Annotated in this window: 100 protein-coding genes, 6 tRNA genes, 2 other RNA genes and 2 pseudogenes (2 of these 110 only partly in view); 58 read left to right on the forward strand and 52 right to left on the reverse strand. The window is 57.0% G+C overall.

From position 1 onward, the window contains the following. The 8 genes from rodZ to HCK03_RS06530 form a co-directional block, all read left to right on the forward strand. Positions 1-682, forward strand: partial view of a cytoskeleton protein RodZ gene (gene rodZ, locus HCK03_RS06495; protein ID WP_115192123.1) — the 3' portion only. 296 nt of this gene lie to the left of the window's left edge; the window shows 682 of its 978 coding nt (coding positions 297-978); its start codon lies beyond the left edge, outside the window; its stop codon occupies positions 680-682. 26 nt (positions 683-708) lie between these two features. After that, positions 709-1830: a flavodoxin-dependent (E)-4-hydroxy-3-methylbut-2-enyl-diphosphate synthase gene (gene ispG, locus HCK03_RS06500; RefSeq protein WP_076947808.1), complete on the forward strand. Its 1122-nt coding sequence runs from the start codon at positions 709-711 to the stop codon at positions 1828-1830. Positions 1831-1921: 91 nt separating this feature from the next. Then, on the forward strand, positions 1922-3196 hold the full coding sequence (gene hisS / locus HCK03_RS06505) for a histidine--tRNA ligase (protein ID WP_041146709.1): 1275 nt from the start codon (positions 1922-1924) through the stop codon (positions 3194-3196). A 34-nt stretch (positions 3197-3230) separates the two neighbouring features. Continuing rightward, complete coding sequence (locus HCK03_RS06510; RefSeq protein WP_076947809.1) at positions 3231-3851, forward strand: YfgM family protein; 621 nt, start codon at positions 3231-3233, stop codon at positions 3849-3851. A 10-nt stretch (positions 3852-3861) separates the two neighbouring features. After that, positions 3862-5040, forward strand: coding sequence for an outer membrane protein assembly factor BamB (bamB, locus tag HCK03_RS06515; RefSeq protein ID WP_041146707.1), 1179 nt, complete (start codon positions 3862-3864; stop codon positions 5038-5040). A 114-nt stretch (positions 5041-5154) separates the two neighbouring features. After that, entirely contained in the window at positions 5155-6633 is a 1479-nt protein-coding gene (gene der, locus HCK03_RS06520; protein WP_041146706.1) for a ribosome biogenesis GTPase Der, read from the forward strand. Between the two features lie 133 nt (positions 6634-6766). Then, entirely contained in the window at positions 6767-7858 is a 1092-nt protein-coding gene (locus HCK03_RS06525) for a Gfo/Idh/MocA family oxidoreductase (RefSeq protein ID WP_167691289.1), read from the forward strand. Positions 7859-7907: 49 nt separating this feature from the next. Then, positions 7908-8132, forward strand: a complete 225-nt coding sequence (locus HCK03_RS06530) for a zinc ribbon domain-containing protein (protein ID WP_143992653.1) — start codon at positions 7908-7910, stop codon at positions 8130-8132. Here the strand turns inward: HCK03_RS06530 and xseA are convergent, their stop codons facing one another. Next, entirely contained in the window at positions 8133-9503 is a 1371-nt protein-coding gene (gene xseA / locus HCK03_RS06535; protein WP_167691290.1) for an exodeoxyribonuclease VII large subunit, read from the reverse strand. A 158-nt stretch (positions 9504-9661) separates the two neighbouring features. Between xseA and guaB the strand changes: the two genes are divergently transcribed. Next, on the forward strand, positions 9662-11128 hold the full coding sequence (gene guaB, locus HCK03_RS06540) for an IMP dehydrogenase (protein ID WP_041146702.1): 1467 nt from the start codon (positions 9662-9664) through the stop codon (positions 11126-11128). A 65-nt stretch (positions 11129-11193) separates the two neighbouring features. Then, positions 11194-12771: a glutamine-hydrolyzing GMP synthase gene (gene guaA / locus HCK03_RS06545; RefSeq protein WP_041146701.1), complete on the forward strand. Its 1578-nt coding sequence runs from the start codon at positions 11194-11196 to the stop codon at positions 12769-12771. A 302-nt stretch (positions 12772-13073) separates the two neighbouring features. Here the strand turns inward: guaA and HCK03_RS06550 are convergent, their stop codons facing one another. From HCK03_RS06550 to HCK03_RS06565, 4 genes and pseudogenes are all read right to left on the reverse strand, one after another. Continuing rightward, positions 13074-13844: a response regulator gene (locus HCK03_RS06550; RefSeq protein ID WP_167691291.1), complete on the reverse strand. Its 771-nt coding sequence runs from the start codon at positions 13842-13844 to the stop codon at positions 13074-13076. A 93-nt stretch (positions 13845-13937) separates the two neighbouring features. Continuing rightward, positions 13938-14260 (reverse strand): annotated as a pseudogene (locus tag HCK03_RS06555) (integrase core domain-containing protein); the annotation flags it as partial. Between the two features lie 87 nt (positions 14261-14347). After that, positions 14348-15817, reverse strand: coding sequence for an AAA family ATPase (locus tag HCK03_RS06560; RefSeq protein ID WP_167691292.1), 1470 nt, complete (start codon positions 15815-15817; stop codon positions 14348-14350). Positions 15818-16169: 352 nt separating this feature from the next. Further along, positions 16170-17075 (reverse strand): AraC family transcriptional regulator, encoded by a 906-nt coding sequence (locus HCK03_RS06565; RefSeq protein ID WP_167691293.1) that lies wholly within the window; start codon positions 17073-17075, stop codon positions 16170-16172. A 97-nt stretch (positions 17076-17172) separates the two neighbouring features. Between HCK03_RS06565 and HCK03_RS06570 the strand changes: the two genes are divergently transcribed. Next, positions 17173-17937 (forward strand): SDR family oxidoreductase, encoded by a 765-nt coding sequence (locus tag HCK03_RS06570; RefSeq protein ID WP_167691294.1) that lies wholly within the window; start codon positions 17173-17175, stop codon positions 17935-17937. 153 nt (positions 17938-18090) lie between these two features. Here HCK03_RS06570 and HCK03_RS06575 read toward each other — a convergent pair whose 3' ends face one another. Beyond that, positions 18091-18807 carry a class I SAM-dependent methyltransferase gene (locus HCK03_RS06575; RefSeq protein ID WP_167691295.1) on the reverse strand — a complete coding sequence of 239 codons (717 nt, stop codon included), beginning with the start codon at positions 18805-18807 and terminating at the stop codon, positions 18091-18093. An 89-nt stretch (positions 18808-18896) separates the two neighbouring features. Between HCK03_RS06575 and HCK03_RS06580 the strand changes: the two genes are divergently transcribed. Next, positions 18897-19715, forward strand: a complete 819-nt coding sequence (locus HCK03_RS06580; RefSeq protein WP_167691296.1) for a helix-turn-helix domain-containing protein — start codon at positions 18897-18899, stop codon at positions 19713-19715. On the opposite strand, the gene HCK03_RS06585 is transcribed toward HCK03_RS06580, so the two are convergent. Further along, positions 19679-20875: an MFS transporter gene (locus tag HCK03_RS06585; RefSeq protein WP_167691297.1), complete on the reverse strand. Its 1197-nt coding sequence runs from the start codon at positions 20873-20875 to the stop codon at positions 19679-19681. The genes HCK03_RS06580 and HCK03_RS06585 overlap by 37 nt on opposite strands. Positions 20876-20973: 98 nt before the next feature. Between HCK03_RS06585 and HCK03_RS06590 the strand changes: the two genes are divergently transcribed. Continuing rightward, positions 20974-21858 (forward strand): LysR family transcriptional regulator, encoded by an 885-nt coding sequence (locus tag HCK03_RS06590; protein WP_167691298.1) that lies wholly within the window; start codon positions 20974-20976, stop codon positions 21856-21858. Positions 21859-21897: 39 nt separating this feature from the next. Here the strand turns inward: HCK03_RS06590 and HCK03_RS06595 are convergent, their stop codons facing one another. Continuing rightward, positions 21898-22089, reverse strand: coding sequence for a YfgG family protein (locus HCK03_RS06595; RefSeq protein WP_071844960.1), 192 nt, complete (start codon positions 22087-22089; stop codon positions 21898-21900). 354 nt (positions 22090-22443) lie between these two features. Here HCK03_RS06595 and HCK03_RS06600 point away from each other — a divergent pair, with 354 nt between their 5' ends. Beyond that, positions 22444-24681, forward strand: coding sequence for an EAL domain-containing protein (locus HCK03_RS06600; RefSeq protein ID WP_143966629.1), 2238 nt, complete (start codon positions 22444-22446; stop codon positions 24679-24681). Positions 24682-24721: 40 nt separating this feature from the next. On the opposite strand, the gene ppx is transcribed toward HCK03_RS06600, so the two are convergent. The 4 genes from ppx to purM all read right to left on the reverse strand — a co-directional run bounded on the left by ppx (position 24722) and on the right by purM (position 30279). Beyond that, positions 24722-26254: an exopolyphosphatase gene (gene ppx / locus HCK03_RS06605; RefSeq protein ID WP_134527260.1), complete on the reverse strand. Its 1533-nt coding sequence runs from the start codon at positions 26252-26254 to the stop codon at positions 24722-24724. A 3-nt stretch (positions 26255-26257) separates the two neighbouring features. After that, entirely contained in the window at positions 26258-28318 is a 2061-nt protein-coding gene (gene ppk1 / locus HCK03_RS06610; RefSeq protein WP_041146692.1) for a polyphosphate kinase 1, read from the reverse strand. A 285-nt stretch (positions 28319-28603) separates the two neighbouring features. Then, positions 28604-29245: a phosphoribosylglycinamide formyltransferase gene (gene purN / locus HCK03_RS06615; RefSeq protein ID WP_041146691.1), complete on the reverse strand. Its 642-nt coding sequence runs from the start codon at positions 29243-29245 to the stop codon at positions 28604-28606. Next, a complete protein-coding gene (purM, locus tag HCK03_RS06620; protein ID WP_115192131.1) occupies positions 29242-30279 on the reverse strand; it encodes a phosphoribosylformylglycinamidine cyclo-ligase in 1038 nt (345 codons plus the stop codon). Before purM ends, purN begins: the two co-directional genes overlap by 4 nt. A gap of 264 nt (positions 30280-30543) precedes the next feature. On the opposite strand from purM, the gene bglK reads away from it, so the two are divergent. From bglK to HCK03_RS06645, 5 genes are all read left to right on the forward strand, one after another. Further along, the gene (gene bglK, locus HCK03_RS06625; protein ID WP_041146689.1) at positions 30544-31437 is read left to right on the forward strand and encodes a beta-glucoside kinase BglK; all 894 of its coding nucleotides are present in this window, start codon (positions 30544-30546) and stop codon (positions 31435-31437) included. 10 nt (positions 31438-31447) lie between these two features. Further along, complete coding sequence (locus tag HCK03_RS06630) at positions 31448-32878, forward strand: 6-phospho-beta-glucosidase (protein WP_167691299.1); 1431 nt, start codon at positions 31448-31450, stop codon at positions 32876-32878. A 182-nt stretch (positions 32879-33060) separates the two neighbouring features. After that, positions 33061-33687 carry a uracil phosphoribosyltransferase gene (gene upp / locus HCK03_RS06635; RefSeq protein ID WP_041146687.1) on the forward strand — a complete coding sequence of 209 codons (627 nt, stop codon included), beginning with the start codon at positions 33061-33063 and terminating at the stop codon, positions 33685-33687. Between the two features lie 96 nt (positions 33688-33783). Then, on the forward strand, positions 33784-35082 hold the full coding sequence (gene uraA / locus HCK03_RS06640; RefSeq protein WP_041146686.1) for a uracil permease: 1299 nt from the start codon (positions 33784-33786) through the stop codon (positions 35080-35082). 94 nt (positions 35083-35176) lie between these two features. Further along, on the forward strand, positions 35177-35878 hold the full coding sequence (locus HCK03_RS06645; protein ID WP_217698328.1) for a DnaA inactivator Hda: 702 nt from the start codon (positions 35177-35179) through the stop codon (positions 35876-35878). Between the two features lie 44 nt (positions 35879-35922). Here HCK03_RS06645 and arsC read toward each other — a convergent pair whose 3' ends face one another. Both arsC and bepA read right to left on the reverse strand, forming a co-directional pair. Beyond that, positions 35923-36282 (reverse strand): arsenate reductase (glutaredoxin), encoded by a 360-nt coding sequence (gene arsC, locus HCK03_RS06650; RefSeq protein ID WP_041146684.1) that lies wholly within the window; start codon positions 36280-36282, stop codon positions 35923-35925. 9 nt (positions 36283-36291) lie between these two features. Then, positions 36292-37755: a beta-barrel assembly-enhancing protease gene (gene bepA, locus HCK03_RS06655; RefSeq protein ID WP_041146683.1), complete on the reverse strand. Its 1464-nt coding sequence runs from the start codon at positions 37753-37755 to the stop codon at positions 36292-36294. A 225-nt stretch (positions 37756-37980) separates the two neighbouring features. On the opposite strand from bepA, the gene HCK03_RS06660 reads away from it, so the two are divergent. After that, positions 37981-39048 carry an AI-2E family transporter gene (locus HCK03_RS06660; RefSeq protein ID WP_041146682.1) on the forward strand — a complete coding sequence of 356 codons (1068 nt, stop codon included), beginning with the start codon at positions 37981-37983 and terminating at the stop codon, positions 39046-39048. A gap of 79 nt (positions 39049-39127) precedes the next feature. On the opposite strand, the gene bcp is transcribed toward HCK03_RS06660, so the two are convergent. Beyond that, positions 39128-39598, reverse strand: a complete 471-nt coding sequence (bcp, locus tag HCK03_RS06665) for a thioredoxin-dependent thiol peroxidase (protein ID WP_041146681.1) — start codon at positions 39596-39598, stop codon at positions 39128-39130. Between the two features lie 3 nt (positions 39599-39601). Then, positions 39602-40171 (reverse strand): glycine cleavage system transcriptional repressor, encoded by a 570-nt coding sequence (locus HCK03_RS06670; protein ID WP_041146680.1) that lies wholly within the window; start codon positions 40169-40171, stop codon positions 39602-39604. Between the two features lie 153 nt (positions 40172-40324). Between HCK03_RS06670 and dapA the strand changes: the two genes are divergently transcribed. The 6 genes from dapA (at position 40325) to ypfH (ending at position 46859) form a co-directional block, all read left to right on the forward strand. After that, positions 40325-41203: a 4-hydroxy-tetrahydrodipicolinate synthase gene (gene dapA / locus HCK03_RS06675; RefSeq protein ID WP_041146679.1), complete on the forward strand. Its 879-nt coding sequence runs from the start codon at positions 40325-40327 to the stop codon at positions 41201-41203. A 16-nt stretch (positions 41204-41219) separates the two neighbouring features. Then, the gene (gene bamC / locus HCK03_RS06680; protein WP_041146678.1) at positions 41220-42254 is read left to right on the forward strand and encodes an outer membrane protein assembly factor BamC; all 1035 of its coding nucleotides are present in this window, start codon (positions 41220-41222) and stop codon (positions 42252-42254) included. A gap of 109 nt (positions 42255-42363) precedes the next feature. Continuing rightward, a complete protein-coding gene (purC, locus tag HCK03_RS06685; protein ID WP_041146677.1) occupies positions 42364-43077 on the forward strand; it encodes a phosphoribosylaminoimidazolesuccinocarboxamide synthase in 714 nt (237 codons plus the stop codon). 121 nt (positions 43078-43198) lie between these two features. Beyond that, a complete protein-coding gene (gene ypfJ / locus HCK03_RS06690) occupies positions 43199-44071 on the forward strand; it encodes a KPN_02809 family neutral zinc metallopeptidase (RefSeq protein WP_134527254.1) in 873 nt (290 codons plus the stop codon). 12 nt (positions 44072-44083) lie between these two features. Then, the gene (locus tag HCK03_RS06695; RefSeq protein WP_167691300.1) at positions 44084-46084 is read left to right on the forward strand and encodes a tRNA(Met) cytidine acetyltransferase TmcA; all 2001 of its coding nucleotides are present in this window, start codon (positions 44084-44086) and stop codon (positions 46082-46084) included. Positions 46085-46160: 76 nt separating this feature from the next. After that, the gene (gene ypfH, locus HCK03_RS06700; RefSeq protein ID WP_167691301.1) at positions 46161-46859 is read left to right on the forward strand and encodes an esterase; all 699 of its coding nucleotides are present in this window, start codon (positions 46161-46163) and stop codon (positions 46857-46859) included. Positions 46860-46953: 94 nt separating this feature from the next. Here the strand turns inward: ypfH and HCK03_RS06705 are convergent, their stop codons facing one another. The 3 genes from HCK03_RS06705 to HCK03_RS06715 are packed head-to-tail and all read right to left on the reverse strand — an operon-like array spanning position 46954 to position 48692. After that, positions 46954-47154, reverse strand: a complete 201-nt coding sequence (locus HCK03_RS06705; protein ID WP_041146673.1) for a YpfN family protein — start codon at positions 47152-47154, stop codon at positions 46954-46956. A gap of 50 nt (positions 47155-47204) precedes the next feature. Beyond that, complete coding sequence (gene dapE, locus HCK03_RS06710) at positions 47205-48332, reverse strand: succinyl-diaminopimelate desuccinylase (protein ID WP_041146672.1); 1128 nt, start codon at positions 48330-48332, stop codon at positions 47205-47207. A 3-nt stretch (positions 48333-48335) separates the two neighbouring features. Further along, on the reverse strand, positions 48336-48692 hold the full coding sequence (locus tag HCK03_RS06715) for an ArsC family reductase (RefSeq protein WP_041146671.1): 357 nt from the start codon (positions 48690-48692) through the stop codon (positions 48336-48338). Positions 48693-49166: 474 nt separating this feature from the next. On the opposite strand from HCK03_RS06715, the gene ypfM reads away from it, so the two are divergent. Beyond that, a complete protein-coding gene (ypfM, locus tag HCK03_RS06720) occupies positions 49167-49226 on the forward strand; it encodes a protein YpfM (protein WP_115193902.1) in 60 nt (19 codons plus the stop codon). Positions 49227-49360: 134 nt separating this feature from the next. Here the strand turns inward: ypfM and acrD are convergent, their stop codons facing one another. Further along, positions 49361-52474, reverse strand: a complete 3114-nt coding sequence (acrD, locus tag HCK03_RS06725) for a multidrug efflux RND transporter permease AcrD (RefSeq protein ID WP_041146670.1) — start codon at positions 52472-52474, stop codon at positions 49361-49363. Between the two features lie 411 nt (positions 52475-52885). Between acrD and aegA the strand changes: the two genes are divergently transcribed. From aegA to HCK03_RS06740, 3 genes and pseudogenes are all read left to right on the forward strand, one after another. Then, positions 52886-54868 carry a formate-dependent uric acid utilization protein AegA gene (gene aegA, locus HCK03_RS06730; RefSeq protein WP_167691302.1) on the forward strand — a complete coding sequence of 661 codons (1983 nt, stop codon included), beginning with the start codon at positions 52886-52888 and terminating at the stop codon, positions 54866-54868. A 57-nt stretch (positions 54869-54925) separates the two neighbouring features. Then, positions 54926-55523, forward strand: a pseudogene (nudK, locus tag HCK03_RS06735) (GDP-mannose pyrophosphatase NudK). A 66-nt stretch (positions 55524-55589) separates the two neighbouring features. Then, positions 55590-56636, forward strand: coding sequence for a DUF1176 domain-containing protein (locus HCK03_RS06740; protein WP_134527238.1), 1047 nt, complete (start codon positions 55590-55592; stop codon positions 56634-56636). Here HCK03_RS06740 and tkt read toward each other — a convergent pair. Continuing rightward, positions 56626-58620 carry a transketolase gene (gene tkt / locus HCK03_RS06745; RefSeq protein WP_167691304.1) on the reverse strand — a complete coding sequence of 665 codons (1995 nt, stop codon included), beginning with the start codon at positions 58618-58620 and terminating at the stop codon, positions 56626-56628. The genes HCK03_RS06740 and tkt overlap by 11 nt on opposite strands. A 288-nt stretch (positions 58621-58908) precedes the next feature. Here tkt and maeB point away from each other — a divergent pair, with 288 nt between their 5' ends. Next, a complete protein-coding gene (maeB, locus tag HCK03_RS06750) occupies positions 58909-61188 on the forward strand; it encodes an NADP-dependent oxaloacetate-decarboxylating malate dehydrogenase (RefSeq protein WP_041146665.1) in 2280 nt (759 codons plus the stop codon). Positions 61189-61219: 31 nt separating this feature from the next. On the opposite strand, the gene hemF is transcribed toward maeB, so the two are convergent. Next, positions 61220-62119, reverse strand: coding sequence for an oxygen-dependent coproporphyrinogen oxidase (gene hemF, locus HCK03_RS06755; protein ID WP_167691305.1), 900 nt, complete (start codon positions 62117-62119; stop codon positions 61220-61222). Further along, entirely contained in the window at positions 62116-62991 is an 876-nt protein-coding gene (gene amiA, locus HCK03_RS06760; protein WP_041146663.1) for an N-acetylmuramoyl-L-alanine amidase AmiA, read from the reverse strand. The genes hemF and amiA overlap by 4 nt, the downstream gene beginning before the upstream one ends. 211 nt (positions 62992-63202) lie before the next feature. On the opposite strand from amiA, the gene HCK03_RS06765 reads away from it, so the two are divergent. The 9 genes from HCK03_RS06765 (at position 63203) to cysM (ending at position 70752) form a co-directional block, all read left to right on the forward strand. After that, positions 63203-63628, forward strand: a complete 426-nt coding sequence (locus HCK03_RS06765; protein ID WP_041146662.1) for a GNAT family acetyltransferase — start codon at positions 63203-63205, stop codon at positions 63626-63628. After that, positions 63615-64064 carry a DUF2919 domain-containing protein gene (locus HCK03_RS06770; RefSeq protein WP_123551808.1) on the forward strand — a complete coding sequence of 150 codons (450 nt, stop codon included), beginning with the start codon at positions 63615-63617 and terminating at the stop codon, positions 64062-64064. The genes HCK03_RS06765 and HCK03_RS06770 overlap by 14 nt, the downstream gene beginning before the upstream one ends. A gap of 61 nt (positions 64065-64125) precedes the next feature. Continuing rightward, positions 64126-64701 carry an RpoE-regulated lipoprotein gene (locus tag HCK03_RS06775; RefSeq protein ID WP_041146660.1) on the forward strand — a complete coding sequence of 192 codons (576 nt, stop codon included), beginning with the start codon at positions 64126-64128 and terminating at the stop codon, positions 64699-64701. A gap of 94 nt (positions 64702-64795) precedes the next feature. Then, positions 64796-65695, forward strand: coding sequence for a Dyp-type peroxidase (locus HCK03_RS06780; protein ID WP_041146659.1), 900 nt, complete (start codon positions 64796-64798; stop codon positions 65693-65695). A gap of 209 nt (positions 65696-65904) precedes the next feature. Then, positions 65905-66921 carry a sulfate ABC transporter substrate-binding protein gene (locus HCK03_RS06785; RefSeq protein ID WP_041146658.1) on the forward strand — a complete coding sequence of 339 codons (1017 nt, stop codon included), beginning with the start codon at positions 65905-65907 and terminating at the stop codon, positions 66919-66921. After that, positions 66921-67754 carry a sulfate/thiosulfate ABC transporter permease CysT gene (cysT, locus tag HCK03_RS06790; protein ID WP_041146657.1) on the forward strand — a complete coding sequence of 278 codons (834 nt, stop codon included), beginning with the start codon at positions 66921-66923 and terminating at the stop codon, positions 67752-67754. The genes HCK03_RS06785 and cysT overlap by 1 nt, the downstream gene beginning before the upstream one ends. Next, on the forward strand, positions 67754-68629 hold the full coding sequence (gene cysW, locus HCK03_RS06795) for a sulfate/thiosulfate ABC transporter permease CysW (protein ID WP_041146656.1): 876 nt from the start codon (positions 67754-67756) through the stop codon (positions 68627-68629). The genes cysT and cysW overlap by 1 nt, the downstream gene beginning before the upstream one ends. Further along, positions 68619-69713, forward strand: coding sequence for a sulfate/thiosulfate ABC transporter ATP-binding protein CysA (gene cysA / locus HCK03_RS06800; protein WP_076947705.1), 1095 nt, complete (start codon positions 68619-68621; stop codon positions 69711-69713). Before cysW ends, cysA begins: the two co-directional genes overlap by 11 nt. Positions 69714-69840: 127 nt before the next feature. Next, complete coding sequence (gene cysM, locus HCK03_RS06805; RefSeq protein WP_115192144.1) at positions 69841-70752, forward strand: cysteine synthase CysM; 912 nt, start codon at positions 69841-69843, stop codon at positions 70750-70752. On the opposite strand, the gene HCK03_RS06810 is transcribed toward cysM, so the two are convergent. Then, on the reverse strand, positions 70749-71150 hold the full coding sequence (locus HCK03_RS06810; protein ID WP_123710298.1) for a YybH family protein: 402 nt from the start codon (positions 71148-71150) through the stop codon (positions 70749-70751). The two genes, cysM and HCK03_RS06810, sit on opposite strands and share 4 nt — an antisense overlap. Continuing rightward, complete coding sequence (gene ptsJ / locus HCK03_RS06815; RefSeq protein ID WP_041146652.1) at positions 71132-72463, reverse strand: MocR-like B6 salvage transcription factor PtsJ; 1332 nt, start codon at positions 72461-72463, stop codon at positions 71132-71134. Before ptsJ ends, HCK03_RS06810 begins: the two co-directional genes overlap by 19 nt. Before the next feature lie 82 nt (positions 72464-72545). On the opposite strand from ptsJ, the gene pdxK reads away from it, so the two are divergent. Further along, positions 72546-73409, forward strand: a complete 864-nt coding sequence (pdxK, locus tag HCK03_RS06820) for a pyridoxine/pyridoxal/pyridoxamine kinase (protein WP_167691306.1) — start codon at positions 72546-72548, stop codon at positions 73407-73409. 68 nt (positions 73410-73477) lie between these two features. Here the strand turns inward: pdxK and crr are convergent, their stop codons facing one another. The 5 genes from crr to cysZ all read right to left on the reverse strand — a co-directional run bounded on the left by crr (position 73478) and on the right by cysZ (position 78396). Further along, complete coding sequence (gene crr / locus HCK03_RS06825) at positions 73478-73987, reverse strand: PTS glucose transporter subunit IIA (protein WP_041146650.1); 510 nt, start codon at positions 73985-73987, stop codon at positions 73478-73480. 42 nt (positions 73988-74029) lie between these two features. Further along, positions 74030-75757 (reverse strand): phosphoenolpyruvate-protein phosphotransferase PtsI, encoded by a 1728-nt coding sequence (gene ptsI / locus HCK03_RS06830; RefSeq protein ID WP_041146649.1) that lies wholly within the window; start codon positions 75755-75757, stop codon positions 74030-74032. Positions 75758-75801: 44 nt separating this feature from the next. Further along, on the reverse strand, positions 75802-76059 hold the full coding sequence (gene ptsH / locus HCK03_RS06835) for a phosphocarrier protein Hpr (protein WP_000487600.1): 258 nt from the start codon (positions 76057-76059) through the stop codon (positions 75802-75804). A gap of 381 nt (positions 76060-76440) precedes the next feature. Beyond that, positions 76441-77412: a cysteine synthase A gene (gene cysK, locus HCK03_RS06840; protein WP_041146648.1), complete on the reverse strand. Its 972-nt coding sequence runs from the start codon at positions 77410-77412 to the stop codon at positions 76441-76443. Between the two features lie 222 nt (positions 77413-77634). Next, complete coding sequence (gene cysZ, locus HCK03_RS06845) at positions 77635-78396, reverse strand: sulfate transporter CysZ (protein WP_115192147.1); 762 nt, start codon at positions 78394-78396, stop codon at positions 77635-77637. A 230-nt stretch (positions 78397-78626) separates the two neighbouring features. Here cysZ and zipA point away from each other — a divergent pair, with 230 nt between their 5' ends. The 3 genes from zipA (at position 78627) to HCK03_RS06860 (ending at position 81953) form a co-directional block, all read left to right on the forward strand. Beyond that, entirely contained in the window at positions 78627-79643 is a 1017-nt protein-coding gene (gene zipA / locus HCK03_RS06850; protein WP_167691307.1) for a cell division protein ZipA, read from the forward strand. A gap of 74 nt (positions 79644-79717) precedes the next feature. After that, complete coding sequence (ligA, locus tag HCK03_RS06855; protein ID WP_135184171.1) at positions 79718-81733, forward strand: NAD-dependent DNA ligase LigA; 2016 nt, start codon at positions 79718-79720, stop codon at positions 81731-81733. Position 81734: 1 nt separating this feature from the next. Further along, a complete protein-coding gene (locus HCK03_RS06860) occupies positions 81735-81953 on the forward strand; it encodes a DUF3820 family protein (protein WP_167691308.1) in 219 nt (72 codons plus the stop codon). On the opposite strand, the gene HCK03_RS06865 is transcribed toward HCK03_RS06860, so the two are convergent. Further along, on the reverse strand, positions 81950-82948 hold the full coding sequence (locus tag HCK03_RS06865; RefSeq protein ID WP_041146644.1) for a bile acid:sodium symporter family protein: 999 nt from the start codon (positions 82946-82948) through the stop codon (positions 81950-81952). The two genes, HCK03_RS06860 and HCK03_RS06865, sit on opposite strands and share 4 nt — an antisense overlap. Before the next feature lie 89 nt (positions 82949-83037). On the opposite strand from HCK03_RS06865, the gene HCK03_RS06870 reads away from it, so the two are divergent. Then, positions 83038-83964: a LysR family transcriptional regulator gene (locus HCK03_RS06870; protein WP_041146643.1), complete on the forward strand. Its 927-nt coding sequence runs from the start codon at positions 83038-83040 to the stop codon at positions 83962-83964. Positions 83965-84028: 64 nt separating this feature from the next. Here HCK03_RS06870 and HCK03_RS06875 read toward each other — a convergent pair. The 6 genes from HCK03_RS06875 to HCK03_RS06900 all read right to left on the reverse strand — a co-directional run bounded on the left by HCK03_RS06875 (position 84029) and on the right by HCK03_RS06900 (position 84775). Then, a non-coding RNA gene (locus HCK03_RS06875) (RtT sRNA) lies at positions 84029-84165 on the reverse strand. A 31-nt stretch (positions 84166-84196) separates the two neighbouring features. Continuing rightward, positions 84197-84333, reverse strand: a non-coding RNA gene (locus tag HCK03_RS06880) — RtT sRNA. Positions 84334-84377: 44 nt separating this feature from the next. Next, positions 84378-84453, reverse strand: a tRNA-Lys gene (locus HCK03_RS06885). Positions 84454-84457: 4 nt separating this feature from the next. After that, positions 84458-84533 (reverse strand) — tRNA-Val (locus tag HCK03_RS06890). A 46-nt stretch (positions 84534-84579) separates the two neighbouring features. Then, a tRNA-Val gene (locus tag HCK03_RS06895) sits at positions 84580-84655 on the reverse strand. Between the two features lie 44 nt (positions 84656-84699). Further along, positions 84700-84775 (reverse strand) — tRNA-Val (locus tag HCK03_RS06900). Between the two features lie 259 nt (positions 84776-85034). Between HCK03_RS06900 and gltX the strand changes: the two genes are divergently transcribed. Further along, entirely contained in the window at positions 85035-86453 is a 1419-nt protein-coding gene (gltX, locus tag HCK03_RS06905; RefSeq protein WP_041146642.1) for a glutamate--tRNA ligase, read from the forward strand. A 44-nt stretch (positions 86454-86497) separates the two neighbouring features. Here gltX and HCK03_RS06910 read toward each other — a convergent pair whose 3' ends face one another. Together HCK03_RS06910 and HCK03_RS06915 are read right to left on the reverse strand one after the other, a co-directional pair. Continuing rightward, positions 86498-86899 (reverse strand): YfeC-like transcriptional regulator, encoded by a 402-nt coding sequence (locus tag HCK03_RS06910; protein ID WP_167691309.1) that lies wholly within the window; start codon positions 86897-86899, stop codon positions 86498-86500. A 4-nt stretch (positions 86900-86903) separates the two neighbouring features. After that, complete coding sequence (locus HCK03_RS06915) at positions 86904-87257, reverse strand: YfeC-like transcriptional regulator (RefSeq protein ID WP_041146641.1); 354 nt, start codon at positions 87255-87257, stop codon at positions 86904-86906. Between the two features lie 219 nt (positions 87258-87476). On the opposite strand from HCK03_RS06915, the gene HCK03_RS06920 reads away from it, so the two are divergent. The 3 genes from HCK03_RS06920 to HCK03_RS06930 all read left to right on the forward strand — a co-directional run bounded on the left by HCK03_RS06920 (position 87477) and on the right by HCK03_RS06930 (position 90057). Further along, positions 87477-87552, forward strand: a tRNA-Ala gene (locus tag HCK03_RS06920). 40 nt (positions 87553-87592) lie between these two features. Next, positions 87593-87668, forward strand: a tRNA-Ala gene (locus HCK03_RS06925). A 208-nt stretch (positions 87669-87876) separates the two neighbouring features. Further along, complete coding sequence (locus tag HCK03_RS06930) at positions 87877-90057, forward strand: sensor domain-containing phosphodiesterase (protein WP_123551801.1); 2181 nt, start codon at positions 87877-87879, stop codon at positions 90055-90057. Between the two features lie 41 nt (positions 90058-90098). Here the strand turns inward: HCK03_RS06930 and HCK03_RS06935 are convergent, their stop codons facing one another. Then, on the reverse strand, positions 90099-91301 hold the full coding sequence (locus HCK03_RS06935; RefSeq protein ID WP_041146639.1) for a NupC/NupG family nucleoside CNT transporter: 1203 nt from the start codon (positions 91299-91301) through the stop codon (positions 90099-90101). Between the two features lie 346 nt (positions 91302-91647). Between HCK03_RS06935 and HCK03_RS06940 the strand changes: the two genes are divergently transcribed. Next, the gene (locus HCK03_RS06940; RefSeq protein ID WP_041146638.1) at positions 91648-92886 is read left to right on the forward strand and encodes an Nramp family divalent metal transporter; all 1239 of its coding nucleotides are present in this window, start codon (positions 91648-91650) and stop codon (positions 92884-92886) included. A 61-nt stretch (positions 92887-92947) separates the two neighbouring features. Here the strand turns inward: HCK03_RS06940 and HCK03_RS06945 are convergent, their stop codons facing one another. Further along, positions 92948-93301: a DUF2502 domain-containing protein gene (locus tag HCK03_RS06945; RefSeq protein WP_041146637.1), complete on the reverse strand. Its 354-nt coding sequence runs from the start codon at positions 93299-93301 to the stop codon at positions 92948-92950. Between the two features lie 144 nt (positions 93302-93445). Beyond that, positions 93446-94438, reverse strand: a complete 993-nt coding sequence (gene mgrA / locus HCK03_RS06950) for an L-glyceraldehyde 3-phosphate reductase (RefSeq protein WP_167691310.1) — start codon at positions 94436-94438, stop codon at positions 93446-93448. Positions 94439-94614: 176 nt separating this feature from the next. On the opposite strand from mgrA, the gene HCK03_RS06955 reads away from it, so the two are divergent. Next, positions 94615-96276, forward strand: a complete 1662-nt coding sequence (locus HCK03_RS06955) for an alpha-keto acid decarboxylase family protein (protein ID WP_167691311.1) — start codon at positions 94615-94617, stop codon at positions 96274-96276. Here HCK03_RS06955 and HCK03_RS06960 read toward each other — a convergent pair. After that, entirely contained in the window at positions 96273-97508 is a 1236-nt protein-coding gene (locus HCK03_RS06960; RefSeq protein WP_041146634.1) for an ion channel protein, read from the reverse strand. The two genes, HCK03_RS06955 and HCK03_RS06960, sit on opposite strands and share 4 nt — an antisense overlap. A gap of 264 nt (positions 97509-97772) precedes the next feature. On the opposite strand from HCK03_RS06960, the gene glk reads away from it, so the two are divergent. Next, positions 97773-98738 carry a glucokinase gene (gene glk, locus HCK03_RS06965; RefSeq protein ID WP_041146633.1) on the forward strand — a complete coding sequence of 322 codons (966 nt, stop codon included), beginning with the start codon at positions 97773-97775 and terminating at the stop codon, positions 98736-98738. 37 nt (positions 98739-98775) lie between these two features. On the opposite strand, the gene HCK03_RS06970 is transcribed toward glk, so the two are convergent. Together HCK03_RS06970 and HCK03_RS06975 are read right to left on the reverse strand one after the other, a co-directional pair. Further along, positions 98776-99519: a LytR/AlgR family response regulator transcription factor gene (locus HCK03_RS06970; RefSeq protein ID WP_167691312.1), complete on the reverse strand. Its 744-nt coding sequence runs from the start codon at positions 99517-99519 to the stop codon at positions 98776-98778. Between the two features lie 11 nt (positions 99520-99530). Next, positions 99531-101210, reverse strand: coding sequence for a sensor histidine kinase (locus HCK03_RS06975; RefSeq protein WP_167692401.1), 1680 nt, complete (start codon positions 101208-101210; stop codon positions 99531-99533). Between the two features lie 399 nt (positions 101211-101609). Here HCK03_RS06975 and alaC point away from each other — a divergent pair, with 399 nt between their 5' ends. After that, complete coding sequence (gene alaC / locus HCK03_RS06980) at positions 101610-102848, forward strand: alanine transaminase (RefSeq protein WP_133599322.1); 1239 nt, start codon at positions 101610-101612, stop codon at positions 102846-102848. Positions 102849-102917: 69 nt separating this feature from the next. Here the strand turns inward: alaC and ypdK are convergent, their stop codons facing one another. Together ypdK and HCK03_RS06990 are read right to left on the reverse strand one after the other, a co-directional pair. Continuing rightward, complete coding sequence (ypdK, locus tag HCK03_RS06985) at positions 102918-102989, reverse strand: membrane protein YpdK (RefSeq protein WP_115193904.1); 72 nt, start codon at positions 102987-102989, stop codon at positions 102918-102920. A 360-nt stretch (positions 102990-103349) separates the two neighbouring features. Then, positions 103350-104555, reverse strand: a complete 1206-nt coding sequence (locus HCK03_RS06990) for a cyanate transporter (RefSeq protein ID WP_323127217.1) — start codon at positions 104553-104555, stop codon at positions 103350-103352. Positions 104556-104772: 217 nt separating this feature from the next. Here HCK03_RS06990 and cynR point away from each other — a divergent pair, with 217 nt between their 5' ends. Beyond that, on the forward strand, positions 104773-105675 hold the full coding sequence (cynR, locus tag HCK03_RS06995) for a transcriptional regulator CynR (protein ID WP_167691313.1): 903 nt from the start codon (positions 104773-104775) through the stop codon (positions 105673-105675). A gap of 7 nt (positions 105676-105682) precedes the next feature. On the opposite strand, the gene HCK03_RS07000 is transcribed toward cynR, so the two are convergent. From HCK03_RS07000 to HCK03_RS07010, 3 genes are all read right to left on the reverse strand, one after another. After that, positions 105683-106483 carry a MipA/OmpV family protein gene (locus tag HCK03_RS07000; protein WP_041146628.1) on the reverse strand — a complete coding sequence of 267 codons (801 nt, stop codon included), beginning with the start codon at positions 106481-106483 and terminating at the stop codon, positions 105683-105685. Between the two features lie 187 nt (positions 106484-106670). Beyond that, positions 106671-107147 carry a WbuC family cupin fold metalloprotein gene (locus HCK03_RS07005; protein WP_041146627.1) on the reverse strand — a complete coding sequence of 159 codons (477 nt, stop codon included), beginning with the start codon at positions 107145-107147 and terminating at the stop codon, positions 106671-106673. 145 nt (positions 107148-107292) lie between these two features. Beyond that, positions 107293-107940: a TetR/AcrR family transcriptional regulator gene (locus tag HCK03_RS07010; protein WP_167691314.1), complete on the reverse strand. Its 648-nt coding sequence runs from the start codon at positions 107938-107940 to the stop codon at positions 107293-107295. 126 nt (positions 107941-108066) lie between these two features. On the opposite strand from HCK03_RS07010, the gene HCK03_RS07015 reads away from it, so the two are divergent. Continuing rightward, a complete protein-coding gene (locus HCK03_RS07015) occupies positions 108067-108726 on the forward strand; it encodes an O-methyltransferase (RefSeq protein WP_167691315.1) in 660 nt (219 codons plus the stop codon). 138 nt (positions 108727-108864) lie between these two features. Here the strand turns inward: HCK03_RS07015 and HCK03_RS07020 are convergent, their stop codons facing one another. Both HCK03_RS07020 and HCK03_RS07025 read right to left on the reverse strand, forming a co-directional pair. Then, the gene (locus HCK03_RS07020; RefSeq protein ID WP_407692379.1) at positions 108865-109263 is read right to left on the reverse strand and encodes a VOC family protein; all 399 of its coding nucleotides are present in this window, start codon (positions 109261-109263) and stop codon (positions 108865-108867) included. 76 nt (positions 109264-109339) lie between these two features. Continuing rightward, on the reverse strand, positions 109340-109897 hold the full coding sequence (locus HCK03_RS07025; RefSeq protein WP_228283783.1) for a GGDEF domain-containing protein: 558 nt from the start codon (positions 109895-109897) through the stop codon (positions 109340-109342). Positions 109898-110416: 519 nt separating this feature from the next. On the opposite strand from HCK03_RS07025, the gene HCK03_RS07030 reads away from it, so the two are divergent. The 3 genes from HCK03_RS07030 to HCK03_RS07040 form a co-directional block, all read left to right on the forward strand. After that, a complete protein-coding gene (locus HCK03_RS07030; RefSeq protein WP_167692403.1) occupies positions 110417-111856 on the forward strand; it encodes an MFS transporter in 1440 nt (479 codons plus the stop codon). A 60-nt stretch (positions 111857-111916) separates the two neighbouring features. After that, positions 111917-113596, forward strand: coding sequence for a glycoside hydrolase family 43 protein (locus HCK03_RS07035; RefSeq protein WP_076947683.1), 1680 nt, complete (start codon positions 111917-111919; stop codon positions 113594-113596). Positions 113597-114027: 431 nt separating this feature from the next. Beyond that, a protein-coding gene (locus HCK03_RS07040; protein ID WP_115192160.1) for a carbohydrate porin crosses the window boundary here: on the forward strand, positions 114028-115343 show its 5' portion. The gene runs 73 nt beyond the window's last position; 1316 of the gene's 1389 nt are visible here — the first part of the coding sequence; the start codon lies at positions 114028-114030; the stop codon falls past the right edge of the window.

Raw genomic sequence — 115343 nt, forward strand, 5'->3', positions numbered from 1 at the left:
CTTCTCTCTGGGCAAACGCCGTAAAAAGCGCGACGGCTGGCTGATGAGCTTCACCTGGCTGGTGCTGTTTGTGGTGATTGGCCTGAGCGGCGCCTGGTGGTGGCAAGACCATAAGGCGCAGCAGGAAGAGATTTCCACGATGGCCGACCAGTCAACCGCCGAGCTGAATGCGGGCGACAGCGGCAGCCAGAGCATTCCCTTAGATAACGGTGCCGATAACACGGCGCCGGACGTAGCGAACAGCGCACCTGTGGATACCTCAGCCGCGCCGGCTCCTGCCCCGGCGGCGCCGGCGGCGACCGCGGCGAATAATAACGCCGTCGTTGCTCCGTCTCAGGCGCAGGTCGATACCGCAGCTGGCGCTGCGGTTCCGGCCTCTCCGCTGCCAACCGATCAGGCGAACGTGACCGCAGCCGCTGCGGCTCAGGATCTGGTCCTGAACTTCTCTGCCGACTGCTGGCTGGAAGTTAGCGATGCAACCGGTAAAAAGCTGTTCAGCGGTTTGCAACGTAAGGGCGGTAACCTGAACTTAAGCGGCCAGGCACCTTATAAGCTGAAAATCGGTGCGCCGGCTGCGGTACAGATTCAGTATCTGGGTAAACCAGTCGATTTGAGTCGTTTTATCAGAACTAACCAGGTTGCGCGTCTGACCCTTAATGCCGAAACTTCACCGGCGCAGTAACAGACGGGTAACGCGGGAGATTTTTCATGCATAACCAGGCTCCGATTCAACGTAGAAAATCGAAACGAATTTACGTTGGGAATGTGCCGATTGGCGATGGCGCCCCCATCGCCGTCCAGTCGATGACCAATACGCGCACCACCGATGTGGCCGCGACCGTAAATCAAATCAAAGCCCTTGAGCGCGTTGGCGCGGATATCGTCCGCGTCTCCGTACCGACGATGGATGCGGCGGAAGCGTTCAGGCTCATCAAACAGCAGGTCAACGTACCGCTGGTCGCCGATATCCACTTTGACTACCGTATCGCCCTGAAAGTGGCGGAGTACGGGGTGGATTGTCTGCGTATCAACCCGGGAAATATCGGCAACGAAGAGCGCATTCGCATGGTTGTTGACTGCGCCCGTGATAAAAATATTCCTATCCGCATCGGCGTTAACGCCGGGTCGCTGGAAAAAGATCTGCAGGAAAAGTACGGCGAGCCAACGCCGCAGGCGCTGCTGGAATCAGCCATGCGCCACGTCGATCATCTCGATCGTCTGAACTTCGATCAGTTCAAGGTCAGCGTAAAGGCGTCGGATGTGTTCCTCGCGGTGGAGTCCTATCGTCTGCTGGCGAAACAGATCGATCAGCCTCTGCATCTTGGGATCACCGAAGCCGGCGGCGCCCGTAGCGGCGCGGTAAAATCGGCGATCGGCCTCGGCCTGCTGCTTAACGAAGGGATCGGCGACACGCTGCGCGTTTCGCTGGCGGCGGATCCGCTTGAAGAGATCAAGGTTGGGTTCGATATCCTGAAGTCTCTGCGCATACGCGCCCGCGGGATTAACTTCATCGCCTGCCCGACCTGTTCGCGTCAGGAGTTTGACGTGATCGGCACCGTCAACGCGCTGGAGCAGCGGCTGGAAGATATCATTACCCCGATGGATATTTCGATCATCGGCTGCGTGGTGAATGGCCCAGGCGAAGCGCTGGTTTCGACGCTCGGCGTCACTGGCGGCAATAAAAAGAGCGGCCTGTACGAAGACGGCGTGCGTAAAGACCGGCTGGATAACGACGATATGATCGATCAGCTGGAAGCGCGTATCCGTGCGAAAGCCTCGATGCTTGATGAAGCGCGCCGTATTGACGTCCAGCAGGTCGAAGAGAAATAATCCGGGGCAGCGTAAGACTTCCCGTGTATGATTGGACCCGCGGGCGCAACGCGCCGGGGTTCATTTTTGTATATATATAAAGAGAATAAACGTGGCAAAGAACATTCAAGCCATCCGTGGCATGAACGATTATCTGCCGGGCGAGACCGCTCTCTGGCAGCGCATTGAAGGCTCACTGAAACAGGTGCTCGGCAGCTACGGTTACAGCGAAATTCGGTTGCCGATTGTAGAGCAGACCCCGTTATTCAAGCGCGCGATCGGCGAAGTGACCGACGTGGTTGAAAAAGAGATGTACACCTTTGAGGACCGCAATGGCGATAGCCTGACGCTGCGTCCGGAAGGGACTGCGGGCTGCGTTCGTGCCGGCATCGAGCATGGTCTTCTGTACAATCAAGAACAGCGTCTGTGGTACGTCGGGCCGATGTTCCGCCATGAGCGTCCGCAGAAGGGCCGCTATCGCCAGTTCCATCAGATGGGGGTTGAAGTCTTTGGTCTGCAGGGACCGGATATCGACGCCGAGCTGATTATGCTCACCGCCCGCTGGTGGCGTGAGCTGGGTATCTCTGAGCACGTCGCGCTGGAGCTGAACTCCATCGGTTCGCTGGAAGCGCGCGCCAGCTATCGCGATGCGCTGGTCGCCTATCTTGAGCAGTTTAAAGATAAGCTCGACGAAGACTGCAAACGCCGCATGTACACTAACCCGCTGCGCGTTCTGGACTCGAAGAATCCGGAAGTGCAGGCGCTGCTGAACGATGCGCCGGCGCTGGGCGACTACCTGGATGAAGAGTCCAAACAGCACTTTGCCGGCCTGTGCGCGCTGTTAGACGACGCGGGCATCGCCTATACCGTTAACCAGCGCCTGGTGCGCGGGCTCGATTACTATAACCGCACCGTGTTTGAGTGGGTAACCACCAGCCTCGGCTCGCAGGGAACCGTCTGCGCAGGCGGCCGCTATGACGGTCTGGTCGAGCAGCTGGGCGGGCGCGCAACGCCGGGAGTTGGCTTTGCGATGGGGCTGGAACGTCTTGTTTTACTGGTCCAGGCCGTTAATCCGGAATTTAAAGCCGATCCTGTTGTCGATATATACCTGGTAGCCTCCGGAACCGATACCCAGTCCGCAGCAATGCGTCTGGCTGAGCGGATTCGCGATGAGCTGCCCGGCGTTAAGCTGATGACCAACCACGGCGGCGGCAACTTTAAGAAACAGTTCGGCCGTGCTGATAAGTGGGGCGCTCGCATTGCTCTGGTGGTTGGTGAATCAGAAATTGCTGACGGAAACGTGGTAGTGAAGGATTTACGCTCAGGTGAGCAAACTACCGTAACGCAGGATAGCGTTGCCGCGCATTTGCGCACACTTCTGGGTTAATCTCCCGGGAATCATTAGTCAGGAGAAGGACTGCGTGGAAACGTATAACAACGAAAACGATCAGGTCGATGCGCTAAAGCGTTTCTTTGCCGAAAATGGCAAAGCGCTGGCCGTTGGGGTGATTTTAGGGATTGGGGCGCTGGTTGGCTGGCGCTACTGGAGCTCTCATCAGCAGGATACGGCCAGAGACTCCTCTTTAGCCTATGAGAATGCCATTTCCGCGCTTAAATCGGACAAGCCTGAAGCGCTGAATTCGGCGCAGAAGTTCGCCGCTGACAGCAAAAACGCCTACGGTGCGTTTGCCTCCCTGGAGCTGGCGCAGCGCTTTGTTGAGAAAAACGATCTGCAGAGCGCTGAAAAGCAGCTCCAGCAGGGATTAGCCGCCGCCCCGGATGATAATCTGAAGTCGGTTATCAACATGCGTCTTGCTCGCGTGCAGCTGCAGCTGAAAAACCCTGATGCGGCGCTGAAGACCCTTGAGGGGATCAAAGGCGAAGGCTGGACCGCGATTGTTGCCGATCTTCGCGGTGAGATTCTGCTGGATAAAGGCGACAAGCAGGGCGCTCGCGCGGCGTGGGAAGCGGGCGTGAAAAGCGATGCTTCACCGGCGCTCAGCGAAATGATGCGTATGAAAATAAATAATTTGTCCATCTGAGAGGGACTCGATGCAATTGCGTAAATTACTTTTGCCAGGGCTGCTTTCCGTTACCTTATTAAGCGGTTGTTCGTTGTTTAACAGCGAAGAAGATGTGGTGAAAATGTCGCCACTGCCGACGGTGGAAAATCAGTTTACGCCGTCCACGTCCTGGAGCACCTCAGTTGGCGATGGTATCGGCGAATTTTACTCTAACCTCCATCCGGCCTTTGCCGACGGCGTGGTCTATGCGGCCGACCGTAAAGGCACCGTTAAAGCGCTGGGCGCTGACGACGGGAAAGAGGTGTGGTCGGTGAACCTGGCCGAGAAAGACGGCTGGTTCTCCCGCACGCCGGCGCTGCTCTCCGGCGGCGTCACCGTCTCCGGCGGTCACGTCTATATCGGCAGTGAAAAAGCGCAGCTGTTTGCCCTGAATACCAGCGATGGTACCGTGGCATGGCAGACCCGCGTGGCCGGTGAAGCGATTTCTCGTCCGGTCGTCAGCGACGGTATGGTGCTGGTTCACACCAGCAACGGCCAGCTGCAGGCGCTGAACGAAGCCGACGGCGCGGTGAAGTGGACCGTCAACCTGGATATGCCGGCGCTTTCTCTGCGCGGTGAATCCGCACCGGCGACCGCCTATGGCGCGGCCATTGTTGGCGGCGATAACGGTCGCGTTAGCGCGGTATTGATGCAGCAGGGTCAGATCATCTGGCAGCAGCGCATCTCTCAGGCCACTGGCCCGACTGAAATCGATCGCCTGAACGACGTTGATACCACTCCGGTTATCGTCAACGGCGTGGTGTATACGCTCGCTTACAACGGCAACCTGACCGCGCTGGATCTGCGCAGCGGCCAGATCATGTGGAAACGCGAGCTGGGCTCGGTGAACGACTTTATCGTTGACGGCAACCGTATCTACCTGGTCGATCAGAACGATCGCCTGCTGGCGTTGACCACCGAAGGCGGCGTGACGCTGTGGACGCAAAGCGATTTACTGCATCGTCTGCTGACTGCTCCGGTGTTGTATAATGGTAATCTGGTCGTCGGCGATAGCGAAGGCTATATGCACTGGGTAAACCCGGAAGATGGGCACTTTGTGGCTCAGCAGAAGGTTGACAGCTCCGGCTTCCGCACTGACCCCATCGTGGCTGACGGTCGCCTGCTAATCCAGGCAACGGACGGTACGCTGTACTCGATTACGCGTTAAGTTGCGCGGTAGTCAGGATTGAGAAACGGCCCCTGGTATACAGGGGCCGTTTTCCTGTTTTTAAAAGCGTCGTGAAAAACGACGTTGCATAGTAATTTGTATGAGGCATTTAACATGATACCTGTGGTCGCGCTTGTCGGGCGCCCTAACGTTGGAAAATCCACGCTCTTCAACCGCTTGACTCGCACTCGTGATGCGCTGGTCGCGGATTTTCCGGGGCTGACTCGTGACCGTAAGTACGGTCGTGCTGAAGTAGAAGGACGTGAATTTATCTGTATCGATACCGGCGGTATCGATGGCACGGAAGATGGCGTTGAAACACGCATGGCTGAACAATCGCTGATGGCGATTGAAGAAGCTGACGTGGTGCTGTTTATGGTTGATGCGCGCGCCGGCCTGATGCCTGCGGATACGGCGATCGCCAAGCACCTCCGTTCTCGTGAGAAGCCAACCTTCCTGGTGGCGAACAAAACCGACGGCATCGATGCCGATCAGGCCATTGCTGACTTCTGGACGCTGGGCCTCGGTGATATCCACCCGATCGCCGCATCGCACGGTCGCGGCGTGACCAGCCTGCTGGAGCACGTGCTGCTGCCGTGGGCAGAAGAGATCGACCCGTCGGAAGAAGTTGACGAAGACGCTGCCTACTGGGCGCAGTTTGAAGCCGAGCAGAACGGCGAATTGCCGGAAGAGCCGGAGGATGACTTTAATCCGCAGGATCTGCCGATTAAGCTGGCCATCGTCGGTCGTCCGAACGTTGGTAAGTCAACGCTGACCAACCGTATTCTCGGTGAAGATCGCGTCGTGGTCTACGACATGCCGGGCACCACCCGCGACAGCATTTACATTCCGATGCAGCGCGATGAGCGCGAATACGTCCTGATTGATACCGCGGGCGTACGTAAGCGCGGTAAAATTACCGATGTCGTAGAAAAGTTCTCGGTTATCAAAACCCTGCAGGCGATTGAAGACGCCAACGTGGTGCTGCTGGTTATCGATGCGCGGGAAGGTATTTCCGATCAGGATCTCTCCCTGCTCGGCTTTATCCTCAACAGCGGCCGCTCGCTGGTGATCGTCGTCAACAAGTGGGACGGCCTGAGCCAGGAAGTCAGAGAGCAGGTGAAAGAGACCCTCGACTTCCGTCTGGGCTTTATCGATTTCGCCCGCGTGCACTTTATCTCTGCCCTGCACGGCAGCGGCGTCGGCAACCTGTTTGAATCGGTACGCGAAGCCTATGACAGCGCCACCCGTCGCGTGAGCACGGCGATGCTGACCCGTATTATGACCATGGCAGCGGAAGACCATCAGCCGCCGCTGGTACGCGGCCGTCGCGTGAAGCTGAAATATGCCCACGCCGGTGGTTACAACCCGCCGATCGTGGTGATCCACGGCAACCAGGTCAAAGACCTGCCGGACTCCTACAAACGCTATCTAATGAACTACTTCCGCAAATCGCTGGAAGTTATGGGTACGCCGATCCGTATCCAGTTCAAAGAGGGCGAGAACCCGTTTGCCAACAAACGTAATACCCTGACGCCGAACCAGATGCGTAAGCGTAAGCGCTTGATTAAGCACATCAAGAAAGGAAAGTAAGAGATAAACCCGCCGCTGGCGGGTTTTTTTATTGCCGCAGAGCGCAGCATCCGCCGCGCAATCTACCCGGCGTTCCGCCATAATTCCCGTATTATTTCAGCGGATTATTTTGTGCTAACGGGAGTGGGGAACGATGCAGGCAGGATTTATTGGGCTGGGCGCGGTGGTGGAGACGGCCTGGCTGCCGGCGCTGAAAAATCTGGCGATACCGCTGGCGGCGTGCTGGGGTTTTGATAGCGATCCTCAGCGGATGCCGGAGGGCGTCAGCCGCTGCGGCTCGCTGGCCGCGCTGCTGGCAAAGCCGCTGGACATCCTGTTTATTACCACCGCGTCGTTGCAGCATCTTCCGGTGCTGGAAGCGGCGCTCGCCTCCTCCTGCCCGCGAATCGTAGTGGAAAAGCCGATCGTCGCGACTCTGCCACAGATTGCGCATCTACGCGCGCTGCTGCGCGCACCGGAAAACGCCTGCCGGGTGCTGGCGCTGGACCACTGGATGGCGCGCGACGGTGCGCTGAAGCTGGCGCTGGGCCAGCTCGATGCCCGCTGGCAGCCGGAGAACGGCGTACAGGCCTGCGGCCCGCTGCTCTCCTCGCCGCAGGATATTGTGCGTATTGACGGTTTTCTCCAGGAGCCCAGCGGGTTTGACGAGCGGGGCGACCCGGTGGCGCTGAATTTTGCTACCGGCAGGCCGGATACGCGCCGGCTGCGGCATCCCGACGGAGTGATCCTTGATATTGGCACCCACGTGCTGGCGATGCTGCGGGAAACGATCCGCTCCTGCGGCGGCGACGACCGAATCTACCTTCGGGTTCGGCAGGCGAAAGATCGTCTGGGCCAGGCTATTGCCCCCGGCGATACGCAAACCGCGGAAGGGGAGGCTCATCTGCAGGGGGAGCTGAGCGGGATCCCGCTCAATATCTGGCTCAACAAGTATGCCGGTCCTGCGGGAGGGCAGAAGGGCATGCGGATAGCGCTGCGCGACGGGCGGACGATCAATCTTGACCGCCGTGAGAATAGCGAGGTGGTTGAGCTCGTTGCCGGCGAACAGGTGCAGCGCTGGCGGCGGGCCGGTGCGATCTACGAGCACTGCCTGGGGGAACATATTCTCGGCGCGGACAGCCTGTTTGTGCGCGCTCCCGATGAGGTCGCGCGGCTGACCCGGCGGCGCATCGACGAGGTGGCTCTGCTGCTGCAGCTTCAGCAGCAAATACGCGGGCCGCACTGAAAGAGTATCGTGGTAAGCTGAGCTGACTAAAACCCTGTAAGGAATGACCATGCAACCTGATTGCCCTCTCTGCCACGCGCCGCTGGCGCTCGAGGCCGGCAGCGCGCGCTGCGCGAGCTGCGAAAAGGAGTTTACTCTGCAGGCTCTCTGCCCGGATTGCCACCGGCCGCTGGAGGTCTTAAAAGCCTGCGGGGCGATCGATTATTTTTGCCAGCACGGGCACGGGTTGATTTCGAAGAAGCGCGTTGAGTTCGTGCTGCCTGATCAGGCGTAGCTATTTCTTCTTCGCGCGGGCTTTTTTGACCGGCGTGATCGCCTTCACTTCGCTTTCGACCCAACCGTCGTTTAAGCGGGTGGTTAGCAGATCGCCCGCCTTCACCTGCTTCGTTTGCTTCAGGACGCTGCCGTCGCTGGCGGAGGTGACGCTATAGCCGCGGGCGAGGGTCGCCAGCGGGCTGACGGCTTCGAGATGGGTTACCGTATTGCCGAAACGCTCGCGCTGTTCGCTCAGGCGCGAGCGGATGCTCTCGGCGAGACGATATTCCAGCTGCTGGATACGCGACTGGCCGCGATGAATACGCGGCTGTGGATTGTGCGCGTTCAGGCGCTGAAGGGCGCGCTGCTGGCGCTGATCGGCGCGCTTCATCTGCGTATCAAGCGCCAGACGCATCCGCTGGCGCAGCCGCTCAAGCGTCGTCTGCTGACGCACCAGGCGCAGCTGCGGATGCTGCTGCTGCAGGCGGTGGAAAAGTTGGGTAAACCGGCGATGGCGGTTGGCGAGGAAATAGTCCATCGCCATTTCCAGACGCTGCTGCCCTGACTGCAGCTGGCGCAGCAGCTCCTGCTGGTTACGGCTAACGATCTCGGCCGCCGCAGAGGGCGTAGGCGCCCGCAGGTCGGCGACAAAATCGGCAATCGTCACGTCGGTTTCATGGCCGACGGCGCTAACAACCGGAATGCGGCTGGCAAAAATTGCCCGCGCCACCCGCTCATCGTTAAAGCTCCATAAATCTTCCAGCGAACCGCCGCCGCGGCCGACGATCAGCACGTCGCACTCCTGGCGCTGGTTGGCTAACGCGATGGCGCGAACGATCTGCCCCGGCGCGTCGTCACCCTGCACCGTCGTTGGATAAACGATAACCGGCAGAGAGGGATCGCGGCGTTTGAGGACCTGCAAAATATCGTGCAGCGCGGCGCCGGTTTTGGAGGTAATCACCCCCACGCAGTGGGCCGGGGAGGGGAGCGGCTGCTTGTGCTGCTGGTCGAACAGGCCTTCTGCCGCCAGCTGCGCTTTCAGCTGTTCGTACTTCTGCTGCAGCAGCCCTTCACCGGCGGGCTGCATGCTTTCGACGATGATCTGATAGTCGCCGCGCGGCTCGTAGAGCGTGATATTGGCGCGTACCAGCACCTGCTGCCCGTGCTGCGGGCGGAAGGTGACGCGGCGGTTGCTGTTGCGGAACATCGCACAGCGCACCTGGGCGTTATCGTCTTTTAAGGTGAAGTACCAGTGGCCGGAAGAGGGCTGGCTGAAATTAGAGATCTCGCCGCTGATCCAGACCTGGCCCATTTCCTGTTCCAGCAGCAGGCGAACCGTCTGGTTTAGGCGGCTGACCGTAAAAATTGCGGGGGATTGAGATGGTAACATGTGAGCAAGATCAAATTTTAAATCAGCAGGTTAATCAGTTGATAGTAACCTGCTGGGAGGCGATCGCAAGTATTATTTGCAAAAAAGGGTAGATGCAATCGGTTACGCTCTGTATAATGCCACGGCAATATTTATCCACCCTGGTCGAGATATTGCCCATGCTACGTATCGCTAAAGAAGCTCTGACGTTTGACGACGTTCTCCTCGTTCCCGCTCATTCTACCGTTCTGCCGAATACCGCCGATCTCAGCACTCAGCTGACGAAAACAATTCGTCTGAATATTCCTATGCTCTCTGCGGCTATGGATACCGTGACGGAAGCGCGTCTGGCAATTGCCCTCGCACAGGAAGGCGGCATCGGCTTTATTCATAAAAACATGTCCATCGAGCGCCAGGCGGAAGAAGTTCGCCGCGTGAAGAAACATGAGTCCGGCGTGGTGTCTGACCCGCAGACCGTACTGCCAACCACCACCCTTCGCGAAGTGAAAGAGCTGACCGCGCGTAACGGTTTTGCCGGCTATCCGGTGGTTACCGAAGATAACGAGCTGGTCGGGATCATCACCGGCCGCGACGTGCGCTTCGTTACCGACATGAACCAGGCCGTTAGCGTTTATATGACGCCGAAAGAGCGTCTGGTGACCGTGCGTGAAGGCGAAACCCGTGAAGTCGTGTTTGCTAAAATGCACGAGAAGCGCGTTGAGAAAGCGCTGGTAGTCGACGAGAGCTTCCACCTGATCGGCATGATTACCGTTAAAGATTTCCAGAAAGCAGAACGTAAACCGAACGCCTGTAAAGATGAGCACGGTCGTCTGCGCGTAGGCGCGGCGGTTGGCGCCGGCGCCGGTAACGAAGATCGCGTTGATGCGCTGGTTGCCGCAGGCGTTGACGTTCTGCTGATCGACTCCTCCCACGGCCATTCTGAAGGCGTTCTGCAGCGCATTCGCGAAACGCGGGCAAAATATCCGAACCTGCAAATCATCGGCGGCAACGTGGCGACCGGTGCCGGCGCGCGTGCGCTGGCTGAAGCCGGCGTGAGCGCGGTGAAGGTCGGGATTGGTCCTGGCTCTATCTGCACCACGCGTATCGTTACCGGCGTAGGCGTTCCGCAGATTACCGCCGTTTCTGACGCCGTCGAAGCGCTGGAAGGCACCGGGATCCCGGTTATCGCCGACGGCGGTATCCGCTTCTCCGGCGATATCGCGAAAGCGATTGCCGCGGGCGCAGCGGCGGTGATGGTTGGCTCGATGCTGGCGGGTACCGAAGAGTCCCCGGGCGAAATTGAGCTTTACCAGGGCCGTTCATACAAATCCTATCGCGGTATGGGCTCCCTGGGCGCGATGTCCAAAGGCTCCTCCGACCGCTACTTCCAGAGCGATAACGCGGCTGACAAACTGGTACCGGAAGGTATCGAAGGCCGCGTAGCCTACAAAGGCCGCCTGAAAGAGATCATTCACCAGCAGATGGGCGGCCTGCGTTCCTGTATGGGTCTGACCGGCTGTGGTACCATCGACACCCTGCGTACCAAAGCGGAATTCGTGCGTATCAGCGGTGCTGGCATCCAGGAAAGCCACGTTCACGACGTGACGATCACCAAGGAATCCCCGAACTACCGCATGGGCTCCTGATTTTCATCGCCCGGCCATGCGCCGGGCGATTTTATTTAATTGCTACTGCTCTGGAATAAACGTCAATGACGGACAACATTCATAAACATCGCATTCTTATCCTCGACTTCGGTTCTCAGTACACCCAGCTGGTTGCGCGTCGCGTACGTGAATTAGGCGTTTACTGCGAACTGTGGGCCTGGGACGTGACTGAAGCTCAAATCCGTGAATTCAACCCAAGCGGCATCATTCTTTCCGGCGGCCCGGAAAGCACCACTGAAGATAACAGCCCGCGCGCGCCGGAATACGTTTTTGAAGCGGGCGTGCCGGTATTTGGCGTGTGCTACGGCATGCAGACCATGGCAATGCAGCTCGGCGGCCACGTTGAGGCTTCCAGCGAGCGTGAGTTCGGCTACGCGCAGGTTGAAGTACAAACCGACAGCGCGCTGATCCACGGGATTGAAGATTCGCTGAGCGCCGACGGCAAGCCGCTGCTCGACGTCTGGATGAGCCATGGCGATAAAGTGACCGCCATCCCGTCTGACTTCGTGACCGTTGCCAGCACCGAGACCTGTCCGTTCGCCATTATGGCTAACGAAGAAAAACGCTTCTACGGCGTGCAGTTCCACCCGGAAGTGACCCACACCCGTCAGGGCCTGCGTATGCTGGACCGCTTCGTGCGCGATATCTGCCAGTGTGAAGCGCTGTGGACGCCGGCTAAGATTATTGATGATGCCATTGAGCGCATCCGTCAGCAGGTTGGCGACGATAAGGTGATCCTCGGCCTGTCCGGCGGCGTCGACTCTTCCGTCACCGCTATGCTGCTGCATCGCGCGATCGGCAAAAACCTGACCTGCGTGTTCGTTGATAACGGCCTGCTGCGCCTGAACGAAGCCGAGCAGGTGATGGACATGTTTGGCGACCGCTTTGGCCTGAACATCATCCACGTTTCCGCGGAAGATCGTTTCCTCGCCGCGCTGGCCGGTGAGAACGACCCGGAAGCAAAACGTAAAATTATCGGCCGCGTGTTCGTTGAGCTATTTGACGAAGAAGCGCTGAAGCTGGAAGACGTGAAGTGGCTGGCGCAGGGGACTATCTACCCTGACGTGATCGAGTCCGCGGCTTCCGCGACCGGTAAAGCGCACGTTATCAAATCTCACCACAACGTGGGCGGCCTGCCGAAAGAGATGAAGATGGGCCTCGTTGAACCGCTCAAAGAGCTGTTCAAAGACGAAGTGCGTAAAATCGGTCTCGAGCTGGGCCTGCCGTACGACATGCTGTACCGTCATCCGTTCCCGGGTCCGGGCCTCGGCGTACGCGTGCTGGGCGAAGTGAAGAAAGAGTACTGCGACCTGCTGCGTCGCGCGGACGCTATCTTCATCGAAGAGCTGCACAAAGCCGACCTCTACAACAAGGTCAGCCAGGCGTTTACCGTGTTCCTGCCGGTTCGTTCCGTCGGCGTGATGGGCGATGGCCGCAAATACGACTGGGTTGTTTCCCTGCGTGCGGTAGAAACCATCGACTTTATGACCGCCCACTGGGCGCACCTGCCGTACGACTTCCTCGGCCGCGTCTCCAACCGCATCATCAACGAAGTGAACGGTATCTCCCGCGTGGTGTATGACATCAGCGGTAAGCCGCCAGCGACGATCGAGTGGGAGTAGGACTGGCTATAAATAGTAAATTAAACCTTTCCAACTAACTTTAATGCCAGTCAGTTTTCTGACTGGCATTTTTTATTGGTTTTTCATTGAGTGTATGACTTCTATTTTTAAGGCCGTAATTCTATAATATCGGCTATGGCCTAAAGATAAAAGCCATTACCAACAAAATGGCGGTATTCCAAAACAGTCTAGCCGGAAGTGCTTACAAGGGTATGATGAGATCGATCAAATCGACAAATGAGATACTGGCCGTTGTGAGCGTCCGGCAACCGTAGCCGTAGGGGGCGAATTTAATGGCTTTGTTATGAGCCATTGGTAATCGCACTCATGACAGTTTGAAAGAGTTCTTCTGCTCGATTAGTGGAGCCAATTGCACCTCTTTCTCTTGCCATTCTCTTGTGCTCTGGTAGATCTGAGGACGCATAGATCATAAAAGGAGTTTTGTCTCCCATTGCGCGTAATCTTTCTAGTAAGACATAACCTTCTTGCGCCCCTTCTTTGCGATCCATATCCGAAATAATAGCTGCAAACTTATTTGTTTTTATCAATTCCAAGGCTTCGTCAGTTGAAAGAGCTAAAGCGAACTCTATTCCCTGTGCCTCAAATGCCTGTCTTTCGTAAACATTATTTTCAGGTTGATCATCCACCCATAAAATACGATTTCGCCATTTTTCATGCTTACTCTGCCGTTTTGCATTGGATACAACGTTGACGATTTTTCGCAGTTGGCTTTCAGTGACCCCTGCACTATTTTCAGGCTGTTTTGCTGTGGCTGCGGCCAATGATGCTGCTGTAGCTATTTGCGCTCTTAAAAAATTATTTTCATCTTTGAAATCTGACGGCCCGTAAAGCTTATTATGGTGTTTCGCAACAAGCCAGAGAAAGCCAAGAAATACAATGACAGGAAAGAAAACCATGAAATAAATAAGGGGAGCTATATGCTCTGATAAGCCATTACCAAAGCCAACGACGAAAGAGGCAAATCCATAAACGAGAACAATAAAGAGTGCAATGATACCAAGAGGGCTTTTGGTAAATCCTATTGCAGTTTCAGCAAATTTCTCTGGTTCCATATCCATCCTCAGTATTGCTCATAACACAGTTAAGTCGTATTAGATCAGACCTGATTTGACAATTACCGGCTATTTATAAAGGTATCTGTCAGATTACATCTGGCTTAAGTTTTTCTCATCCCAGATGAGCTTTCCATCAAGTAACGTTTCTATCGGCGTCCGGCCACTGCACATTTTTCCCTGATGGGTTCGCTCATTATTATAGTGAACCAGCCATTCATCAAGAACCGATTGTAATGCTTCAAGATCATCATATAACTTTTTGCGGAACGTCACCTGTAAAACTCGTTCAGTATCGTTTTATGGAACTGCTCGCAGATACTATTGGTCTTAGGTGACATTGCCTTCGTTTTCGTATGCTCAATATCATTTATCGCCAGATAAAGCTGGTAATCATGCTGCTCCACTTTACCGCAATCTCTTGGTGTATTGAGAGGCGGGTTATAAAATAAATACTGATACCATGAGGGCGGATCAATCGTGGTCATGGTATCAGGTCATTCTCATGGGTTTATTGCGTCCCTGAAGATGACGTCGCTGACCATCTCTCCTCCAAGAAAATGGATCAACATATTTGAGTTTTCAAGGTCTTCTCTGGTCAATGCCCCGATTGCTTGTCCAACTACTACCTCCCAAGGTTTTTTACACTCAACAATAGCACAGACGAGTTGGCGGATTTTCTTGATCTTCTTGTGACGCAACCGGTCGTTCGATTCCATTAGTTCTGCAATCAACGCTATGTCGGAATGTGTTTGATTATTCTCAACCCATTTTTTGGCTGCGTCTACAAATTCCACCCATGTAACATTCATTACTGCAAGGCATGAATCAGTCAAAAGAACATTTTCGATAGCGTAGCATCGTAAGCGATAGCGTTTAAGAGGTAGGCGATGTTCAAGCGACTCGTTGATTACACCATCACCGTCACGAAGGGAAAAGGCGATTGGATTGTCATAGAGTGTACTAAGGAGGTCTACGCAAAAATTTTCAAGTTGACTCTGTTGATCTACGCTACCTGCTAGTACGGGAAAGATTTTTATTCGACCCTGTGATGTTCTGGCCGCTTGTTGCCAGACTCGTTCGTCGTCCTCTCCTTCCAAAATTAATGCAGCGTCTTCGCTAAGAGAAAGCGATAGGGGGTGCCCGAAGAATGGTGCAATCTTTCGAAGTTCGTCGCTGGCCGGTATCAATGAGATTTCATTCACTGCAAAGCTCTTCGTGCCTATTGATACATATGGTGAGGCGGCAAGAGAACAGACGAGCGGAGAGCTATGAGTGGATAAGCATATGGCAATGCTATCTGCGTGGGTTCTGAATTCGTCGAGCATACTGATTATCAGCTTGCCCAGTCTAGCTTGGAGGTCGGGGTGCAGATGTACATCAGGCTCATCAAGGAGGAGTACGTTGAATTTCTCCAGATCTATTGTGTCGAAGAAATAGATGATTTCTGCGGCTAATGCAACCGCTTCTGATTCGCCGCTACTGATCTGGGCCGGATCAATGATCTGACCATCTACAAGTGATCGAAACTCATAATCGGCGTTACCCATTTCGAGCGAAATGTTAGTGAGAAGCTGATTAATTTTACTTAATCGGTCTGTCTGAAAGTTTCGCGTTAGATCAGTTCGAATTTCCGGGGTATTGGCAAGTCGACGTAAGTAAAGTGTCTCAGCCTCGCGAAATAGCATAGCCGATGCAGCTTTGAAGTTGCTTGCCTGATTAACTGCCCGAGTGTGCCTCAACCATTCGGGGTTGTCGCTCATATTTGTGAGGACGTTGCCATCACGCTTGAACGACCCCGCTCGCTCTGGACTTACATATCGGACATAAAATCGCTGCTTGTTCTGGCTGGTTGTTTCTTCGATCTCGCGAAGGAAACGGCTTTTTCCCGCGCCGTTTCGGCCCATAATTATGTTGATGTTGTTCAAGCCGGAAAGGCGGGCCGTTTGGCCAGACAACTCGCTTACTTTCAAGATCGTAACTCCATTTTTCATTGCCACATAGGATATCGAATACACTAACTTAATAGGTGCGTCGGTGCCTCATTTTGTTCACATCTGGGCTGAAATGAGTGATATGACCGAGCTAAGGACCCTAGTAGGAGTAGAGCGACCATATTGTTTATCTGAACAGCTTGTAGGCAGCCCTATTGTTGAAACATGGTATTTTTCGTGGTGCCTGCTAAGCGGTTTATTGCAATGTATTGATTTATTTGTATTTTATTTTCTCATTGATAGCTGAGTGGAGATGATTTAGCCTCTGGCGCCCGGCGCCGATGCCATCCCTTTTAAGCCCGCGTAACTGCGGGTTTTTTTCATTTTTGGCTTATCGCGCGGCTTGTTCGCGTGCGTAGCGGGCCGGGGGCATGCCGACATAGCGGGTAAATGCAGCGCTGAAGCTGCTTGCCGACCCGTAGCCCACGCGTACCGCAACCTGCTCGACTCCGCTCTCTCGATCCCGCAATAGCTGCTTTGCCAGCGCCATCCGCCAGGCCAGCAGATACGCCATAGGCGGCTGGCCAACGATACGATTGAAGCGCGCAAAGAAGGCCGAACGCGACATTGCCGCGACGCTCGCCAGCTCGGCGACGCTCCAGGGATGTTCGGGACGGGCGTGGATCGCGCGCAGCGCGACGGCGAGGCGTTCGTCAGCCAGGCCGCGGCTTAAACCCGGCGCGGATGACGTTTCCGTTGCCGAGCGCAACGCCTCGATCAGCAGCACCTCAAGCAGCCGCTCCAGCACCAGCCCGCGGGCCGCGCGGCGTTCACGGGTTTCCTCGCCGATCAGCTGTATCAGCGTGGCAAGGCGGGGCCGGTCGCGCACCAGAACGATATCCGGCAGAAGCGAAACCAGCAGGGCGGCGTCGGGCGTGCCGAAGCTGCAATGGCCGATCAGCATGCGCAGATCGGCCGGGCCGTCTTGGCGCCCAGCGTGAAAATGCCCCTCGGCGACCTGGACAGGCAGCGTGGCGGGCATGTCGTCCGGCGCATCAAGGCTGTCGTTGACCAGATCCCGCATCGCAGGAGCAAGAACAAAGTCGCCGGCCTGCAGAGTAAACCGCTGATTTCCGTCGAAGGTGATGCGACAGCTTCCCTCTAGTATTGCGCAGTAGAAGGGCTCACCCGTCGCCGCACGCTCAATGCGCCACGAACCGGCACACTCCACCAGCTTTGAAAAGCGGGCGGCCGGCTGCAGCAGGGTGACGATATCGGCAAGCGGATCTATGAACATAAACAGGACTATCTCTAAAGTTTTGGCGACTAAAGGCTATATTAAGTCCTCCGCGGCGTCGCTACCATAAGGATGTTCATTTTTAATGGAGATGCCTATGTCTACGATATTGATTACCGGCTGCTCGTCCGGCTTCGGCCTGCAAACCGCAAAACTGTTCCTTGCCAGGGGCTGGGAGGTGATTGCCACAATGCGCACGCCGACGGAAGGTCTGCTCTCGGCCTCTGAACGACTGCGGGTGCTGGCGCTGGATATCACCGATCCCGCCAGCATAGCCCGGGTCGTGGCGGCGGCAGGTCCAATCGACGTTCTGGTCAATAATGCCGGTTTCGGGGCGCCGTCTCCGGTTGAGCTTACGGCGCCGGAAACCGTCCACGCCCTGTTTCAGACCAACGCCGTTGGCACGCTGGCAATGGTTCAGGCCGTCGTGCCGCAAATGCGCCAGCGCCGGGCCGGCGTGGTCATCAACGTCACCTCGACGGTTACGCTCAAACCATTGCCGATCGTCGGGATTTATCGGGCAAGCAAGGCGGCGGTAAACGCCTTCACCGAGTCGCTGGCGGTGGAGATGGCGCCCTTTGGCGTCCGCGCGCACATCGTCTTGCCCGGCCGTTCGCCGGAAACTCGCTTCGGCGCTAATGCCCGTCCGCACGTGCGCGGCATGGACGATGCGGACTATGCCCCGATGCTGCAGCAGTTCATCCGCAGCGTGCAGGAAGACGCCGGCCCGGTCACCCATGCGTCCGATGTGGCGCAAGCGGTTTGGCGGGCAGCGACCGATCCCGCCGCTCCGCTACGTATTCCCGCCGGGGAAGATGCAGAGCTTTGGATGAATGAGGCGGGTCTGTCATCGCGATATTAACGCCCGCAAGGGGCCGTCTTTCAGCCGCGCAGCGGCGGTCAGATGGCTAATCTTATGCGGGTAGCAAAACCTGTCCGGGTGCGCGGTACTGGCAGGTTTTTTGCCGCGCGGCGGCTCAGCAGGGCGCTATTTGTTATTACGGCGGCGCGTCGTTCATGTTGTCTCCGGCAGTCGTCGGGCCAGCCATGCTCCCCAGAACAGGCTGGAAAAGAACCTCACCGGCTGGTCAAAACCGGCTCCTGCGAGCAGGGAAATCACGGCTTCCTCTGACTGCGGCGGCTGCGCGCCTTGCAGAATTTTGTCCATCTTTGCCCGCCGCTCCTCGACTTCCGCTCCGCTCATTTTCCAGCGATTCTCCCATGCCTTCATCAATAAGGGTTGCGAAGCGTAGGGCCGATAATTACCCGCCACGACCAGCGGCGCGCCGGGCTTCAGCCGCGCGGCGATTTGCTGCAGAATATTCAGTTTCTCCGCATCGCCGGCCAGGTGGTGCAGCACTCCAATCATGATCCCTGCATCAAAGAGCGGGGCGGCCGCCAGATCGATGACCCCGCCGGGAACCGTTTCTACCCGATCCGTGAGATCCGCCTCGGCGATAGCGGAGCGGGCAAGTTCCAGCATCGGCGGCGACGGATCCACCGCGACGAAGGACCACTGCGGCTCCAGCGCCGCGGCGGCAATGATTTCACCAGCCGTGCCACCCGCACCGACGACCAGAACGCGCGCCGGGACGCCTTCACCCAGCGCGGCAGAGAGCATACATGCGGAGAGTTCGTGGCAGGCATCGTAGCCAGCGAGCGCGATTCGGCTCTGCCTGGCATATTCTCCCGCGCGGGAGGCATCGAATTTGCTGGCGCTATTTTGGGTCATACAAGCTCCTGTTAATTGTTCTGGCGGCAGGCGACGTGCCCCCTTTACACTATGGTAAAAGATTTACAATCACGAAGTTGGGGTAAGGCATGATTGAAAGTACGAATATCCCGCTAAGGCATGATCGATTATCGGCTTTCCTGAAAGCCTTTGGCCTCAGCGCCACGCTGTGCGATTCAGCCGCGCCGGCGAATCTTTTAATCGTCGATGCCGACGGTGCCGGTAGGCCGACGCATCTGCTGTACCGCGCCAGGACGACGGCAAAGCTGCCGACCGGGGTGACGCTCTGCGCCGCGGCCAGTGTTGATTTTGGCGGCAGTGAAAATCCGCTGGTTGGCGCCTTGCCCGATGAGCTGAGCTTTTCGCTGGCGGAACAACCGGCACTGTATGGTCTGGCAGACTTAATTGTCGCTGAGGTTGAGGTGGCGCGCTGCGGCGGCGGGACCATTCGCAACCGTCTGTGCGAGGTCATCGTGGTGCTGGCTATCCGTAAAGCTATTGCGGTGGGGACCGTTGATGCCGGGCTGTTAGCGGGGTTGGCCCACCCCAGGCTTCACGTCTGTCTTGTTGCCATGCACGACGAACCGCGGCGGAAGTGGCAGATTGCCGAGCTGATGGCCCTCGCGGACATGTCGCGTGGACCGTTTATCGCCCTCTTTCGCAAAACCGTTGGCCAGCCGCCCGCCGCCTACCTCAACGGCTGGCGGCTGGCCCTTGGGCGTAGCAAACTGCGCAACGGAGCCAGCGTCAAATCCGCCGCCGCCGCGGTTGGCTTTGGCAGCGCCGCCGCCTTCTCCCGCGCGTTTTCACGTAAGTTCGGCTACTCCCCGGTGCAGGACAAAGGGCGGGAGGAAGAGCGCGACGGACGGGGTCAGGCAGGCTCGCTAACCGCTGCCGCTGGGAGCTGACGCTGGTGCAGGGCAATCGCCAGCGCCAGCGCGGCAACGACCAGCGCGAGCAGCGCAGACACCGCTAAACCTCCCTCGATGCCCAGGCGCTGGTTAAGCCAGGCGTAGGCAAACGGCGAGGCGGCCGCCAGCAGCTGGGCGGGGATCAGCAAAACTCCGGTGCGCCGGGCGTAATCCTGTGCGGCAAACAGCTGCAGCGGCAGCGTGGCCTTGAATACCGTGGTTAAGCCATTAATCGCGCCATATCCCAACACAAACCCGGCGGCAGCCCACGCGAAATAGGGGCTGCTCAGGCCGAGCGCAAAGCACAGCGGCATCAGCAGGGTCGTGAGCAGCGTGAGCTTTAGCGGCGTTAATGCGCAGCCGGAAGCCACTTCCAGAAAACGGGCGCCGGTTTGTCCGACTCCCCACAGCATGCCTGCCGCCACCGGCAGGCCGTAGCTGGCGATAAACTCGGGCAGATGGGTCGAGGTTCCGTTAGAGACAAAGGTCACCAGCGCGATCAGCGCCGCATACAGCAGGCCAACGCGTCGGTCGTGGCGCGAGGCTGGCGGGCGCGCTTTGCGCTGCGGCGGCGTCGGCAGCCGGATATTCGGCATTTTGCACAGCAGCAGCGCGCTGAGCACGCCGAACAGCGCGTAGACCAGCAGCGCGTGACGCCAGCCGATCGTCGTCAGCAGCCAGGCGCCAAGCGGCCAGAAAACGGCGGAGGCCAGGCCACCCGCCAGCGTCACCCGCGAGATAGTCACTCTTGCACGCTGTCCGTAAAGGTTCACCAACGCGGCGAACAGCGCGTCATACAGCGCCAGGCGCATACCAATGCCGGTCAGCAGCCAGGCGCAAAACCAGACCGGCAGAGTATGGGCGTTCGCCATGATTAAGCATCCGCCGGCGACGATCAGCGTCCCGGACATCACCACGCGCTGGCCGCCGAGGCGGGCCAGCAGGCGGGCAACGAAGGGGGAGACTATCGCCATCATCAGCATTGCAAGGGTCAGGCCGAGATAGATTTGCGCCGCAGACCAGCCGGTATCCTGGGCGATGGCTCGGGCAAAGGTGCCGGGCATATAAAATGAGATACCCCAGTTGATAAGCTGGTTGCATCCGGCGGCAAAGGTGAGCAGGGCGGGGGCTGAGGGCGATTTTGCGGTTGCTTTCATGGTCTTCTGTTCAGTGATACGGTTGTCGACAGCATATCCCGCAGGCTATTGTGCTGGCAGACCCGTCCGTTTATGACCCTTATAAGAGAAACTTTGCGATGATGACGCTGAATCTGGCAAACCTGGCGACCTTCCGGCTGGTGGTGCAGCGGGGGAGCTTTTCCGCCGCCGCCGACGTGCTGGGGCTATCGCAACCGGCCGTCAGCCTGCAGGTGCGGCAGCTGGAGCAGTTTCTTCAGGCCCGGCTGGTGGAGCGCACCGGTCGGGGCGTGAAGGCGACGGCGGCCGGCCTGACGCTGCTGGCCCACGGCGAACATATTGAGCAGGCGGTCAGCGCGGCGCTGCGGTCGGTCGGCGAGTTTAGCCATGAGGTCAGCGGCGCGATTGCCCTCGGTACCGGGGCGACGGCCTGTATTCATCTTTTACCCCCGATCCTGCAGCAGCTGCGCGAGGGCCACCCGCTGTTGACGGTGGGCGTGACCACCGGAAATACCCTCGATATCGTCCGGGCGGTGGAGGAAAACCGGCTCGATCTTGGGCTGGTGACGCTGCCGGCAAACGGGCGTAGCCTGGCGGTCACCCCGGTTATCGATGAGGAGTTTGTGTTTATTTTTGCCAGCGACGGCCTGGCGCCGCCGCGGCTTACGCCGGACGTTCTGCAGCTCCTGCCGCTGATTGCCTTTGAGGCGGGAAGCGGCACCCGGGCGCTGATTGACGGCTGGTTTCATGCCGCAGGCCTGACGATTGCGCCGGTGATGCAGCTTGGGAGTATCGAGGCGATCAAGCGCATGGTGCGCGCCGGGCTGGGCTACAGCATTGTGCCGCGTATGGCGGTGCAGGACGCCGATGATCGTCGCGGGCTAAGCGTTCACTCGCTGACGCCATACCTTCATCGCCGGCTTGGCGTGGTGATGCGCCAGGATAAAATCCTCAGTAAAGGGATCGCCGAAATGTTGCGCCTGCTGCGGCAACTCGGAAGCTGAACGGACATCGAATACGGCGAACGGCTGGTGACGGCGAGGCTATTCTCGGGTCGGCGTGACCACCGGGGCGGTGGATTGCTGCGACTCTTTTTTGTCCTGATGATGGTACCAGGCACCGATAGAGGAGTAGACGAAACGTCCAAAGAAAAAGATAAAGCTGATAAGCAGTACGATACGGGTCATGCGACGGTTAAATCGATGTCGTTTACGCATACTGGGTGCCTGACTCACAAAAGGTTCCTTAAAGTATACCCATAACATGGGCGTTAGGCGTATTAAGGCACAGGAAAGGGGCGGGGTCAATTGATGAGGATGTAAAAGTGCCTCAGCCAAAAGCATTACTTAGTGTTATATAACATAATCAATGCATTTACATGGTTTCTTTTTCCAGCGGCTAATGGCAAAAAAATAAGCATTATTAATATTAGCTAAATGATTTCTTGATTTATATCAACTGTCTGTTTTCGCTGGTAACTAGAATCTCCAGCCAGTTCCGCGTCATTATTCCTTACGCGGTTGAGATGGTTGGGTTGGATGCCTGCCTGAATATACCCTGCTGGAGTTTGGGTTATCCGTAGAGCATCTATGAGCATAATTAATCTGTACAGACAATATCGGGACAAGTGGTGGGCGCTGCCGCTGGTGTTACCTACTCTCTTACTTCCCCTGGCGAGATGGACAAATACCTACGCTGAGCTGAACGGTAATGAAGTTTCTCTTTACTATTTACCGCTGGCGCTGGTATTGAGCCTGATGCTGTTTTTTGGCTGGAGCGCGCTGCCCGGCATTATCATCGGGCTGTGGTGCACGGTGGCCCGTCGCATGGCTCCGGAAGAGGCAGTCGGCGTTATCTTCCACTTTCTGATCCCGGTGGTATTGTGCTGGGGCGGCTACCGTATTTTTGTCCCGCGCAGGCAGCAGATCTCGCACGGTAACGTCGGCCTGATGCCGCAGAGGCTGTTCTGGCAAATGCTGCTGCCGTCGGCAATATTCCTCGTGCTTTCTCAGTTTGCCGAGTACCTTGGCCTGCATCCTCGCGCCACGGGCCTGATCGGCATTGACCCCTTTAGTTTACGATCGCTAATCACTTTCCAGGCGCTGATGGTCGGGTGTTTAACCGGCGTACCGCTGTGCTATTTTCTGCTGCGCATTATTCGTAATCCATTACATATACGCGGATTTATTTCGCAAATTCGCCTGCAAATTGACCCCAAAATAAAGCGGGTTGAGTTTATTTTCTGGGCACTTACGCTGTTAATGTTATTAGTACTATTATTAATACCCTTGAGTAATACCAGTACGATATTTAGCACAAATTATACATTATCATTACTTATGCCGGTGATGCTGTGGGGAGCGATGCGCTTTGGCTATCGCTTTATCGCGATGGTCTGGACGCCAGTATTAATTCTTATTATCCATTTTCATGACCGCTATTTGCCGTTCTCGATGGGCTACAATAATCAGCTGGCTATCACCTCATCCAGCTACCTGGTGTTCTCGTTTATTATCGCCTATATGGCCATGCTGGCGACACAGCAGCGGCTGATCCACGCGCGCGTGCGGCGAATGGCGTTTCTCGACCCGGTGGTGCATATGCCGAATTTACGCGCGCTAAGCCGGGCCCTCGAAAGCTCGCCGTGGTCGGTGCTGTGCTTTTTGCGCATCCCTGAGCTGGAGCTGCTGGGACGGCACTATGGGGTGATGCTGCGCATTCAGTACAAGCAAAATCTGGCAGAACACCTTAGCGCCTTGCTGCAGCCGAATGAGGCCGTTCATCACCTCTCGGGCCACGATCTGGTTATCCGTATGAACTGCGACGATCACAAGGCGCGAATCGACGCGCTGGATAAACACCTGAAGCAGTTTCGCTTTGTCTGGGACGGGATGCCGCTGCAGCCCGCGGTGGGCCTGAGCTACTGCAGCGTGCGCTCGCCGGTGAAGCATCTGTATTTGCTCTTAGGCGAGCTGAATACCATTGCCGATATGTCGTTAACCAGCGGTCACCCGGAAAATATGCAGCGTCGGGGCGCGATCCACGTCCAGCATGGGCTAAAGGATAAGGTGGCGATGATGAATCAGATCCTGCAGGCGCTGGAGCTGGACCGCTTTCGCCTGATGGCGCAGCCGATAGTCGGGATCCGCGGCGACAGCTACCATGAAGTGCTGCTGAGGATGGTGGGCGAGAATGGCGAAACCATCAATCCGGATAGCTTCCTCCCGGTAGCCCACGAGTTTGGCCTCGCTTCGCGGATCGATCTGTGGGTGCTGGAAAATACGCTCTCCTTTATGAACCAGCATCGGCACACTCTTCCGGGCCTGCGGCTGGCGGTGAATCTGTCGCCGGTGTCGGTGAGCCGCAGCCAGTTCCCACAGGAGGTGGAGCAGCGGCTGGCGCGCTTCGGGGTTGAGCCCTGGCAGCTAATATTCGAGCTGACCGAAAATCACTCGTTGAACAATCCGGAGCAGGCGCGACAAACGCTGGCCCATTTACAGGCGCTGGGCTGCCGCGTGGCGATCGATGATTTCGGGACCGGCTATGCCAGCTACGCTCGGCTGAAAAGCCTCAACGTCGACCTGCTGAAAATTGACGGCAGCTTTATTCGTAATCTGGTCACCAGCAGCCTCGACTATCAGGTGGTGGCCTCGATTTGCCATCTGGCGCGGATGAAGAATATGCAGGTAGTGGCGGAGTATGTTGAAACGGAGGAGATTCGTCAGGCGGTGATGTCGCTGGGTATCGACTACATGCAGGGCTATGAGATTGGCGAGCCCGTGCCGCTGGAGACGCTGGCTAACCTGGACGTGCCGAAGGCGGTTTGACGGGTAAAACAGGCCGGACGCAGAGCGCCCGGCCTGCCTGCTAGCTATCAGGCTCTTCTTCGGCAATCTTCAGCAGCCAGTCGGGTACGCCTTCCCAGTACTGCTGCTCTTTTTCCAGATCGAGCAGCACCAGCGCATTTTGGCTAAACCAGTCGTGCGGGAATACCAGCGTCCAGTGGTTGGCTTCGGTCTTCAGCTTCAGCGTCGGCGGCGTTGTCGTCGCCTGGCGCTGGTTGTTCAGCAGAATGCCGAGGCGTAAGAGCTGAATAAGCGGCAGGAACTGCTTTTTCTTAAACAGCGTAAAGCGCGGCAAATCGTCGAGCTTGATGGCCTTACGGTGATAGCGCACCAGCGTGGCCATCAGCATCTGCTGCTCCTGATTGAAGCCCGGCAAATCGCTGTTCTGCAGAATATATGCGGAGTGGCGATGCATACCGCTGTGGTTAATATTCAGCCCCACTTCGTGCAGCATAACCGCCCATTTCAGCAGCGCCGAAAGGTTCGGGTTATCCAGCTTAGGGTTCTGATCCTGCCACTGCTCAAAGATATGGGTGGTGGTCTCCAGCACCCGACGCGCCTGTTCGCGGTCGATATTATACTGGTTGGCCAGGCTTTGCGCGGTGCGGCTGCGGATATCCTGATGGCGGAAACGGCCCTCCATCTCGTACAGCACGCCTTCACGCAGCGCCCCGTCCGATAGGCGCAGCTCTTTGATGGCCAGCGCATCGAACACGCCGCACAGAATCGCCAGCCCCGGAGCAAATACCGCTTTGCGCTCTTCAGAGAGGCCCGGCAGGCTAAGCGAGTCGAAGTTTTTATACTTCAGCAGCTCAGCGACCAGCATTTCAAGGCGTTCAGGGGTGATAAAGCCGTCCTTCTCGCCCATGGCGATCAGCACTTCCTGAGCGGCCTTAATGGTCCCGGAGGCGCCGAGCGCCACGGTCCAGCCCTGGATGCGGAACTGCCACGCCAGGGTTTCCAGCTTTTGCACCGCCGACAGGCGCGCGCGCTGGAAATTCTCTTTGTTGATAATGCCGCCAGCGAAGTAAATCTGCGAGAAGCTGACGCAGCCCATTCTGCGGCTTTCGACCAGCCGCGGCTCGAAATCTTCGCCGATGACCAGCTCGGTTGAGCCGCCGCCGATATCAATCACCAGCTTGCGGCCACGCTCGGGCTGAGTATGCTCAACGCCCATAAAAATCAGGCGCGCCTCTTCGTTACCGGAGATTATCTCAATCGGATAGGGGATAACCTGCTCCGCGCGCTTGAGAAACTCGGCCGCGTTCGCCGCCTGGCGTAGCGTATGCGTGCCAACGATGCAGACGCTGGAGGGCGCAAAGCCCTGCAGGCGTTCGGCAAACAGCGACAGGCAGCTAAGCCCGCGCGCGATCGCCTCTTCGCTGAGCACGGAGTTTTCATCCAGACCATCGGCCAGATGAACCCGCTGTTTAAGGCGGCCGATGATCTGCATTGCCCCGTCGACGACACGGGCGATCACCATATGAAAACTGTTTGAACCAAGGTCGACCGCAGCAAACTCCTGGGGACGAGGGGCTTTTTCGTTTATAGGCATAGGTTAATCGGGCTGTTCGAGTGATTTGAGATAGTCATAGATCGCCATCTGAGCGCGAACTTTACGGCGGTTGCCGCGCGGCACGTAGCTATTACTCAGTTCTTTATCAAGATAGCGTGCTTTCACCGTGTCGTTGAACAAGATGTCAAAAATATCCAGCACCCGCTGTTTCAAACGCGGGTCAAGCAGCGGCGCGGCGACTTCAATACGGTAGTCGATATTGCGCGTCATCCAGTCAGCGGAAGAGAGCCAGACCTGCTTATCGCCGCCGTTTTCAAAGACATAGACGCGGTCGTGCTCCAGGAAGCGGTCAACGATGCTGGTAACGCGAATGTTGTCGCTAATCCCTTCAAGCCCCGGTATCAGGGAGCACATACCGCGGATTAACAGGTTAACGGGAACGCCGGAGCTGGAGGCCGCGTAGAGGCGGTCAACCAGGCCCTTATCGACCAGGTTGTTCAGCTTAAGGGTGATCCCGGAAGGCTGGCCGTTCTGGGCGTTAGCAATTTCGCGATCGATCATCTCATACAGCAGGCGGCGCGAGTTCTGCGGCGACACCAGCAGATAGTCAAAGCTAACCGGACGGTACGGATTTTCGATAAAGTTGAACACGCGACGAACTTCATTGGTAATTCGCGCATCCGCGGTGATCAGGGAGTAGTCGGTATACAGGCGCGCGGTTTTTTCGTTGAAGTTACCGGTGCCGATATGGGCGTAGCGCACAACCTCGTCGCCCTCTTTACGCGAAATCAGGAACAGCTTGGCGTGGATCTTCAGCCCAGGTGCGGAGAAGATAACGTGCACGCCGGCCTCAGTCAGGCGCTTCGCCCAATGAATGTTGGCCTCTTCGTCAAAGCGCGCCTGCAGCTCGACCACCACGGTGACTTTTTTACCGTTGTGGGCGGCGTGGATCATGGACTCAATGATCCGCGAGTCTTTGGCGACGCGGTAAATATTGATTTTGATCGCCAGCACGCTGGGGTCGAAGGAGGCCTGGCGCAGCAGTTCCAGCACGTGCTCAAAAGTGTGGTACGGGTAGTAGAGCAGCACGTCGCGTTCGCGAATGGCGTCGAAACCGTTGCGGAACTTATCAAACCACGTGTGGCGCAGGCGCGGCAGCGGCTTGTTGACCAGGTTGGCTTTGCCGACGTTCGGGAAGCCGATAAAGTCTTTAAAGTTGTGGTAACGGCCGCCCGGCAGCATCGAGTCATAGCGTGAAATCGAGAACATGGCCCGCAGCATTTCAACCATGGTGTCCGGCATGTCGCGCTGATAAACAAAGCGCACCGGCTCGGCGGTGAGGCGCTGTTTCAGGCTGGAGGACATCAGCTCCATCAGGCTCGATTCCATCTCGTGCACCAGATCGTACTCGGCATCACGGGTCATTTTCATCGAGTAGGCGTTCAGCGCATCGTAATCGAAGAAGCCTTTAAAGATATCATCCAGGCAGTAGCGCAGAATGTTATCGAGCAGGATCATTGGCTTGCGGCGGCGCGGGGCTTCCGGCGGCAGGTTAACAAAGCGCGGAACTTTATCTGACGGAATTTCCAGCAGGGCGTAGTTAATGGTGTCGCCGCGAATGATTTCCACCGCCAGATAGGTGTAATCATCTTTCAAAAACTGGATCAGGTCCGTTTCGCGGTTAATCAAAATAGGGGTGATGTGCTGGCGCAGATACTGCTTAAAGTAGTTGCGCAGCCAGGACTGCTGGTTGACCGACAGCTGGCGTTCGTTAATCAGGAAGATCTGATTTCGCGCCATCTCCAGCAGCAGCTCATTGTAGAGGCTGTCAAACTCCTGGTCGGCCTTCAGCACCCGGGCCTGGATTTTACCTAATAAGTGGCGAGAATGGGCGGTACTACCTTGCTCTTCACTGATGATGATGCGGCGCTTAAGTTCAGCGAAGCGCACTTTATAAAATTCATCGAGGTTGTTGGAGTAAATGCCCAAAAAACGCATGCGCTCAATCAGCGGGTTGCTCTTATCCGCCGCTTCCTGAAGTACGCGTTCGTTAAAGGATAACCAGCTGAGTTCTTTCTCGATGTATAGCTTTTCCTGGCCCATTACAACTCACACTCCGGTTGATTGATGTTGCTTTTTCATTATGGCGAGCTTTGCCATTGAATGTCCAACTATGTCAAAGAAGTATGACAGTTTTCTTTCAACGCGCTGCGAAGAAAAGACGGTCGCTTTCCTTTGCTCGTTCTGTGTGCAAAAAACGCTGATTCTGATGCTTGCTGCCGCGCGTCGGGCGCAAAAAGGCATCCGTCGCCCGGGGTTCTGGCGCAGATGAGCGGTGACTGCGGTGGCAAAAAAAACGCCTCTGACGGATGTGAGAGGCGCTATCTATTACTCTTCTGCCGCATACCCCTGCGGCGGCAGAGGCGCATCGTCAAGCCAGGCCTGACCGCCCTCCATGCGCAGACGACCGTCGACAAACCAGCTGACGACGAGCGGGTAAATGGCGTGTTCCTGAGCCTGCACGCGAGCGGTAACGTCATCTTCGCTATCGCCGGCGAAAACCGGAACTTTGGCCTGCAGAATAACCGGGCCGCCGTCCAGCTCATCGGTGACGAAATGCACCGAAGTGCCGTGCTCCTCATCGCCGTTTTCCAGTACCTGGCGATGGGTATGGAGTCCGGGATATTTAGGCAGCAGGGAAGGGTGGATATTCAGCAGCCGCCCCTGATAGTGGGCAACAAACGCCGGGCTAAGAATGCGCATGTAGCCCGCAAGCACCACCACATCCGGCGCGTAGGCGTCGATCTCGTGCATCAGCTCGCGATCGAACGCTTCGCGGTTGGCGAACTGGCTGGCGGTGAGCGCATGGGTCGGGATACCGGCCTCACGCGCGCGTTCAAGGCCGAAAGCATCGGCCTTGTTGCTAAATACCGCTCGCAGGGTGCCGCCGATCTGTTTCCGCGCGCAGGCGTCAATCATTGCCTGCAGGTTACTGCCGCTACCGGAAATCAGCACCACGATGTTTTTCATTCAATGACCACACGCTGTTCGGAATCAGAGGCTTTGATATAGCCTATTTTCCACGCGTTTTCACCTTTTTCGTTCAGCAGAGCGAGGGCGCTATCGACGGCTTCCGGCGGCAGCGCGATGACCATGCCGACGCCGCAGTTGAAGGTCCGATACATTTCATGGCTGCTGACGTTGCCGGCAGTTTGCAGCCATTTGAAGACTTCCGGCCACTGCCAGGAGGACTCGTCGATCACCGCCTGGGTGTTATCCGGCAGAACGCGCGGGATATTTTCCCAGAAGCCGCCGCCGGTCAGGTGCGCAATAGCGTGAACTTCAACGTTTGCGATCAGGTCCAGCACCGATTTTACGTAGATGCGGGTCGGCGCCAGCAGATGGTCGGCCAGTGACGCACCGTTCAGGTCGGTGGTCTGCGGGTCGACGCCGCTGACTTCAATAATTTTACGCACCAGCGAGTAGCCGTTGGAGTGCGGGCCGCTGGAGCCCAGTGCGACCAGCACGTCGCCGTCGGCAACTTTGCTGCCGTCGATAATTTCTGATTTTTCTACAACCCCGACGCAGAAGCCCGCGACGTCATAATCATCGCCATGGTACATGCCGGGCATTTCTGCGGTTTCGCCGCCAACCAGCGCGCAGCCTGACTGCAGGCAGCCTTCGGCGATGCCGCTGATAACGCTGGCCGCCGTATCGACGTCCAGTTTGCCGGTCGCATAGTAGTCGAGGAAGAAGAGCGGCTCAGCGCCCTGAACCACGAGGTCGTTGACGCACATGGCTACCAGGTCGATACCGATAGTGTCGTGACGCTTGAGGTCCATTGCCAGACGCAGCTTGGTGCCGACGCCGTCAGTGCCGGATACCAGTACCGGTTCGCGGTATTTCTGCGGCAATGCGCACAGTGCGCCGAATCCGCCCAGTCCACCCATCACTTCAGGGCGGCGGGTTTTCTTCACCACACCCTTAATACGGTCGACGAGCGCGTTGCCTGCATCAATATCTACGCCGGCATCTTTATAGCTGAGAGAGGTTTTATCGGTCACTGCGAAGTCTCCACACATTTGCGGTAGCAAGAAAAATCGGCGCAATTCTAACAGGGATAGCAAACGTTTGCGAGCCTGCTTTACAGTCGGCGTTAATCGGCGGCGAGATGGACAAATTTGATACTGTTCACGAAAATGAAACCGGGTACATTCTTGTGCTTGCCTCGGCGCGCCAGAATGACCATCATGCCACTGAAACCGGTTTCTTTTTTTGTTTAAGCGAACCAAACGACGGTACCGAGGGGATTCAGGAGAGTGGACAGGATGATAATTGCCGCATTTGATATTGGTGGCACGGCACTAAAAATGGGCACTATGACCAGCACCGGCGAGCTGCTGGAGAAGGGAAAGCAGCCGATTCGCGACAGCGACGGCGAGCAAATTTTGCAGGCCATGCTGGCGTGGATCGCCGCGCACCCGGAGTGTGAAGGGGTGGCGATCAGCGCGCCCGGCTACGTTAATCCGCACACCGGCTATATCGAAATGGGCGGCGCTATCCGCAGATTCGATAATTTCGCTATCAAAACCTGGCTTGAACAACGGACCCGACTTCCCGTCGCCATTGAAAACGACGCTAACTGCGTGCTGCTGGCCGAGCGCTGGCAGGGCAAAGCCGCCAATATAAGTGATTTTCTGGTTCTGACGATTGGCACCGGGATCGGCGGGGCTATCTTCTGTAATGACCGGCTGGTGCACGGCGCAAGCTTTCGCGCCGGCGAATTTGGCTATATGCAGACCCAGCGCCCGGGCGCCCGCAACGTTCGTCGCTACTCAATGAATGAGAACTGTACCCTGCGCGTCTTACGCCAGCGCTACGCCGAGCATTTCGGCAAAACGCTGGAAGAGGTGACCGGGGAAGAGATATTCGATCGCTACGACAGGGGCGATGCGACCTGTCATCGGCTGGTGGCCGAATTCTTTAACGGCCTTGGCACCGGCCTTTATAACCTCGTCAACGTGTTCGATCCGCAGACTATCCTCATCGGCGGCGGCATCGTGGAACGGCCGGGCTTTTTGACGCTGCTGCGTGAACATCTGGCCTGGTTTGGCATTGCAGACTATATCGACACCGTTAGCCACGGCAACGACGCCGGGCTAATTGGCGCCGTTTACCATTTCAATCAGCAATACCGGTCGCCGACGGGCGATCGCTCATAAGGAAGAGAACATGTCTGGATTTAAAGAAGGTTTTCTGTGGGGCGGCGCGGTTGCGGCGCATCAGCTGGAAGGTGGTTGGCAGGAGGGCGGCAAGGGCGCGAGCGTTGCCGACGTGATGACCGCAGGCGCCCACGGCGTGGCGCGTGAAATTACCGACGGCGTAGTGGCGGGTAAAAATTACCCTAACCATGAGGCGATTGATTTTTATCATCGTTATAAAGATGACATTCAGCTGTTTGCGGAAATGGGCTTCAAATGCTTTCGTACCTCTATTGCCTGGACGCGCATTTTCCCGCTGGGCGACGAGCAGGAGCCGAATGAAGCCGGGCTGCAGTTCTATGACGATCTGTTCGACGAGTGCCTGAAGCACGGGATTGAGCCGGTTATTACGCTCTCCCACTTCGAGATGCCTTATCACCTGGTGAGCGAATACGGCGGCTGGCGTAACCGTAAGCTGATTGATTTCTTCGTGCGCTTTGCGCAGGTGGTGTTTAAGCGCTATCAGCATAAAGTGAAGTACTGGATGACCTTTAACGAGATCAACAACCAGGCAAACTTCCACGAAGACTTTGCGCCGTTCACCAACTCGGGGCTGAAGTTCCTGCCGGGTGAGGATCGCGAGCCGGTGATGTATCAGGCCGCGCACTACGAGCTGGTTGCCAGCGCCCTGGCGGTGAAAGCCGCGCGGGAGATTAACCCGGCGCTGCAGGTCGGCTGCATGATTGCGATGTGCCCCATTTACCCGCTCTCCTGCGCGCCGAACGATATGATGATGGCGATGAACGCCATGCACCGCCGCTACTGGTTCACCGACGTTCACGTGCGCGGTAAGTACCCTCAGCACCTGCTCAACTACTTTGAGCGCCGCGGCTTTGCGCTGGATATCACCGAAGAAGATCGCGTGGCGTTAAGCGAAGGCTGCGTCGACTATATTGGCTTCAGCTACTATATGTCGTTCGCCACCAAGGCCACCGAAGATAATCCGCAGCTGGATTATGACGAGACGAAAAGCCTGGTCTCCAACCCGTACGTGCAGAAATCGGACTGGGGCTGGCAGATTGACCCGGTTGGGCTGCGCTACTCCCTGAACTGGTTCTGGGATCATTACCAGCTGCCGCTGTTTATTGTTGAAAACGGCCTTGGCGCTATCGACGTGCGCGAAGCTGACGGCACGGTAGACGACCAGTACCGCATTGATTATCTCTCCGCCCATATCGCCGAAATGAAAAAAGCGGTGGTGGAAGACGGCGTTGACCTGATGGGCTACACCCCGTGGGGCTGTATCGACCTGGTCTCTGCCGGAACCGGCGAGATGAAAAAGCGTTACGGCTTTATCTACGTCGATAAAGACAACGAAGGTAACGGCACCCTGGCCCGCAGCCGCAAGAAATCTTTTGCGTGGTATCAGCAGGTTATCGGCAGTAACGGCGAAATACTCTAAACCGCCTGGAAGCCCCGTGAAACCCCGCCTGCGCGGGTTTTTTTTATTTTGATTTATACTGGCTCAGGCAGCGCAAAGCATTTTGGTTGATCCCGGTCAAACATATCGGCTATGGCGCAAATGGGAAAAAGCGGTATAATCCCGCGATTTTTTTTGTGGCTGCCCCTCAGAGGAGAAAGAGAATGAAGATTGTGGAAGTGAAACACCCACTCGTCAAACACAAGCTGGGCCTGATGCGCGAGCACGACATCAGCACCAAACGCTTCCGTGAACTCGCCTCAGAGGTTGGTAGCTTACTAACTTATGAAGCCACCGCCGACTTGGCGACCGAAAGGGTCACCATCGAAGGCTGGAATGGCCCGGTTGAAGTTGAGCAGATCAAAGGTAAGAAAATTACCGTCGTGCCTATTCTGCGCGCCGGCCTCGGCATGATGGAAGGCGTTCTGGAACACGTCCCGAGCGCGCGCATCAGCGTCGTTGGCATCTACCGTGATGAAGAAACCCTCGAGCCGGTGCCTTACTTCCAGAAGCTGGTCTCCAATATCGACGAACGTATGGCGCTGGTGGTTGACCCGATGCTGGCAACCGGCGGTTCGATGATCGCCACTATCGACCTGCTGAAAAAAGCGGGCTGCTCAAGCATCAAGGTGCTGGTACTGGTTGCCGCTCCGGAAGGGATTGCCGCGCTGGAGAAAGCGCACCCGGACGTCGAGATGTACACCGCGTCCATTGACCAGGGCCTCAACGAGCACGGATATATTATTCCCGGGCTCGGCGACGCCGGCGATAAGATTTTTGGTACCAAATAATTGCAGCATTAATAAGAAGCCGACTTTAAGAGTCGGCTTTTTTTTGAATAAAACACGCCAACAGCAACTAATAAACGACACTCAGAGGAAAACACTATGACGCGCCGCGCAATCGGGGTGAGTGAAAGACCGCCGCTTTTACAGACAATCCCGCTAAGTTTGCAACATCTGTTCGCTATGTTTGGCGCAACGGTGTTGGTGCCAGTCCTGTTTCACATCAACCCGGCTACCGTGCTGCTGTTTAACGGTATCGGCACGCTGCTGTACCTGTTTATCTGTAAGGGCAAAATCCCGGCCTATCTGGGGTCGAGCTTTGCGTTTATCTCCCCGGTTCTGCTGCTGCTGCCGCTGGGCTACGAGGTCGCGCTGGGCGGCTTTATTATGTGCGGCGTGCTGTTCTGCATCGTCTCCTTTATTGTTAAAAAGGCCGGCACCGGCTGGCTGGACGTGATGTTCCCGCCGGCGGCCATGGGGGCTATCGTCGCGGTTATCGGCCTTGAGCTGGCCGGCGTCGCGGCGAATATGGCCGGCCTGCTGCCCGCTGACGGGCAGTCGCCCGATAGCAAAACCATTATTATCTCAATGGTGACGCTGGGAGTGACGGTGTTTGGCTCGGTGCTGTTCCGCGGTTTCCTCGCCATCATCCCGATTCTTATCGGCGTGCTGGTGGGCTACGCGCTCTCCTTTGTGATGGGCGTTGTCGATACCACTCCTATCGTCGAGGCGCACTGGTTTGCGCTGCCGACCTTCTACACCCCGCGCTTTGAGTGGTTTGCGATTTTCACCATCCTGCCTGCCGCGCTGGTGGTGATTGCCGAACACGTCGGGCACCTGGTGGTGACGGCGAATATTGTTAAAAAGGATCTGATTCGCGATCCCGGCCTGCACCGCTCGATGTTTGCCAACGGCCTGTCGACGATGATCTCCGGCTTCTTTGGCTCGACGCCCAACACCACCTACGGTGAAAACATCGGCGTGATGGCGATTACCCGCGTCTACAGTACCTGGGTTATCGGCGGGGCGGCGATTATCGCCATTCTGCTCTCCTGCGTCGGCAAGCTGGCGGCGGCCATTCAGATCATTCCGCTGCCGGTAATGGGCGGCGTATCGCTGCTGCTGTACGGCGTGATCGGCGCATCGGGTATCCGCGTGCTGATTGAATCGAAGGTCGATTACAACAAGGCGCAGAACCTGATCCTGACCTCGGTGATTTTGATCATTGGCGTCAGCGGCGCGAAGGTGCACATCGGCGCGGCGGAGCTGAAAGGCATGGCGCTGGCCACGATCGTTGGCGTCGCCCTGAGCCTGATCTTCAAATTAATTAGCGTCCTGCGTCCGGAAGAGGTGGTTCTGGACGCGGCTGATTCGGCTGATGACGCCGAGGCAAAACGCTGATCCTCCAGCCGGGCGGCGATCCCGCCCGGTTCTCTCACGGCAGACTTCGTGATAAACTCTTCGCGTTTTTCTGTCAGTCTATGATGAGGTCCATCTGAACGCACCGGCACAGCTCTCCTTGCCACTGTACCTTCCTGACGATGAAACTTTTGCGAGTTTTTGGCCAGGGGGTAATCCTTCTCTTCTCGCTGCCTTACAGAACGTTCTGCGGCAGGAGCATAGTGGGTACATCTATATCTGGTCGCGTGAAGGCGCGGGGCGCAGTCACCTGCTCCATGCCGCCTGTGCGGAGCTTTCCCAGCGCGGCGATGCGGTGGGCTACGTGCCGCTGGATAAGCGTACGTGGTTTGTTCCGGAAGTGCTCGAAGGGATGGAACAGCTTTCGCTGGTTTGTATCGATAATATCGAATGCGCGGCCGGCGACGAGCCGTGGGAGATGGCGATCTTCAACCTTTACAACCGCATCCTGGAGTCGGGTAAAACCCGTCTGCTGATCACCGGTGATAGTCCTCCGCGCCAGCTCAATCTTGGCCTCGCGGATTTGGCATCGCGCCTCGACTGGGGACAAATCTACAAGCTGCAGCCGTTGTCCGATGAAGACAAGCTACAGGCGCTACAGCTGCGCGCGCGGCTGCGCGGGTTTGAGATGCCGGAAGACGTCTGCCGCTTCCTGCTCAAGCGCCTCGATCGCGAAATGCGCTCGCTGTTTATGACGCTCGATCAGCTCGATCGCGCTTCTATTACCGCCCAACGTAAGCTGACCATTCCCTTCGTTAAAGAGATCCTTAAGCTCTAGCGAGCCATTGGGTTCGGCGCCATCATGACGATGGCGCATCCTGCTTAATTCACGATATCCAGCACCTGCTCCGGCGGTCGGCCGATCCGCGCCTCGCCGTGGCTGACGACGATAGGGCGTTCAATCAGCTTCGGGTTGTCGACCATCGCCTGAATCAGCGCATCTTCGCTGAGCTGAGGATCGGCAAGTTCCAGTGACTTATACAGATCCTCCTTCTGGCGCATCAGCTCGCGGGCGCTCACCATACCCAGCATTTTCAGCAGCTGGCGCAGCGTCGCCGCATCCGGCGGCGTCTCCAGATAGAGCACCACTTCAGGGTCGATACCGTTAGCCTTCAGCAGGCTGAGGGTGTCGCGGCTCTTGGAGCAGCGAGGGTTATGGTAGATTTTTACCGCGTCAGACATGGGGTCTCCTTACATTTTTTGATATGGGCGGAAGCGTTCCTGCAGCTGGCGCAGCTGATCGATGCGCGCATCGTAGCGAGCCTGCTGCAGGCTGCCCAACTTCACCTGTGAACTGGCGCTGCTGAGCAGCGAAATAGACTGTGCAAGCTGGCCGACCAGCGCCATTCCTTCCGCACGGGCCGCCAGCTCCTGATCGCGATGGCCAAGGGCCGCTTCCGCCTGCGCCAGCAGGTCCCAGCCGTTGCCATCGTCTTTATTATTGAAGGTGTAGCGGTTAAGGATATTCGCCGCCTCTGCCGGCTGCCCGCCCTGCAGGTAAGCGTTGGCGAGGTTCAGCTGCAGCACCGGGTTGGTGCGGATTTCGCGGGCGTTCTTCAGGCGGTTAATCGCATCGGCCGTTTTCTTCTGGCCAAGGTCAATATCGGTTGCCAGATCGAGATACCAGGCATTTTGCGGATCGGCGCTCAGCAGGGGCTGCAGGGTTTTACGCGCAAGATCGTAGCTATTGTTGCCCATCGCCAGCAGGGCGCGGCCGTACTGCGCGGCGTGCTGCTCGCGGATATTGCCTTTCGCCCATGCGTTCAGCAAATCGTCGCCGAGCTTATTGTCCCCGGAGTTATACATCCCCAGTGTTCGCGCCTTGGCCATATAAAAATCGGCCGACGATTGCACCACCACCGGACGCATCTGATTCGCGCGGTTGCGGGCGTCGGACAGGCGGCTTTCCGGCAGCGGGTGGGTGAGCAGCATTTCCGGCGGCCGGGTGGAGTAGCGCGACTGGTCAAGCAGCTTGCTCATAAACGCCGGCATGGCCTGCGGATCGAACCCGGAGCGCTGCAGCACCTGAATACCGATGCGGTCGGCCTCTTCTTCATTCTGGCGGGTAAAGCTGATTAATCCCTGCTGGGTACCGGCCAGCGTGCCGGTGAGCGCGGCCATACCGGCCTGCGGGCTGGCCATCGCCAGCAGAATCGAGCCCAGCGCGCCGACCCAGGTCAGCGGAGCGTTGCGCTTTTGGTCTTCCATCGCGCGCGCGAGGTGGCGCTGGGTGACGTGCGAAATTTCGTGCGCCATGACCGACGCCAGCTCGCTCTCCGTATCCGAGTAGCGGAACAGGGCCGAGTGCAGCACGACGTTGCCGCCAAAGAAGGCGAAGGCGTTAATCTGGTCGTTGTTAATCAGGTAGAAGTGGAAGGGCGTTCGCACCGAGTTGGCGTGCGCAACCAGGCGCATGCCTAATCCGTTAATGTACTGCACCAGCAGCGGGTCGTTGATCAACGGAGCGCTGCCGCGGAGCTGGCGAACGTAGTAATCCCCCATCTGCATTTCCTGACCGATGGAAAGCGTGCTTCCTGCAGAGGTACCCATATCCGGCAGGGTATCTGCGGAGTCAGCAAAAGCAGGTAAAATCGAACCCAGCGTCAGCGACGCTATCACGGTTGCCACCAGCGTTTTCTTTAACTGCCTGAACATAACCTCTGTCCTGTGTATGTGGGTGTGCCAGTTTGACCGGTAGGGCGGCGTAATGTTCCATTTCCGCGCGTCCTGCGAGTTTAGCTGTCGTTGACGCCGTTGAAAATATGATCTTGCTGCGGGAAGTCATGTTTGTGGTTTTGCTAATAAAAAGCGAAGTCTTTTTTGTGACATTTAGATACACTTCCTCGGGTTGTTGCGGTTTGGCGCTTCAGGGAAGGGTTTATGCTTGAGATGTTAATACAGTGGTACCGCCGTCGGTTCAGCGATCCGGAGGCGATAGCGCTGCTGGTTATTTTGCTGGCTGGGTTCGGCATTATGTTCTTTTTCAGCGGTCTGCTGGCGCCGCTGCTGGTGGCTATCGTGCTGGCCTATCTGCTGGAGTGGCCGACCGTCCGGCTCGAGCGCGTGGGGCTGTCTCGTACCTGGGCGACATCGTTCGTTCTGATACTGTTTGTCGGTATTTTGCTGCTGATGGCCTTCGTGGTGATGCCCGTCGCCTGGCAGCAGGGTATCTATCTGATCCGCGATATGCCGGGGATGCTGAATAAGCTCTCCGATTTTGCCGCCACCGTGCCGCGCCGCTATCCGGCGCTGATGGACGCCGGGATCATCGACGCGATGGCGGACAATATGCGCAACCGCATGCTGACCGTTGGCGATTCGGTGGTGAAGTACTCCCTGGCCTCGCTGGTGGGCCTGTTGACGCTGGCGGTCTATCTGGTGCTGGTGCCGCTGATGGTTTTCTTCCTGCTGAAAGACAAAGAGCAGATGCTCAACGCCGTACGCCGCGTGCTGCCGCGTAATCGCGGGCTGGCAGGGCAGGTGTGGAAGGAGATGAATCAGCAAATCACCAACTACATTCGCGGTAAAGTGCTGGAGATGATCGTCGTCGGCGTGGCGACGTGGATCGGCTTTATCCTCTTCGGGCTCAACTATTCGCTGCTGCTGGCGGTGCTGGTCGGCTTCTCGGTGCTGATCCCCTACATTGGCGCCTTCGTGGTCACCATTCCGGTGGTGGGCGTGGCGCTGTTTCAGTTCGGCGCGGGCACCGAGTTCTGGAGCCTGTTTGCGGTCTACCTGATTATTCAAGGACTGGACGGTAACCTGCTGGTGCCGGTGCTGTTCTCGGAAGCGGTTAACCTGCATCCGCTGGTGATTATTCTGTCGGTGGTTATCTTTGGCGGGCTGTGGGGATTCTGGGGCGTATTCTTTGCCATCCCGCTGGCGACGTTAATCAAAGCGGTGGTGCACGCCTGGCCGGACGGACTGGTGGTGGAAGAGGATAAATAGCGCGACGGCTTGATGAACCAGGCGCTAAAACGGACGCCGGGGCGGTGAAATGCCCCGGCGTCCTGCGTTCGATAAAACGTTAGCCGTTTTCTTTCAGCCAGTTCAGCACCACGTCGTGGTGATTGCTGGTTTTGAAGTTATCAAACACGTGTTCAACTTTGCCATCTGTATCAATCAGGAAACTAATACGGTGAATACCGTCGTAGGTTTTCCCCATAAACGATTTTTCGCCCCAGATACCAAACTGCTCGCAGACCTGATGGTTTTCATCAGACAGCAGCGTGAAGTTCAGCAGCTCTTTTTCGGCGAAACGGGAGAGTTTTTCTGGTTTATCCGTACTGATGCCCAGTACCTCAACGCCCGCTTTTTTTAAGTCATCCATATTATCGCGCAGGCCGCAGGCCTGGACGGTACAACCGGGGGTCATGGCTTTCGGGTAAAAATAAACCAGAACACGCTGTCCCTGGAAGTCGGTCAAATTTACTTCCTCGCCGTCCTGGTCTGGTAAGCTAAATTTCGGTGCAATATCACCGGCTTTCAGTGGATTCATTACTCAAACTCCATCCTGTTCATCATGCTGTGAATAATTAACGATGTTAATACTGCCTTGTGCATTGAGTTCTGTACATAGGGCTTTGAACGCTTGTTCGATATTTGATGCATTTTGCGTAGCGGGACTGTGCGCCGTTATCTGGATGAACAGTTGGGCTGAATCGTCATCGCTGCCGACCTGGGTACGAGAAACCAGCTCGGCGATATTCATATTCCACGCGTCAAACAGGGCGGTGAAGCGCTCGATAATATGCGGCGAGTCCGGTACCTCAACCTGGACCCAGACCGTATTCGGCATGGCCTGAGGCGGGCGAGCGGTTGTCCGTTTCATCACGATCAGCAGATCCAGCTCGGCACCTTTCAGCGGTAGAGTCGATTCAATCAGGTTAATCGCGTTCCACGTACCAGAAAGCAGCATGATAAACGTAAATTCGTCACCGAGCATGGCCAGCCGGCTGTCTTCGATATTACAGCCGCAGCTGCTGACGTGGCGGGTGATCGTATTCACGATGCCGGGACGGTCAGCGCCCAAAGCGGTAATAACCAGATAGTGTTGTAATGAGGCGGTCAAACCTGTTCTTCCTTTAAAAAGGTGAGGTAACATTAGGAAAGCATAAAAAAAACCGGCATACAACATCCCTGAAGGCATCGGGTCTCTTGCTTTTATTACGGCACCAAACGTAACATTGAGAATCTTGTCGCACTTCTGCTCTGAGGATGGCCCATGTTCACGGGAAGTATTGTAGCGCTTGTCACGCCGATGGATGAAAACGGTAACGTCTGCCGGACAAGCCTGAAAAAACTGATTGATTACCATGTCGCCAGCGGAACCTCGGCGATCGTTTCGGTAGGGACTACCGGTGAGTCCGCGACGTTGAGCCATGAAGAGCATGGCGACGTTGTGATGATGACGCTTGAGCTGGCTGACGGGCGTATCCCCGTTATCGCAGGGACCGGTGCAAATGCAACCGCAGAGGCGATCAGCCTGACCCAGCGCTTCAACGACAGCGGCATCGTTGGCTGTCTGACGGTAACCCCTTATTACAACCGCCCGACCCAGGAAGGCCTGTTCCAACACTTTAAAGCCATCGCAGAACACACCGACCTGCCGCAAATCCTGTATAATGTGCCGTCCCGTACCGGCTGCGATATGCTGCCGGAAACCGTCGGTCGTCTGGCGGAAGTAAAAAATATTATCGGTATTAAGGAAGCGACGGGGAACTTAAGTCGCGTTCATCAGATCAAAGAGCTGGTTTCAGACGACTTTATTCTGCTGAGCGGCGATGACGCCACCGGAATGGACTTTATGCAGCTGGGCGGTCATGGCGTAATTTCCGTTACCGCAAACGCTGCGGCTCGTGAAATGGCGGATATGTGCCGACTGGCTCTGGCCGGTCAATTTGCCGAAGCGCGGGCGATTAACCAGCGTCTGATGCCATTGCATACAAAATTATTTGTCGAACCCAACCCTATCCCTGTGAAATGGGCATGCAAGGCGTTGGGTCTTGTGGCGACCGATACGCTGCGCCTGCCGATGACGCCGATTACCGAAGACGGTAAGAAGGCGGTAACCGCAGCGCTGAAGCATGCCGGTTTGCTGTAAAGTTTAGGGAGATTTGATGGCTTACTCAGTACAGAAGTCGCGCCTGGCGAAGGTTGCGGGTGTTTCATTGGTCCTGCTTCTTGCGGCCTGTAGTTCGGATTCGCGCTACAAGCGTCAGGTTGGCGGTGACGAGGTTTACCTGCAAGCTACGCCGCTCAGCGAGCTTCACGCGCCTGCGGGGATGATCCTGCCGGTTCAGGTTGGCGATTATAATATTCCGGTTGCGACCAGCACCGGCGCGGTGGGTAAAGCTCTGGACATTCGTCCACCGGCCCAGCCTTTGGCCCTGGTAAACGGCGCACGCACTCAGTTTAATGGTGACACTTCGACGCTGATGGTGGAGAACGGCCGCAGCGGTTCGCTGTGGGCGCAGGTCAACACCATTCTGCAGTCAAAAAACTACGTCATCACCAAACGTGACGATGCCAGCCAGACGCTGAGCACCGACTGGGTGGAGTGGAATCGCCTCGATGAAGACCAGCAGTACCGTGGTCGCTATCAAATCTCAGTTAAACCGCAGGGCTATCAGCAGGCGGTTGTGGTGAAGCTGGTTAACCTCGAGCAGGCCGGGAAACCGGTATCCGATCCGGCATCGCTGCAGCGCTACAGCACCTCTATGCTGAACGTCATTTCCGAAGGTCTGGATATGAACGCCACCAGCGCGCAGAACGCGGCGCAGAAAAACGCCGGCGCGACCTTCGACGTGCAGAGCGCCGCCGACGATACCGGTCTGCCGATGCTGGTTGTTCGCGCGCCGTTTAACCTCGTGTGGCAACGTCTGCCTGGCGCGCTGGAAAAAGCGGGCATGAAGGTGACCGACAGCACGCGTTCTCAGGGCAGCATGGCGCTGACCTACAAGCCGCTGTCTGACAGCAGCTGGCAGGCGCTGGGTGCCCACGATCCGCAGCTGGTCTCTGGTGACTACAAGCTGCAGGTTGGCGACCTTGATAACCGCAGCAGCCTGCAGTTCATTGACCCGAAAGGTCATACGCTGACCCAGTCGCAGAACGACGCGCTGGTTGCCGTATTCCAGGCCGCATTCGGTAAGTAATAAACAGGGCTGGAGCAATCCAGCCCTTTTTTCTGTATAGTGACGCAAACGTGTGCGTCGGCACAGAAACGCCTTTTTTATCGTCTATATCTTCACTGGAGTGACAAAGATGAACAAGCAAGCTGAGTTGTATCGTGGTAAAGCGAAAACCGTTTACAGCACCGAGAACCCGGATCTGCTGATACTCGAGTTCCGTAACGATACTTCAGCAGGGGATGGCGCGCGCATCGAACAGTTCGACCGTAAGGGGATGGTGAATAACAAGTTCAACCATTTCATTATGAGCAAGCTGGAAGAAGCCGGCATTCCGACCCAGATGGAAGCGCTACTTTCTGACACCGAGTGCCTGGTGAAAAAGCTGGAGATGGTTCCGGTTGAGTGCGTAGTCCGCAACCGTGCGGCCGGCTCTCTGGTTAAGCGTCTGGGCATCGAAGAAGGTATTGAGCTGAATCCGCCGCTGTTTGACCTGTTCCTGAAAAATGATGCGATGCACGACCCGATGGTCAACGAGTCCTACTGCGAAACCTTCGGCTGGGTGAATAAAAAGAATCTGGCCCGCATGCAGGAGCTGACCTTCAAAGCGAACGACGTGCTGAAAAAGCTGTTTGACGACGCGGGCCTGATCCTCGTCGACTTCAAGCTGGAGTTTGGTCTGTTTAACGGCGAAGTGGTGCTGGGCGATGAGTTCTCGCCGGACGGCAGCCGCCTGTGGGATAAAAATACCCTCGACAAAATGGACAAAGACCGCTTCCGTCAGAGCCTCGGCGGCCTGATCGAGGCCTACGAAGAAGTGGCCCATCGTCTTGGCGTTAAGCTCGACTAATCCTCCTTTCGCCAGAAGGTAGCTCTATCTTCTGGCGCTCTTCTTGTTGTTTCCAGTGGTAATCCTGCGCCGAACCGCCTACGATCTCTCATATTCGAGAACTTGATCAATTGAGGTGCCTATGCGCTGGCAAGGGCGTCGCGAAAGCGACAATGTAGAAGATCGACGTAATGATTCCGGTTCCCCCCTCGGCGGCGGCGGTGGCGGTTTCCGTCTTCCCAGCGGGAAAGGCGGTATCGTTCTGCTGATTATCGTGCTGGTTGCCGGCTATTACGGCGTGGATTTGACCGGCATGCTGACCGGAGAGCCGGTTTCACAGCAGCAAACTACCACCCAACGCTCCATCAGCCCGCAGGAAGAGCAGGCCGCGAAGTTCACTAAGGTGATCCTTGCGGATACCGAAGACACCTGGGGTGCCATCTTCCAAAAGATGGGCCGTCAATACCCGCAGCCGAAGCTGGTGCTCTATCGCGGCGCGACGCGGACCGGCTGCGGTACCGGCCAGTCCGTGATGGGGCCGTTCTACTGCCCGGCCGATAGCACGGTCTACATCGACCTCTCGTTCTACGATGAGATGAAAAGCAAGCTCGGCGCGGACGGTGATTTTGCTCAGGCCTACGTGATTGCGCACGAGGTTGGGCATCACATACAGAAGCTGCTGGGCATTGAATCCAAAGTGCGCCAGCTGCAGCAGAACGCGTCGCAGGCTGAAGTTAACCGCCTGTCGGTGAAAATGGAGCTCCAGGCCGACTGTTTTGCCGGCGTCTGGGGTCACAGCATGCAGAATCAGGACGTGATGGAAACCGGCGATCTGCAGGAAGCGCTGAATGCCGCAGAGGCCATTGGCGACGACCGCCTCCAGCAGCAAAGCCAGGGGCGCGTTGTCCCGGACAGCTTTACCCACGGCACCTCCCAGCAGCGCTATACCTGGTTTAAACGCGGTTTTGACAGCGGAGATCCGGCGCAGTGCAATACGTTTGGTAATGCGCTCTGACCGCTATTGTAGATGGACGAAATCCTTAACCTGACGGCCCGGATGGCGCAGCAGGGCATTCGTCGCCTGCTGGTGCTCAGCGGCGACGAGGCGTGGTGCCTGCAGCAGGCGCTGGCGCTGCGTGAACGGCTGGCCGGGGATGGCCTGTGGATCTCTCCCCAGCCGATGCCGGCGCCCTCTGGCTCTCCCGGCGCCCTGAAGTCTCTGCTCGGGCGCGAATACCAGCACGCCTTTTTTGACGCCCGCAGCGGCTTCGACGTGGCGGCGTTTGCCGCCCTCTGCGGCACGCTGCGCGCCGGAAGCTGGCTGGTACTGCTGACTCCTCCTTTTGCACGCTGGCCGACGCAGCCGGACGCGGATTCGCTGCGCTGGAGCGATGCGCCGGAGCCTATCCCAACCCCCAACTTTGTGCAGCGCTTTTGCCAGCGGATCGCAGCGGCTAAAGAGGCGCTGGTCTGGCAGCAGGGTGAGGCGCCGCGCCTGCCGGATGCCTCGCCCCGGCCCCTGTGGCATCCCGCTGACGGCCGCCCGCAGGCGGAACAGGCGGCTATCCTTGCCGACCTGGCCGCTTTCCCTCCCGGCATTGCCGCGGTAACCGCCGAGCGTGGGCGGGGGAAATCGGCGCTGGCGGGGATGCTGATCCGAGAGCTAAGGGGCGAGGCGATCGTTACCGCCCCCGCCCGCGGCGCCACGGACGTTATCGCCGCGTTTGCCGGGGAAGATTTTCGCTTTATGGCCCCCGACGCGCTGCTGGCGTCCGGGGTTAACGCCTCGTGGCTGATCGTTGACGAAGCGGCCGCCATTCCCGGGCCGCTGCTGCGTCGGCTGGTGGCGCGCTTCCCGCGCACGCTGCTGACCACGACCGTGCAGGGATATGAAGGAACCGGCCGCGGTTTTCTGCTTAAGTTTTGCTCAGGCTTCGCACAGCTGCGCCAGTTTAGCCTCTCTGCGCCCGTTCGCTGGGCGCCGGGCTGCCCGCTGGAGGCGCTGGTGAGCGAGCTGCTGCTGTTTGGGGATGAGGCCTTCAGGCATCCACCGCTGGGTCAGGTGACGCTGGAAACGGTACATCAGTCCAGCTGGCAGCGGCAGCCGGCCGTGCCGGAGGCGATGTATCAGCTCCTCTCCGGCGCTCACTATCGCACCTCCCCGCTGGATCTCCGCCGGATGATGGACGCTCCCGGGCAGCGATTTATCTGCGCGCGCGCCGGGAGCCACGTTGCCGGAGCGCTGTGGCTGGTGGAGGAGGGCGGTCTTGCCCCCGCCCTCAGTCAGGCGGTGTGGGCGGGATACCGCCGCCCGCGCGGCAATCTGGTGGCCCAGTCGCTGGCGGCGCACGGCGGCACTCCGCTGGCCGCTACGCTGGTGGCGCGACGAATTGGCCGCATTGCCGTGCATCCGTCGCGCCAGCGTGAAGGGGCAGGCCAGGCGCTGGTAGCGAAGGCCGTGGCCGAGGCGGAGGGGCTTGATTACCTCTCAGTGAGCTTCGGCTATACCGCCGAGCTGTGGCGCTTTTGGCAGCGCTGCGGCTTTACGCTGGTGCGCCTCGGTACCCACCGTGAAGCGAGCAGCGGCTGCTATACGGCGATGGCGCTCTATCCGTTAACGCCCGCGGGCCACCGCTTACGCCAGCAGGAGCTGGCGCGGCTGCAGCGCGACGAGTATTGGCTGCGCGAATGGCGGGAAGAGGCGCTGCCGCTGCCGGCTGTCGAGGCTGCTATGCTGACGGAAGAGGACTGGCTCGAGGCCGCCGGATTCGCCTTTGCCCACCGCCCGCTGCTGGCGACAATTGGCTGCCTGAACCGCCTGCTGCTGCGGGTTGACCTGGCGCTTCCGGCCCTGCGCGCCCGCCTTCGGCAGCAGGATGAGGCCGAGCTTTGCGCTTCTCTGCGGCTGGCCGGGCGCAAAGCGCTGCTGGCAAGGTTACGCGAGGAGGCGGGACAGGCGCTGCTCAGCCTGGATGCGGCCCGCGCCGATGCGCTGCGCCAGCGGGTTGAGCAACTGCAATTTTTTTAACTAACTCATTCAGTTAAATGTCATGGTCATATTTTATCTGCGGCGTACACTGCCCGCGTAGACTAAGGAGAAAGCCATGAAACACGATCACTTTATTGTTCAAAGCCCCGTGACACCTGCCCAACAGCTGCTGTTGCTGTTTCATGGCGTCGGTGATAATCCGGTTTCAATGGGGCAAATCGGCAGCCTGTTCGCGCCGCAGTTTCCGGATGCGCTAATCGTCAGCATCGGCGGCGTCGAACCGTGCGGACCGGCACCCGGCCGTCAGTGGTTCTCCGTGCAGGGAGTGACCGAGGAGAACCGGCAGGCGCGCATTGACGCCATTATGCCGACCTTTATTGAGACGGTGCGCTACTGGCAGAAGCACAGCGGCGTGCCCGCACTGGCAACGGCGCTGATTGGCTTCTCGCAGGGGGCTATTATGTCGCTGGAAAGCATCAAGGCCGAGCCGGGACTGGCCTCGCGGGTTATCGCCTTTAACGGACGATACGCCACGCTGCCGCAGTCGGCGACCACGGCGACCACCGTGCACCTGATCCACGGCGGTGACGATCGGGTTATCGATCTGGCGTGGGCCGTCTCCGCACAGGAGGCGCTGGTGCAGGCCGGCGGCGACGTGACGCTGGATATCGTTGAGGGGTTGGGGCACGCGATTGACGATCGCAGCATGCAGTTTGCGCTCGAACGCCTGCGCTATACCGTGCCGAAGCACTATTTTGACGAAGCGCTAAGCGGCAGCACGCCGAAAGATGACGATATTATCGAACTGCTGTAATCAGGCGCTATCTGGCCCGGATAAGGCGCATAGCGCCGTTATCCGGGAGATCCCCCGGCGACGTGATGTTCACCGGGGAGAGGGGGCATAAATCCTACTTCTTCGATTGGTCGTTCTTCGGCCAGTCGTCTTCATCATCCCACTTATCGTTGCAATCACGATGAGGGGGAAGGTCCGGCTTATTGGCGAGAAATTTTTTGTGGTCGACGCGATTAAGGTCCTTAATCACGTTAATCATGACGCCCACTAAAAAGACTAACACCAGAATCCACCAGTACTTACTTAGCCATTCCATGCTGCTTCCTCTTTCATACCCGTCATCGTTCAGGGTATCTGTCGATGTTGTCAGGCGACCAGTTGTTCCATGATCCGTTGATACATCCGCGCCAGCAGCTGCAGGTCGGCGGCGTTCACGCACTCGTTAATTTTGTGGATCGTGGCATTCACCGGTCCCAGCTCAACCACCTGTGCTCCCATGCGAGCGATAAACCGCCCGTCGGAGGTACCGCCGTTGGTCAACAGCTGCGGTTTGATCTCATTATAGTGCTCAATGGCATTCACCACCGCTTCAACCAGTTTGCCGCGGCCGGTCAGGAACGGCTGGCCGGAGAGCCACCAGTCAAGGGAGTAGCGCAGCTGATATTTCTCCAGCAGCGCGACAACCCGGGCTTTGATCATCTCGTCGGTCAGCTCGGTGCTGAAGCGGAAGTTGAACTGCACGAACATGTCGCCCGGAATGACGTTATTGCTGCCGGTGCCTGCCTTGACGTTGGCAATCTGCATGCTGGTCGGCGGGAAGAATTCGTTGCCTTTGTCCCATTCGATTCCCACCAGTTCGGTGAGCATCGGCGCGGCGCGGTGCACCGGGTTATCCGCCAGATGGGGATAAGCGACGTGGCCCTGCACGCCGTGGATGGTTAAATTGCAGGTTAACGAGCCGCGGCGGCCGTTCTTCACCACGTCCCCGACAACTTCGGTGCTGGAGGGCTCGCCCACCAGGCAGTAGTCGAGACGCTCCTTACGGGCCATCAGGGCTTCGACGACTTTCACCGTGCCGTTGTGGGCGCTGGCTTCTTCATCGGAGGTGATCAAAAAGGCCAGGCGACCTTTATGGTTCGGATACTGGGCGACGAAGCGCTCAGCGGCCACTACCATCGCCGCCAGCGAGCCTTTCATGTCCGCCGCGCCGCGGCCAAACAGCATGCCGTCGCGAATAGTGGGTTCAAACGGTGGGTTAATCCACCGGTCCGCGTCGCCCGCCGGGACAACGTCGGTATGACCGGCGAAGGCCAGGGTTTCACCGCGTCCGCGCCAGGCCCAGAAATTTTGGGTATCGCCGAAATCCATCGGTTCAACGGTAAAACCAATCGCCCGCAGACGTTCAATCATTAACGCCTGACATCCCGCATCATCGGGGCTGAGGGAAGGGCGGCGAATAAGCTGCTGAGCCAGCTCAATGACCGGGCAAGACATAGACTATACCTCGTTAACAAGCTTCTTATAAGTGAGTTCACTGAAGCCCAGCAGCATAGGCTGACCGGGCGCGCAGAGCAATGGGCGTTTGATGATTGCCGGCATTTCGAGCATCAGCCCGGCGGCGGCATCGGCGTTATCGATGCGGGCGCGGACCGCTTCATCCAGCTTACGCCAGGTGGTGCCGCGGGTGTTGAGCAGGGCTTCCCAGCCCAGCTCAGCAATAAACGTATCTAATAATTCACGCTCCAGCCCATCGACGCGATAATCATGGAAGCGGTATTCAATCTGGTTAGCTTCCAGCCAGCGGCGGGCCTTTTTAACGGTGTCGCAGTTTTTTATCCCGTACATGGTCAGCATAATGAAACCTTTTTCATTGAATTAAGCGCGGAACGCAGATTTTTCCGAATATACTCGCGACGCGCCCGGCGGCCTGTCCGTGAGCATCCTGAAACTTGAGTTATTTCGGGGATATATAAGCCGATAGGGAATAATACGTTAATCGGTTTAATAAATGTAATTTTTTGCCGGGAATATATAACCATGCTTATATGTTGGTTAAATATTCATCTTTCGCCACAGGATTGTGACGGCGCTCGCGTACTGAAATCCTGGCCCTTTCTGCCGTAGACGGTCAACCCATAAGAACGACCCTAATGTTGCAAAATGTTGCTGTCTATCACATTAAATTGACGGTGGCAGGGCCATAGTAGCGGTAAATCAGCGATAGCTATCCTGACAGTGGCCATCAGGTTATCAAAACAATAGGGGCAGGCAACTTCCCATCACCGATGAATTTACATAAAATCACCCATAATAATAAGAGAGGCTATTATGATTGATCATGAACTAGGGAACTGGAAAGATTTTATCGAAGGCATGCTTCGTAAATAAATTCCGCAATGTGAGCAGGGTAATCTAACTGCGAAAATAACGATGCAGTGGATCTGAACACATAAAAAAGGCGACCCTTGTGGTCGCCTTTTTGTTATTCCCGCGCGACGATAACCCTTCGCGCTGGCCGCGGTTTATTGCGGCCGCTCTTTCAGCGGGAAGCGGCGGCGAACCAGCACAAAGAACAGCGGCACGAAGAAGATGGCCAGCACGGTGGCGGAGATCATGCCGCCCATCACCCCGGTGCCGACCGCGTGTTGGCTGCCCGAACCCGCGCCGGTGCTGGTCGCCATCGGCAGCACGCCGAAAATAAAGGCCAGCGAGGTCATCAAAATTGGCCGCAGGCGCTGACGGCAGGCCGAAAGCGTCGCAACCAGTAAATCCTCGCCTTTTTCATTGAGCTCGTTGGCAAACTCGACGATCAGGATGGCGTTCTTCGCCGACAGGCCGATAACCGTCAGCAGCCCGACCTGGAAGTAAACATCGTTCTCAAGACCGCGCATCCAGGTTGCCAGCAGGGCGCCGATGACCCCCAGCGGCACCACCAGCATCACGGAGAACGGAACCGACCAGCTCTCATACAGCGCCGCCAGGCACAGGAAGACCACCAGCAGGGAGATCGCGTACAGCGCCGGGGCCTGGGCGCCGGATAAGCGTTCCTGGTACGACATCGCCGTCCATTCGAGGCCGAAGCCGTTCGGCAGCTGCTGCGCCAGCTCTTCCATAATTGTCATCGCCGTACCGGTACTGACGCCCGGCGCGGCTTCGCCGACGATTTCGACCGCCGAGTAGCCGTTATAGCGTTCCAGGCGCGGCGAGCCGGTTTCCCAGCGCGAGCTGGCAAAGGCCGAGAAGGGAACCATCGTGCCGCTGCTGTTGCGCACGTACCACTGATTAATGTCGTCCGGCAGCATGCGGTATTTTGCCGCCGCCTGGACGTAGACTTTTTTCACGCGACCGCGATCCATAAAGTCGTTCACGTAGCTCGAGCCCCAGGCGGTTTGCAGCGTATCGTTGATGTCATCAATCGATATCCCCAGCGCCTGCGCCTTGCGCTGATCGATATCAACCTGCAGCTGCGGGCTATCGTCAAGGCCGTTGTGGCGCACGCGGGTCAGCTGAGGATTGTTGGCGGCCAGCTCCAGCAGGGAGTCACGGGCGGCCATCAGCGCGTCGTGGCCGTTGCCGGCGTGGTCCTCAAGCTCCATATCAAAGCCGGCGGAGCTGCCCAGCCCGCTGATGGCCGGCGGGCTGCTGGCGAAGACGCGCGCCTCTTTAATCTTGTTAAAGGCTTTGGTCGCCCGTTCGATAATGGCAAAGGCGGAGCCGCTGGTGGGGTCCCTCTGGTCCCAATCCTTCAGGCGCACGAACATTCGCGCCACGTTCTGGCCGTTGCCGCCCGGGCCGGAGCCGATGGTGGCGAACACCGATTCGACGTTGGTCTTTTCGTTCTTAAGGAAGTAGTCTTCGGCCTCCTGCACCACCTTCAGCGTCTGCTGCTGCGTAGAGCCGGCGGGCAGCTGCACCGAGGTGGTGAACATCCCGCGATCTTCCTGCGGCAGGAACGAGGTCGGCAGGTGCATAAACAGGAACACCATCCCGCCCAGCAGCAGGACGTAGATCGCTATCCAGCGCAGCGAACGGTGCAGAATTTTGCCAACCGAAGATTCGTAGCGGCTGGCGTTACGGTCAAACATGCGGTTAAACCAGCCAAAGAAGCCTTTCTGACCGTGCAGCTCGCCCTTGTGAATCGGTTTGAGCAGGGTGGCGCAGAGCGCCGGAGTGAGGATCATCGCCACCAGCACCGACAGCACCATCGCGGACACAATGGTGATCGAGAACTGGCGGTAAATGGCGCCGGTGGTGCCACCGAAGAAGGCCATCGGGATAAACACCGCCGACAGCACCATGGCGATACCCACCAGCGCGCCCTGGATTTGACCCATCGATTTGCGGGTCGCCTCCCGGGGCGAAAGTCCCTCCTCGCTCATGATGCGTTCGACGTTCTCCACCACCACGATGGCGTCATCCACCAGCAGGCCGATTGCCAGCACCATGGCAAACATCGTCAGGGTGTTGATGCTGTAGCCACAGGTATACAGCACCGCGAAGGTGCCCATTAAGACCACCGGGACGGCAATGGTCGGGATCAGCGTGGCGCGGAAGTTTTGCAGGAACAGGTACATCACCAGGAACACCAGGGCGATCGCTTCAATCAGCGTTTTCACCACGTCGGTAATCGACGCCTTAACGAAGGAGGTGGTCTCGTAGGCGATTTTATACTCCAGGCCGTGGGGGAAATATTGCGAAAGCTCGTTCAGGCGGGTGATGACCCGCTCGGCGGTGGCCATTTCGTTGGCGCCGGAGGCGAGCTTAATACCCAGCCCTGATGCCGCCTGGCGGTTATAGCGGCTGAGGTAATCGTACTTTTCGGCTCCCATCTCAACGCTGGCAACGTCGCCGAGCGTCACTTCCGAGCCATCCTGATTAACGCGCAGCGTAATATCGCGGAACTGATCCGGCGTCTGCAGCAGCGACTGGGCGTTGATGGTGGCGTTAAGCGCCTGCTTATCAACCGACGGCGTGCCGCCCAGCTGGCCCACGGCAATCTGGGCGTTCTGCGATTCGATGGCGTCGGTCACGTCTTTCGCCGTCATCTGATAGCTGTTGAGCTTCGTCGGGTCGAGCCAGATACGCATCGAGTACTGGGAGCCATAGGCATCGATATCACCGACGCCGTTGACCCGGCTTAAGGGATCCTGGACGTTACTGGCAACGTAGTCGGCAATATCCTGCTTGTCCATGCTGCCGTCGGTGGAGACAAAAGCGAGGGTCAGAATATTGGTATCACCGGTTTTACGCACCGTGACGCCCTGATTTTGCACCGCCTGCGGCAGCTTACGCATCGCCGACTGCAGCTGGTTTTGCACCTGCTGCACCGCTTCATCGGGGTCGGTTCCGGCGGTAAAGCTCAGGGTGACCGTTGCCTGGCCGGTGGCGCTGCTCTGCGATGACATGTACATCAGGTTATCGAGGCCGGTCATATTCTGCTCAATAACCTGGGTGACGGTATTCTCCAGCGTTTGCGCGGAGGCGCCGGGGTAGTTGGCGGTGATCCTCACGTTCGGCGGCGCCAGCTCGGGATATTGCTCAACGGGAAGCGATAAAATCGCGAGCGTTCCGGTCAGGCATAAAAGAATAGCCAGTACCCACGCAAAAATGGGGCGATCGATAAAGAAATTCGCCATCAGAATTAGGACCTCATTTTGTACATTTTTTGTTATTGCACAGCCTGTGACACTCTAGCGGTAAGCCCGCAGGCAATCGTGGAGAAATTAAGGAGATAGTGTAATTTATCGTGTGCCTTTTACGGCACGGTAAAGAAGTGTCCTGCCCCTTTACCGAAGGTCGCTTCATTGCGTTACCCTTTCGCAATTGCTGCCGGAAGTAAACACGTTTTATCGCTTTTATGCCGGGCCTGATTATCGACTTAATAAGTAAAACATCATTTCATTTAAGTCAAAAAATTTGATCCAAAACGGATTATCGCCAGATAAGCGCTATCCTGGGCAAATGAACATTGTTTCCGCCCCATCTTGTCGGGTAATTAATAGCTATGCTAACCGCATGGTTATTTACCGGGAAGACGGAAGGATGCCATGAACCACTTTATTTTGAGCGATAGTCACAAATGTATCGGATGCCGGGCCTGCGAAGTGGCCTGCGTCATGGCGCATAACGATGAGCAGCACGTCCTGACCGAACGGCGTTTTTTGCCGCGGATTGTGCTCATCAAAGGCGAACAAAAATGTAACCCCATAACGTGTCACCATTGTGAAGGCGCGCCCTGCGCCCGCAGCTGTCCGAACGGCGCGATAAGCCGGGTTGACGGCAGCGTACAGGTGCGCCAGGAAAAGTGTATCGGCTGTAAATCCTGCATGGTGGCCTGCCCGTTTGGGGTAATGCAAATCGTGCTTACGCCGCTGGCGGCGGGAAAAATAAAGGCCACCGCGCACAAGTGCGATCTGTGTCGCGAGCGCGAAGCGGGTCCGGCCTGCGTGCAAAACTGTCCGGCGCAGGCGCTGCAGCTGGCCGACGAAGAGACGCTGCTCGGCCTGGCGAAACGACGACGCCTGCGGGCGGCCCGCATGGAGGCGCAGCCGTGGCATAGCTATCCTGCAGACCTCATGCCAACAGAGCGTAACGATAAGGTCGAGCAGATGGCGGCAACGCCGCCGCGCGCGGAGGCCGAGAGGCTCGCACCGGCGCTGCGTAAAACGCATTTTTCTGAAATCTACCTGCCGCTTTCCGCGGCCCACGCGCAGCAGGAGGCTCAGCGCTGCCTGAAGTGCGGCGAGCACAGCATCTGCGAATGGACCTGCCCGCTGCACAACCACATCCCGCAGTGGATTGAAAAGGTGAAGGCCGGGGATATCGCCGCCGCCGTTGAGCTTTCTCACCAGACCAACTGCCTGCCGGAAATCACCGGCCGCGTTTGTCCGCAGGATCGCCTGTGCGAGGGGGCCTGCACGCTGCATGATGAACATGGCGCGGTCACCATCGGCAATATCGAACGCTATATTTCGGACCAGGCGCTGGCGGGCGGCTGGCGGCCGGATCTGTCGCAGGTGGTTGCCAGCGGCAAAAAGGTGGCGATTGTCGGCGCCGGCCCGGCCGGACTCGCCTGCGCAGACCTGCTGGTACGCAACGGCGTGCAGCCGGTAGTGTTTGACCGTCACCCGGAAATCGGCGGCCTGCTCACCTTCGGTATTCCCGCTTTTAAGCTGGATAAATCGCTGCTCTCCCGGCGGCGGGAGATCTTTAGCGCAATGGGCGTGCGCTTTGAGCTGAACTGCGAGGTGGGCAAAGATATTCCCCTCAACGCGCTGCTGGACGACTACGACGCGGTGTTTATCGGCGCCGGGACCTATCGCTCGATGAAGGCGGATTTGCCGAATGAGGAGGCTCCCGGGGTGTACGACGCGCTGCCGTTTCTGATTGCCAACACTAAGCAGGTGATGGGGCTGAGCGAGCTGGCGTCGGAGCCCTATATCGATACCCACGGGCTGGAGGTGGTGGTGCTGGGCGGCGGCGATACGGCGATGGACTGCGTACGCACCGCGCTGCGTCACGGTGCGAAGCGGGTCACCTGCGCCTATCGTCGGGACGAGGCCAATATGCCGGGGTCGAAAAAAGAGGTCAAGAATGCCCGCGAAGAGGGGGCGATATTTGAATTCAACGTTCAGCCGGTGACCCTGGAGCTGGATGCTAACGGCCGGGTCAACGGGGTGCGCTTCCTGCGAACCCGGCTCGGCGAACCGGACGCCCAGGGGCGCCGCGCACCGTCGCCGATTGCGGGCAGCGAATTCGTGATGCCGGCGGATGCGGTGATTATGGCCTTTGGCTTTCACCCGCACCGCATGCCGTGGCTGGAGTCCGTCGGCGTGCAGCTGGACGGCCGCGGGCGGATCCGCGCGCACGTTGAAAGCCGCTACCGCTATCAGACCAGCCATCCGCAGATTTTCGCCGGCGGGGATGCGGTTCGCGGAGCCGACCTGGTGGTGACGGCGATGGCTGAAGGCCGCCATGCCGCGCGGGGGATCGTCGATTTCCTCGGCCTAAAATCGATTCCGCCCTGCTAACGACAAAGCGCGCTCCGCGGCGTAGTATGACTGCGTCATTCTCTGCTGCGGGGCCGTATGCCACTCAATATCAACGTCATTAAAGATAAAATCCTCTCTGAAAACTGGTTCGTTTTGCGCAACATGACCTACGAGCTGACGCGCGGCGACGGCAGCGTGGTGCGCCACAAGCGCGAGGTTTACGATCGCGGCAACGGCGCAACGGTTCTGCTCTACAACCGGCGTAAGCAGAGCGTGGTGCTGGTGCGCCAGTTCCGCGTCGCCACCTGGGTGAACGGTAACGAAGACGGCATGCTCATTGAGACCTGCGCCGGGCTGCTGGACAACGACGAGCCGGAAGCCTGCATTCGCAAAGAGGCGATCGAGGAGACCGGCTACGAGGTGGGCGAGGTGCGCAAGCTGTTCGAACTGTATATGTCTCCCGGCGGCGTCACCGAGCTTATCCACTTCTTTATCGCCGAATACAGCGATGCCCAGCGCAAAAACGGCGGCGGCGGGGTGGATGATGAGGAGATTGAGGTCCTGGAGCTGCCATTCAGCCAGGCGCTTGCGATGGTGGCCGGCGGCGAGATCCGCGACGGGAAAGCGGTTATCCTCCTGCAGTATCTCCAGGCTTCGGGGCTGATGGCCGGGGATATCTGATAAATCCGATTGAGTAAACCCCCGGTGCTGGCGAAGATAGCGGCTGTTTTTCGCGCTAGCTTCCGGGGTTGTACCACGCATGTTTTATCGGCTTATCTTGGTTCTGCTTTTCGGTCTGTTCCCCGCCTCGCTGGCGTGGGCGGCGCCGGTGCAGCAGACGTTCAGCGACTGGCTGGTGACCTGTAATAATCAAAACTTTTGCGTAACCCGCAACGTCGGGCTGCACTATGGTCTGGTGATGACCCTCAGCCGCAGCGCCGGCGCGGCAACCGATGCCAGCCTGCGCATTGAGCTGGGCGGGGTCGGCAACCCGGTCGCGGCGCTGGCGCCGATCGGTCCTCGTCTGCTGTTGGACGGTAAACCTCTGGCGCTGGTGGATAAGCGCTGGCAGGTTGCCGATAAGCTGCTCAAAACCGGCGATAGCGCCACCATCGACGCTTTTCTCCAGCAGGTGCAGGAAGGGCAGGCGATAAGCCTGGTGGATGGCCTGCAGACCATTTCGCTGCAGGGCCTGAAGGCGGCGCTGCTGTTTATCGACAGCCGCCAGAAGCGGGTCGGCAGCGAAACGGCGTGGATTGGCAAAGGCGAAGAGCCGCCGCTCAGCGTCCCGCCGGCGCCGGCGCTGCGCACGGTGGCGAAAGTCGACGTATCGCAATCGCCGCTGAGCCGCGATGAGCTGAATGACCTGATGGACTATGGCAACGAGCGCATGAGCAACAGCGCCTGCTCGCTGGATCCCTCCCTGCGGGAAGTGCGGATTACCGCGCTGACAGATGAGAAGGTATTGCTGATGTTCAGCTGCGAAGCGGGGGCCTACAACACCGTATGGCTGGCGTGGCTGGTTTCGCGCCAGCAGCCGTACGTCGCGCATCCGCTGCGCCTGACCCTGCCTTTCCAGCCGCCCGGCGGCGCAGGACGTGAAATTGAGCTGATGAATGCCAGCATCGACGAGCAGCGCCACGAGCTGGTCACCCTTGAGAAGGGGCGCGCCCCGGGGGATTGCGGCACCCAGACCCGCTGGCGGTATGACGGCCAGCGGTTTAGCCTGGTGCGCTTTGCTCAGCAGCCGCAGTGCGATAACTGGCAGAGGCCAGATGCCTGGCCTACGCTGTGGATCACCCGTTAAGCAGCCCTTCGGCGGTGCTGACGATATTTTCGACGGTAAAGCCAAAGAACGGGAACAGCTTTTCCGCCGTCGCCGATTCACCGTAGCTTCTCATGCCGACAATGGCCCCCTTCAGGCCGACGTATTTATACCAGTAGTCGGCAATCCCGGCCTCAACGGCAATGCGGGCGCTGACGTCAGACGGCAGCACGGATTCCCGGTATGCCTCATCCTGGGCATCAAACACGTCGGTTGACGGCAGCGATACCACCCGCACATTGACCCCTTTCGCCAGCAGCTTCTCCGCCGCCAGGGCGGTGATCTCTACCTCCGAGCCGGTGGCTATCAGGATCAGATCCGGCTTGCCTCCGGCATCTTTCAGCACGTAGCCGCCGCGCGCAATATCGTCCACCTGCTGCGGCGTGCGCGCCATCTGCGCCAGGTTCTGGCGCGACAGGATCAGCGCGGTCGGGCCGGTCTGCCGCTCGATGGCCGCCCGCCAGGCGACCGCGGTTTCTACCTGATCGCAGGGGCGCCAGGTGCTGAAGTTGGGCGTCAGCCGCAGGCTGGCCAGCTGCTCAACCGCCTGGTGGGTGGGGCCATCTTCCCCCAGACCAATGGAGTCATGGGTGTAAACCATGATTTGCCTGGCCTTCATCAGCGCGGCCATACGCGCGGCGTTGCGGGCGTACTCCACGAACATCAGGAAGGTTGAGGTGTAGGGAATGAATCCGCCGTGCAGGGCAATGCCGTTGGCGATGGCGGTCATGCCAAACTCGCGGACGCCGTAGTGGATATAGTTGCCGGCAGGATCGTCCTTAATAGAGGTCGAGCCCGACCAGATGGTCAGGTTGCTGGGCGCCAGATCCGCCGAGCCGCCGAGCAGTTCCGGCAGCGCGGGCCCGTAGGCGTTAAGCGCATTCTGCGAAGCTTTGCGGCTGGCAATTTTTTCCGGGCTGGCCTGCAGCTTCGCGATATAGCCGCGGACGATCTCGCTCCAGCTTTCAGGCAGATCGCCGTTCATCCGCCGCGTAAGTTCGTCCGCCAGCTCAGGGTATGCCTGACGATAGGCGGCGAATTGCTCGTTCCACGCGTGTTCGGCTTTTTCACCGCGCGGCCGGGCATCCCACTTTTGATAAATCTCTTTTGGGATCTCGAACGGCGGATATTTCCAGCCCAGTTTCTCGCGGGCTAAGGCGACCTCTTTTTCCCCGAGCGCCGCGCCGTGCGCCTCTTCGGAGCCGGCTTTATTGGGAGAGCCGAAGCCGATGACGGTGCGGCAGATAATCAGCGACGGCTTATCTTTGACGCTTTGCGCCTCGCGAATTGCCTGCTCAATCGCCTGCGGGTCGTGGCCGTCGATATCGCCGATCACGTGCCAGCGATAGGCCCTGAAGCGTTCGGCGGTATCGTCGGTGAACCAGCCCTCAACGTGACCGTCGATAGAGATGCCGTTATGGTCATAGAAGCCGATAAGCTTACCCAGCCCCAGGGTGCCCGCCAGCGAGCTGGCCTCGTGCGAAACCCCCTCCATCAGGCAGCCGTCGCCCATGAAAACCCAGGTGTGGTGATCGACTATCTCATGTCCCGGGCGGTTGAACTGCGCCGCCAGCGTCCGTTCCGCAATCGCCATCCCGACCGCGTTCGCCAGCCCCTGACCGAGCGGGCCGGTGGTGGTCTCTACGCCTGGGGTGTAGCCGTGCTCCGGGTGGCCGGGGGTTTTAGAGTGCAGCTGGCGGAAGTTTTTGAGCTCTTCCATCGGCAGGTCGTAGCCGGTCAGATGCAGCAGGCTGTAGAGCAGCATCGAGGCGTGGCCGTTGGACAGCACAAAGCGGTCGCGATCGTACCAGTGCGGGTTCTCCGGGTTGTGCTGGAGGAAATCATTCCACAGGACTTCGGCGATATCCGCCATGCCCATCGGGGCGCCGGGATGGCCGGAATTGGCTTTCTGAACTGCGTCCATGCTAAGGGCGCGAATCGCGTTGGCAAGTTCTCTTCGGGACATAATGTACTCCTGAAACAATATGTTGCATGAGTTTTTTGTGATGAATGGTAGCGGAAGTTTTAGGGTGAATAACTAAAAAGCATAGCAGACAGGGCTATCATTGCCTGCGAAACTAGGTTACAAAAATGTTATAAATCGATAACAAATATACCTTTGTGATGGCGAGAGTTTGGCGGTGTTCAAAGTTTGGAAAGCCGTCAGGCGAGATACTATGCCCCACCTTGGGTGGACATCAGGATAGACATTGCCCGTCACCCCCTACGATCGATACGTGAAAGGAACAATAAAATGGATGAGCAGTTGAAACAAAGCGCCCTCGACTTCCATGAATTTCCAGTCCCTGGAAAAATTCAGGTCGTGCCGACCAAACCCCTCGCGACGCAGCGCGACCTCGCGCTGGCCTACTCGCCGGGCGTAGCAGCGCCTTGCCTGGAGATCGAAAAAGACCCGCTGGCCGCCTATAAATACACCGCGCGCGGCAACCTGGTTGCGGTCGTCTCCAACGGTACCGCGGTGCTCGGTCTCGGCAATATCGGCGCGCTCGCCGGTAAGCCGGTGATGGAAGGTAAGGGCGTTTTATTTAAGAAGTTCGCCGGCATTGACGTGTTTGATATTGAAGTTGATGAGCTGGACCCGGATAAATTTATCAACGTGGTGGCCGCGCTGGAGCCAACCTTTGGCGGCATCAACCTGGAAGATATCAAGGCGCCCGAGTGTTTCTACATCGAGCAGAAGCTGCGCGAGCGCATGAATATCCCGGTATTCCATGACGATCAGCACGGCACGGCCATTATCAGCACCGCCGCCATTCTTAACGGCCTGCGGGTGGTTGAGAAAAACCTCTCCGACGTGCGGATGGTGGTTTCCGGAGCGGGTGCCGCGGCTATCGCCTGTATGAACCTGCTGGTGGTGCTGGGCATGCAGAAACACAACATTGTGGTCTGCGACTCCAAGGGCGTGATTTATAAAGAGCGTGAGCCAAACATGGCGGAGACCAAAGCGGCCTACGCGGTGGACGACGACGGTAAACGCACCCTCGACGACGTGATCGACGGGGCGGATATTTTCCTCGGCTGCTCCGGCCCGAAAGTGCTGACGCCGGAGATGGTGAAAAAAATGGCCCGCGCGCCGCTGATCCTCGCGCTGGCTAACCCGGAACCGGAAATCCTGCCGCCGCTGGCGAAGCAGGTCCGCGAAGACGCGATTATCTGTACCGGCCGCTCTGACTATCCGAACCAGGTTAACAACGTGCTGTGCTTCCCGTTCATCTTCCGCGGGGCGCTGGACGTTGGCGCCACGGCGATTAACGAAGAGATGAAGCTGGCGGCAGTGCACGCGATTGCTGAACTGGCGCACGCCGAGCAGAGCGAAGTGGTGGCCTCCGCCTACGGCGATCAGGATCTGAGCTTCGGGCCGGAATACATTATTCCGAAACCGTTCGATCCGCGGCTGATCGTGAAGATCGCGCCGGCGGTGGCGAAGGCGGCGATGGACTCCGGCGTGGCGACGCGCCCGATTGAAGACTTTGATGCCTACATCGAGAAACTCAGCGAGTTCGTTTACAAAACCAACCTGTTTATGAAGCCGATTTTCTCCCAGGCGCGCAAAGAGCCGAAGCGCGTGGTGCTGGCAGAAGGGGAGGAGACGCGGGTCCTGCACGCGACTCAGGAGCTGGTCTCTCTGGGGCTGGCGAAGCCGATTCTGGTGGGGCGCCCGAGCGTTATCGAAATGCGCATTCAGAAGCTGGGCCTGCAGATTAAAGCCGGGGTTGATTTTGAGATCGTCAACAATGAATCCGATCCGCGCTTTAAAGAGTACTGGAGCGAATACTACCAGCTGATGAAACGCAGCGGCATTACCCAGGAGCAGGCGCAGCGGGCGGTTATCAGCAATACCACGGTGATTGGCGCGATCATGGTCCATCGCGGCGAGGCGGATGCGATGATCTGCGGCACCATCGGTGATTACCATGAGCACTACGCCGTGGTTCAGCCGCTGTTTGGCTATCGTGACGGCGTGAGCACGGCGGGGGCGATGAACGCGCTGCTGCTGCCGAGCGGTAACACCTTCATTGCCGATACCTACGTCAACCATGACCCGACGCCGGAGCAGCTGGCCGAAATCGCCCTGATGGCGGCGGAGAGCGTGCGCCGCTTCGGTATCGAGCCGCGCGTTGCGCTGCTGTCGCACTCTAACTTCGGCTCCGCCAACTGCCCGTCAGCGAGCAAAATGCGCAAGACCCTGGAGCTGGTGAAGGCGAGCGCGCCGGATCTGATGATCGACGGCGAAATGCACGGCGACGCCGCGCTGGTCGAAAGTATTCGTCACGATCGGATGCCGGACAGCCCGCTGAAAGGGGCGGCCAACATTCTGGTGATGCCGAATATGGAAGCCGCGCGCATTAGCTACAACCTGCTGCGGGTCTCGAGCTCGGAAGGGGTGACCGTTGGGCCGGTGCTGATGGGGGTGGCAAAACCGGTGCATATTCTGACGCCGATTGCCTCCGTTCGCCGCATTGTCAATATGGTGGCGCTGGCGGTAGTGGAAGCGCAAACTCAGCCGCTGTAATGAACGCAGCCCCGGATGACCGGGGCTGGGTTTAAATCCACTCTTTGACTTTGATAAAGTCGCTCAGGGCAGCCTCAGGGCTGCCTTCCTGCGGCTGGTAGTCATACTCCCAACGCACCAGCGGCGGCATCGACATCAGAATCGACTCCGTGCGTCCGCCGGTCTGCAGGCCAAACAGCGTCCCGCGATCCCATACCAGGTTGAACTCAACGTAGCGCCCGCGGCGGTAAAGCTGAAACTGACGCTCCCGCTCGCCGTACGGCATCGCTTTGCGCCGCTCAACGATCGGCAGATAAGCATCGGTGTAGCCGTTGCCCACCGCCTGCATAAAGCTGAAGCAGTGGTCAAAGTCCGGGGTATTTAAATCGTCAAAGAACAGGCCACCAATGCCGCGCTGCTCGTTGCGGTGCCTGAGGAAGAAGTAGTCATCGCACCACTTTTTGTAGCGCGGATAGACCGCTTCGCCAAACGGCTGGCACAGGTCGTGCGCGGTGCGGTGCCAGTGGCGAGCGTCCTCTTCAAAACCGTAGTAGGGGGTTAGATCGAAACCGCCGCCAAACCACCACACCGGCTCCGCGCCGGGCTTTTCGGCGATGAAAAAGCGCACGTTGGCGTGGCTGGTCGGCACGTAGGGACTGCGCGGGTGAACCACCAGCGAAACGCCCAGCGCTTCAAAGCTACGGCCGGCCAGCTCCGGGCGATGAGCCGTGGCCGAAGCCGGCATGGCGTCGCCGTGAACGTGAGAAAAGTTGACCCCGGCCTGCTCAAAGATAGTGCCTTCACGCAGCACCCGGCTTCGCCCGCCGCCTCCGCCTTCGCGCTGCCAGCTATCTTCGATAAACGGCTGACCGTCGAGGGCGCTTAGCTGCTGGCAGATAGCGTCCTGCAGCTGGAGGAGATAGCGTTTAACCTGTTGCACGTCGGGCTTCATTTACGTCTCTTTGAGTGGGCTTTTTGATTATCGAACCAGTGGAAGTAGCTGATGATGCCGGAGGCAATGGCGCTGGCGATTTTCTGCCGAAACGCGGTGGTACCTAACAGCTTTTCCTCGCCCGGATTGGTAATAAATGAGGTTTCAACCAGCACCGATGGAATCGACGGCGACTTCAGCACGACGAAGGCCGCCTGTTCGGTGTTGCGGCTGTGCAGCTTATGCACCGGCTTAATATTTTTCAGAATATGCGAGCCCAGCGTCAGGCTGTTTTTGATGGTGTCCGTCTGGACCAGATCGAACAGCACCTGCTGTAACAGATGGTCTTTCGCGGTGGTTTTTTTGCCCGCCACCTCATCGGCGCGGTTTTCGCGATCGGAGAGGTATTTCGCCATCGCGCTACTGGCGCCGCGGTTGGAGAGGGCAAACACGGACGCCCCGGCGGCGCTGGGGTTAGTAAAGCCGTCGGCGTGAATAGACATAAACAGATCCGCACCGTGCTGATGGGCAATTTCCACGCGGTCGTACAGCGGAATAAAGGTATCGCCGGTGCGCGTCAGGCGCGCGTCGATGCCGTTACTGCGCAGAATGCTGCGCACGGTTTTGGCAATCGCCAGCACGACGTGTTTCTCTTTGGAGCCGTTATGGCCGATAGCGCCGGTATCAATACCGCCGTGTCCCGGGTCGAGCATCACGACGCGCTTCGCGCCCGCTTTTTTGGCGGCCGGCTTACTGTGCCCATTGGAAGTCGTCAACGGCTGTTCTTTTGCGCTGGCCTGCGAGGCAATCCCGCTAAGGGTTACGGCAGCCAGCCCGGCTTTCAGCACCTGGCGGCGCGAAGCAAGTATTTTTAATGGTTTAAAAGTGCTCATTCGGCCTGAATTACAAACAAGTGGTACCCAATGTTATATCGTATCGTGTTTTCCGTTACGACCTTTCGTAATAAGAATTGTTTTACTTTTCATTTCAATACGTGACAAGGTCATATTATGTCATTTTTTGAGGTTAATTTCGCCTGATATTGGCTATCGGGCATAATCACGCCATAATCACTTTTTTTATGCCTAAAAGATGGGGAATACCATGGAGATACGCGTTTTTCGCCAGCAGGATTTTGAAGAGGTGATAACTCTCTGGGAGCGCTGCGAGCTTCTGCGCCCGTGGAATGACCCGGAAATGGATATCGAGCGTAAGGTTAATCACGATGTCAGCCTGTTTCTGGTTGCCGAGGTTAACGGTGAGGTCGTTGGCACGGTGATGGGCGGCTACGACGGTCATCGCGGTTCGGCCTACTATCTCGGCGTTCATCCGGAGTATCGCGGACGCGGAATCGCCAACGCGCTGCTTAACCGGCTGGAAAAAAAGCTCACCGCCCGCGGCTGCCCAAAAATTAATATCATGATCCGCGAAGATAACGAGGTCGTGCAGGGCATGTATGAACGGCTTGGCTACGAATATGCGGACGTGCTCAGCCTGGGTAAGCGTTTGATTGAAGATGAAGAATACTGAGTTCATCCCCGCTGATTTTGATGCGCACGGCCGGCTAAGGCTGCCGTTCCTCTTCTGGTGCGTCCTGCTGCTGCAGGCGCGAACCTGGGTGCTGTTTATTATGGCCGGGGCGTCGCGGCAGCAGGGCGATGTTCTGCTGAATCTGTTCTACCCCGATCATGACAACTTCTGGCTTGGGCTGCTGCCCGGAATACCGGCGGTGCTGGCGTTTATCGTCAGCGGCCAGCGGCAGCGCTTTCCCCGCTTCTGGCCGCTGATACGCTGGCTGCTGGTGCTCTCTCAGACGCTGCTGCTTATCTGGCAGCCGCTGCTGTGGCTGGGCGGCGAGTCGCCTTCAGCCCTGACCATCGGCCTGCTGGTGGCGGATATTTATGCGCTGTGGTGGCTGCTGAGCAGCCGTCGGCTGAGAGCCTGTTTCCAGGAAGAGCAGGTTTAACGGCACTTTTTGCCGATCTCGCACTCCAACAGGCGTCAAATTAACAGGAAAGGACGATCTCATGAAATCGCTACGTTTACTTCTTTGCGCGCTCCCGCTGGCGTTAACCGGCTGCTCGACGATGAGCGCGGTCAACTGGTCCGGGGCGCTGCCGTGGAACTGGTTTGGTTCCTCCATGGAGGTCACCGAGCAGGGGGTGGGTAATCTGACGGCCGCCACGCCGCTAAATGAACAGGCCATCAGCGACGCGCTCGGCGGCGGCTACCGCCTGCGCAGCGGCATGAAAACCGCCAACGGCAATATCGTACGCTACTTTGAGGCGCTGAAGGACGACAAGGTGGTGATGACGATTAACGGCGAGAACGGCACCATCAGCCGCATCGACGTGCGCGACAGCGAAATCAAAACCGAGAGCGGCGTGCAGGTAGGGACTCCGTTCAGCGAGCTGTACAGCAAAGCGTTCGGCAACTGTCAGAAGGCCAGCAGCGACAACGGCGCGGTGGTCGAGTGTCAGGCGCAGGGCAGCCAGCATATCAGCTACGCCTTCACCGGCCACTGGAGCGGCCCGGAAGAGCTGATGCCTTCAGACGATACGCTGAAAAACTGGAAAATCGGTAAAATCACCTGGCGCCGCTAATTTGATCTGGAGAGACACGACGGCGGCAAAAAACGCGTACAATAGACGCGTTTAAGCGCCACAGCGTTGTGGTTGTCTCATTTCAGGAGGAGCGATGTCTCAGGTTCAGAGCGGCATTTTGCCGGAACATTGCCGTGCGGCGATTTGGATTGAAGCCAATGTAAAAGGGGACGTTAACGCCCTGCGTGAAGCCAGCAAAAACTTTATCGATAAGTTAGCCACCTTTCAGGCTAAATACCCGGACGCGCAGCTGGGGGCGGCCATTGCCTTTGGCAATAACGTCTGGCGCGAGCTGAGCGGCGGCGTGGGTGCCGAAGAGCTAAAAGAGTTTCCCGTTTACGGAAAAGGCCTGGCGCCATCGACTCAGTACGATCTGCTGATTCATATCCTGTCCGCTCGTCATGAAGTGAACTTCTCCGTCGCCCAGGCGGCGATGGCAGCGTTTGGCGGCATCGTTGAGGTCAAAGAGGAAGTCCACGGCTTCCGCTGGATCGAAGAGCGTGACCTCAGCGGCTTTGTCGACGGTACCGAAAACCCGGCCGGCGAAGAGACGCGCCGTGATGTCGCCATTATCAAAGATGGCGTCGATGCGGGCGGGAGCTACGTCTTTGTTCAGCGCTGGGAGCACAACCTCAAGCAGCTAAACCGCATGAGCGTTCCGGATCAGGAGATGATGATTGGCCGGACCAAAGAGGCCAATGAAGAGATTGACGGCGACGATCGCCCGGAGACCTCGCATCTTAGCCGCGTTGACCTGAAAGAGGACGGCAAAGGGCTGAAGATTGTGCGCCAGAGCCTGCCGTACGGTACCGCCAGCGGCACGCACGGCCTCTATTTCTGCGCCTACTGCGCCCGTATCTACAACATTGAACAGCAGCTGCTGAGCATGTTTGGTGATACCGACGGCAAGCGCGACGCCATGCTGCGCTTTACCAAACCGGTAACCGGCGGCTATTACTTCGCGCCGTCCGTAGATCGTATTCTGGCGCTGTAGGTCTTTCTGCGCCATCGCCCTCTCCCCGGCGGGGAGGGCTGCTATCCGCACTCGCCCCTCTCTAACTCTGCCGCCGGCCGCGATTTTCAAACCCCTTATTCTCTTTTCTACTTCCAAATCGCCAAACGGTATATAAAACCGTTACTCCTTTGGTACTCGTTATAAATATTATGACCATATGAAAGTCATCAATCTTATAAGGGTGCGCAATGGCCGTTAAATCACTGAACAAAGGATACCTGGCGCTGGCTGCTTCTGTGCTGCTGGTTGCGCAGGCTCAGGCGACTGAATTGCTGAACAGTTCCTACGATGTTTCGCGCGAGCTGTTTGCCGCCCTTAACCCGCCGTTTGAACAGCAGTGGGCGAAAGATAACGCCGGCGATAAGCTGACGATTAAGCAGTCCCACGCCGGCTCGTCAAAGCAGGCGCTGGCGATCCTGCAGGGCTTAAAAGCCGACGTGGTGACCTATAACCAGGTGACCGACGTGCAGGTCCTGCATGACAAAGGCAACCTGATCCCGGCCGACTGGCAGAGCCGCCTGCCGAACAACAGCTCGCCGTTCTACTCCACGATGGGCTTCCTGGTGCGCAAAGGGAATCCGAAAAATATCCATGACTGGAACGATCTCGTCCGTTCCGACGTGAAGCTTATCTTCCCGAACCCGAAAACATCGGGCAACGCGCGCTACACCTATTTAGCCGCATGGGGCGCAGCGGATAAAGCCGACGGCGGCGATAAAGCCAAAACCGAGCAGTTCATGACCCAGTTCCTGAAAAATGTCGAAGTGTTTGATACCGGCGGCCGCGGCGCGACCACCACCTTCGCGGAGCGCGGACTGGGCGATGTGCTGATTAGCTTCGAATCGGAAGTGAACAACATCCGCAAGCAGTATGAAGCGCAGGGGTTTGAGGTGGTGGTACCGAAAACCAACGTTCTTGCCGAATTCCCGGTGGCGTGGGTGGATAAAAACGTCAAGGCCAACGGTACGGAGAAGGCGGCAAAAGCCTACCTGAACTGGCTCTACAGCCCGCAGGCGCAGACGATCATCACCGACTACTACTACCGCGTGAATAACCCGCAGGTGATGGAAACGCTGAAGGATAAATTCCCGCAGACCGAACTGTTCCGCGTTGAGGACAAGTTTGGCTCCTGGCCGCAGGTCATGAAAACGCATTTTGCCAGCGGCGGTGAGCTGGACAAACTATTGGCGGCGGGGCGTAAGTAATGTTTGCTGTTGCCTCTAAGCGCGTGCTGCCGGGCTTTACCCTGAGCCTCGGCACCAGCCTGCTGTTTGTCTGTTTAATTCTGCTGCTTCCTCTGAGCGCGCTGGTGATGCAGCTGGCGCAGATGAGCTGGGGACAGTACTGGGATGTTGTTACCAACCCGCAGGTGGTTGCCGCGTATAAGGTGACGCTGCTGTCGGCCTTTGTGGCCTCTATTTTTAACGGCGTGTTTGGCCTGCTGATGGCGTGGATCCTGACGCGCTACCGTTTTCCTGGCCGCACGCTGCTCGATGCGCTGATCGATCTGCCCTTTGCGCTGCCGACGGCGGTAGCGGGCCTGACCCTGGCGTCGCTGTTTTCGGTCAACGGCTTTTACGGCGAGTGGCTGGCGAAGTTTGATATCAAGGTCACCTATACCTGGCTGGGTATTGCGGTGGCGATGGCTTTTACCAGCATCCCGTTCGTGGTGCGTACCGTTCAGCCGGTGCTGGAAGAGCTGGGCCCTGAATACGAAGAGGCCGCGGAAACGCTGGGCGCCACGCGTCTGCAGAGCTTCCGTAAAGTCGTGCTTCCTGAGCTCTCTCCGGCGCTGCTGGCCGGCGTTGCCCTGTCATTTACCCGCAGCCTGGGTGAGTTCGGGGCGGTTATCTTTATCGCCGGAAATATCGCGTGGAAGACGGAAGTCACCTCGCTGATGATTTTTGTGCGTCTGCAGGAGTTTGACTACCCGGCGGCGAGCGCAATCGCCTCGGTGATCCTGGCCGCCTCGCTGCTGCTGCTGTATTCCATCAACACCCTGCAAAGTCGCTTTGGTCGACGTGTGGTAGGTCACTAATGGCGGAAGTTACTCAATTGAAGCGTTACGACACGCCCCGCATCAACTGGGGGAAATGGTTTCTGATTGGTACCGGGATGCTGGTTTCCGCCTTCATTCTTATCGTGCCGATGGTTTACATCTTCGTTCAGGCCTTTAGTAAAGGCCTGATGCCGGTCCTGCAAAACCTCGCCGACCCGGATATGCTGCACGCGATCTGGCTGACGGTGATGATTGCGCTGATTACGGTCCCGGTGAACCTGGTATTCGGTACGCTGCTGGCCTGGCTGGTGACGCGCTTTACCTTCCCCGGCCGCCAGCTTCTGCTGACGCTGCTGGATATCCCTTTTGCCGTTTCGCCGGTAGTGGCGGGGCTGGTCTATCTGCTGTTTTACGGCTCTAACGGCCCGCTTGGCGGCTGGCTGGATGAGCATAACCTGCAAATTATGTTTGCCTGGCCGGGCATGGTGCTGGCAACGATCTTCGTGACCTGTCCGTTTGTGGTGCGCGAGCTGGTGCCGGTGATGATGAGCCAGGGCAGCAACGAAGATGAGGCGGCGATTCTGCTCGGCGCATCGGGCTGGCAGATGTTCCGTCGGGTCACGCTGCCCAATATTCGCTGGGCGCTGCTGTACGGCGTGGTGCTGACCAACGCGCGCGCCATCGGCGAGTTCGGCGCGGTGTCGGTGGTCTCCGGGTCAATTCGCGGCGAGACGTTATCGCTGCCGCTGCAAATTGAGCTGCTGGAGCAGGATTACAATTCCGTGGGTTCATTTACCGCCGCAGCCCTGCTGACGTTAATGGCTATTTTGACCCTGTTTTTGAAAAGTTTTGTGCAATGGCGTTTGGCCAATCAGGAAAAACGCGCGCAGCTGGAGGGAAATCATGAGCATTGAGATTGCCAATATTAAGAAATCTTTTGGTCGCACCCAGGTGCTGAATGATATCTCGCTGGATATCCCTTCCGGACAGATGGTGGCGCTGCTGGGGCCGTCAGGCTCCGGGAAAACGACGCTGCTGCGCATCATTGCCGGCCTGGAGAATCAGTCCAGCGGCCATATTCGCTTTCACGGCACCGACGTGAGCCGCGTGCACGCCCGCGATCGTAAAGTGGGCTTTGTGTTCCAGCACTACGCGCTGTTCCGCCATATGACGGTATTCGACAATATCGCCTTTGGCCTGACGGTGCTGCCGCGCCGCGAACGGCCGAACGCCGCCGGGATCAAGGCCAAGGTGACGAAGCTGCTGGAAATGGTGCAGCTGGCGCATCTTGCCGATCGCTATCCGGCGCAGCTCTCCGGCGGTCAGAAACAGCGCGTGGCCCTTGCGCGCGCGCTGGCCGTTGAGCCACAGATTCTGCTGCTTGATGAGCCCTTCGGCGCGCTGGATGCCCAGGTGCGTAAAGAGCTCCGCCGCTGGCTGCGTCAGCTGCATGAGGAGCTCAAGTTTACCAGCGTGTTTGTGACCCACGATCAGGAAGAGGCGATGGAAGTCGCCGATCGCGTGGTGGTCATGAGCCAGGGCAGCATTGAGCAGGCCGACGCCCCGGAACGGGTCTGGCGCGAGCCTTCTACCCGCTTCGTGCTGGAGTTTATGGGCGAAGTTAACCGCCTGAAGGGGACCATCCGCGGCGGCCAGTTCCACGTTGGCGCACACCGCTGGCCGTTGGGCTATACCCCAGCGTATCAGGGGCCGGTCGATCTGTTCCTGCGTCCGTGGGAGGTCGATATCAGCCGCCGTACCAGCCTTGATTCACCGCTGCCGGTACAGGTGCTGGAAGCCAGCCCGAAAGGCCACTACACCCAATTAGTCGTGCAGCCGCTCGGGTGGTATGACGAGCCGCTGACAGTGGTCCTGCCCGGCAACGACGCGCCGTATCGCGGCGAACGCCTGTTTGTCGGCTTGCAAAACGCGCGCCTGTATAACGGCAAAGAGCGCATCGAGCCGCGCGAGGAGCTTGCTCTGGCAGAATCTGCCTGATAGCTTAACCCTCAGTTTATCGTCGTTCAGGCGACGGCAGGGATGAGGTAGCCCGGATGCAACGCCATCCGGGGACGTTTGCAGGCCGGGTAAACTCAGACCCCGGCCTTTTTATTGGGTAAAAACCGTGAATACATTAGAACAAACCATCGGCAATACTCCTCTGGTTAAGTTGCAGCGCCTGGGGCCGGACAACGGCAGCGAAATCTGGGTCAAACTGGAAGGCAATAACCCGGCGGGTTCCGTTAAGGACCGCGCCGCGCTTTCGATGATCGTTGAGGCGGAAAAACGTGGCGAAATCGCCCCCGGCGACGTGCTGATTGAAGCAACCAGCGGCAATACCGGCATCGCGCTGGCGATGATTGCGGCGCTGAAAGGCTATCAGATGAAGCTGCTGATGCCCGATAATATGAGCCAGGAGCGCCGTGCCGCCATGCGGGCATACGGCGCCGAGCTGATTTTGGTCACCAAAGAGCAGGGAATGGAAGGCGCGCGCGACCTCGCCGCCGAGATGGCGCAGCGTGGCGAAGGTACGCTGCTGGATCAGTTCAATAATCCCGATAATCCCTACGCGCACTACACCACCACCGGGCCGGAAATTTGGCAGCAGACCGATGGGCGCATCAGCCATTTTGTCTCCAGCATGGGGACGACCGGTACGATTACCGGCGTTTCACGCTTCCTGCGCGAACAGCATAAGCCGGTGAGCATTGTCGGCCTGCAGCCGGAGGAGGGGAGCAGCATCCCGGGCATCCGCCGCTGGCCGGCAGAGTATATGCCGGGCATTTTTAACGCCTCGCTGGTGGACGTGGTGATGGATATTCATCAGCAGGATGCGGAAAACACCATGCGCATGCTGGCTACCCGGGAAGGTATTTTTTGCGGCGTAAGCTCCGGCGGTGCGGTAGCCGGCGCGCTGCGTATTGCCCGGGAAAATCCCGGGGCGGTAGTGGTGGCGATCGTCTGCGATCGCGGCGATCGCTATCTCTCTACCGGCGTGTTTGGCGAAGAGCACTTTGCCCAGGGCGCGGGTATTTAAACCGGCGGCTGGTCCAGCAGATCGGTGCCGTAGGAGTTATCAACGCTGCAGAGCCAGCGATCGTTCTGCAGCTGAAAAACGTAGGTCGCGCGGCGCGTGACCTGCGTTGAACCGCCCTCCGCGGTGGGGATATCCAGCCGCGTTTCCATTATCACCAGCGCATTTCCCGCGCCTTCAATAATCTCCATTTTTCCCTGGGTGACGACCAGCCGATGCTGAAAATAGTCGGCAATCGCGACGAAAGCCTTGCGGATATTCTCTTTGCCCCTGACCACCATGCCCGGCTTAACGACCAGTACTGCGTCTTCCGCGTAGTAGGCCATTAAGGTGGCGTAGTCTTCCTGCGAGATAGCCCGGTCGCAGGCTTCGATGGCCGCTTTTAGCTGCGGGTTTGACATGATATTGACTCCGGTTTGTGTGGGAAGAGCGCGTGATGGAGATCCCCGGCCAGCCGGTCAATCTCATCAGAAGTGAGGGCGGCGAGCGAGAGCCGCAATCCATACGACGGCGCGCGAATGCCAAAGGGCTCGCCTTCGCGCACCAGCCAACCGGCGCGGGCCAGGCGCAGCGCAAGCGGCTGGCTCGGCGCCGACAGCGGAAGCCAAAAGTTCAGGCCATCGCCGGGGCCGGGGTTATCGATACCGCGGCGGGTAAGGGCGCTGGCCAGCCTTTCATTACGCTGGCGGTAGGCGCGGCGGGTTTGCGCCAGGGAGGCGGTAAAGACGCTATCATTCAGACAGGCCAGCGCCAAATCCTGCAGCAGATGGCTGACCCACTGGCTACCGGAGTTGAGGCGCAGCCTCAGCGCCGCTGAGGTGGTGGGATCGCTGGCGACAACCGCCAGCCGCAAGTCGGGTCCCAGGGCCTTTGACATCGAGCGGATCAGCGCCCAGCGCCGGGTCTCCTCGGGCAGAGGAGAGTGCCACGGCGTGGATGAGAGCAGCGCAAAATGGTCGTCGAGAATGACCAGCACCTGCGGGTAGCGGGCCAGGATTTCGCGGATCGCCGCGGCCCGCGCCTCGCTCAGGCTGCAGCCGGTGGGATTGTGCGCGCGCGGGGTGATAATTACCGCCCGGGCGCCCTGGCGTAACGCCTCCTCCAGCGCGGCAGGCTGCATGCCTTCGCTATCGACCGGCACCGGACAGGCGTTAAAACCGGCATAGCGCAGCATGTTGATGCTGCTGAGAAAGCAGGGGTCTTCCACCACCACCCGATCGCCGGGCAGCAGCAGCGCGCACAGGAGCCGCTCCAGGGCGTCAATCGCGCCGCTGGTGAGATTGATTTCGCTCTCAGCGCTCACGTCTTTTTGCACCCAGTCGTGCGCCCAGCGGGCCAGCTTCGGGTCGACGGCGGCGCTGCCGTACAGGCGCGGAGCCGGGCTGAGGCCCGGGAGGTAGCGGGTGAGGTCGGGAAGACGCCGTGGGTCGGGGTTGCCGCCGGAAATATCGTTCAGCGCAGAGCCCTGGGCGCTGCCTTCGAGCACCATTGGCGCGCCGGGGGCTCTGATTGCCGTACCGTTGCGCCCCTGGCTTACGGCCAGGCCGGAGGTCACGAGGCGCTTATAGGCCGCGGCGACGGTATTGCGGTTAACGGCGAGTCTGGTAGCCAGCTCGCGAACCGGAGGCAGCATGTCGCCGGGTTGTAACGTTCCGCTCTGCACCAGATGACGGATGTTATCGAAGATATCATTGGCGGTTTTTCCGGCGAACATTATTGACCTATGACAAAATGAATTTTAGCATAAGACGAATAATAATCAGGGTATAACCCGCTGTCCAGCGGGAGGAGACGGGATGGGCCAGCAAGACGAAATACAATCGGTGCTCTTCAATGACAAAAGCCCGGCGCTGCAGGTCGATATCGTTGCCGTGCAGTCGCAGGTCGTTTACGGCAGCGTGGGCAACAGCATCGCGGTGCCGGCAATCGAACAGCACGGCCTGCGGGTCATGGCGGTACCGACGGTGCTGTTCAGCAATACGCCGCACTACGATACCTACTACGGCGGGGTGATCCCTGAAGAGTGGTTTGTGGGCTATCTGCGCGCGCTGGAAGAGCGCGATGCGCTACGCGAGCTGCGGGCGGTTACCGCGGGCTATATGGGGAGCGCGGTGCAGATTGAGCGTCTGGCGCAGTGGCTGATGCGGATCCGCGATAGCCACCCTGAGCTGTGTATTCTGGTCGATCCGGTGATCGGCGACGTTGACAGCGGCATTTACGTTAAGGCCGAAATCCCGGAGGCCTATCGTCGCCACCTGCTGCCGCTGGCCCAGGGGATCACGCCTAACCTCTTTGAGCTGGAAACGCTCAGCGGTATGTCCTGCCGCAGCCAGCAGGAGGCGGTGAGCGCCGCGCGTAGCCTGCTGTCCGAAACGCTGAAATGGGTGGTTATCACCAGCGCGCCGGGCCTCGATAGCGCCACCATGAATGTGCTGGTAGTGACGGCAGAGTCGGTGGAGGTGGTTATCCATCCGCGGGTAGAAACGGATCTGAAGGGAACGGGCGACCTTTTCTGCGCTGAGCTGATCAGCGGTTTAGTGAGCGGACAGGCGTTAGGTGACGCGACGCGCGCAGCGGCGCAGCGGGTGCTGGCGGTGATGACCTGGACCGCAGAGCACGGTAGCGATGAGCTGATCCTGCCAGCGTTGAGAAGAGGGTAACGGCCGGATTCGGCGATGCGGAGATAAAAAAAATGGCGCCAGAAGGCGCCATTTTTCTGCGGCAAGAATTACTTCTTGATGCGAATAACCGGAGTTTCACCCACGGTCACGCTACCGGACAGTTTGATCAGCTCTTTGATCTCGTCCATGTTGGAGATAACAACCGGAGTCAGGGTAGACTTGGCTTTCTCTTCCAGCAGCGGCAGGTCAAATTCGATAACCGGGTCACCGATTTTCACGCGCTGGCCTTCTTCAGCAATACGCTTGAAGCCTTCGCCTTTCAGCTCAACGGTATCAATACCGAAGTGAACGAACAGCTCGATGCCGCTATCGGATTCGATAGAGAACGCATGGTTGGTTTCAAAGATTTTACCGATGGTGCCGTCTACCGGCGCAACCATTTTGTTGCCGGTAGGCTTGATGGCGATGCCATCACCCACAATTTTTTCTGCAAAAACCACATCCGGCACGTCTTCGATGTTAACGATCTCGCCAGAGAGCGGAGCAATAATCTCAATAGTTCCGGTGTCTTTTTTGTCATCAGAAACCAGAGATTTCAATTTATCGAACAAACCCATGATCTTCTCCTAAGCAGTAATTTGGGCCGCGCATCTTATGGATTAGCAGATTGTTTTTTCTTCAATGAACTTGTTAACCAGCGTCATTAACTCGTCCGTTGTCGGTTGAGCAAGAGCCTGCTCTGCTAATACTTTCGCATCTTCGAAGTTCGTGTTACGAATAATCTTCTTGATGCGCGGGATGGAAATGGCGCTCATAGAGAATTCGTCCAGCCCCATACCCAGCAACAGAAGTGTAGCACGTTCATCGCCCGCAAGCTCACCACACATGCCGGTCCATTTGCCTTCAGCGTGAGAAGCATCAATAACTTGCTTAATCAGCGTCAGGACGGATGGTGACATTGGCTGGTAAAGATGTGAAATCATATCATTACCACGGTCAACTGCCAGAGTATACTGCGTTAAATCATTGGTTCCGATACTAAAGAAATCAACTTCCTTCGCTAAGTGACGGGCAATCGTGGCGGCGGCCGGTGTTTCAACCATCACGCCAACTTCGATTGTTTCGTCAAATGCTTTACCTTCGTCACGCAGTTCCTGCTTATAGATTTCAATCTCTTTCTTCAGCGCACGCACTTCTTCAACAGAGATGATCATCGGGAACATGATGCGCAGCTTACCGAAAGCAGAAGCACGCAGGATGGCGCGAACCTGGTCACGCAGGATCTCTTTACGATCCATTGCGATACGCACGGCACGCCAGCCGAGGAACGGGTTCTCTTCTTTCGGGAAGTTCATGTACGGCAGCTCTTTATCGCCACCGATATCCATGGTGCGCACGATAACGGCCTGAGAGCCGCACGCTTCAGCTACCGCTTTGTAGGCGGCGAACTGTTCTTCTTCAGTCGGCAGCGCGTCGCGGTCCATGAACAGGAATTCGGTACGGTACAGGCCTACGCCTTCCGCGCCGTTACGTTCAGCACCGTCGATATCGCGAACGGTACCGATGTTGGCGCACACTTCAACCTGATGGCCGTCGAGCGTGATGGCCGGCAGATCTTTCAGCTTCGCCAGCTCGGCTTTCTCTTCAGCGACCTGAGCCTGCAGATCGCGCAGCTCTTCAATTTGTTCGTTGCTTGGGTTAACCAGCACTTGGTTGTTGACCGCGTCAAGAACCAGATAGTCGCCGTTTTTCACCTGCGTGGTTACGCTACCGGTGCCGACAATTGCCGGCAGCTCAAGGGAGCGCGCCATGATGGAGGTGTGGGAAGTACGGCCGCCCGCGTCGGTGATAAAGCCCAGCACCTTGTTCAGGTTCAGCTGTGCAGTTTCTGACGGGGTAAGATCGGCGGCAACCAGAATGACTTCATCCTGAATCGCGCTCAGATCGATGATAGCCAGGCCGAGGATGTTACGCAGCAGGCGCTTACCAATATCGCGTACGTCAGCCGCACGCTCTTTCAGGTATTCATCATCCAGCTCTTCCAGAGCGATAGCCTGACCTTCGATAATTTCATTAGCTGCCGCGTCGGCAGTCATGTGCTTATCTTTAATCAGGGCTATGATTTCCTGCTCAAGCTCCTCATCTTCCAGCAGCATGATGTGCCCTTCGAAGATGGCTTCTTTTTCTTCACCGAAAGTTTCACCAGCTTTGGTTTTGATGACCTCCAGCTGGGCGGAGGCCTTGGTGCGGCCACTCAGGAAACGTTCAATTTCCTGCTCAACCTTATCGGCAGAAATTTTCTTCCGGTCGATGACAATTTCGTCTTCTTTCAGCAGGAGAGCCTTACCGAAAGCGATACCCGGGGATGCTAAAATGCCTGAAATCATAACCCTACCTTACTTGTGACTGATATTAAAAAGAACCCGTGAACTTATTCGAGTTCAGCCATCAGTTTTACCAGATGCTCAACTGCTTTCTGCTCATCTTCGCCTTCAGCGGAGATGGTGACTACGGTACCCTGAGTCAGACCCAGAGTTTGCAGTTTGAACAGGCTTTTGGCGCTGGCGCTTTTGCCGTTGGAGGTAACAGTGATCTCAGAAGTAAAGCCTTTAGCTTCTTTAACAAACTGAGCAGCAGGGCGGGTGTGCAGACCGTTCGGAGCGGTAATGGTAACTTCTTGCTGGAACATTATATTTCCCCAACTTATAGGTTTAGTGTTGTGGACCTAAAGTCTAGCCTAACGGCCAGGCTTTAGCCTGTATTGTTAGCGCCGGCGTTACGTGTCTGGCTAAGGTGTCGGCAGCGGTGAATCGCTGTGAGGACCATCTGGCCGTTGACGTCTGGCACGTCATTAAACATTATGCCGCGAAAGGAAGACTTGAACCAAATCATAAAATCGATTCAGCTTATGGAAATCCAATTCTGAATAATTTCGCGCATCAAAATAAATGTGCTGGTTAAATACCAGACCCTACGCGGTGAATCAATGCCAGGAGGGGTAAAACTTTGACGTATGCCACAAAAAAGCACCTAAAAAGGTGCTTTTTTACACGATACTTACAAGCTGGCATCACTGTTGCAGTTCTTTCTCGGTGAAGAGATCGGCAAACAGGGCTGTGCTTAAATAACGCTCACCAGAAGAAGGTAGGATAACCACTATATTCTTATTGGTAAAGGCCTCATCTTCCTGCAGCTTAAGCGCGGCGGCGACGGCGGCGCCGGAGGAGATACCGGCAAGGATACCCTCTTCATCCATCAGGCGACGGGCGGTTGAGATAGCCTCTTCGTTGGTGATGGCCACGACTTTATCGACCAGCTTCAGATCGAGGTTGCCTGGAATAAAGCCGGCGCCGATCCCCTGAATTTTGTGCGGGCCTGGCTTGAGCTCCTGGCCTGCCAGCGCCTGAGCGATCACCGGTGAATCGGTCGGCTCAACGGCAACGGTAATCAGATCTTTTTTGCCCTTGGTGCCTTTAATGTAGCGACTTACGCCGGTCAGCGTACCGCCGGTGCCGACGCCGGAGATAAAGACGTCAACCTGACCATCGGTATCTTCCCAGATTTCCGGGCCAGTGGTCTTTTCATGGATTTCCGGGTTTGCCGGGTTGCTGAACTGCTGCAGCAGCAGATATTTTTCCGGGTTGCTGGCAACGATTTCTTCGGCTTTTTGAATCGCCCCTTTCATGCCTTTCGCGCCTTCGGTCAGTACCAGGTTGGCACCCAGCGCTTTCAGCAGCTTACGGCGTTCGATGCTCATAGTTTCCGGCATGGTCAGCGTCAGCTTGTAGCCGCGGGCTGCGGCGACGTAGGCGAGGGCGATACCGGTGTTGCCGCTGGTCGGTTCTACCAGCTCAACGCCTGCTTTCAATACTCCGCGTTTTTCAGCATCCCAAATCATATTGGCACCGATACGGCATTTAACGCTAAAGCTCGGGTTGCGAGATTCAACCTTTGCCAGGATGCGTCCGTTACCGATTCGGTTCAGTCGGACTAGCGGCGTATGACCGATAGTCAGGGAGTTATCTTCAAAAATCTTACTCATGGCCCGTCCTTAACTGTATGAAATTTGGGAGTACGGCTTCAGCATACCCGCTTAAAGAATATGCGGAAGTAAGGATTTAGCATATCTATATTCGTAAGGGAAATAATGGCAAGCCAGAAGGAATAAGGCGCGGCATAAGCCGTCGCCCGGTAACGCTGAAAGTGAGGGGCCGCGAAGTCGCGATTTTTGGCCCATCCATAGGCCAGGCTCATCCGTCAGGGCCTATTTCCACATCGCATGTTTATCGCGATAGCAGTCGACCCACATCGCCGTTGCGCCGCAAATGGCCACCGGCAGGATAACGAGGTTGAGGACCGGGATCATGGTGAACAGGCTGGTCAGCGCGCCAAACTGCATGTTGGTGACTTTGCGCGTACGCAGCGCCTCACGCATGGTCTTAAACGGTACCTTGTGGTTATCAAACGGGTAGTCGCAGTACTGAATGGCCAGCATCCACGCGCTGAACAGGAACCACAGCACCGGCGCCACGGTCTGGCCGATGCCTGGAATGAAGTACAGGATCAGCAGAATGATGGCGCGCGGCAGATACCAGGAAAACTTTTGCCACTCACGCTTCATGATGCGCGGAACGTCTTTCATGATGCCGAATACGCCGACGTCGGGTGGCGTGGCGCCGGTTAGGCGCGCCTCCAGCTGCTCCGCCAGCAGGCCGCTAAACGGGGCGGCAATCCAGTTGGCAATGGTGGAGAAAAAGTAGCCGAAGACCAGCAGAATCGAGATGACCATGACCGGCCACAGCAGATAGTTGAGCCAGTTCAGCCATTCCGGCACGTGGCTCATCAGCGAGGGGATCCAGCTATCAAGGCGCGTGAACAGCCACCAGAAGGCGCCACCCATCAGAATAATATTGACTAATAAAGGCAGAAATACGAAACGACGAATTCCCGGCAGCCCGATCAGTTTCCAGCCCTGCGAAAAATAGTAAACGCCGCTACGCGGGGAAGTGGTGGATGTTGAAACCATGGTCAGGCGATGCTCCTTTTTTGGCATTCAGGCTGAATGCCCGCTTATTTTATCGGGTTGTCAGACAATAACCAGTTAGGAAATGTTCGAAAAAGCAGCAAAAAGCACGATTTAGTTCATCTTTATGTAGTGAAAGCGGTAGACCCACTTGCACTCGGCGTAATCGACAAATACTCTTAGTAAGTAAATGTTTGCCGTGGTGGCAAGGTGTTAGAACAACAGAGAATATAATGATGCAGGATTTGCGTCTGATATTAATCATTGTTGGCGCGATCGCCATAATCGCTTTACTGGTACACGGTTTCTGGACCAGCCGTAAAGAACGTTCCTCGATGTTTCGCGATCGCCCACTAAAACGTATGAAGTCTCGCGATGACGAAGAGTCTGAAAGCGATGGCTTCGATGACGATGTTGAAGGCGTAGGTGAAGTTCGCGTTCATCGGGTTAATCACGCCCCAAATGGTCACAATGGGGAGCAAGAGGCACCTCGTCAGACGCCGCAACACCAGTATCAGCCGCCTTACGAACGTCAGGTGCAGCCGCCCGTGCGTGCGGAAGAACCCGTTCGCCAGCCGCAGCCTGCCCATCACCAGCCGCAGGCCCCGCAGCCGCAAACCAGCGCGCCCCAGCATCAGCCGGTAGCGCCGCAGCCCGTGCCGCAGCAGCCAGTGCCGCATCAGCCCGTAGCGCAGGCGCCTCAGCAGCCGGTAGCGCAGAGCGCACCGCAGCCTGCTCCGGTCCAGCCAGCCGCCGCCGCACCGGCTCAGCCAGCGCCTGCACCGGCGATTGCGGAACCCGCGCCGGCAGCCCCTCAGCCAAAAGAGCGTAAAGAGACGGTCATCGTGATGAACGTGTCTGCGCACCAGGGCTCGCAGATCAACGGCGAAGTGTTGATCAACAGCATCCAGCAGGCGGGCTTCAAATTTGGCGATATGAATATCTTCCATCGTCATCTCAGCCCGGACGGCAGCGGCCAGGTCCTGTTCAGCCTCGCGAATATGGTGAAGCCTGGTACCTTCAACCCGGACAGCATGGCGGATATGACGACGCCTGGGGTCACTATCTTTATGCAGGTGCCGTCCTTCGGCGACGAGCTGCAAAACTTTAAGCTGATGCTGCAGTCTGCACAGTACATCGCTGACGAAGTCGGTGGCGTGGTGTTGGACGATCAGCGTCGGATGATGACTCCGCAGAAAATGCGTGAATATCAAGACCGTATTCGTGAAGTGAAAGAGGCTAACGCCTGATTCACCGACCTGCGTTTCGTCTCCCAATCCTGAACCCCCGCCCGTCGGGGGTTTTTTATCATTGATGGTGCGATATGGAACCGATCGAACAAAAACTGACTGAACTGCGAACCACGCTTCGCCATCATGAATATCTGTACCACGTTATGGATACCCCTGAAGTTCCCGATGCGGAATATGACCGGCTGATGCGCGAACTGCGCGAGCTGGAAGCCGAGCATCCCGAACTCATCGTCTCGGACTCGCCGACTCAGCGCGTGGGCGCGGCTCCGCTGGCCTCCTTCAGCCAGATTCGCCATGAAGTCCCGATGCTTTCGCTGGATAACGTCTTTGACGAAGAGAGCTTCCTCGCGTTTAACAAGCGCGTTCAGGACCGGCTGAAAAGCAGCGACGATCTGGTCTACTGCTGTGAGCTGAAGCTGGACGGGCTGGCGGTGAGTATTCTCTACGAAAACGGCGTGCTGGTGCAGGCGGCAACGCGCGGCGACGGCACCACCGGCGAGGATATTACCTCTAATGTGCGGACGATTCGCGCGATCCCGCTGAAGCTGCGCGGTGACAATATTCCTGCGCGCCTGGAAGTGCGCGGCGAGGTGTTCCTGCCGCAGGCCGGGTTCGAAAAAATTAACGACGAGGCGCGTCGTAGCGGCGGCAAGGTCTTTGCTAACCCGCGCAATGCGGCCGCAGGTTCCCTGCGCCAGCTCGACCCGCGGATCACAGCGAAGCGACCGCTTACTTTCTTTTGCTACGGCGTGGGTGCGCTGGAAGGCGGCGAGCTGCCGGCGAGTCATTCCGGGCGTCTGCAGCAGTTTAAGGCCTGGGGATTGCCGGTCAGCGAGCGCGTAACGCTCTGCCGCACTCCAGAGGAAGTACTTACTTACTATCGTAAGGTTGAGGAGGACCGCCCGACGTTAGGCTTTGATATCGACGGCGTGGTCATCAAAGTGGATTCTCTGGCGCTTCAGGAGCAGCTCGGCTTTGTCGCCCGCGCCCCGCGCTGGGCCGTTGCCTTTAAGTTCCCCGCTCAGGAGCAGATGACCTTCGTGCGCGACGTGGAGTTCCAGGTTGGCCGTACCGGAGCTATCACGCCGGTGGCGCGCCTTGAGCCGGTCCATGTTGCCGGCGTGCTGGTGAGTAACGCCACGCTGCACAACGCCGATGAAATTGAACGCTTGGGTCTGCGAATCGGCGATAAGGTGGTGATCCGCCGCGCCGGGGACGTTATTCCTCAGGTGGTTAACGTTGTGCTCTCCGAACGTCCTGAAGATACGCGAGAAATCCTCTTCCCGACCCACTGCCCGGTCTGTCATTCAGACGTTGAGCGCGTGGAAGGCGAAGTGGTGACGCGCTGTACCGGCGGATTAATTTGCGGTGCGCAGCGTAAAGAGGCCTTGAAGCACTTCGTTTCCCGCCGCGCGTTAGACGTGGAAGGCATGGGCGACAAGATCATCGACCAACTGGTTGAGAAAGAGTACGTGCATACGCCGGCCGACCTGTTCCGCTTAAGCCCGGGTAAGCTCACCGGCCTTGATCGCATGGGGCCAAAATCGGCGCAAAACGTGGTCAATTCGCTGGAAAAATCGAAAGAGACCACCTTTGCCCGCTTCCTGTACGCGCTCGGCATTCGTGAGGTCGGCGAAGCAACGGCCGCGGGGCTGGCGGCGCATTTTGCGACGATTGAGGCGCTCGAGCAGGCATCCATTGACGATCTGCAGAAGGTGCCGGACGTCGGTATTGTGGTGGCTACCCACGTGCGTAATTTCTTTGCTGAAGAGAGCAACCGTGAGGTTATCGCCCAGCTGCGCGCGGAGGGCGTCCGCTGGCCTGCGCCGGTGGTGGTCAATGCCGAAGAGATCGATAGCCCGTTTGCCGGCAAAACCGTGGTCCTCACCGGCAGCCTGAGCCTGCTGTCCCGTGATGATGCCAAAGCGCGGCTGGTGGCGTTAGGGGCGAAAGTGGCGGGCAGCGTATCAAAGAAAACCGATCTGGTGATTGCCGGGGAAGCGGCGGGGTCGAAGCTGGCTAAAGCGCAGGAGCTGGGTATTGCGGTGATCGATGAAGCCGAAATGCTGCGGCTGTTGGGAGATTAACGTGCATAAGGAACGGCTTATCGAGATTGCCAATACGGAAATGCCGTTTGGCAAATATAAAGGTCGTCGTTTGATTGACGTGCCTGAAGAGTATTTGCTGTGGTTTGCCCGTAAGGAGCAGTTTCCCGCCGGGCATCTTGGCGAGCTGATGGCGTTAACCTTATTGATTAAAACCGAAGGGCTGACCCAGCTGGTTCAGCCCCTCAAGCAGCCGCGTTAAGCCTCTGGCGCGCTGGCGTTTTCACGCGCCAGCCGCTCTTCCGCCTGTCGTTTATAGCGTCGTGCCAGCACGGCGCATACCATCAGCTGGATCTGATGGAAAATCATCAGCGGCAGCACCATGATCCCCAAAATCGAGGTTGGAAAGAGAATATTGGCCATCGGGATCCCGTTTGCCAGGCTCTTTTTCGATCCACAGAAGACAATGGTAATTTCATCCGCTTTATTGAAGCCGCATTTGCGCGCCACAAAGATGTTAATGGCGATAACGATGGCCAGCAGCACGATGCTGACGGCGACGATGAAAAGCAGCGAGCCTGGACCGACTTTATGCCAGATACCGTTCACCACCGCCTCACTAAACGCCGAGTAGACGACCAGCAGGATAGAGGTCTGATCGGTTTTTGAAATCCATTTTTTATGCCGTGCCACCCATGCGCCAATCCACGGACGGGACAGATGACCGAGGACGAACGGCAGCAGAAGCTGCAGCATAATCTTGCCGACCTGCTCCAGGCTGCCGCCGGCGCCGTGCATATTCATCAGGAGTCCGACCAGCAGCGGTGAAATGAAAATTCCCAGCAGGCTCGATGCCGAGGCTGAACATACGGCCGCCGCTACGTTTCCGCCAGCCAGCGAAGTGAAGGCGATCGCAGACTGCACGGTAGCGGGCAGAATGCAGAGATAAATAAAGCCGGTATAGAGCGCTGGATCGACGTTTATCGGCGCCCACCACGCAAACAGCACCCCTAAAACAGGAAAGACGATAAAGGTGCTGCACATCACCCACAGATGCAAACGCCAGTGGCCGCCGCCGGAGATAATCGCCTCGCGGGAGAGCTTTGCGCCGTGCATAAAGAACAGCAGGGCGATAGCCGCTGTGGTGAGGTGCTCAAAGAAGGGGACAAATTCGCCGCGCGCCGGGAAAAAGGAGGCCAGCAGGACGACGGTAACCAGGGTAAGGGTAAATGGGTCAAGAATGCGGAAAAATTTCATAATCGCTCCTGAAAATCGATTTCGCTATTGTGCTTTTTTTAGTTTGAGAAATAAAATTGATTTATTGCATCTATTCATGAATAAAAAAGATGAATTATTCGCTGCGTCAGTTAAAGGTATTTGTCACCGTCGCCAGGGCGAGAAGCTTCAGCCGGGCAGGGGCGATGATTGGGCTCAGCCAGTCGGCGGTGAGCCATAGCGTTAAGGAGCTGGAGCATCAGACCGGCGTGCGGCTGCTCGACAGAACCACCCGAGAGGTGGTGCTGACGGAGGCGGGGCATCAGCTGGCGGGTCGGCTTGAGCGGCTGCTGGATGAGCTGAACAGTACGCTGCGCGACGCCGGACGCGTGGGTCAGCAGCTGACGGGAACCGTGCGGGTTGCCGCCAGTCAGACGATTTCCGCTCACCTCATCCCCCAGTGTATTGCCCACAGCAATCAGCGTTACCCGGAGATTGATTTTGTGCTGCACGATCGCCCTCAGCAGTGGGTTCTGGAGAGCATTCGCCAGGGAGAGGTGGATTTTGGCATTGTTATCGATCCCGGCGCCGCGACGGATTTGCAGTGTGAGACGGTCCTGTCTGAGCCGTTTTTGCTTTTATGTCGGGAGGATCATCCTTTTGCCGAAAGGGCATCGGTGAGCTGGCAGGATCTTCAGCACCAGCGGCTGGTATTGCAGGACTACGCCTCCGGCAGCCGGCCGCTGATTGACGCTGCGCTGGCGCGCTTTGGCATTGACGCAAATATTGTGCAGGAGATTGGGCATCCGGCGACGCTGTTTCCGATGGTGGAGTCAGGAATTGGTATCAGCATCCTACCGGCGCTGGCGCTACCGCTGCCTCAGGGCAGCCATTTGCGGGTCAAGCGGCTAACGCCGGTCGTTGAGCGTCAGCTGATGCTGGCGCAGCGCAAAAAACGCTCGCTTTCAACCGCCGCCCAGGCGCTGTGGGAGGTGGTGCGCGAAGAGGGGAATACGCTGACTGCGGGCAGAACTGAGGATCCGCTGTATCAGCGGTGAGGCGTGAGTCCGTGGAGACGGGCGTGGCGTTCAGAAGCGGAGAAACGGGTGTGAAGGCTATGACTGGTGGGTCGTGCAGGATATCACTCGTCTCATCCTGAGACTCGCCCTGCGGGTCGCCACAGGTGGCGATGCAAAATCGTTCCCGACGATTTTGTCGAACCTGCGGCAGGTTCTCATCCAGCACGAATCGGAAATAGCAAAAAGGCGCCTTTAGGGCGCCTTTCTACATTGGTGGGTCGTGCAGGATATCACTCGTCTCATCCTGAGACTCGCCCTGCGGGTCGCCACAAGTGGCGATGCAAAATCGTTCCCGACGATTTTGTCGAACCTGCAGCAGGTTCTCATCCTGCACGGTTAAGCCATGGTGCGCAGAAACGAAAAAAGCGCCAAAAGGCGCTTTTTTCTAAATATGGTGGGTCGTGCAGGATTCGAACCTGCGACCAATTGATTAAAAGTCAACTGCTCTACCAACTGAGCTAACGACCCGAAGTGGTGGGTGATGACGGGATCGAACCGCCGACCCCCTCCTTGTAAGGGAGGTGCTCTCCCAGCTGAGCTAATCACCCACTTCGGTACTTCATTTTATTGCAAGAAATCCAGCTGGCGAGAAAGTGGTGGGTGATGACGGGATCGAACCGCCGACCCCCTCCTTGTAAGGGAGGTGCTCTCCCAGCTGAGCTAATCACCCACTTCTCAATTTCTTGCTACACGGCGGAGACTACGTAAAGTAGTTGGTGGGTGATGACGGGTTCGAACCGCCGACCCCCTCCTTGTAAGGGAGGTGCTCTCCCAGCTGAGCTAATCACCCCCGCTGTGTGGAGTCGCATTATAGGGAGAGTTGAAAATGAGTCAACGCCTTTTCTAAATAATTTGTTTGTTCGTCGTAAAATTAAACAAAACGATCGCGAAAGCATCCGCGGCGCATGATTTATAAACAAAAATGGCAAAGCGTGACGTTCAGACGGGAACTACATTGAGGAATCAGCCTACGGTGTTAGAATATTCACCCATAAATACCAACAGACTCTGCCGGTTGTCGGCATCTTTATTAAACGTAAGGCCATTTCATGAAAATCAAAACTCGCTTCGCGCCCAGCCCGACAGGCTATCTGCACGTTGGCGGCGCGCGTACTGCTCTCTACTCCTGGCTTTTTGCCCGCAACAACAACGGTGAGTTTGTACTGCGTATTGAAGACACCGATCTCGAGCGCTCCACGCCGGAAGCAATCGAAGCCATTATGGATGGGATGAACTGGCTGAATCTGGAGTGGGACGAAGGTCCGTATTTCCAGACTAAACGTTTTGACCGCTACAACGCCGTTATTGATGAAATGCTGGAAGCGGGTACGGCCTATAAATGCTACTGCTCTAAAGAGCGCCTCGATGCGCTGCGCGAAGAGCAGATGGCAAACGGCGAGAAACCTCGCTACGACGGTCGCTGCCGCCATGGTCACGAACATCATGCGGACAACGAACCGTGCGTGGTACGTTTTGCCAACCCGCAGGACGGTTCCGTTATTTTTGACGATCAGATCCGCGGACCGATTGAGTTCAGTAACCAGGAGCTGGACGATCTGATCATTCGCCGTACCGACGGTTCTCCGACCTATAACTTCTGCGTTGTCGTGGATGACTGGGATATGGAGATCACCCACGTGATCCGTGGTGAAGACCATATCAACAACACCCCACGTCAGATCAACATCCTTAAAGCATTGAACGCGCCGGTGCCGGTCTATGCGCACGTTTCGATGATCAACGGTGATGACGGTAAAAAACTCTCTAAGCGCCACGGTGCGGTGAGCGTGATGCAGTACCGCGATGATGGCTACCTGCCTGAAGCGCTGCTGAACTACCTGGTACGCCTGGGCTGGTCCAGCGGCGATCAGGAGATCTTCACCCGTGAAGAGATGATTAAGCTCTTCTCCCTCGGCGCGGTCAGCAAATCCGCCAGCGCGTTTAACACCGAGAAGCTGCAGTGGCTGAACCATCACTACATTAACTCCCTGGCGCCGGAGTATGTGGCAACGCATCTGCAGTGGCATATCGAGCAGGAAAATATCGATACCCGTAACGGCCCGCAGCTGGCTGAGCTGGTGAAGCTGCTCGGCGAGCGTTGCAAAACGCTGAAGGAGATGGCGGCGAGCTGCCGTTACTTCTATGAAGAGTTTGACGAGTTTGACGCTGACGCGGCGAAAAAACACCTGCGCCCGGTTGCGCGTCAGCCGCTGGAAGTGGTACGCGATAAGCTGGCTGCGGTGACCGACTGGACGGCAGAAAACGTTCACCACGCTATTCAGGCGACGGCGGATGAGCTGGAAGTTGGGATGGGGAAAGTTGGGATGCCGCTGCGCGTTGCGGTAACCGGCGCTGGACAATCTCCGGCCCTCGACGTGACCGTTCATGCGATTGGTAAATCCCGCAGCGTAGAACGCATCAACAAAGCGCTGGCGTTTATTGCTGAACGCGAAAGCCAGCAGGCCTGAGCATCATAAGCTACGTATAACGGCAGGCACTCCTGCCGTTTTTTTTACTCTTTTGACCGCTCGTCGCTAATTCCCAGACGCGATAAAAATCCGCTGATGCCCTCTCTTGCAAGAAAGTCCCGCAAATGCTGCTGTTCTTCCGGCGTCATGAGATGAAGCGTCTCGGCAATTTGTCGCCAGATAGCTCCGGCATCGTTAATAAAGTAGTGGCCAGGCGGTTCTGCCAGCTGATAATCGGCAATCAGGTGTCGCAGCGCGGGAATATTTGCCAGAAAATCGAGAACCGGCCTGTCGATAACGATGAGACGGGCTCGCCCACCTTTGACGCCGGGAATGGCCTCCGTACGCCACTTTTGCTCTCTGACCCAGCGGTTAATCGTTTGTCTGGCAAGGCCGAGACATTCCGCAAGCTCTGCCGGGGTCATCTTATCTTTTAATTTCATCATCATGTTACTGGTCGCGAATGTCCAGGCGCTGGAGTAAACCGGTGATACCTTCACGCAGCAAAAGCGACATCAGCTTTTTCTGTTCGCCGGGGGTCATCTCTTTGCTCAGAGTAAGCAGCAGCGGTTCAAGGTCGTTTTCTACGCTGGCGTAGGAGGGAGGCGTTTCCGCCACGCGCTGTGCGCTACGAATAAAATCGCGCACCTGCTCGTTGACGTGTACAAGGCGGGCTTTGCCTCCCTGCACGCCGGGTCGGGGCGAGGTTTGCCATCCTTCTTTGCGTACCCATTTATTGATTGTCTGCCGGCTGAAGCCGGTGAGATGGGCGATTTCTTCAGGTGTCATTCGTTCCTTGAGCATACTATTTCCTGAGTAAAGATGTGGGAATTAGTTGTTCATGTTATAGCATCCTTTTAGATGAAAGAGTGACATGTTTAACTTCTCCCTGCGATAAGCTTCGCAATGTCAGCTATTTGCCTGCTTTTTCAGCGATCAAATTCAGAGGGGTGATTTTGCCGTTGACACCTGACGAAGGAATTCATATTATGCCGCCCGTCAACACGACACGTTTTATGTTACGGGGCTATAGCTCAGCTGGGAGAGCGCTTGCATGGCATGCAAGAGGTCAGCGGTTCGATCCCGCTTAGCTCCACCAAATCCTGTTCCCATCAGGTTTGGTTGTAAAACGTACTGTTGGGGCTATAGCTCAGCTGGGAGAGCGCTTGCATGGCATGCAAGAGGTCAGCGGTTCGATCCCGCTTAGCTCCACCAAATTCGAAACCCTCGCTTCGGCGGGGGTTTTTTGTTTTCTCCTCCGCCAATGTAAAGCACTTTGTGCTTACGTCAGAAAACCTACTGCTAGTAGAATGAAATGTAATTTAAGAATTTTCCCTGGCTTATTACCTTGCCTGCCATAATTAACCAACATAGTATTTATATATTAAATATAATTCCGGCGCGGGACCTTTAATTAACAATAATGACAGGTAAATTTAACATTAATATCAGAAGATCTTTACTCGCGCTGATCGTTTGTTTAATTACGATTCCATTGGCCAGGTTTATTTCACCTCAGGCATTGATTGACGGCAACCAAATTTTCCTCGCCTGGCTACCGCTAAGTATGATGTACGCGGTGATCTTTATATTTGGCCGCTATGCGGTCGGCCCGCTGATTATCGCCTTTGCTATCACTAACGCCTGGATAATCCCTCTGACGATACCGCAGGCGGCAATTTTATTATTCTGTCAGCTATTCTCGGTGCTGGCGTCGTGCGCCGTTGTCCGCATGCTGCTCGGTAAGACGTGGCGCAGCGGGCTCACCACAAAGCGGATGGGCATCAGAATCTTTTGGGGCGGATTTTTTGCCCCCATATTAATGAAAGTCACCATGTATCTGGCGGGAGTGTTTTTTTCTTTCCCACTGGTTATATCGAGTTATTTCAAAGGTATGCCGGCAATTTATACCATTATTGATATTCAGAGTTTGATTTGCGCGGCGTTAATTTTTACGACCTTCTTTTATTATCCGTTGCGGATGATTATCAGTCCGCGTTTTGCCAGCACATTCTGGCTTCGACATTGTCAACCGTGGCTTACGCGCGAGCGTCGGGTATTTACGCTGTACTGGTTTATGGCGCTCGCAGCAATATTAGCGGTACTTTGTGCACCTTATAACTCTGTTTTTATTGCAGGTTATTTAGTCCCGCTTATTTTTATTCTCTATTTTATTGGTATTAGCCGGCTGGGCCATGTGCTGATCCGTATTTCATGGTCCGTTTCAGCATTCTTGCTGGTTGCCTATAATCAAAATTTCCTGCAGGGCGTAAAGACTGAATACGCCTTATCATTCGTGCTCTCGGTACTCATCTCATTCACCATTTGCTTGTTTTATATGCTGGATATTTACGCTCAGAACGAACGAATCAAGCTCAGATGGCGGGATCAGGCGCAGGAGGACCCGCTGACCGGATTACCTAATCTGCGTGCGCTGGAGTGCCATTTACGCCGCAATCCTCAGGTCGCCATCAGCAGCCTGCGAATTGATAATCTGGACTTCCTCAGCCGCCATTACGGCATGATGATGCGCGTGCACTGCAAGCGGCAGGTAGCCGGTAAGGTGCAGCCGCTGCTGGGGGCGGGAGATAAAATATTTCAGCTACCCGGCAGCGAGCTGCTGCTGGTGCTGTGCGGGCCAGAACCCGAGGCGCGGCTAGGCCACATCGTGGCGATACTCAACCACAATAAATTTAGCTGGAATAACCAGACGCTGGATCTGGAGTTTGGCGCATCGTGGGGCCGGCATCACGGCGTCGAGGCCGAGCTTCATCCAATGCTTGGCCAGCTGAGCTGGCTTTCGGAGCAGGCCGGCGCAGCGCAGCGGGTGCTGGCGCTGGACGCGACGCAGGGGCAGGTTTCCGATCAGACCAGCGAGCAGGTGCGCATGCTGACCCGGGTGAAGCAGGCGCTCAGCAAACGCGATCTCGTGCTGTATGCCCAGCCGATCCAGAACGCGGCGGGGGAGGGCTATTACGAAGTGCTTACGCGGATGCAGTGCGGAGAAACCGTCATTACGCCGGACCGCTTTATTCCGCTCATCGTGCAGTTCAACCTGAGCCAGCGTTTCGACATGCTGGTACTGGAAACGTTGTTCAGCACCCTGCATCGTCATCCGGGCCAGCACTTCTCCGTTAATCTTCTGCCCTACACGCTGATGCAGCGCGACAGCGCGGCGCAGATTATTGCGTTGTTCAGACGCTATAACCTCCAGGCCGAAGCGATCACCCTCGAAATTACCGAAGAGCAGGCCTTCTGCGATGAGCAAACCAGCCTCCACAACATCCAGCAGCTGCGGGATTTTGGCTGCGCCATTGCTATCGATGACTTTGGTACCGGCTATGCGAACTATGAGCGCCTGAAGCGGCTCCAGGCGGATATCGTGAAGATTGACGGCTGCTTCGTGCGCGACGTGGAAACCGACCCTCTGGATGCGATCATTATCAAATCCATCATCGAGATGGCGAGAGTGAAAAACCTGACGGTTGTGGCGGAGTACGTGGAAACGCAAGAGCAGAAGGCGCGGCTGCTGGCGCTAGGCGTTGACTATTTGCAGGGCTACCTGATCGGCAAGCCGCGGCCGCTCGAGGAACTACGGGCGTAAAAAAGCCGGGACTCGCCCGGCTTTTGCACAACCTTAAGAAATTACAGTACCAGCGCGGCGATAGACGCCGAGAGCACGCTCACCAGGGTCGAGCCGTAAACCAGCTTCAGGCCAAAGCGGGAAACAACGTTACCCTGTTCTTCGTTCAGGCCTTTAATCGCCCCGGCAATAATCCCGATTGAAGAGAAGTTGGCGAAGGAGACGAGGAAGATGGAGATAATGCCTTCCGCACGCGGAGAGAGCGTGCTGGCAATTTTCTGCAGATCCATCATCGCAACGAATTCGTTTGAAACCAGTTTAGTCGCCATGATACTGCCGACCTGCAGCGCTTCACCTGCCGGTACGCCCATCACCCATGCAACCGGGTAGAAGATGTAGCCGAGGATACCCTGGAAGGAGATGCTGTAACCGAACCAGCCGGTAACGGTCGCGAACAGGGCGTTCAGCGCAGAGATTAACGCGATGAAACCAATCAGCATCGCCGCAACGATTATCGCGACTTTAAAGCCTGCCAGGATGTACTCACCCAGCATTTCAAAGAAGCTCTGACCTTCATGCAGGTTCGACATCTGCAGATTTTCTTCGCTTTCATCAACGCGGTAAGGGTTAATCAGCGACAGGACGATAAAGGTACTGAACATGTTAAGAACCAGCGCCGCAACAACGTACTTCGGCTGCAGCATGGTCATGTACGCGCCGACGATGGACATGGAAACGGTGGACATTGCGGTCGCCGCCATGGTGTACATGCGGTTACGCGACATTTTGCCGAGGATATCTTTATACGCGATAAAGTTTTCCGACTGGCCCAGAATCAGCGAGCTGACGGCGTTGAATGATTCCAGCTTACCCATGCCGTTGATTTTGGACAGCACGGTACCGATCGCGCGAATGACGATAGGCAGGATGCGGATATGCTGCAAAATACCGATCAGCGCAGAGATGAAGACGATTGGGCACAAGACCTTGAGGAAGAAGAAGGCGAGGCCTTTATCGTTCATATTGCCGAAGACGAAGTTGGTCCCTTCGTTAGCAAAGCCGAGAAGTTTTTCGAACATCTCGGAGAATCCTTTCACGAAACCCAGACCGATATCGGAGTTCAGGAAGAACCATGCCAGCAGGACTTCAATGACAAGCAATTGAATAACATAACGAATACGAATCTGCTTACGGTTGTGGCTGACCAAAAGGGCCAAAATAGCCACCACGACGATCGCGAGAATAAAGTGCAGGACGCGGTCCATATTTGCTCCAAATATGAGGCAGGTTAAATTTCTGTGCACATTCTATGTAACAAGCCCAAAGAAAACGAGATCAAGTCCACACTATTGCAAGGAACTGTGACTAATCACCAAAATAGTGATCGAACATACATTTTTGTTATGTTGCGTAAAGGTTTTAAAAGTTGCTTAGATTGTACTAATCTGATGACCAGGCGCGATGGACTTCCATCAATGCCACCTTTTCGTTGTTAGCCGCTATCGTTCCCTCCTATCAAAGCAATAATTATCGCCGTTATAAATGAACTTGATAATCATTCGCATTTTGGTAGCATTAAACATAGCAAAGGCTATATTTCTGAGGCAGAAAATGACAAGCAGTCGCGTTGAGAATAGCAGCGGTCGCGCAGCGCGCAAGATGAAGCTCGCTTTGATGGGGCCTGCCTTTATTGCTGCCATCGGGTATATCGATCCCGGTAACTTTGCGACCAATATCCAGGCGGGCGCCAGCTTCGGCTACCAGCTGCTGTGGGTAGTGGTGTGGGCAAACCTGATGGCGATGCTGATTCAGGTGCTGTCGGCAAAGCTGGGAATTGCGACGGGTAAAAATCTCGCGGAGCAGATCCGCGACCACTATCCGCGCCCGGTGGTGTGGTTCTATTGGGTGCAGGCGGAAATTATCGCCATGGCGACGGACCTTGCCGAGTTTATTGGCGCGGCGATCGGCTTTAAGCTGCTGCTTGGCGTCTCTTTACTGCAGGGCGCCGTGCTGACCGGTATCGCCACGTTTTTGATTTTGATGCTCCAGCGTCGCGGGCAAAAGCCGCTGGAGAAGGTCATTGGCGGGCTGCTGCTGTTTGTTGCCGGCGCCTATATCGTTGAGCTGATTTTCTCCCAGCCGGCGCTGGCGCCGTTGGCGAAAGGGATGATTATCCCGAGCCTGCCTAACGGAGAAGCGGTGTTCCTGGCGGCCGGGGTGCTGGGGGCCACCATTATGCCTCACGTCATCTATCTGCACTCGTCGCTGACCCAGAACCTGCATGACGGCACGCGCAAAGAGCGCTATAACGCCACCCGCTGGGATGTGGCGATTGCCATGACCATCGCCGGCTTTGTTAACCTGGCGATGATGGCCACCGCCGCCGCCGCGTTTCACTTTAACGGACATACCGGCGTCGCCGATCTTGATGCCGCCTACCTGACGCTGGAGCCGCTGCTGAGCCACGCCGCGGCAACCATATTTGGCCTCAGTCTGGTGGCTGCCGGGCTGTCGTCGACGGTGGTTGGTACCCTGGCGGGCCAGGTGGTGATGCAGGGGTTTATTCGCTTTCATATCCCGCTGTGGTTTCGCCGGGCGGTTACTATGCTGCCGTCGTTTATCGTCATCATGATGGGGCTCGATCCGACCCGTATCTTAGTGATGAGCCAGGTGCTGCTGAGCTTTGGTATTGCGCTGGCGCTGGTGCCGCTGCTGATTTTTACCAGTAACCCGAAGCTGATGGGCGATCTGGTGAATACGGCATGGATTAAGCGAACCGGCTGGGTCATCGTGGCGATTGTGGTTACGCTGAACGGCTGGCTGCTGGTGGGGACGGTGTTGGGATTATAAGCGGGTAATAAACGGGGGAGCCGCAAGGCTCCCCCGTTTGATGTAACTGATTGCAGGACATTTAGTGATGGCCGTGACCGTGTCCGTGTCCGCGACCTCCCGGTCCACGCCCCCAGCCGCCGCGACGGTCGTCGCGATCGTTCCAGCCTTCACGGTAGCCGCGTTCATAAGCTTTGCGCTTATCCCAGCCGCGGTGACGGCCGTTGTCATGATGCCGCCAGCGGTTATCGCGCCATTCGTAGTTACGACGCCAGTAATCACGGTCGCGCCAGCCGCCACCGTCCCAGTAATTACCGTAATTGTCGCGATCGCCTATTTGTAATTTTACAGATGGCAGCAGGGTGATTTCACCAGCGTTAGCAACTAATGGCGCTGAAGCCAACAGCACGGCAGCCAGTATCAGTGACCTGAACATACTCTTCTCCTTCACGATCGAGCCTTGCGGCTTGTTAACGTGATATTACGAGGCGGTGAAGCCCCGCAGCATTGGATGAACTCCTAAATCGCGGATAAGAGCACTTTTTGCTAAAACAACCTTTTTGCTAAAGTAACTTTTTGTTTACGCCGCCAGAATTGCGTCTATTTTCGCGCACACATCAGGGCTGAAGTGGCGATTGGCGAGCATCCCGACGGCATCGTCAAGCTGGGCCGTTTTGCTGGCCCCGATCAGCACCGAGGTCACTTTTTCGCCGCGCAGCACCCAGGCCAGCGCCATCTGCGATAGCTTCTGTCCGCGCGCCTGCGCCAGGGCGTCCAGCTGGCGGACTTTCTCCAGCTTTTCTGCCGTCAGCTGATCCGCCTGCAGGAAGCGGCTGCCGCTGGCGGCCCGGGAATCAGCCGGGATACCGTGTAAATAGCGGTCGGTCAGCTGGCCGCCGGCCAGCGGTGAAAACGCAATGCTTCCGACCCCCTCGGCCTGCAGGAAATCCAGCAGCCCGTCTTCAACCCAGCGCTCTAACATGGAGTATTTTGGCTGATGAATAATGCACGGCGTGCCGAGATCGTTGAGAATGCTCACCGCCTCCGTCGCCTGGGCGAGAGGGTAGTTCGATAGCCCGACGTAAAGCGCTTTACCCTGACGCACGATGTGGTCAAGTGCGCGCATCGTTTCCAGCAGCGGAGTCTCGGGATCGGGGCGGTGATGATAGAAGATATCGACGTATTCCAGCCCCATCCGTTTCAGGCTCTGATCGAGGCTGGCAATCAGATACTTGCGCGAACCCCAGTCACCGTAAGGCCCGTCCCACATGGTGTAACCGGCCTTGCTGGAGATAATCAGCTCATCGCGATAAGGTAAAAAATCCTCCCGCAGGATGCGGCCGAAATTGCTCTCAGCAGAACCCGGCGGCGGCCCGTAGTTGTTGGCCAGATCGAAGTGCGTAATGCCGAGATCGAAGGCGTGACGCAGCAGCTGGCGGCTGGTTTCTACTCGCGTTTCGTCACCAAAGTTATGCCAAAGGCCGAGAGAAACTGCCGGCAGCTTTAGCCCGCTTTGGCCGCATCGGCGGAATTCCATTGTCTGATATCGCGTCGCATTTGCCTGGTAAACCATACTTCCTCCGCAGATAAAACAGCTTGTGTATACGTTTACACTAAAGAATGTTCAGCCCGGAGTACACACCCCAAAGTCGTAAATTTTGCTTTCCACTTCATATATTCGACACAATCTGGACAGTTCGATCGCTTATTCAATACTCAAATTACCTGCACGGGATAAGGAGTATGGCTATGCAACCGACTTACACGATTGGCGATTATCTGCTGGATCGCCTTGTAGATTGCGGCATAGACCGCTTGTTTGGCGTACCGGGAGATTACAACCTGCAGTTCCTCGATCGTGTGATCGCGCATGAGGCGCTGGGATGGGTCGGCTGCGCGAACGAACTGAACGCCGCCTATGCGGCCGACGGCTATGCGCGTATCAAGGGCGCCGGTGCGCTGCTGACGACCTACGGCGTTGGCGAGCTGAGCGCGCTTAACGGCGTGGCGGGCAGCTATGCCGAACACGTCCCGGTTCTGCATATCGTGGGTGCTCCCTGCAGCGGCGCCCAGCAGCGGGGGGAGCTGCTGCACCACACGCTGGGGGATGGCGATTTTACGCATTTTGCGCGGATGAGCGAGCAGATCACCTGCACTCAGGCCACCCTGACGGCGGGCAATGCCTGCCATGAAATCGATCGCGTCCTCAGCGAAATGCTGGCCCACCATCGCCCCGGCTATTTAATGCTGCCTGCCGACGTCGCAAGGGCCAGCGCCACGCCGCCCGCGCGTCGTCTGGTGATTGAGGGGCCGCCAGCGGACGAGAATCAGCTGGCCGGCTTTCAGGAGTATGCGGGACTGCTGCTGCGGGGCAGCCGGCGGGTATCGCTGCTGGCGGATTTTCTCGCCCAGCGCTATGGCCTACAGGAAACGCTAAGAACCTGGGTCGAAAAAACGCCGATTGCTCACGCCACCATGCTGATGGGCAAGGGGCTCTTTGACGAGCAGAACCCCGGTTTTGTCGGCACCTACAGCGGCATCGCCAGCGCGCCCCAGACCCGCGAAACCATTGAAAATGCCGATACCATCATCTGCGTAGGCACGCGCTTTACCGACACCATTACCGCCGGATTTACCCAGCATTTACCGCCAGAGCACACCATTGAGATCCAGCCGTTCGCCGTCAGGGTAGGGGAGCGCTGGTTTAGTCGGATCCCGATGGATCAGGCGCTGGCGGTCCTGATCGGGCTCTCTGCCAGCCTGGCGGCGGAGTGGACGCTGCCGCCGGTCTCGCTGCCGGAGGTGGGCGGAGCTACGGGCGGCGCGCTGACGCAAAAAAGCTTCTGGAGCACCGTACAGGAGCAGCTGCGGCCGGGCGATATTATTCTCGCCGATCAGGGAACCGCGGCATTCGGCGTCGCGGCGCTGAGGCTGCCCTCGGATGCGACGCTGCTGGTTCAGCCGCTGTGGGGGTCGATAGGCTTTACGCTGCCGGCGGCCTACGGCGCGCAGACCGCCGCGCCGGACCGAAGGGTGGTATTGATTATCGGCGATGGCGCAGCGCAGCTCACGATCCAGGAGATGGGCTCGATGCTGCGCGACAAGCAGCGGCCGCTCATTCTGCTGCTTAACAACGAAGGCTATACGGTTGAGCGGGCGATCCACGGGGCGGAGCAGCGCTATAACGATATTGCCCTCTGGGACTGGAACCGCCTGCCGGAGGCGTTTGCCCCCGACGTTCCTTCGCGCTGCTGGCGCGTGACGCGTACCGCGGAGCTGAAGGAGGCGATGACCGACAGCGTAACCTCCGACCGGCTGACGCTGGTCGAGGTAATGCTGCCCAAAATGGATATCCCCGACTTTTTGCGCGCGGTAACCCAGGCTCTTGAGGAGCGCAACAGCCGCGTTTAGTCGGGGCGTCGTTTAATCATCATCAGCGGCTTCCCGGCCAGCAGCAGCCAGGCCGGGAGCATCACAATGCACAGCAGCGGCAGCAGGGTGGTGTCCGGCACCACGACGGCGGCCATAAACAGGCTCAGCCAGCCGTCACGGGTGACCACCAGCGTCATGCCGAGAATCGCGCACGAGACCGTAATCGCCGCCGGGACGGCGTCAACGTGCGCGTGCAGCATCAGGCCCAGCGCCACGCCGACAAATACCGCCGGGAAAATCCGCCCACCGCGAAAGCCGCTGGCGGCCGCCAGCACCAGCGCCGCCAGCTTCACCAGCGCAATCAGCATAAAGTCGCCGCCGGTCAGGGTCTGGCTGAAAGCCATCTGCTGCATCTCATCCAGCCCTTTAAACAGGGTGATATGCCCGCCGACGGTTCCGAGAATGCCGAGCAGCAAACCGCCGATCCCGAGTGTTAAAACGGGGCTTTTCAGGCGGTGCATTAGCGCATGCAGGCGCGGTAAGCACCAGACGGCAACCATGCCCACAGCAATTGCGATAAGTGCGACCACCGCGCCGCTAAAGATATCCACCAACCGCATCTGGGGATAGTGCGGAATAGGGAGCGAGAAATGAGGGTTGAAGAACAGGCTGGTTGTCAGGGCGCCGGCCGCCGCCGCCAGCAGCGGGGCAAAAAGGCGGTCCCACAGCGGGACGTCGTTGCTGCCGTTAAGGGTTTGCGAAAAGATCAGCGCGGCGGCAACCGGCGTGCCAAACAGGGCGCCGATAGTCCCGGAGGCGGCGAGGATCGTCCAGTCAAGCGAGCTGACGCGAGGAAAGAGGCGCGAACCGATAGCCACCGCCAGGGCGATATTGACCACCATGATGGGGTGTTCTGGCCCAAGGCTGACGCCGCCCGCGAGGCCTAAAATGAGCGCGGCAATCAGCCCCGGCAAGGCGCTGGTGCTGACCGGCGCGCCGACCAGCGATTCAGCCGCCGGATCGGGCCCGGCGTGGCCTGGGCTAAAGCGGATAACCAGACCGACGGCAATACCGGTGAGCGTCAGAATGGCAATGGTCCAGAGATGCCCGCCGGCGTTAAGGCCGAGGCTTAGCGGCAAAACGCTCCAGAGGATATTCTGCAGGACGCTCGCAACCTTCATCGTCACAATCAATACCAGGCTGGATGCAATCCCGATGATAACCGCCGGGACCGATAGCAACAGCATTGTTCTGGCGCGCGGATGCAGCATGAAAATTTCCTTTTGCAGGTGGCGGATCACTACTTTGCCTTCGCGCCAGGAGAGCGTCGATGCAAATGGTGCTGAAACGATAAACTTAAGGCTATGCCTGACGATCGCGGCGGCGCAGGATAAACCATTTTGCACAGATTACAGCCTAAATGTGATATAGGTCGCTAAACTGTGGGCGCTTATACGTTGGTCGTTGTTGTTAAGGCATCATGAATTTACAGTGTGCCAAAAGAATCATTTTGACTTTAGTGGAGCCGTAACGGAATGACAAAATTTGCTTTAGTAGGGGATGTCGGCGGAACCAATGCCCGACTGGCATTATGTGATATGGCGAACGGGGAGATCTCCCGCGCAAAAACCTATTCCGGGCTCGATTATCCCAGTCTCGAAGCCGTTGTTCGCGTCTATCTCGACGAGCACAGCGTCGACGTCGAGGATGGCTGCATTGCTATCGCCTGCCCGATCACCGGCGACTGGGTGGCGATGACCAACCATACCTGGGCGTTTTCCATTGCCGAAATGAAAAGCAACCTCGGGTTTGCGCACCTGGAAATCATCAACGATTTCACGGCGGTATCGATGGCGATTCCGATGCTCAAAGCCGAGCACCTGATTCAGTTTGGCGGCACGGCGCCGGTGGAGGGGAAACCTATCGCCGTCTATGGCGCGGGGACCGGCCTCGGCGTGGCGCACCTGGTCCACGTTGATAAACGCTGGGTCAGCCTGCCGGGCGAGGGCGGCCACGTCGACTTCGCGCCGAACAGCGAAGAAGAGGGCATTATTCTGGAAGAGCTGCGCGCCGAGCTGGGACACGTTTCCGCCGAACGCGTGCTCTCAGGCCCGGGTCTGGTATACCTCTATCGCGCGATAGTGAAATCCGACGGTCGTTTACCGGAAAATCTGCAGCCGAAAGACGTGACCGAACGCGCGCTTGCCGACTCCTGCATCGACTGCCGCCGCGCGCTGTCGCTGTTCTGCGTGATCATGGGCCGTTTTGGCGGCAACCTGGCGCTGACGCTGGCGACCTTTGGCGGCGTGTATATTGCGGGCGGTATCGTGCCGCGCTTCCTCGAATTCTTTAAGGCGTCCGGTTTCCGCGGCGGTTTTGAAGATAAGGGGCGCTTTAAAGCCTTCGTGCAGGATATTCCGGTGTACCTGATTGTCCACGACAATCCGGGGCTGCTGGGCTCCGGCGCACATTTACGCCAGACGCTCGGCCAAATCCTCTAAACCACGCCTCCGGGCCCGAGGGCCCGGATAGCGCCGGCTACAGGTGCATCAGCTGGCGGAACTCTTTGACCTTGCTGCGGCTCACCGGTACCTGAAACTCCAGATCCCGCAGCCGCAGAACGTAGGTGTTATTAAACCACGGCTCAATTTCGCGAATTTTGTTCATATTGACGCAGTAGGAGCGATGGCAGCGGAAGAAGTGCGCCGGCGGCAGTTTGGCGCAAAACTCCGTAATGTTCATCGGCATCACGAACGACTCCCGCCGGGTATAAACAAACGTCATTTTTTCATGCGCTTCCGCGTAGTAGATATCGTGAATGCTGGTGACGATAATCCGCTCATCTTTGATCAGATTGATGGTGTCGTTTTCCCGCTGCGGGTTCGGCGCCGCGCTGGTGCTGGCCGCCGGAAGCTGCTGCTGTTGCCAGGCGCTGCTTAGCTTCTGCAGCATGTTGATAATGCGCGATTCCTGATAGGGCTTGAGGATGTAATCGAACGCCTCCAGCTCAAATGCCTCTACGGCGTGCTCTTTCCAGGCGGTGATAAACACAATAAACGGCTTGTGGGCAAACTGGCTGATGTTCTGCGCCAGCAGAACGCCGTCCAGCGAAGGGATGTTGATGTCGAGAAAAATGGCATCAACCCTGTTGTGCTGCAGAAACTTCAGCACGTCCAGCCCGTCGTCAAAGGTACCGACAATCTCCATCTGGCTGTGAGTGTTAATCAGCCAGGTCAGCTCCTGTTGCGCCAGGAACTCGTCCTCAACGATGATGACTTTCATTTTTTCTCCGCTCATGGCAGCAGCGACACCGGCGTAGACTGAGGGGCGTTGCGGTTGGGTACGTAGAAGGTGATCTCCGTACCCGGGGTCATGCGCCGGATATGCAGCCCTTCGCCGTACAGCAGTTTGACCCGATGGTGAACGTTGAGCAGGCCGATTTTATTCCCCGGCATTTCATCGGCCTCCACCCGGGCGACGACGGCCGGATCGATGCCGTTGCCGGTATCACGGACGCTAATCCGTACCCGGTTCCCACACTCGTTGATGCCAATCGTGACCACGCCTTTTCCCTTGCAGGGCTGGATCCCGTGAACAATGGCATTTTCTACCAGCGGCTGGATCAGCAGGCTGGGGATGACGCAGCTGACTTCATCATCGATATCATAGATAACGGTGAGCTTGTCGCCGAAACGCGCCTGTTCAATGGCAATGTAGTCCTTGATTTGGTACAGCTCCCTTTTAATATCAATCTGCTCGTCGTCTTTTAATTCAATGTTATAGCGTAAATAGCGCGATAAATTAAAAATAAGCTGACGCGCGGTATCCGGGTTCATGCGAATCGATGATGAGATTGCGTTGAGCGCGTTGAAGAGAAAGTGCGGATTGATTTTACTCTGCAGTGCGCGCAGCTCGGCCTTGTTGGCCATTTCCCGCAGCTGCTCCGCGCGCGAGACCTCCAGCTGGGTGGAGATGATTTGCGACAGGCCTATCGCCATCTCCTGCAGCGACGAAGTGATGCGGTGCGCGTGGCAGTAGTAGATTTTCAGCGTCCCGGTGACGACGCCTTTTTCCCGCAATGGGATCACCAGCATCGAGTGAATTTCAGGCGTTCTGTACGCCTCATCGTTGTTCTTGATGATAATTTTGCCACTCTCAATCGCCTGGCGAGTGGTGGGGCTAATGGCGTTGTCGCGGTCGTGATAGTTGCCCTCGCCGAAGCCAACGTAGGCCAGCACCCGATCGGTGGTGGTGATCGCCACCGCATCGGCGTTGATATCGCGGCGGATAATGTCGCAGACCTGACGGAGCGACTCGCTGTTAACGTGGCGAAACAGCGGCAGCGTTTTGTTGGCAATATCCAGCGCCAGCTTGGCCTGGCGCGCGGCGCTGGCCTCTTTTTCTCCCTCAACGCTCTGCACCAGCAGGACGATAAAACCGATACTGACGCTGCCGAGGATCATCGGAATACCGATTTTCGAGACGATATCGAAGCCCAGCGAAAAAGAGGGCGCCCACAGCACAACGAGGATCATGGTCAGCGTTTCGCAGAGCATCCCGGCGAGGATCCCGGCCTTCCAGCGCTGGGCCTTGGGCACCCTGCGGCCGATCAGTCCGGACAATAGCCCGGCGATAATGCTGGTGATAAAGCAGGGGATGGCGGTAACGCCGTCGATATCGATCAGGTAGCGGTGCACCCCGGCAATGACGCCAACGATAGCGCCGACCCACGGGCCAAACAGGATACCGCCGGACATCACCGCGATGATGCGCACGTTGACCAGCGACCCCTCCACCGGTACGCCTGACCAGGTACTGAACAGGGCAAACAGGGAGAAGATGGCGGTGACCGCCAGCAGCTCCTTCGGCGTATGGGCAGATTTATGCAGCAGTTCGCGAAACAGCCGCAGGCGGATGAGGAAAAAAAGACAAATCAGCATCAGTGCCGCGCGGTCAAAAACTGCGAGCAGCATGGTGAATATTTCGTGCATGGAGGCGCCGTGTCATTCGCGGGAAAACGCTATGATAAAAAACCTCGCCCCAGAAGGCCAGCCGCAGACAATAATGGGGAACAAGCACAAGCTTAAAAGGGGATCCATAGCAAACGCCGGGCGGCTGCCAGGGCGAGTGCCCTGCGGCTAAAATATGGTAATACAAAAGATATTAAGATGTTACTTTCAACGATCGTATCGGCTAAACCCGGATCCGCAGCTGCCGTATTTACTGGAACGAGTGCCCGTTTTTCCTGCCAGATTTTATTTTTTCTCTGCCCTCTCGACAGCATGAATTTTTTCGGGTTATTTTCTAAACGTGTCGCAACAGCGGCAGCGTCGCTCGGACGGTCCGGGCGCTCACGTTAATCCGAGGAATCTATGGCTGAATTCAGTCCTGAACGCCGCTTTACGCGTATCGATCGTCTCCCCCCGTACGTTTTTAACATTACCGCTGAACTGAAAATGGCTGCGCGTCGGCGCGGCGAAGATATTATTGATTTCAGCATGGGCAACCCGGACGGCGCGACGCCGCCGCATATCGTTGAAAAACTGTGCACCGTTGCCCAACGCCCGGATACCCACGGCTACTCGACCTCTCGCGGTATTCCACGCCTGCGCCGGGCTATCTCGCGCTGGTATCAGGATCGCTACAACGTCGAGATTGACCCGGAATCGGAAGCCATTGTCACCATCGGCTCGAAAGAGGGGCTGGCGCATCTGATGCTGGCGACGCTGGATCACGGTGACACGGTACTGGTGCCTAATCCCAGCTACCCTATTCATATTTACGGTGCGGTCATTGCCGGCGCCCAGGTGCGTTCGGTGCCGCTGGTGGAAGGCGTTGATTTCTTCAACGAGCTGGAACGCGCGATCCGCGAAAGCTATCCGAAGCCGAAGATGATGATCCTTGGCTTCCCTTCAAACCCGACCGCGCAGTGCGTCGAGCTGGAGTTCTTTGAAAAAGTGGTGGCGCTGGCTAAGCGCTACGACGTGCTGGTGGTGCATGACCTGGCCTATGCCGATATTGTCTATGACGGCTGGAAGGCGCCTTCCATTATGGAAGTGCCCGGCGCGCGCGACGTGGCGGTTGAGTTCTTCACGCTGTCGAAAAGCTACAATATGGCCGGCTGGCGTATCGGCTTTATGGTCGGCAACAAAACGCTGGTCAACGCGCTGGCACGAATTAAAAGCTACCACGATTACGGCACCTTCACCCCGCTGCAGGTGGCGGCTATCGCCGCCCTGGAAGGCGATCAGCAGTGCGTGCGCGATATTGCGGAGCAGTACAAGCGCCGTCGCGATGTGCTGGTTAAGGGGCTGCACGAAGCGGGCTGGATGGTGGAGTGCCCGAAAGCGTCCATGTACGTGTGGGCAAAGATCCCTGAGCACTATGCAGCGATGGGATCGCTGGAGTTCGCCAAAAAGCTGCTTCAGGATGCCAAAGTGTGCGTATCGCCGGGCATCGGTTTTGGCGACTACGGCGACACCCACGTGCGCTTCGCCTTGATTGAAAACCGCGATCGGATCCGTCAGGCTATTCGCGGCATAAAATCGATGTTCCGCGCCGACGGACTGCTTCCTGCCGCGGGCAAGACGGCGGGCGAAGGCCAGGAATAAGTGCGGGAATAAAAACAGGAATAAAAAAAGGGAGCCGCTGGCTCCCTTTCTTTTAACTATTCACGCTGCTTAGATCATCAGGGCAAAGGTGCCGGCCCAAACGATGACCATAAAAGACACGCCCATAAAAAAGTATTTCACGTCTCATTACTCCGCATTCTCGGCGAAACGCCAAACGAATTTTGTTTTCATTGTTTTCCATGAACTGTTGCAGGAAAAACCAGAGGCTTCTGGCGGCTGCGGCGGTTCGGAATTACAGGCTGTAACTGCTCCAGCTGGCGCTAATGTACGCCTAAAAAATGGGGGAAACAAGAGGCATTTTTTTATTAATTTTTAGTTACTTACGAGTGTCGTGATTCGGCGACACATTAATTTCACTCGGTAATAAATACGATTCTGGCGAAGGCAATTGGCGGCGATAGTGTTAACGCAGGTAGCGGTTTGATTTTTGGCTTTTTTCTCTGCGGGCAGGGGGCGAAAGCGGCCCTTGCGCACCTGACCTTATCGCGCCTGGTCGCCAGTCGGCGACGATTTTCGCCACTCCTGCGGGTAGCGTGCCGGCACAAAACGCAGCGTTATCACCATCAGGAGCGCCACGCAGACGGCGTGAAAGGCCCAGTCCAGCACGTAATTCCCGCTCAGGCTGCGCAGCAGGCCCGATAGCCATGGCGAGAGGCCGGCGACGATAAAGCCAATCCCCTGCATAAAGGCCACCAGCCGTCCGGCAATCGCCGGATGTCGGGAGTGGTCGAGCGCCAGCACCAGGCACAGCGGAAAGGCGCCGCCTAAACCAATCCCGCAGCTTATCGCCCAGAGCTGCGGCAGATACAGCGGCAGCCAGATAAACCCGCAGAAGCCAATCAGCTGCAGCAGCAGCGTCAGCATCAGCAATTTGCGCCGATCTTCATGCCGGGCCAGCATCGGCAGCAGCAGGGCGCCGACGGTTTGGCCCAGCGTCATCACGGCCAGCAGGGTGCCGCTAAGCTGCGCGCTGTAGCCTGACTGCATGTAGTAAGGCGGCAGCCAGGCGATCAGGCTGGCGTAGCCGCCGTTAATGAGGCCGAAGTACAGCCCGAGCGTCCAGGCGCGACGGCGGCGGAAAATAGCGGTTTCCGGCGTCGCTGAGGCGAAAGGTGCTTCCCGCGCGGGCGCGCGGTTAACGGACCACCAGCCGAGGAGCGCCAGCGCCGCGGGCAGCGTCCACCAGGCCAGGGCGTGGTACCAGACGGCGCTGCGCTGCGCCAGCCACGGCGTCAAGGCCGCTCCGAGACCGCCGCCGCCCATCAGCGCCGCTGACCATAGCCCCATCACCTGGGGCGTATGCTGCGGGAAGCGGCGTTTTATCACTCGCGGGATCGTTGCCTGAATAATACCGATGCCGATCCCCCCGAGCAGGGCGCTGCTCAGCAGCAGCCCGCTGCGCGGGGCGAGCTCGCGCAGCAGCGCGCCGGCGGCGATCGCCAGCAGGCTCAGCGCGATCCCCCGGTTCTCACTGAGGCGGCGGTCAATCCACGGGCTGGCCAGCGCCAGCGCGCCCATCGCGACGACCGGGATGGCGGTGAGTAGCGAAACGAGGGTAAAGCTCATACCGCTGGCCTGCTGCAGCTGGGGAAGGAGGGGGCCGATTGAGGTCAGCAGGGGGCGCATATTGATGCCGACGAGGACCAGTACCAGCAGCATCAGCCGGCCGCGCGCCGCGTGGCTCATAGCGACCCGCCTGCCCGCTGCGGATGTGGGCCAAGGCGGCCGAGGGACGCATGCTGAAGAAGGTTAACGTCGATGGACATAAAGGCTCCTGCAAATAGGGACGCGGCGCGCGGGGGAAGCGCCGGGATTGAACGTGCCGACAGGTTACGTATCTTATTCCATAAGTTAAAAGACTTATTTATGATGTGTTCAATTTGAATTACTTATGGATACCAGCATGCTGCTTCGCCATCTCACCTGTTTTCTGGCGGTTGCCGAACATCGCGGCTTTACGCGCGCCGCAACGGCACTCCATATCTCGCAGCCGGCGCTATCGCAGCAGATCCGCCAGCTCGAAGAGACGCTGGGGGCCCTGCTTTTTGACCGCAGCGCGCGCAGCATCCGCTTAACGGATGCCGGTGAGGTGTGGCTGATCTATGCGCGCCGGGCGCTGCAGGATTTAGCCGAGGGAAAGCGCGCCATCCACGACGTGGAGGACCTTCAGCGAGGGACGCTGCGGGTGGCGATGATGCCGACCTTTACGACCTATTTTATGGGGCCGCTGGTGGGCTCTTTTTATCGGCGCTACCCCAATATTTCTCTGACCCTGCGCGAAATGGATCAGGATCGAATGGAAGCCCTGCTGCGCAACGATGAGCTGGATCTCGGGATTGCCTTTGACGGTAGCGGCTCGCGAGATATCGTCTCCCGCCCTTTGCTGACGGAAACGCTGGCGCTGGTGGTGGGTCGCCACCATCCGCTGGCGGCGCAGCGGCGGGTGGAGCGGGAAGCGCTGAGTCAGGAGTCGCTGATATTGCTCAGCGGAGAGTTTGCGACCCGCGAGCGGATCGATCGCTATTGCCGCCAGTATGGGATTGAGCCGCAGGTTCGGATGGAGGCGAACTCGATTAGCGCGGTACTGACCGTTATCCAGCGTACGCCGCTATCGACCCTGCTGCCGGCCGCCGTTGTCAGGGAGCGCGACGATCTGGTTGCCGTTGAGCTAACGCCGGCGCTGCTGGAAAGAACGGCCTGTCTGCTGCAGCATAAGGATGCCTGGCAGAGCGCGGCCGCACGGGCGTTTAGCACCATGGCGCTGGAGGTGGCCGCAGAGCTGAACGCTGAAGGAGAAGGGCGCTAGCGCGGGCTTACCAGGTGTAGCCGACGGCGAGAATACCGTACAGCTCGCCGCTGTGCTGAACGATAGGGCTGTCGGCGATGTCCTTATCGTAGAGCTCGTAGTTAGCCGCGAACATCCCTACCCAGTGGGGGCTAAAGCGGTAGCTGGTGACAATGGCCGCCATCGGCGAAACGGTCGTGCCGGTATCCCACTGCTGGCGCTGGTCGGTAGCTTCCGCGGACGACACGCCGCCAAAATAGTAGTTCGCCATATTTTTACTGCGGATCATCAGCCCCATCCCCGGCATGATCAGCAGATTGTTTTTGATGATCGGGAAATCCGCCCATAAAAGCAGCTCCTGGCCGTCGCTGCGACCGGTGACGTCGGAGCTGATGCGTGCGCTGAGCAGCGCATAGGGGGTGATCAGCGTCGCGCCGATCCCCGCTTCAAACTCTCCCTTGCGCTTTTCCATTCCGCTGAACGCATCGCTATCGCTGGGATCTAAATTACCAAAACGCCAGCGGCCATAACCGTAGGCCGCCACCGTGTCATCGATATGAAAATAGTAGCGGGCGCGATCGCCAAGGTAGATAAAGCGGTCGCCAAAATAGAGTCCGCCGGGGATCAGGTGCGTATCGTTATCCTGCTTTTCGTAGCGCGCGGTGCCGCTGATGGCGGCGGCACCCAGCACGAACCCTTTGGGTACCGGACTATTGGGGTTGTTTGCCGAGAAAATATCGATAGAGCCCAGATCAACCTCGGCGCTGGCATAGGTGCAAGATAAACATAACGTGCAAAGTACGGCGACCGGGCTGAGATAGGGTTTCATCCATATTCCAAAAATGGCTAGCGGCGGTGAAATAAAGGCAGAAAAGTGCTTTTTGAATATATACCAGGTTGGGCGGGTACGCGGGTTGGTTTTTGTTTTTTCTTAATTTTTCGCGAGGTACGCTGCGATAAGGACGCCGCCCGCCGTGAGTCGACTGAGGGCGTCTTTGTCTGAGGAACTGGCGTTTCTAGAGGGTCAACGCGCCGTCGCCAACCTGCGCCTTGCGGTACCACGCCATTAGTTCAGCGGTGCCCGCGTCGCCTTCAGCCGGCGCCCAGGAGACATAATCCTCGGCCGCTACCGGCCGATAACCGCCGTGTTTTACTTCGAAAATAATCCCGCCGGGATCTAACGAGAGTACCGCATGCCAGGTCCCGGCATCCATCTCCAGCGCCGCGCACTCTTCGCCTAAAATCACCCGGCGGGTGACGTAGCCCTGGTCATCAAAATTCAAGACCAAAAAGCGTCCGCTAAGCGGCAGCAGCAGCTCAAAGGTGTGCGGGTGGCGATGGGGGCGAACGTAGGTGCCGGGCTCCATCGCAACGGCTAAACGCTGTACCGGATCGCTTAATTGTGGATGAAAGTTACGGTGCGCGCGCAGGCGCGGTGAATTCGCCGCCGCTTCGCGTTGTTGTTGCATATCGCTGAGGGTAATTTGCTTCATTTATCCGCCTGGCATCAGGTCTGAAAACGGGAGAGTCGGGCCTTTTCGTCAGAAAGACCGGGTGGCGCATTGTACGCGCTAAACCCGAAGCTGTCGGGCTAAATTTGTCGCCTCGCCGGCGGCCGGCAGGTAGAGAGCTTTGCCCTTACCGCCGGGCGGCGTCATCCTGCGCGGACTCTCTTAGCCAGGCGCTGAACATATCCGCCATCGCATCAGAGAAGCGGCTAATTTCTTCGGCCGTGCGCGGGCTGGATGAGAAACTGCTGCCCACCGAGCTTAGCGTTGTCGTCAACAGCTCGCAGGTCAGCTGCTGCCTGGCCGCCGAGGCGTCGGGAAGGACTTCCTCAATAAAGTGGCGACAGACGCTATCGGCCGCGGTTCGGTTTTCCTGGGCCTCGGGCGCGTCGCGATAGAGCGGCGCCGCGTCGTTGAGCGCCTGGCGCAGTCCCGCCTCTTCGCACTCCGACTGGATAAAGGCGTGCACCAGGGTGCGTAATCGGTCGAGCGGAGGACGATCGGCGTTACCGAGGATCCCGCTGAGCATGGCCGTTGTCTGCTGCCATTCATCGCTTTGTAAACGAAACAGAATCGCCGCTTTGTTGGGAAAGTACTGATACACCGACCCAACGCTCACTCCCGCCTTTTCCGCCACCCTCGCGGTGGTGAAGCGTACCGCTCCCTCTTTTTCTAAAACCTGAAGCGCGGCCTGAATAATCGCCGAGACCAGCTCGGTTGAGCGGGCCTGTTTTGGCTTTTTCCTCAATGAAATCAACTTACTTTTAGCAGGCGACATGGTGCTTCTCTCCCGAGTCGGAACGCGAATAGTTAATGCGAATAATTGATCGTATTCTTTAAAGGTGACGAATTATTCGCATTTTATGCCACAGGCGTAAACCACACAACTTCTGAAGGATTTATTATGTCAACCACACTAACATCCGCGCCGCTGGCGGCATTATTAGAACGCCTGTTTAAACAGGCAAACGGGGCCGCAAGCGCGGCGTTCTCCAGCATTCCTCGCGCCGACCGCGAGCGGATGATGACCAGCAAAACCGAATATCGCGAGCTTTATGGTCATCTGAAGGATCTCTGGCTCCCCGTCGCCGCGGAGACCGGGACGTTGCTCTATATGCTGGCGCGCAGCATTCGGGCGCAGCATATTGTGGAGTTTGGGACCTCGTTTGGTATTTCCGCGATCCATCTGGCCGCGGCGCTAAAGGATAACGGCGGTGGCCTGCTGATAACCAGCGAGTTTGAGCCGAATAAGGTACTGCGGGCCCGCGAGCACCTGAAAGAGGCCGGGCTTGATGCTCTGGTCGATGTTCGCGAAGGCGATGCGCTGCAAACCCTGGCCCAGAATCTGCCGGAGACCATCGATATGGTGCTGCTGGACGGTGCCAAAGCGCTGTATCCGGAGATTCTGGCGCTCCTCGAAAGCCGTCTGCGCCCCGGCGCGCTTATCATCGCCGATAATGCCGACTACAGCGCCGAATATCTGGAGTACGTGCGCGATCCGCAACACGGTTACCTGTCCGTGCCCTTTGCGGATGACGTGGAGCTCTCGCAGCGCACGAGATGAAAAAGAGCCCGCAATAGGGCATAAGAGCCGAAGGGGAGCATGCCCTTCGGCCCGCTATTTATCCCCGCATTGAATGAATTCACTTATGACTGAACAGAGGCGCAAACCGTGCGGGCTGAGCGGGTCTATGCGTTGACTTTAGACCGATGACCAGGTTCTGTTCTGCAGGACCACCCGATAGCCATCGTCATCGGCAAAGGTCCGCCCGCTAACATCCCAGTACGGATTAAACGAGCTCACCGGGGTAAACCCGGCCAGCTCCATTTTTGCGCACGCCCTTTGCCACTCATCCCGTTCGGGGCAGTACAGCACCAACAAGTCTTCTGCCGTCTGCGCAGGGCGAACCGGGTGATGGTGACAGAGAGTCAATTCGATATGCCAGGGTAAATCTTTACGTCCCAGCATGACTCCGCTAAAACCATCGTGATCCGAGAAATCGGCAATTTTTTGTAAACCTAAACCCTCGGCATACATCCTGAATGCGTGCGCAAGGCGGGTGACGGGACGAGCGATACGCAGATGGGTAAAAGACACCATAAACTCCTTTAACGATCGTGTGTGTTGGGGACTCTAATATAGATGTCCCGCGGACCGACGCTTGCTCGCCGGTGCGCTATCTGCTCTGGAGCAGGTGGAGGAAATCGAAGGGGAGCAGAGGGCTAAGGGTACCTTTCGTCGCTTTTTTATGATGAGCGGGGCAATCATCACGATTAGCATTCGTCTCCCCGCCCGTTCTGGCGACAATATCATCGCTGCGGACCCGATCCTGAAGTACCCATGCAACATATTGGATAACAAGGTCTCCCCGATAGTGTCCATATTTATCATTAATACGTTTGATATGATCTATATCGCAAAAAATAATACTCAGCGGATTTTTTTTAGCCGCCTGCTGAATTTTTATCGCGAGTTGATGATAGCAGTAACCGCGGTTAAATAGCGGGGTGAGGTAGTCTCGAATTGAGTTTTGATAGGCATCTTCATATTTATGATTAGATTTTTGATAGAGCCTAAAGGCGTTAAGGAAAAAGATGGGGTGGCCTCGTCGCGAAAGCCTCTGGACTGTCCGGGGCGATCCAGCATTCTCGTGCGTGGATGTGCGTTTGGCGGGCGATACGCCGATGGTTAGAGGGGAAAAGACGGCATAAACTCCTTTAACGATCGTGATGATGGCGGAAAGCCAGCGGGTTTGTTGTTTTAGAGCCTTGAGGACGCGCGCGATCGAGTTGAGCGAAATAATTTTGCATAACGAACTCCGTAATTCAAGACGCGTAAAGTGAATGACTGCGGCTATCCTGTATTTCCATCGTCGGTTGATCAATTACGTTATTTCATTCGCAGATTAAGATATTGCTCAAATGTGAGCAATATCGCAAAAATTATAGTCATGCATTCACCTTGCCGACAGTCATGTAGAATTGAGCCTTCAGGAGGATTCCGCTGACCCGCGCTGAAATAAAAGGCCGGTTTTGTCGGGTAGATGCGCGCTGCCAGGTCCTTGAGGGGGAATACAAAGCCCATATTTTTGTTACGTGAACGATAGAAAACCTGTGGTTTAATGATCACAAAAGTAAAAAAACGTAACTAGTTAATATAAAAACGCAATAGATTCTCCGCGGTTATCTGTGTCAAAAAGTGTTTCACATTTACAAAAACAATCGGAGACCTGATTAGAATGCGTAAAGACATAATTCCAAGTCGGCATGATGAGTACCACAAATTAACGCGGGGCGAGCGCATTGGTTATGGCATGGGTGATTTTGCGCAAAACCTTGTCTTTGGTACAATTGGCGGTTTTCTTGCTCTTCACATGTTGACGGTAAATACTATCAGCACAGCAACGGCAGGGTTTATATTTCTTTTTGTTCGCATAGTTAACGTTTTTTGGGACCCAATGGTCGGAACCTACATTGACAGAAGAAGCTCCAGTGCTGGTAAATATCGCCCCTGGCTTTTAAGGGCTGGCATTCCGCTCGTTATTCTTTCTGCATTGCTGTTTGCCCCTATTCCTGGCGTTCGGGGTTCCGTTCCTTTTGCATTTATCATTTATTTGGCACTGGATTTAGTTTATTCAGTGGTGAATATTCCTTATGGTTCTCTTAACGCGTCATTGACACGCGATCCTGAGTCCATTGATAAATTGACCAGTACCCGAATGATGCTGGCAAACAGTGCGAACCTGCTTGTCTATACCCTGTTCCCGATGTTTGTACAAATCGCTTCACCCAAAGATCGAAGCCTCAAGGATACCGGTTTTTTTGGCTTTGAGCTCAATATGGGGAACTATACCGATCCATCCGCGAATTACGCGTGGTTTGGCGTGTACTCAATTTATATGGTGCTAGGCGCAGCGGCACTTTTCTTCTGTTATAAATTTACCAAAGAGCGCGTGGTCGCGACGGCAGAACAAACGGCCAACGTAAAAACGACCGATCTATTTCTTGAACTGAAAAACAACCGGCCGCTGGTCATTCTGGGGCTGTTTTTCATGCTGGCCTTTACCTTTATGTTCTTCATGAACACGGTGAATGGCTTCTTCAATCAGTTTGTCGTCGGCCATTCAGAATGGATGGGGGCGGTGGGTCTTGTTGCCTCAATTCCGGGTATTGTCTTCCCTATTTTTTGGCCCAAACTCAAGAAGTTTTTTGGCAAAAAAGGGTTCTTCCATCTTTTCCTTGCCATGTTTATTGTGGGTGAATTGTTGACTTACGTTTGGTCACGCGAAGGCATGCATGATGCCCTGTGGCTTGCTTATATTGCCACATTCATTAAACAATGGGGCTTAACCTCGGCGACGGGCTTTATGTGGGCGCTGGTTCCTGAAGTGATTGCCTATGGCGAATTGAAATCAGGCAAGCGCAATGCGGCGATTATTAATGCGATCATGGGCCTCTTCTTCAAGATTGGGTTTACTATTGGCGGCGCAATTCCCTTATGGTTACTGGCTGCGTATGGCTTTAGCGAAACCGGTGCTCAACAAAGTGCCAATGCTATCGATGGAATTATTATGACAGCGGTTTGGATCCCGATTGCTTTATCCGTTGTTTCGATGATCGTCATTCAGCTCTATCCTATCTCAGATAAAAACGTCACAGAGATCAACCGTCAGCTTGACGAGGTGCGGGTATAGTTAAAATTTGAATTAAATTGCGAGAATTTAAATTAGAGAATTATATAAAGGAAGATTGATATGACTCTTATTCAAAACCCTGTGTTACCTGGATTTAATGCGGACCCCAGTATTATCCGTGTAGATGACACCTACTATATCGCAAACTCTACGTTTGAGTGGTTCCCTGGCGTGCGTTTACATGAGTCAAAGGACCTGCAGCACTGGGATCTTCTCCCCAGCCCCTTGTCCACAACCGCGCTGTTAGACATGAAAGGCAACCCTTCATCAGGCGGCATTTGGGCTCCGGCGCTTTCTCATGCTGATGGCAAATTCTGGTTAGTGTATACAGATGTGAAAATCACGGAAGGTGCCTTTAAAGACATGACCAACTATCTGACCACTGCGACGGATATTCGTGGTCCATGGTCAGATCCTATCAAGCTGAATGGCGTGGGCTTTGATGCTTCACTTTTCCATGATGATGACGGGCGTAAATATATCGTTCAGCAAACCTGGGACCATCGGGAATATCATCATCCCTTCGATGGCATTACGTTGACTGAGCTTGATACCCGGACATTAAAGTTAAAACCGGAAACAGCACGAACCCTCTATCGCGGCACTGCCGTTGCGCTCGTCGAGGGGCCACACCTCTACAAACTGAACGGATATTATTATCTTTTCGCCGCTCAGGGAGGGACCGTATTCACCCATCAGGAGGTTGTCGCGCGTTCTAAAACCTTAGATGCCCACAGTTTTACCACGGCACCGGGAGACGTTTTCCTAACTAACGTCGATACGCCGGACAGCTACATCCAGAAGCAGGGCCACGGGTCTTTGGTTTCAACGCCTGCTGGTGAATGGTATTACGCTTCGCTCTGCGCGCGTCCGTGGAATCGTCCAGGCGAGTCTGTCTACGATCCTCGCGGCTGGTCAACGCTGGGCAGAGAAACGTCGATCCAAAAAGTGTACTGGGATGAAGAGGGCTGGCCGCGTGTTGAAGGCGGCCACGGTGGAAAAACATTTGTTGAAGGCCCAGAGGATGCCATTTACACCGAAAGCGCAAAAGATCATAGCCAGCATGATGCGTTTACAACGTCGACGCTCGATCGCAACTGGAATACGCTCCGCGTTCCGTTCAGCAAAAAAATGGGTACCACAGGTGATGGCAAACTGACGTTGATTGGCCAGGGTTCTTTAGCGAATACCCATGACCTGTCGCTTATTGCCCGACGTTGGCAAGCCTTCTATTTTGATGCCCAGGTTAAGGTCAAATTTAATCCATTCAGCTATCAACAAATGGCGGGGTTAACGAATTTCTACAACGATCGCCACTGGAGTTTTGTGTTCATCACCTGGAATGAAATTAATGGCTCCGTCATCGAAATAGGTGAAAATAATCGCGGGAAATACACCTCTTATTTAAAAGATGATGCCATCAAAATCCCTGAAGGTACCGAGTATGTCTGGTTCCGCACCAAAGTTCGCAAACAAACGTACAGCTATGAATATAGCTTTGACGGGATCAGCTTCACTCAAATTCCGGTCACGCTAGATGCCGCAATACTTTCAGACGATTATGTCCTGCAAAGCTATGGTGGGTTCTTTACCGGGGCATTCGTTGGCCTGGCGGCAGTCGACTACTCTGGCTACGAGGTCAGCGCTGATTTTTATGATTTCGCTTATCAGGAGCTCGGTGATTCGTTAACGCCGACTGGTAATTACGGCTGGGACGCAGGGGAATTACGCTCTAATTAAATAATAATAAACGAAATATCCACTTACGGTCGTGAAGAAAGGGGGGCTGCCGATGAGCGCTGCCCGCCTTACGTCAGCGCGCGATAGAGAGTGCCAGATATCTGCTGTGGGATGCCGATGGCGCACCGCGGTAGACCCGGCAGAGCGGCAAGGCTGTAAGCGAAATACGGCAGTCTATGGCCTCGACCGTGGTGCAGATGTCGGGCCACCATCATTTTTTCTCGTGCGTGGATTATTGCAACAGACTATTCATCTATATCCATGCTGATATTTAATTATACCGAATATGGAGAATCCTATTACCCGATTTATTTAACTGTACCTCTGCGCAAATAAAAATAAAATCAGCTTGTTTTGGCGGTATCTTTTCAATTTACCCCAGAACGGGATGGTTATTGTCTGAAAATATAATTAATTAATTTGAGATAACCATGAAAATTATAAAAAAACTGCCATTAGCCATGGCGGTTATTGCCGCGCTGTGCCCGCTTTCCTCTGTCATGGCACAAGATTTTACGCAGGAACAAATCGACGCCATTGTGGCGAAAGCCGTGGATAAAGCGCTGGCCGACCGTCAGGCGAAAATGGATGCCGCCGCTGCGAAGAAGGTGGATCTGGAAACCAACCCGCAAACCGCCGCAGCCACGCCGGATATGGCTATTCCATTCGGCCTGAAGTTTAGCGGCTACGCCCGCTACGGCGCCCAGTTCCAGACCGGCGATCAGAAGTTCGTCGGCGTCGACGGCTCCTACAACGGCGCGTCGGCCATCGGCCGTCTCGGCAACGAAGGTAACGGCGGCGAATTCCAGATAACCAAAGCCTTTAAGAGCAGCCAGGGCGCTATCTGGGATATTAACGTTATGTTCGACCACTGGAGCGACGAAGTTAACCTGAAAAAGGCCTACGTCGGCGTCACTAACGTCCTCGAATCAAACCCCAACGCCTATATCTGGGCCGGTCGCGACTTCCATCAGCGTCCGCAGCAGGGGATCAACGACTACTTCTGGATGAACCACGACGGCCAGGGCGCCGGGGTGAAAAACTTTGATATCGGCGGCGTGCAGTTTGACGTGGCGGGGGTCTCACAGGTTGAGTCCTGTAGCCCGGAGGTGATGGCCGATGAGTCCAACCCGTCGCGCATCACCTGTACCGGCGGCTCGGGCACCGGCGATGACGGCCACTACGCGCTGACGTCAAAAATCCACAATATGAAGGCTGGCCCAATCGACGTTGAGGTGTACGCCAACTACGGCTTTGATTCAAAAGCGGTGGATAACGACGCGCAGCTCGATGCCTGGCAGGGCGGCCTGCTGTTGAGTCACACCAACGGCGACGACAGCGGCGTGAACAAGGTGATACTGCGCTATTCCGATAACGCGGATAACAGCGTCTATAACAAAACCGACGGGCTGACCGCTATCTACGCCAGCTTCGAAGGTAACTATAAGTTCACCCGCCAGGCGCAGGTTGAATACCTGCTGGCCTTCCATGACTACGACAACGGCAAGGACAATACCGATAACCGTAAAAACTACGGCGCGATTGTTCGTCCGATGTATTTCTGGAACGACGTGCATTCAACCTGGCTGGAGGCCGGCTATCAGCGCGTTGACTACGATCAGGGTGGCGACAACAAGGGCTGGAAGCTGACGCTGTCGCAGAACATCTCTATCGGGATGGGACCTGAGTTCCGGCCGATGCTGCGCTTCTACGTCACCGGCGGTCAGGTGGATAATAAACATACCGC

This window comes from Klebsiella terrigena, from assembly GCF_012029655.1.
GTDB classification, from domain to species: Bacteria; Pseudomonadota; Gammaproteobacteria; order Enterobacterales; family Enterobacteriaceae; genus Klebsiella; species Klebsiella terrigena.

Bases quoted from the DNA above. Each gene is read 5' to 3' on its own strand.
- ispG (WP_076947808.1), top strand. From the start codon at position 709: ATGCATAACCAGGCTCCGATTCAACGTAGAAAATCGAAACGAATTTAC.
- bamB (WP_041146707.1), top strand. From the start codon at position 3,862: ATGCAATTGCGTAAATTACTTTTGCCAGGGCTGCTTTCCGTTACCTTA.
- der (WP_041146706.1), top strand. From the start codon at position 5,155: ATGATACCTGTGGTCGCGCTTGTCGGGCGCCCTAACGTTGGAAAATCC.
- HCK03_RS06525 (WP_167691289.1), top strand. From the start codon at position 6,767: ATGCAGGCAGGATTTATTGGGCTGGGCGCGGTGGTGGAGACGGCCTGG.
- HCK03_RS06530 (WP_143992653.1), top strand. From the start codon at position 7,908: ATGCAACCTGATTGCCCTCTCTGCCACGCGCCGCTGGCGCTCGAGGCC.
- xseA (WP_167691290.1), bottom strand. From the start codon at position 9,503: ATGTTACCATCTCAATCCCCCGCAATTTTTACGGTCAGCCGCCTAAAC.
- guaB (WP_041146702.1), top strand. From the start codon at position 9,662: ATGCTACGTATCGCTAAAGAAGCTCTGACGTTTGACGACGTTCTCCTC.
- guaA (WP_041146701.1), top strand. From the start codon at position 11,194: ATGACGGACAACATTCATAAACATCGCATTCTTATCCTCGACTTCGGT.
- HCK03_RS06550 (WP_167691291.1), bottom strand. From the start codon at position 13,844: ATGGAACCAGAGAAATTTGCTGAAACTGCAATAGGATTTACCAAAAGC.
- HCK03_RS06565 (WP_167691293.1), bottom strand. From the start codon at position 17,075: ATGTTCATAGATCCGCTTGCCGATATCGTCACCCTGCTGCAGCCGGCC.
- HCK03_RS06570 (WP_167691294.1), top strand. From the start codon at position 17,173: ATGTCTACGATATTGATTACCGGCTGCTCGTCCGGCTTCGGCCTGCAA.
- HCK03_RS06575 (WP_167691295.1), bottom strand. From the start codon at position 18,807: ATGACCCAAAATAGCGCCAGCAAATTCGATGCCTCCCGCGCGGGAGAA.
- HCK03_RS06580 (WP_167691296.1), top strand. From the start codon at position 18,897: ATGATTGAAAGTACGAATATCCCGCTAAGGCATGATCGATTATCGGCT.
- HCK03_RS06585 (WP_167691297.1), bottom strand. From the start codon at position 20,875: ATGAAAGCAACCGCAAAATCGCCCTCAGCCCCCGCCCTGCTCACCTTT.
- HCK03_RS06590 (WP_167691298.1), top strand. From the start codon at position 20,974: ATGATGACGCTGAATCTGGCAAACCTGGCGACCTTCCGGCTGGTGGTG.
- HCK03_RS06600 (WP_143966629.1), top strand. From the start codon at position 22,444: ATGAGCATAATTAATCTGTACAGACAATATCGGGACAAGTGGTGGGCG.
- ppx (WP_134527260.1), bottom strand. From the start codon at position 26,254: ATGCCTATAAACGAAAAAGCCCCTCGTCCCCAGGAGTTTGCTGCGGTC.
- ppk1 (WP_041146692.1), bottom strand. From the start codon at position 28,318: ATGGGCCAGGAAAAGCTATACATCGAGAAAGAACTCAGCTGGTTATCC.
- purN (WP_041146691.1), bottom strand. From the start codon at position 29,245: ATGAAAAACATCGTGGTGCTGATTTCCGGTAGCGGCAGTAACCTGCAG.
- bglK (WP_041146689.1), top strand. From the start codon at position 30,544: ATGATAATTGCCGCATTTGATATTGGTGGCACGGCACTAAAAATGGGC.
- HCK03_RS06630 (WP_167691299.1), top strand. From the start codon at position 31,448: ATGTCTGGATTTAAAGAAGGTTTTCTGTGGGGCGGCGCGGTTGCGGCG.
- upp (WP_041146687.1), top strand. From the start codon at position 33,061: ATGAAGATTGTGGAAGTGAAACACCCACTCGTCAAACACAAGCTGGGC.
- uraA (WP_041146686.1), top strand. From the start codon at position 33,784: ATGACGCGCCGCGCAATCGGGGTGAGTGAAAGACCGCCGCTTTTACAG.
- arsC (WP_041146684.1), bottom strand. From the start codon at position 36,282: ATGTCTGACGCGGTAAAAATCTACCATAACCCTCGCTGCTCCAAGAGC.
- bepA (WP_041146683.1), bottom strand. From the start codon at position 37,755: ATGTTCAGGCAGTTAAAGAAAACGCTGGTGGCAACCGTGATAGCGTCG.
- HCK03_RS06660 (WP_041146682.1), top strand. From the start codon at position 37,981: ATGCTTGAGATGTTAATACAGTGGTACCGCCGTCGGTTCAGCGATCCG.
- bcp (WP_041146681.1), bottom strand. From the start codon at position 39,598: ATGAATCCACTGAAAGCCGGTGATATTGCACCGAAATTTAGCTTACCA.
- dapA (WP_041146679.1), top strand. From the start codon at position 40,325: ATGTTCACGGGAAGTATTGTAGCGCTTGTCACGCCGATGGATGAAAAC.
- bamC (WP_041146678.1), top strand. From the start codon at position 41,220: ATGGCTTACTCAGTACAGAAGTCGCGCCTGGCGAAGGTTGCGGGTGTT.
- purC (WP_041146677.1), top strand. From the start codon at position 42,364: ATGAACAAGCAAGCTGAGTTGTATCGTGGTAAAGCGAAAACCGTTTAC.
- ypfJ (WP_134527254.1), top strand. From the start codon at position 43,199: ATGCGCTGGCAAGGGCGTCGCGAAAGCGACAATGTAGAAGATCGACGT.
- HCK03_RS06695 (WP_167691300.1), top strand. From the start codon at position 44,084: ATGGACGAAATCCTTAACCTGACGGCCCGGATGGCGCAGCAGGGCATT.
- ypfH (WP_167691301.1), top strand. From the start codon at position 46,161: ATGAAACACGATCACTTTATTGTTCAAAGCCCCGTGACACCTGCCCAA.
- HCK03_RS06705 (WP_041146673.1), bottom strand. From the start codon at position 47,154: ATGGAATGGCTAAGTAAGTACTGGTGGATTCTGGTGTTAGTCTTTTTA.
- dapE (WP_041146672.1), bottom strand. From the start codon at position 48,332: ATGTCTTGCCCGGTCATTGAGCTGGCTCAGCAGCTTATTCGCCGCCCT.
- HCK03_RS06715 (WP_041146671.1), bottom strand. From the start codon at position 48,692: ATGCTGACCATGTACGGGATAAAAAACTGCGACACCGTTAAAAAGGCC.
- acrD (WP_041146670.1), bottom strand. From the start codon at position 52,474: ATGGCGAATTTCTTTATCGATCGCCCCATTTTTGCGTGGGTACTGGCT.
- aegA (WP_167691302.1), top strand. From the start codon at position 52,886: ATGAACCACTTTATTTTGAGCGATAGTCACAAATGTATCGGATGCCGG.
- HCK03_RS06740 (WP_134527238.1), top strand. From the start codon at position 55,590: ATGTTTTATCGGCTTATCTTGGTTCTGCTTTTCGGTCTGTTCCCCGCC.
- tkt (WP_167691304.1), bottom strand. From the start codon at position 58,620: ATGTCCCGAAGAGAACTTGCCAACGCGATTCGCGCCCTTAGCATGGAC.
- maeB (WP_041146665.1), top strand. From the start codon at position 58,909: ATGGATGAGCAGTTGAAACAAAGCGCCCTCGACTTCCATGAATTTCCA.
- hemF (WP_167691305.1), bottom strand. From the start codon at position 62,119: ATGAAGCCCGACGTGCAACAGGTTAAACGCTATCTCCTCCAGCTGCAG.
- amiA (WP_041146663.1), bottom strand. From the start codon at position 62,991: ATGAGCACTTTTAAACCATTAAAAATACTTGCTTCGCGCCGCCAGGTG.
- HCK03_RS06765 (WP_041146662.1), top strand. From the start codon at position 63,203: ATGGAGATACGCGTTTTTCGCCAGCAGGATTTTGAAGAGGTGATAACT.
- HCK03_RS06770 (WP_123551808.1), top strand. From the start codon at position 63,615: ATGAAGAATACTGAGTTCATCCCCGCTGATTTTGATGCGCACGGCCGG.
- HCK03_RS06775 (WP_041146660.1), top strand. From the start codon at position 64,126: ATGAAATCGCTACGTTTACTTCTTTGCGCGCTCCCGCTGGCGTTAACC.
- HCK03_RS06780 (WP_041146659.1), top strand. From the start codon at position 64,796: ATGTCTCAGGTTCAGAGCGGCATTTTGCCGGAACATTGCCGTGCGGCG.
- HCK03_RS06785 (WP_041146658.1), top strand. From the start codon at position 65,905: ATGGCCGTTAAATCACTGAACAAAGGATACCTGGCGCTGGCTGCTTCT.
- cysT (WP_041146657.1), top strand. From the start codon at position 66,921: ATGTTTGCTGTTGCCTCTAAGCGCGTGCTGCCGGGCTTTACCCTGAGC.
- cysW (WP_041146656.1), top strand. From the start codon at position 67,754: ATGGCGGAAGTTACTCAATTGAAGCGTTACGACACGCCCCGCATCAAC.
- cysA (WP_076947705.1), top strand. From the start codon at position 68,619: ATGAGCATTGAGATTGCCAATATTAAGAAATCTTTTGGTCGCACCCAG.
- HCK03_RS06810 (WP_123710298.1), bottom strand. From the start codon at position 71,150: ATGTCAAACCCGCAGCTAAAAGCGGCCATCGAAGCCTGCGACCGGGCT.
- ptsJ (WP_041146652.1), bottom strand. From the start codon at position 72,463: ATGTTCGCCGGAAAAACCGCCAATGATATCTTCGATAACATCCGTCAT.
- pdxK (WP_167691306.1), top strand. From the start codon at position 72,546: ATGGGCCAGCAAGACGAAATACAATCGGTGCTCTTCAATGACAAAAGC.
- crr (WP_041146650.1), bottom strand. From the start codon at position 73,987: ATGGGTTTGTTCGATAAATTGAAATCTCTGGTTTCTGATGACAAAAAA.
- ptsI (WP_041146649.1), bottom strand. From the start codon at position 75,757: ATGATTTCAGGCATTTTAGCATCCCCGGGTATCGCTTTCGGTAAGGCT.
- ptsH (WP_000487600.1), bottom strand. From the start codon at position 76,059: ATGTTCCAGCAAGAAGTTACCATTACCGCTCCGAACGGTCTGCACACC.
- cysK (WP_041146648.1), bottom strand. From the start codon at position 77,412: ATGAGTAAGATTTTTGAAGATAACTCCCTGACTATCGGTCATACGCCG.
- cysZ (WP_115192147.1), bottom strand. From the start codon at position 78,396: ATGGTTTCAACATCCACCACTTCCCCGCGTAGCGGCGTTTACTATTTT.
- zipA (WP_167691307.1), top strand. From the start codon at position 78,627: ATGATGCAGGATTTGCGTCTGATATTAATCATTGTTGGCGCGATCGCC.
- ligA (WP_135184171.1), top strand. From the start codon at position 79,718: ATGGAACCGATCGAACAAAAACTGACTGAACTGCGAACCACGCTTCGC.
- HCK03_RS06865 (WP_041146644.1), bottom strand. From the start codon at position 82,948: ATGAAATTTTTCCGCATTCTTGACCCATTTACCCTTACCCTGGTTACC.
- HCK03_RS06870 (WP_041146643.1), top strand. From the start codon at position 83,038: ATGAATTATTCGCTGCGTCAGTTAAAGGTATTTGTCACCGTCGCCAGG.
- gltX (WP_041146642.1), top strand. From the start codon at position 85,035: ATGAAAATCAAAACTCGCTTCGCGCCCAGCCCGACAGGCTATCTGCAC.
- HCK03_RS06910 (WP_167691309.1), bottom strand. From the start codon at position 86,899: ATGATGAAATTAAAAGATAAGATGACCCCGGCAGAGCTTGCGGAATGT.
- HCK03_RS06915 (WP_041146641.1), bottom strand. From the start codon at position 87,257: ATGCTCAAGGAACGAATGACACCTGAAGAAATCGCCCATCTCACCGGC.
- HCK03_RS06930 (WP_123551801.1), top strand. From the start codon at position 87,877: ATGACAGGTAAATTTAACATTAATATCAGAAGATCTTTACTCGCGCTG.
- HCK03_RS06935 (WP_041146639.1), bottom strand. From the start codon at position 91,301: ATGGACCGCGTCCTGCACTTTATTCTCGCGATCGTCGTGGTGGCTATT.
- HCK03_RS06940 (WP_041146638.1), top strand. From the start codon at position 91,648: ATGACAAGCAGTCGCGTTGAGAATAGCAGCGGTCGCGCAGCGCGCAAG.
- HCK03_RS06945 (WP_041146637.1), bottom strand. From the start codon at position 93,301: ATGTTCAGGTCACTGATACTGGCTGCCGTGCTGTTGGCTTCAGCGCCA.
- mgrA (WP_167691310.1), bottom strand. From the start codon at position 94,438: ATGGTTTACCAGGCAAATGCGACGCGATATCAGACAATGGAATTCCGC.
- HCK03_RS06955 (WP_167691311.1), top strand. From the start codon at position 94,615: ATGCAACCGACTTACACGATTGGCGATTATCTGCTGGATCGCCTTGTA.
- HCK03_RS06960 (WP_041146634.1), bottom strand. From the start codon at position 97,508: ATGCTGCATCCGCGCGCCAGAACAATGCTGTTGCTATCGGTCCCGGCG.
- glk (WP_041146633.1), top strand. From the start codon at position 97,773: ATGACAAAATTTGCTTTAGTAGGGGATGTCGGCGGAACCAATGCCCGA.
- HCK03_RS06970 (WP_167691312.1), bottom strand. From the start codon at position 99,519: ATGAAAGTCATCATCGTTGAGGACGAGTTCCTGGCGCAACAGGAGCTG.
- HCK03_RS06975 (WP_167692401.1), bottom strand. From the start codon at position 101,210: ATGCTGCTCGCAGTTTTTGACCGCGCGGCACTGATGCTGATTTGTCTT.
- alaC (WP_133599322.1), top strand. From the start codon at position 101,610: ATGGCTGAATTCAGTCCTGAACGCCGCTTTACGCGTATCGATCGTCTC.
- HCK03_RS06990 (WP_323127217.1), bottom strand. From the start codon at position 104,555: ATGAGCCACGCGGCGCGCGGCCGGCTGATGCTGCTGGTACTGGTCCTC.
- cynR (WP_167691313.1), top strand. From the start codon at position 104,773: ATGCTGCTTCGCCATCTCACCTGTTTTCTGGCGGTTGCCGAACATCGC.
- HCK03_RS07000 (WP_041146628.1), bottom strand. From the start codon at position 106,483: ATGAAACCCTATCTCAGCCCGGTCGCCGTACTTTGCACGTTATGTTTA.
- HCK03_RS07005 (WP_041146627.1), bottom strand. From the start codon at position 107,147: ATGAAGCAAATTACCCTCAGCGATATGCAACAACAACGCGAAGCGGCG.
- HCK03_RS07010 (WP_167691314.1), bottom strand. From the start codon at position 107,940: ATGTCGCCTGCTAAAAGTAAGTTGATTTCATTGAGGAAAAAGCCAAAA.
- HCK03_RS07015 (WP_167691315.1), top strand. From the start codon at position 108,067: ATGTCAACCACACTAACATCCGCGCCGCTGGCGGCATTATTAGAACGC.
- HCK03_RS07020 (WP_407692379.1), bottom strand. From the start codon at position 109,263: ATGGTGTCTTTTACCCATCTGCGTATCGCTCGTCCCGTCACCCGCCTT.
- HCK03_RS07035 (WP_076947683.1), top strand. From the start codon at position 111,917: ATGACTCTTATTCAAAACCCTGTGTTACCTGGATTTAATGCGGACCCC.